Genomic DNA, 91,983 nt, shown 5'->3' with positions numbered 1-91,983 from the left:
CCGTGTAGAAAAAGAGAGGGGATTTTCAATGTTGACGAAGTCTAGGCTTCTACGTGTATAATAACCTTGATCCTCTCTTTTGTCTTTTCTGTTTATAACTCTAAATTTAATGGATTGTAAACTTAAGCCGTGTATAATTCATTGCTAGTTATAGCCTACTTACGAAAGTCCTCGCGGACTTTCTATCTGTGATTTATTTGCTAAATTTAGTGCTTAAAACACGCAACGAAATCATACACAAACACGTTGTAACACATTAAAAACCAATCAATATGAAAAGAATATCTATCGTTTTTATAGTAATGCTCATTTGTTTTCCATCGTATGGACAAAAACTAAGAGCAAGAGATTTAGGTGTTCCTTTTGTGGGTGAAACAGGAGAATTTAATGCAATTACAGATGTTAAAGGAGTTGAAGTAGGTTATAGCACTATAATTTCTGGAGAAGGAGAAAACATTATTGGTAAAGGACCTATAAGAACTGGAGTTACAGCAATATTTCCGAGAGGAAAGGCTAAAAAATTTAGTCCAGTTTATGCAAATTGGTATAGTCTTAACGGAAATGGAGAAATGACGGGCACAACTTGGGTTACCGAATCAGGATTTTTAGAAACACCCATTATGATTACAAACACCAATAGTGTTGGAGTCGTCCGAGACGCAGTATTGAAGTGGTATGTAGATACAGATTGGTATAACGGAGAAAACTGGTGGTACACCTATCCTGTAGTAGCTGAAACTTATGATGGTTTTCTAAATGACATATATGGTTTTCACGTCAAAGAAGAGCACGTATTAGAAGCTATAGAAAATACCTCAAGTGGAAAGATTGCTGAAGGAAATGTTGGTGGAGGAACGGGAATGATGTGTTTGGGCTATAAAGGGGGAACGGGAACGTCTTCTAGAGTTTTTAAAATTAAGGATTCGACATATACAGTTGGAGCAATTGTACAATCCAATTTCGGAGCCAAGAGAAATTTATCAATAGCAGGAGTTCCAGTTGGAGTTGAATTAAAAGACACTTTAAACTACAAATTTAATGCGCCACCGAAATCAAGGAGACAAGAAGGAGATGGTTCAATAATAGTGATTATAGCAACAGATATACCTCTTTTGCCTCATCAATTAAAAAGAATCGCTAAAAGAATTCCATTAGGAGTTGGAATTGTTGGCGGACGAGGAAGTAATGGCTCTGGAGATATTTTTTTGGCATTCTCAACTGCAAATGAAAACGCATTTAATCGAGATGAAACCACAACTGTTGAATCATTACCTAATGACCAACTAATGCCAGTTTTTGAAGCAACTGTTCAAGCAGTAGAGGAAGCGATTATCAATGCCATGGCAGCAGCTGAAACTATGGAAGGAATTAACGGAAATAAAGCCTATGCTTTACCGCACGATTTACTTATTGAAACCTTGAAAACATATAATCGTCTGAAAGAATAACGTGGTACAACACCGTATAAAATTAATTGCTAGTTCAAGCCTACTTACGAAAGTCCTCGCGGACTTTCTATCTGTGATTTATTTGCTAAATTTAGTGCTTAAACCACGCAAATAATCTTATACAAGACCGTTGTAAACAATTAAATAACGAATGACAAGGAATATTCTTATAATATATTTAATCTTTAGTTGTTCATTAAGTCATGGGCAATATGAGTGGACTTCTGGAAAATTGATTTTAAAAGATGGTGATTCCTTAGTAGGGTTTATACAAATTCCAATGACTGTTGTTAGGTTAGTTTCATTTGGAAAGTCAAAGGTTGAATTTAAAGAAAATTTAGATGATATAGTTCAAAGTTATGATAAATCACAAGTCGACAAAATTTATTTCAACACTTATGATGTTATTCCAGGATATTATGAATACATGCCTCTAAAAAAACGAAAATATAGAATTTTTAAATTATTACTTGATGGAAAGGTAAAGTTATACACTAGAACTGTAGCTATTGAGCACAAAGAAAAAATTATTGACAATTCTAATAATCCAAACTCGGATGTGGATGTTTTTAAATATTATTATGAAGAAGAACAAGAATTTTATGTAATAAGAGAAGGTGAAACAAAACTAACACCATTAATATCTCATTATTTTTTAAGCGATTTTAAAAATAGAGCTCTCAAATATTTTTTAGATTGCAAAGATTTGACTGATTATTTAAAAGAAGATCTCTATAGCGAAATTGATATTATTGAATTGGTGAATGATTACAATTTATTTTGTGAATAAAACTGTTTACAACACCGAGTATAATTTATTGCTAGTTAAAGTCTACTTACGAAAGTCCTCGCGGACTTTCAATCTGCGATTTATTGACTAAATTAGTTGCTTAACCACGTGACTAAGCATAACACTCACGCTAAGCAACATTAAAAATAAACGCTTTGAATAAAACAAAGATCCTTTTTGCCATTAGCACTTCCATACTCTTGGTAACTTGTGCTTCATTATCAGAAACCGCTAACCAATGATAGAATTCTTTAGAAAAATTCGCTACGACCTTATAGAAAAAAATAAAGTAGGAAAGTATTTAAAGTATGCTATTGGGGAAATTGTTTTGGTCGTTATTGGGATTTTGATTGCACTGAGTTTAAATAATTGGAATGAATTAAGAAAAAATGCGATAATTAAACAGCAGTTGATTGAAGACTTAATTGTAGAATTACATTCATCGAGGGCTGTAATAAATGACGCTATTGCACTTGGTAATTCTCTAGTTGCAGATGGTCAATTATATTTAAAACACATTGGATCTAGAGAATTGACAATTCAAATAGATTCGCTAAAAAAACTTGGGGATTTTATTACATATGGTATTCCTTATGATCTCAATTTACCAATTTATGAGGATTCAAAATCGTCAGGCAGGCTTAGCATGATTACTAACAAGAAAGTACTAATGCTTTACGCTGAAATAATGTCTGCCGACATAGGTGGAACTATTCATCGTAAAATTAGTAATGATATGTATTATAATGGTTCTGACTGGGAACTTAGAAAGGAAATAGGATTAAGCGAAATTTTATCTGCGCCTAATGAAATGATCCCTGAAAGATTTAGATTAAATGAAGAGGAATTTTTAAAAATCCTTGCACGTCCTTCTACGTTCGCAACGCTAAATAATTCTTTACAGATGAAATTTAATAGAATTATTTACATGAATAGAATAAGCAATGGAATGACAAACGTTATCGAATTACTTAAAGAAGAAAAAGATAATCTTAGGATATAAATAATGGCTATTGCTAACATCGTATATGATTAATTGCTAGGGAATTGCTGACTTACGAAAATTTTACTGGAATTTTCTATCTGTGAATTGTTTACTAAATTAGTTGCTGAAGTACGCAACTAAGCATAAATAACAGCGTTAGCCAATTTTATAATTAAGATAAAACTGAAAGTAGTTAAATTCATCACTAAAACATGTTATTTTAATGGATTTTAGAGTTAATACTGACACCTGGTTTGTCTTCTGTATTTTATTTATATCCGCATTAGCCTTGTGTATTATTTTATACATTACAATGCCTTTTTTTATAAGAAAAAGAGAGGTTGATAGAATAAAATCTAGGCGTAAGAATACAATTTTTAAATACAATGAATTGGACAGAAAAAAAACTGAATTCAAAGTATCTATTCAGGAGGATAATATAAAAAAATTAAAAATAGATATTAGTGACTATATATATCAAATAACACGATCAGATTCCAATAGTCATAGTCTTGTTCCCTTTTACTCCAATTTTGAAAAAATCTATCCAAATTTTAGCCACTCTTTAAAAAAATTAAGCCCTAATATATCTGCAAATGAACTAAAGCTGTGCGCTCTAATAAGGTTGAATTTAAATTCAAAAGAAATAGGGGAATTATTAAATATAACACAAGATAGTGTCAATAAAGCTAGATATAGGCTAAGAAAAAAGTTAGGACTTACACCTAATGAAGATATTTTTACAACGCTTTTAAACATTAAATAGTTATAATAATACCATTGTCCATTATTTGTCTACCACATATTTTTTGAATACAATGCTATGAGGTCGTTATTTGTCAAAAAATATAATCATGAGATTTTTTGAAGTCATTTTACTTCTTATCATCACAATCTTTCCATTTTACCTTTCAATTAAAGGTTATAGACTAAGCGTAAAATTCCCAATGATATTAATTGGAGGTGTTATTATTCTACATTTTATTTTTGATGGATACCGATGGCAAATGATTCCAACCTACTTAATAATTCTAAGTTTAGTTTGGTGTATTTATACAGAGTATTCAATTTTTAAGGGAAGTTGGATTAAAAAAGCGATGAGCGGATTAACACTTATCACATTACTATTATTTGCATGGAGTTTACCCTATATACTTCCAGTTTTTAGTTTGCCCACACCAACTGGAAAATATCAAATAGGTTCTAATTACATACATCTGCAAACAGATAGAGAGGAAGATATAACAGAAAATATAGATGATAAAAGGGAACTGATAATTAAAGTTTGGTATCCTGCAAAGATCACAAATGAAAAAAAAGAACCGTATTTAAATGATGGAGATAGAGTTGGTTTCGCTGATAAATATGGTCTACCTAAATCAACATTAAATTATTTAGATTATGTTGAAACTTTCACTTTTAAGTCTCCTAAAGTGGCTAACGGTAAATTTCCGGTTCTAATCTTTTCTCATGGCTCTTATTCAAATGCTTCTGGTTATTATGCAATTATAGAAGAAATTGTAAGTCAGGGTTACATCGTTTTGAATATTAATCATACTTACGAAAGTACAGGGGCATTGTTTCCTGACGGTAGTATAAAGCTCTACAATAAGGAATACGACGAAAAATACATTAGTACTCAACAAATGGGGGAATTAGCGTGGAAAAGTCAGCAAGATTTTAACAATGCTAATACTGAAGAAGAAAAGCTATTAGTATCAAAAAATGTTTTAAAAAACTATATTGCTGCAGATATTACTAAAAGATGGTCAAAGGATATTTCTTCAGTAATTGACATTTTAGAAACTTGGAATAAGTCTTCATTTATGGCAAATCGTTTAGATATAAATAGAATTGGCGTTTTTGGGCATTCTCAAGGAGGTTCTGCAATAGGTCAATCACTTTTAGAAGATAATAGAATTATTGCTGGCGTTAGTTTAGATGGCGTTCAATGGGGAGACATGATAGACTCGACTCTCACAAAACCTTTTCTTTTAATTTCTTCAGATTGGGAATTCCCACATCCAAATTTTAATACCTATGCTTTTAGAAATGGAAATTCTAACGCTTTTTATGATGCCAAAATTTATAATAGCGGTCACGCTAGTTTTATGGACATTCCATTAATGGTTAACTTGCAATTTATAAATGAAGCAGGAGCGATAAACCCAAACAGTGTATACAAGATAACTACAGACGCATTGTTACAGTTTTTTGACATGTATATATTAGAGAAACAAACTAATTTAATAGACTTGAAAACTAAATACAGTGAATTAGATTTTATGTAAAACCACTTTGTAAATAAACAGCGTGATGCACATGCCATGGAAATGATTGGGATTTAGCCTCTAATATGAGACCATTTTGTGAAACTACATTTAATTTTCTTTCTGAATTTTTTCGTAGCCAAACTTTTGACTGATATTAAAAAAATACATTGATTGGAATTTAAAAAATGAAACCACAAACAAGAAAAATTGCAATCATAGGCATAGGTCCCAGAGGTGGGTATGCTTTAGAAAGATACATTTTAGAATTGGCAGGTGAATCTCTTCTTACCAATATTCACATATCGTTATTTGAACAAACAGGATACTTAGGTAATGGACAAGTATATAACTTAGGCCAAAACCCTTCCAATTGGATAAACATTACAGAACGAATACTAGATTTGCCTGAACGCGAGCAAATCAAAACTGAATCTATTGCAGTTGACGCTTTTCCGTCTTACAAAGTGTGGGCCTCTAAAGATTATGCCATAATTTCTGAAGAAACACCAGATACGTATCCGCCACGTTCCCAGATTGGAGAATTCCTATCACAACGGTTGCAATCGCTGCTTGAACCATTGAAGCAAGCTGATATAGTTTCCATACATACAGAGCCTGTGCAAATCGTCAAATGGCTAGACAATGGTAAATTAGAGGTAGATACTGGAAAAACGCTACACAAGGATTTTGATGAAGTATTGTTAACTATTGGTCACCAGCCCGTAGAGCCTTCTCAACAAATTACGGATTGGGAGAATCATGTTTCAGCACAAGAGGACAGTTACTTGTATCAATCACCTTATCCAACGACCAATTATTTAGAAAACAAAAATCTAAGGGCAAGTAGCTCTGTTGCAATTCGTGGATTTGGTTTAGCCATGATTGATGTCGTAAGGGCTATTGCCAATAAATTTGGAGAGTTTATAATAACAGATCAAAAGTCTAAGTTATGTGATTTTCAAACTGATCTATACATTAAAGATTTATTCATTCCATTTTCACTAGATGGTTTGCCACCTGTTCCTAAGCCATTGAATGCCCATATTGATAATTGGTTTAAGCCTTCCGAAGAATCACTTGCAACGTTCGAGGAAATTATTGGAGATAAAAAAAATCAAGAGTCAGCTGTAGGTCCTCAGTTTGTTATAGACGCTTTTGTACCTATAGCCTCCTCAATTTATACCAATCTCCCAAAAATCAATAACCAATACAGTAAAAAGGAGATTGAAAATGTTATCGGATCATGGCTGAATGATCAAAGTTTTAAGCATCAATTATTGCTATCGACCGAATTATCCGCAGAACGAAGTATGCGGGACTATATTGACATGGCCATTGGGAAGACAATAAGTAGCTTAGACTTTTGTATAGGGCAGGTATGGCGACATTGTCAACCGACATTATATAGTGCATTATCATTTAATGACTGTTCAGATAAGGTATTTGCTGACATTATAAAACTCGACGAATCCACAAAAAGATATTCCTATGGTCCTCCGGTTGAAAGTATTCAGCAACTGTTGGCGCTATTAAAGAGCGGCATTTTGAATTTAGATTTTGTTAGCGATCCAGATATAGAACTTATTGATGGAGGATGGAAGCTAAGTAATGAGACAAAATCAATATCTGCCAACTTTATGATTGATTCGGTATTAGATGCACCTAAAATAAAGGCAGTGAGATCACCGCTTGTTCAGAGCTTACTTTCGGACGATCTAATGCAAGCTGTTCATGATGATCTTGGTATTGTAACCAATGAAAATAGTTACTTAATCTCAAAGGATGCAAACAGAAAAGTTCCAATTGCCTTACTAGGCAGATTGGCGAAAGGGACTATTATTGGAGTTGATGCGATTTTGGAATGCTTCGGTGACAGACCTCGAGAATGGGCAGTACAAGCTGCACAGCACCATAAAAACTATTTAAATCAATATTCGGATTCAAATTAAACTTGCAATTTTTTGCATACTAATTGTCCTATGTATGTTATTCGGTTAAAATGTGAGCGTTGGTAAGACTTTCTCTTATAATAATATGACTAAGCGTTGACTTTAGCCACTGAAAATTGTATTCCTAAAACGTTTGGATATTAAGAATTATTCATTCTGTACTCCATATTCTTTATCTCTGTCTGCACTATTGTATATTGCACTGGTATTCTAAAACTATTAATAACAATTTTGACCCTTTATGCGTACTGTCACAATTGCCTTAATTTTAATGATTTCTTCTTGTTATGTCCATGCACAATACTTTTCTGGCATTATAGAATATAAAGTTGAAATTGTACCAAAATCTCAATCTGTGAATTTAGACTCCATATTCGAAACTAAAAAGGGTGAAATCTCTAAATACTATATAACATCCAATTACTATAAAGCCGAATATTATAAGGATGGTAAGAAGACCTATTCTTATACCTTCGACGATTTATCTAAACGGATGTACGATGAATATATTGATCTACCTTATATTACTTATCGTGATTCTAGAAAGGCGAATTACCAATACTATGGGTCTAAAATTCATGCGGATAGTACGATCTCAATTCTTGGCAGATCGTGTTATATGGTATCTTACGATTCAGAATATGGTAAGTCTAAAAACTATTATTCAGAAGATATTAAAGTTGATTATAAGAATTTCGAAAATCACAAAGTTGGTAATTGGTATGAAAAGTTAAAGCAAGTTAACGGTGCCATAATGATGAAATCCATAACTGAATACGAGGACTATTTTGAAACTAGAGAGGCTGTAAAGATTACCCCGGTAAAATTGTCTAAAAAAGATTTTGATGTAGATAGTGACAAGATTTTGATTGCATCATATTCTGCTCTAGACAAGCGAGTTGCTTTAAAACCATTGTCACCTACTACTATTGCATGTTATCAAGCAAAGCTAAAGGAGGCCAAAAAGTATAAAACTGGTTCTGAAACAATCCAATGTTATCTGAGTTTTATAGTTAACAAGACAGGGGAGATCAGTTATATTCAGCCATATGACAAATCATTGGGGGAGTTAAATGACCATGCAATCAAAATCTTTAAAAATTGTGGAATATCATTTGAAGCAGGTGAGATCGATGGACGGAAAGTTAGTTCCCTTGCCTATTTTCCTATTGAATTTTAAGCTTTATTACGCGGTACGTTTAAAATCTTTGTGCTTAATGGATAATAAGCCTAATTGAATATATTTTATTTGATACACAATTTTGAGAAACCAACTGTTGTTGTATCTTTAATCGCACCCTAAAATTATAACAGCGACTCCATGGAGACGCTTTATTTATTTAGACCTATGACCAACCAACCCAACCAAAATCCTGAACAAATAGCTCGTGATAAAATAGACGAGATGCTACGTGAAGCTGGTTGGTTAGTGCAATCAAAAAGCAAAGTTGATCTCACTGCTGGCAAAGGCATTGCAGTACGTGAATACCAAACTGATGTTGGTCCTGCCGATTATGTGATGTTCGTTGACCGAAAACCTGTCGGAATTATAGAAGCAAAACGTGAAGACGAAGGACACAGACTTACAGTCGTAGAGGAACAATCTTCAAATTACGCCAACGCAAAACTAAAATACTTAAACAATGACCCTTTGCCTTTCGTTTATGAAAGCACAGGAACCATAACACGTTTTACAGATTACAGAGACCCAAAACCAAGAGGTAGAAATGTGTTTTGGTTTCATAAACCAGAAACAATTGCAGAATGGTTGAAAAAGGGAAAAAGTCTTCGAGAAAGACTGTTGTCAATACCTGCATTAGATGAAACAGGATTGCGTCCTGCTCAAATTGTGGCAGTTAATAATCTGGAACATTCTTTCAAAAAGAACAGACCAAAAGCCTTAATCCAAATGGCAACTGGAGCTGGAAAAACATTTACAGCTGCAACTTTTGTATATCGTTTGCTAAAACACGCAGATGCAAAACGTATTTTGTTTCTAGTGGACACCAAAAACCTTGGCGAGCAAGCGGAACAGGAATTTATGACTTTTCAGCCAAATGACGATAACCGAAAATTCACAGAACTGTATAATGTTCAGCGTTTATCTTCAAGTTACATTGCTTCTGACAGTCAAGTTTGTATTTCTACAATACAACGCCTGTATTCTATTTTAAAAGGAGAAGAATTAGACGAAAGTGCTGAATTAGAAAATCCAAACGAAAATTCTTGGCTTCAAAATAAAATGTCAAAAAACAAGGCTGTTCCTGTTGAGTACACACCAAAAGTACCTATTGAACAATTTGATTTTATAGTCATTGATGAAGCGCACCGTTCCATTTATAATTTATGGAAACAAGTACTAGATTATTTTGATGCTTTTTTAATTGGTTTAACTGCAACACCTGATAAAAGAACCTTCGGTTTTTTTAATGAAAATGTAGTTAGTCAATATACTTATGAAGAATCTGTAATTGATGGTGTAAATGTTCCTTATGATGTGTATACGATTGAAACAGATATTTCTCAAAAAGGCGAAACTATTAAAGCAGGTTGGTTTGTAGACAGACGCGACAAGCTAACACGTAAAAAACGTTGGCAACAAGAAGATGAAGATACCGAGTACAAACGCAACGATTTAGATAAAAAAGTAGTTAATCCTAGCCAAATTAGAAACATCATACGTGAATACAAACGTGCTTTAAAAACAACTATTTATCCAAATCGTATTGATGAAAATGGCGAATATGAAGTGCCAAAAACATTAGTCTTTGCAAAAACAGATAGTCACGCAGACGATATTATAAAAATCATTAGAGAAGAATTTGACGAAGGCAACGACTTCTGCAAAAAAGTAACTTACAAAATAGAGGAAGACCCAAAATCGGTCTTGAACCGTTTTAGAAATTCGTATTACCCTCGAATTGCAGTTACAGTTGATATGATTGCAACAGGAACAGACGTAAAACCCTTAGAGGTTTTATTGTTTATGCGAGATGTAAAAAGCATCAATTATTTTGAACAAATGAAAGGTCGTGGTACACGAACTATTAATAGCGATACTTTACAATTAGTCTCTAAAACAGCAAAAACCAAAACGCATTTTGTAATTGTAGATGCTGTTGGAGCTACCAAATCTAAAAAAACAGACAGCAGACCTTTAGAACGTAAAAAATCTGTTCCAATGAAAGATTTATTGGGAGCAGTAACAATGGGAGTTGCAGACGAAGATTTGTTTTTGTCTTTAGCAAACCGATTAATTCGTTTAGAAAAACAAATCACGGATAAAGAAAAAGATAAATTGTTAGAGTATTCTGGTGGTAAAAACTTAAAACAAATTACCAAAGAATTAATTACAGCTTTTGACCAAGACGAAATTGAAACGAAAGCGCAAATTGAGATTGACAAAATCCCTGTTCAAGACCAAACACCAGCTTTAATAGAAGAAGCTAAAAAAGATGCTCAAGAGCAATTAATTTTAGAAGCAACTAAAACGTTTAACGGAGAGTTAAATGGCTATTTGGATAATGTTCGTAAACAACACGAACAAATTATTGACAGCGTAAACATAGATACGGTTACAAAAAGTGAATGGGAAACCACTTCTGTAGATAAAGCAACCGAAATTGTAAAAGATTTTACCGAATATTTAGAAGCTAACAAAGACGAAATTAAGGCTTTGAGTATTTTTTACAATCAACCGTACAATCGCAGAGACATTACGTTTAAAATGATAAAAGACGTAATGGAAAAACTACAACTAGAAAAACCTCTTTTAGCACCAGATTATGTTTGGGATGCTTATGCAACTTTAGAAGACGTAAAAAGCAAACAACCCAAAGATGAATTAACTGCATTGGTATCTTTAATTAGAAGAGCTTGTGGAATAGATAGCGAATTGAAAGCCTACGACAAAACCATTGAAAATAATTTTATAACGTGGATTTTTAAGCAAAACGCAGGGCAACACAACCGCTTTACGCAAGAACAATTAGATTGGTTACGAATGATAAAAGACCACGTAGTAAGCAGTTACCATATAGAAATAGACGATTTAGACTACACACCTTTTGATGCCAAAGGTGGCAAAGGAAAAATGTATCAACTGTTTGGTAAGGAAATGAACGAAATAATTGAAGAACTGAATAAGGTATTAGCAGCTTAAAATGAACGTCACAGAAATAAGAGAATTAATTCGTCAATCAGAAGAAAAGAACTGGTACAATTCTATGAGCATAGCAATTTACTATCCTTATGCTTCATTTAGCATAGAATTGACAGGTTTAGATATCATATATCAATTTTTTAAAAAGCAATATGAGTTTTTTAATCAAGTAGAGCAACTTCCACAAATTTTTAGCCACTCCAAACAACACTTCGATGAGTGCGTAAAAAATATTGAATCTTTTGTTAGACGGAATCTCAAGGTAAAGAATGGAAATCCTAAAAGCGATTGGTACCAATTAGAAAAGTTTCTTGAAAAAAGCCAGCAAGGCTACAATCATTTTTTCAATAAAGAATCTCCCATTGTTGATTTTATTTTCAAATTAGAATCAAATTTCAAAGGTTCTGCTCAAGGTGCCTACGATTTCTTTACGGATGGTAATTTTGAATATAACAATGTAGATAAGAACTATTTTATCGGATGGCATAGAGCCTATGAGTTTTTTACTCAAGACGCTGACCTTGTTAAAAGACGCAATAGTGAAAGACAAACCTTAAGCAGAGTGCGATCTGAATACGTCAAGAATCTTGAGCAAAATGATAAAAACGTTACAGATCATATTGCTGAAAAAGAAAAAGAATATCTTGAGAAAGAAGAAGCTATCTCACGATTAATTCGAAAGAAGAACACACAGTATGAAACTTGGAAATCTCATAGCCAAAATGAGTTCTCAAGTTTTTTAACAGCTTCTGATAAAGCCTTTAAAGATTTAGAAGCCATCTATAAAGAAAAACTCAAATTAGAAGCGCCCGCAAAATACTGGAACGATAGGGCAGTTAAGCTAAAAAAGGAAGGTGAAAAATGGTTAATTGGCTTAATTGCATGTTCGGTAATTGCCATTATATCTCTTGGAGCAGTTTTGTACTTTATATCGGATGGCACTATCAAAGATTTGTTTTCTACTTCCGCTAGTGCAATACGATGGTCTATTGTATTCATAACCTTTGTTTCATTTTTAGCATTTGCCATTCGCATATTTTCTAAGCTTACGTTTAGTTCTTATCACTTGGTAAGAGATGCAGAAGAACGAGAGCAATTAGCATATGTGTTTTTAGCACTCAAAAAAGAAAAAAACATAGACCCAACTGAACAACACTTAATAATGCAATCTCTATTTAGTCGAGCTGATTCGGGTCTATTAAAGGATGATGCGTCACCAACAATGCCAGGAGGAAGTATGATTGAGAAAATAATAGGAGGAGGAAAATAATGGCATTAGGATTAACACCAATACAAATTATTGAAAAAGGAACTCATCCACAATTAGTCATTGCCGATGATTGGGAAAGAGTTCAATTAAAACATATTGCGACTGTTCAAAATGGTTATGCATTTTCTTCGAAATTATTTAACCATAATGAAGGATTACCATTAATTAGAATTAGAGATATTTTTTCTTCAGAAACACAAAATCTCTATTCAGGAGAATATAAAGATGAATTTTTAGTTTCAAAAGGAGATATTCTGATTGGAATGGATGGAGATTTCAAGGTTTCAAAATGGCCAGGAAAAAAAGGATTATTAAATCAGCGAGTTTGTAGAATACTTTTCAACTCTAATCATTATGAAAAAGAATTTTTGTTTTTATGTATTCAACCTTATCTAGATGCAATTCATAGTGAAACTTCTGCTGTAACGGTCAAACATCTTTCATCAAGAACAATAAATGATATTCCTTTTCCTCTTCCACCTTTAGTAGAACAAAAAGCAATTGTCAAAAAAATAGAAGAATTATTTAGCAGTTTAGATAGCGGTATTTCAGACCTTAAAAAAGCACAAGACCAATTGGTTGTTTATAGACAAGCAGTTTTAAAAAAGGCTTTTGAGGGAATTAAAGAATTTAAGCCATTAAAAGAATGTGGAGAATGGAAAGGTGGAGGAACACCAAGTCGTCAAGTTAAAGAATATTGGGAAAATGGCAAAATACCTTGGGTTAGTTCTCGTGATGTAAAAACTAAAGAAATTCACGATACGGAAAGACATATTACAGAAATTGCTATTCCAAACTCTAGTACTAAATGGATTGAAAAAGACGCTCTTTTATTTGTAATGCGAAGCGGTATTTTAAGAAGAATTTTTCCAATTGCTATTGCAAAAACAAAGCTTTGTGTAAATCAAGATATTCAAACAGTTTCTCTTAATGATAGTTGGAGCACGGAATATGTTTACTGGTTTCTACAAGGAAATGAATCTGATATAAGGCATTCTTGTTCAAAAGATGGAACAACTGTTGAAAGCATTGATGCAAATTCTCTCAAGGCATATTTAGTTCCTTCTTGTTCTTTAAAAGAACAACATCAAATCGTCAGCGATATAGAAAGTCGTTTATCGGTTTGTGATAAAGTAGAAAAAGACATTGTAGACAGTTTAGAAAAAGCCCAAGCCCTACGCCAAAGCATTTTGAAGAAAGCATTTGAAGGTAAACTGTTAAGCGAAGAAGAAATTGCTACATGTAAAGCCGACAAGGATTATGAGTCTGCTAGTGTTTTGTTGGAGCGGATTAAAAAAGAGAAACAAAATAAGAAATAAGAAATAAGGAAAATGGATATATCACCAGACAAACAAAATATAGATAGAGTGTTTTCAAACACCACTTACTATATAGATTTCTACCAAAGAGATTATAAATGGACAGAACCACCTGTTAAGAGATTACTTGATGATATTTTTTATCAGTTTAATAATAACTATGAAGAATTTAAAAGTCTAGATGCTAATAAGGAAAATGTAATGTCTAAATATAATTGGTACTATCTCAATACATACGTCACCAACATTGTTGATGGTAAAGTTTATGTTGTTGATGGACAGCAACGACTTACAACCTTGACAATTATTTTAATTGTATTGCTACATAAATCTAAAGAATTTGGTTGTACAGAACCATTTACAAGATGGATTGAGAGCAAAGTTGCAGGTTATAGTGGTGGAGATTATTCTTTTTGGATGCGACACGAAAAAGCAATAAATGTATTTGAGGATTTGACGAAGGGTGTAGAAGATTTAAAATCTATAGATATTTCATCTGGAGTAACTTCTAAAAATATAGTTGATAATTATGTGATAATAAATAATTACATAAAACAACAAATCACTTCTAAACATGCTTTCGAAACATTTACTTATTACTTTTTATACAGATTAGTTTTAATCAACTTAACCGTTGAGCAAACTGAAGTGCCAATGGTTTTTGAAGTGATTAATGATAGAGGAGTTAAACTAAAACCTTATGAAATTTTAAAAGGGAAGTTACTTGGTCAAATTGATAAAGATGAATTGAATCAATTAAAAATAAATGATATTTGGGAAAATCAAGTTAAAAAGATAAATAGTTATCACGATGATGAAATAGATGATTTCTTCACTTTCTATTTAAAAGCAAAATTTTCTAAAACTAGAGCAGAAGCCAATAGGTTTGATAATGATTACCATAGAACACTATTTTCAGATTTCGTAAAGGAACATTTAGACCTAGACCATAATACTACCAACGTTAAAAGCTTCTTATTAAATGATTTTAAATACTACACCAATTTATATGAGAAATTATTAAAGTTTAGTTTTGAAAATGATGAGCACAGAGAAATATTTTATAATGCATTACTCGATAGAAATACTCAATATATGCTCATTATTTCTGCTTGTAAGTTGAATGATAGCGATGAAAAAAGAAAGATAGATTCAATTGCCTACGAGTTAGATAGACTTTACAATCTCTTGCTTCTGCAACAAGGATATGACTCAAATTTGTTTGCAACTAATGTATATAAATTAAATGCAGACATAAAAGATATGCCTGTAGAAAGTCACAGAGAAATCTTTGATAAATATTTGTTAGAAATGCTTTCAGCATCAAGAGGTTCTAAGATCACTAACACACTCTCGTATTCTTATTTTAAAGATGCAGGTATTTCTTTAGATATAAGATTTAAACGCTATTTCTTTGCGAGAATAGAACGATTTATAGCAGATAATACAAATTTAGAATTAAAACGAAACATGTATGATTTAATAAGAAATACAGGTTCGAAAAATGGCTTTCATATAGAACATATTGTTTCGGAAAATGATGAAAATTATGAGTTATTTGATAATGATGATGAAGTTTTTCATAGAGAGAGAAATAGATTGGGTGGATTGTTACTATTAAAGGGTAGAGATAATCAAAGTAGTAATAATGAGAAATATGAACAAAAATTAAAATCATACAGTAACACACTCTATTGGAATGAGACATTACGAGAAGATACTTATAAATCTAAATTAGATTTTAAAGATATGATGAAAAAGCATAGTCTAGACTTTAGACATATGGATAAATTTGGTCCAGAAGAATTAGAAGAAAGACACAAACTATTGTACGAAATCACTAAAATTATTTGGAAATAAGCAAATGACAGACGCAACAATAATATCAAAAATATGGAACCTCGCCAACGTACTACGTGATGATGGTGTTGGTTATGGCGATTATTTAGAACAAATCACTTATTTGTTATTCTTAAAAATGGTAGATGAACTCAATAAACCACCTTATAATAAAGGTTTGGTGTTTCCAAAGCTAAAAGATGTTGAAGGCAACGAAATTGAAGATGCTGAAACTTGTAATTGGGAAACATTATCCAGTAAACGTGGTTCAGAATTAGAATCTTTTTACAGTCAATTGTTACGTACGCTTTCTACAGAAAAAGGTACACTTGGTCAGATTTTCACCAAGAGCCAAAATAAAATTCAAGACCCAGCAAAATTGCTTAAAGTCATCAATCTCATTGACAAAGAAGATTGGTCGATGATGGGAGCAGATATAAAGGGTAAAATTTATGAAGGATTACTAGAAAAAAATGCCGAAGACACCAAAAGTGGTGCAGGGCAATACTTTACACCAAGAGCTTTAATTAAAACAATGGTGGCTTGTATAGAACCCAAACCAATGAAAACCATTGTAGACCCAGCTTGTGGTACAGGTGGTTTCTTTTTAGCTGCGTACGATTGGATTGTAGATAACAACAAATTAGACCGAGAGGAAAAGGAGTTTTTAAAGAACAAAACCTTTTATGGAAATGAAATTGTTGCCAATACGCGCCGTATGTGCTTAATGAATATGTATTTGCACAACATTGGAGAAATAGACGGAGAATCATTTATAAATCCAAATGATGCCTTAATTGCAGATGATGGCGAACGTTATGATTATGTCTTAGCAAATCCGCCTTTCGGCAAAAAAAGTAGTATGACTTTTACCAACGAACAAGGCGAAATAGTAAAAGAAGATTTAAGTTATAATCGTCAAGATTTTTGGGAGACTACATCCAACAAGCAATTAAATTTCTTACAGCACATAAAAACACAATTGAGAATAAACGGGGAAGCTGCAGTTGTTCTTCCGGATAATGTTTTATTTGAAGGAGGCGCAGGAGAAGAAGTCCGTAAACAATTATTAAAAACAACAGAACTGCATACCATATTACGATTACCAACAGGTATATTTTATGCACAAGGCGTAAAAGCAAACGTTCTATTTTTTACCAATAAACCAGCAAGCAAAGACCATTGGACAAAAGATATTTGGTTTTACGATTACAGAACAAACGTACACCATACACCGAAGAAAAGCCCAATGCGTCAAGAGCATTTAAGAGAGTTTATTGAGCTGTATAACGGTAAGAACATTAACAAACGACAAGAAACTTGGAGCGAAGAAAACGAAGAAGGACGATGGAGAAAATATACTTATGATGATATCATTGCAAGAGACAAAACGAGTTTAGATATATTTTGGCTGAAAGACAAAAGCCTAACTGATTTAGACAATTTACCCGATCCAGATATTTTAGCTAATGAAATTATTGAAAATTTAGAATCAGGATTACTTAGTTTTAAAGAAGTAATGCAGACAATTAATTATGAGTTATAGAATTTAATCGTTATTAATTAGGTAATATCTTTTCAGCTTTTTTTTTCTTGTATTAAAATTTGATTTTAATTAGACCGTTGGTAGACCGTTGGTAGACCGTTGGTAGACCGTTGGTAGACCGTTGGTAGACCGTTGGTAGACCGTTGGTAGACCGTTGGTAGACCGTTGGTAGACCGTTGGTAGACCGTTGGTAGACCGTTGGTAGACCGTTGGTAGACCGTTGGTAGACCGTTGGTAGACCGTTGGTAGACCGTTGGTAGACCGTTGGTAGACCGTTGGTAGACCGTTGGTAAATACCTCATTTGAGGTAGTTACTACTGCATTTGAAGTAAAAATCCAATTTTATATCCTTGATAGAATGTTGCTAGACCGTTGGTCGTCCGTTGATGACTAACAAAATCAGATTTTACTCTCGGATCTCTTGACATTTGCCAATTTCTACAATATAATTATTGATTGAATTTATAGATTATAAAAATAAAATCCTGCATTAATTTATTGTTAATATTAGTGTATTCTGTTAGATTTGAAATTATAAATTGAAATTATGCTCGGCTTACTTTTACTATACTGGATAGGGAAATACTTTTATAAACTCGCAGAATCCCATGATAAAAGCAAGTGGGGATTGGCTATATTAGGTATTGTTGTTTATTATGCAGGAATCATAATAAGTAGTTTTATTATAGCTCTATTTATGGAATTTGTAAGTCCAGGATCTGTCGATGCTCTAAATGAAACATTATTTAGCTTATTAATGATTCCACTGGGTATCCTATGCTCTTATTTACTATATAAATTTTTAGAAAAGCGTTTTGAGGAAGATAGATTACATGATGGTTTAAATTAAGAAGGTAGGATTTTGGTATTTTTAAAGATGATTGCTATTGGATAATTGAAAAAAGAGCCTAATTTTTATCCATCAAAGGAAATAAGATTTTTTCAATTATCTGCTTTTTCTAATCAAATCACGACCCATAGTTTTTGCTACATATAGTGATGTTAGCAGAGCATTCAATATTCATTTATTCCTATTATGTTCTAACATCTTTTCCAATCAAATACCTATATCAAAAACAGACTTCAGTAAATACTGTCTGGCTTCCTCATCACTAATCAGAGAATTTTTATTCCTTTTGGGCGTAGCCTTTTCTTTAGATTTTCTATTGTCGTCTTTACTATTTGGTATTTTATAAACAGGGTTATCTTTGTTAATTTTGAGACGTTTTAGTAGGGCTTTAGGAAAAGACATTTTGGGTAAATTATGTGTTGGTTTCAGCTTAAAGGAATCAGTGACATCAAAATGATGTTTTTGAAAGGCTTTAAATTGTACTTCGAACGCCTTTTCCAATTTATTATGATTTATTGGTTGTTCTACATTTAAACTAGACAGCATCCAAATCGACCATTCCAAATCAAATTTCAAATATGCCTCATACTTACGAAGCGCAGTTATAAAAAGATTTTCTGGCATTTCTTTGGAAAGAGATCCTAATTCAAAAAGAATTTCATCAAGAGTTTGTTGTTTACTGTATATGGGTAACAAATTCGTCCTTTCAGAAATAACTTCTTGTTTCCCATCATTATCTAGTAAAATGACCTTATTACTTAATGACTTTGGCAAAGTTTCTGGCCCCAATTGTTTTTCTAGATGGTCATAAATCTCATCATTGAAATAAAATAGGAATCCCTTATACTTTTTAAGCTTTAGATCGTTAAAAGTATTTTTCATTTAGTCCATATCTAGTAAGTTGGAATAATCTTCCGGCAATTCTGCATCAATAGACCTTAAATACTTATCTAAAGCAGTCATGGTGGAATGTCCTGTTATCAACATTAATTGTGACTTTGCGGCAAATGGTGTAGACGTCTTAATCAAGGCTTTGTATAGTTTGGTTATAAAGGTGTGTCTAAAGCCATACATTGTGTAATTTTTTTCGAGATTGAATGGCTTTTTCACCACTTTTAAAAAGCGTTTAGTAAAATAATCTCTACGATTGTTTTCTGTAGCTTCCCAAGGCCCTCCAATTTTGTCTGGTGTAAATAAAAAATGATCCGACTTTATATTTGAGAGATCTGGAAGGTCATCCAGTAAAATTTGAGGTATAATTTTGGTTTTTAAAGGACTGTTTTTTGCCTTAAAGGTTATCGTTTTCTCTTTGAGATTTAAATCACCGACCTTGAGCCTACAAACTTCAATAGGCCTTAATAAATTAAAAGATATGAATTTGATAAAGAGAAGCAAAATAGGATCAGCTTCCTCCAAATGGGTAAAAATCTCTTCTTGTAGCTCCAGTGAATATGTTTTATTCCGTTTGGGGATTGACTTTAGTGGCTTTATATTTTTGATATAATTATGGGCAATAATATCATTGTCCTCCATTACCTGCAGTAACGCACTAAGATTAGTTCTGTGGTTATTTCTATTACGAGCCGAAGCATTGAGTTGCAAATCATTCAAAAACCCATTGATAGCAGATTTGTCTAATTGGGAAGCATAGTCTATTTCGGGCATATATTCTTCAAGCCAAGCCATAAATTGATATGCTCTATTTTTATAATCTCTATGCGTTGAAAAACCGACTACAGATTCTTTTAGATCCAATGCAAAATCAAAAGCCTCTTTAATGGTTTTTTCGGAATGTGTAGTCTTCGTAATGCCGTCGGGTCGTTTTTTCGAAGTTTCAATTTTTTTGACCTCAGTTGGCTCATTTTCAACCTCAATTGTTGGCGTTGGTTCAGCCATTTCTATTGCCTTTTTATCCTTATTTACGCGCTGAGAATTATCCTCAAACGGACTGTAACCTTCTTTTAGCAATTTTAATAACTGTCTTCTGTAGGTAGAGAGAATACTATATCTGGCTTCCTTGGTATGGTATTTATTGGTTTTACCATAAATATTCTTACAGCGTTTCAGTTTGCCAGTTTCAGGATCTAAATAGGAAAAGTAGAGATACCATCGCTTAGAGAGGTCACCTTTTGCATCGTAGATTTTAGGTTTTGAGTAGGGTAGGGCGTGTTCCAAATTGTGTTCCGAATCGTGTTCATTTAGGTTTTCAAAAATAACCAAATCATAAAAAGAATGCATAAAAAAAACGGTTTAGTGTGAACCAAACCGTTTATTTGTGCGCGATCTTAATATAGTAGCGAGAACGAGAATTGAACTCGTGACCTCCGGGTTATGAATCCGACGCTCTAACCGACTGAGCTACCTCGCCATTAATTCTGCATTTTTGACCTTAGGGTTATGAGCCCTAAGCTTTATGAGAGCTACCTCGCCATAAATGCGGGTGCAAATATAGAAACAAAATCAATCGTTACAAATACTAAAATCAAAAAATTATTTTTCTTTCCGTTTGTTTTAACACGAGCCAAAAAGTTATATATTGAGCCAATAATTTTTCTTACATGGACGATAGAATTAAATACGAATTAGAGTTTCCCATACAAGCGTCACCAACGTTGTTATTTCAATATATCTCAACGCCTTCTGGGCTTTCAGAATGGTACGCGGATAACGTCAACAGTAGAGGCGAAATATTTACCTTTATTTGGGACGGAAGTGAAGAACGTGCCAAGCTATTAGGTAAGAAAAGTGGTGAACGTATTAAGTTCAGATGGATGGATGACGAGGAAGATGGGGAATCTTACTTTTTTGAATTGCGCATCCAGGTCGATGAAATCACCAAGGATGTGTCATTGATGGTGACTGACTTTGCCGAAGATGACGAGGTTGACGAATCCAAGATGCTTTGGGAAAATATGATTTCTAGCCTAAAACAAGTCTTAGGTTCGCGTTAAAAACAATACGAACAACTTATCTTTGTCCCGAAATTTTAGTCAGTAAAATCTTGGGACTTTTTTATGGTCAATATTAACGGTACATTAATTCAATCTGAACAGGCCAATCTTAGCCTAGAAAATAGGGGTTATAAATACGGCGACGCCCTGTTTGAAACTTTAAAGGTCGTCAACGGAAAAATCCTGTTTTGGGAAGACCATTATTTTCGGTTAATGTCTTCCATGAGAATCTTAAGAATGACGATTCCCATGACCTTTACCATGGAATTCCTTGAATCCGAAATATTAAAAACAGTTGAAGAAAATAATCTTTTGGCCAAATCGTCCAGAGTAAGATTGAACGTGGATAGAGGAGAAGGAGGAAAATACAAACCGAATAAAGACTCTAATGTAGGCTTCAATATTATAGCTGAACCTCATGATAATCCGTTTTACGGAATGCTTCCGTTTGAAGATTACACGGTTGATTTGTATAAGGATTTTATGATGGCGCCTGGATTGCTTTCAGGGTTAAAATCCAATTCTAAAAGTATTTCAGTTTTAGGTAGTATTTATGCCGAGGAGAATGGCTGGGATAATTGTTTGGTATTGAACACTAATAAATCTGTAATCGAGGCGTTAAATGGAAACCTGTTTTTAGTAAAAGACGATATCATAAAAACCCCGCCTTTAGAAGATGGCTGTTTAAATGGCGTAATGCGTAAGCAGATATTGGATGCTTTAAAGAACAACCCTAACTACAAGGTTGAAGAGGCATCAATATCACCATTTGAACTTCAGAAAGCGGATGAGTTGTTTATTTCTAATGTAATAATTGTAATACAATCTATCGGTAAATACAGGAAGAAGTCCTACGGAAACGAAACTGCAAAAGATGTTTTGCAATTGGTTAACGGCAAAATGCGCTTGTCCTAATTATAGCTTGGGTTTTCTGGAGCATTAGACCAAATGCTATATTCACCACCGAGTTCTAGCATTTTTTCCTTCCAGAATGTGGTTTCGCCTTTAGAAAGAATACTATTCTCATAATTGTTTTGACTGACTAACCAAGCATTTGATGCGAGTTCAGAATCTAATTGGTTTTCATCCCAACCAGAATAGCCTAGGAAGAATTTAATATCGTCTTGGGTTAATTCAGACTTGTTGATTAAATCCAATACAATACTAAAATCACCTCCCCAATATATTCCATTGGCTATTTCTATACTATCAGGAATCAATGTTGGTGATTTATGGATAAAGTAGAGATTGTCTTGTTCAACAGGGCCACCGTTGTAAATCGGAAATTCAGAATCGGTACCTTCAATTAAATCCTTTAAGTTATAATTAAGAGGCTTGTTTAGAATAAATCCTACAGAACCCAAATGTGTATGGTCCGCCAATAGAATGACCGCCCTATTAAAAGACATGTCACCAATAATGGAGGGTTCGGCGATCAGCAGATTCCCTTTCTGTGGTTTTACGATTGGCATATTAAAAATTGATTGTTTATTAAAGCTACAACTAAATACACTATAAAACAAGTGATTAGTTTTAAAAATAGGTATAAAAAAACCCTGACACTTAGGTCAGGGTTCTCTTTATCTTATAAAAGTTGGCTTAGTTTACAGCATCACTTAAGTCAGAACCTGCCTTAAATTTCACTACATTTTTTGCTTTTATTTTGATAGTTTTTCCTGTTTGTGGGTTTCTTCCGTCTCTCGCAGCTCTTCTAGAAACTGACCAAGATCCAAAACCAACTAAAGAAACTCTGTTTCCTTTCTGTAGAGAACCTTCGATATCGATTAATAAACCGTCTAATGCTTTCTTAGCAGCTGCTTTTGTGATTCCAGCGTTCTCTGCCATACTGTTGACTAAATCTGTCTTGTTCATAAATATAGATTTTAAAATTATTAAATTAAGTTAATAGCCTTAGTGCTAAAAACCGATAACAAATTTATCAGTATAATGCACTTATGCAAGTATTAGCCCAATAAACACGCGGTTTTGTTGATAACTAGGGTGAAATGTTAATAAAGCTGTGTCGTTTATCGATGTTTTCGGAAAGTCAATGCCCATAAGGGTTTAGAGCATTTTGGCTGATTTTTCAAAATCGTAGCCATTTAAAAGTGCTTTTGTAGTCATTTTCCGCTTCCCTGGCAACTGCAATTCATTCACTTTTATATAGCCATTTTTGCATGCCACATATAACTGATTGTCCTTTAAATGAATAGTTCCGTTGGCAAACTGATGGTGCTCCTCCAGTTTATCACAACCAAAAATCTTGACAGCTTCCTTCTCTTTGCCGTTTTCAAGATAACACCATGCACTGGGAAAAGGGTTTAAACCTCTAATCTTATTATATATAGTATCAAGTGAAGCCTCCCAATCTATTTTGCAATTGTCTCTATTGAGTTTGTAAGCCGTTTTTAAATCATCAGATTGTGGTTGAATGGTTGTAGTGACCTTGTCCGCTTCAATGAGTTTGCACGTTTCTATAACTAAGTCGCTACCCAAATGCATTAATCTGTCGTGAAGACTTCCTACGGTTTCATTAGGTCCTATTTCAATTTCTGATTTTAAAATAATAGCGCCGGTATCAATTTTCTCATCAATAAAGAACGTAGTTGCTCCAGTTTTTGTCTCCCCATTGATAATGGCCCAATGAATCGGAGCGGCGCCACGATAATCGGGAAGAAGTGATGCATGAAGATTAAAGGTGCCATAGTCCGGCATTTGCCAAACCACCTTCGGTAACATTCTAAAGGCTACCACAATTTGAAGGTTAGCATTTAAGGCTTTAAGAGTTTCTACAAATGCTTCAGACTTTAAATTGGTGGGCTGAAGGATATTCAAATTTTGTTCTAAAGCAAATTCCTTAACTGCCGATGCCCGCAACTTTCGTCCTCGGCCTGCAGGTTTGTCTGGAGCGGTAATTACGCCGACGACATTATAATCATTTTCTAAAAGGGCTTTTAATATGGTTACCGCAAAATCGGGCGTGCCCATAAAAACGATGCGTAAATCTCTAGGTTTTGACATAAGTATAGGTGTTTGTCGAAGTCAGCTGTATTTTTCTTTGCTCTAAAAGATGTGTTAAGCTTGAAAGTAATTCGGCTTCAGAGACATCTAATCGTTGTAATAATTGGCGCGAAGATAAATCTTCAGATTGCAATGTCTGTAGAATTAGCTTTGAATTATCCACTAAAGTACGAGAGGATATCGGTGTCTTTTTAGTAACGCATACCGAACAGATACCACAAGGTTTTCCTGAAGTATCTCCAAAATACTGAAGCAATTGCAAACTTCTGCAAATGGTATCGTTATCTATATAGTGAAGCACTGAGTTGACCTGCTCGTGCTTAACTGCTGACTGCTGGTTGATGGTTTTAGCAATGGGATTTATGGTTTTTTCATCTTCACGCGGTACGATGAATGTAATTTCTGAATCGGTATTGGCTAATTCTAATTCTAAAATCCCGTCTTTTTCTAATTGCTTTAATACGCGTATGTAAGCTTTTTCAGAAATATTGACTTTCGTACTTAGAATATTTAAATCAATTTTTGTTTGAAAATCGAAAATGCCACCATAAGTTCTCAAGAGTGCTTTTAGTGGCAGAGCTAAACTCGGTTGCTTTTCTAAATATTGAAATAACGCCGGATTACTCACCACAACCTGAACTTTCGTTTTATAATTAAAGCGCTCATTAAAACTAATGATGCTATTACGGTCAAGGATTTTTAAACTGTTGTAGGTGAGATTCGCTTTTAAATCGTAAGTCTTACAAAACTCCAAAAAGTTCAATTGATGTTGGGTTTCTTGACCTTCGCCATACGAAATCTGAAAATAGTTACAGAGCTTTCTATACACCACTTTCACAAAATCTACGGACGGAATGGTACCCAAAAACTGCCCTTTTAAATGCGAAGCATCAATGGCTTTGGTCAATATCGTGGCTTCGGCAGGTTTGCCATTTCGTCCAGCACGGCCAGCTTCCTGATAATAACTCTCTAAACTTTCGGGTAAGTTAAAATGAATCACAGATTGCACATCTGCCTTATCAATTCCCATCCCGAAGGCCGTTGTAGCAACCATGATTCGTTTACGATTATTGGTCCAATCGAGCAGACGGTCTTGTTTTTCCTTGCTGGTAATGCCTCCGTGGTAGAATGTGGCGTCAAAACCTTTATTGTTTAAGTATGCACTGATGTCTAGCGTAGCTTTTCGGCTTCGAGCGTAGACGATGGCGCTTCCTGTATTCTTTTTCAAAATATGTTCTAAATGAAAGAGTTTATCTTCCACCTTCAACACCTTGTAACTAATATTGGGGCGTTCAAACGAGGCTTTAAATACTTTCGGGTTTAATAAATCGAGCGATGTAATAATATCCTCGATGACATTTTGCTTGGCGGTTGCCGTAAGCGTAATACAACTAACATGCGGATGTAGTTGTCGTAATTCATTAATAGTGTGGTAGGCTGGTCTGAAATCGTGGCCCCATTGACTGATGCAATGCGCTTCGTCCACAGCGATAAGGTTCACGTTCATCTGCTGAATACGTTCCTTAACCAAGGTTTGCTGAAGACGCTCAGGCGACACATATAAAAACTTGTAGTTGCCGTAAATGCAATTATCGAGTTGAGTGTCTACATCTTGAAGAGACATGCCAGAGGTCAAAGCAATGGCTTTAATACCTTTTTGTTTCAGTTGCTGAACTTGGTCTTTCATCAATGCCACCAAAGGGGAAACGACGATACAAATACCTTCTTTCAACAATGCCGGAATTTGAAAACATATAGACTTTCCACCACCAGTTGGCAATAGCGCAAAGGTGTCCTCATTGTCTATGACAGCTGAGATAATCTCTTCCTGCAAAGGTCTGAATGACGTGTGTTGCCAGTACCGCTCTAATACTTCAATAGGATGCATACTATAAAGTTACGGCATCTAAAATAAATGCTACGCGGTCTTCGATGGAACCAAATGGTACATCAATTAAGTCATAGCCAAAACGAGCGTAAGTGTCTAGCAGGTACTGATGAATTTGAAGCGCTTGGTCAAAGTTTTCATAACGTTCGCTATCACTTTTAAAAATCTCTTGCCAAGGAGCTAGAATAAAGACTTTATCATAAGTATTGCTGGCGCATTCGTCGATAAATTCTTGCGGATAGTCATCGCCAATGTAATCCATATACGCCAAAACGTCTGGCAAACCGCGGTCTAAAAAGACAAGGTCTTCATTTGAAGCTTTAGCATCTTCAAACTGAGTTTTTCGTCCCGCCAAAAGCATCTCACTGAACTTTAGTGGCTCTGTTAAAAAGAGCTGTTCAATGCCTTCTTCACGTGCTTTGAGCGTAACGGCTCTAGAGATTTCTTCAAAACAGGTATAACCCTTATCAATAAGCGCATTGATAAGTGTGGTTTTTCCGGTTCCGGGACCGCCTGTAATGACGATGGTTTTTGTATTCAATTTGGCAAGGTTTTGGCTGTAAAATTCGTGATTAAATAAGGAAATAAAAAATGCAAAGTTAAACGTATCTTTGCGACTTAAATTAGGCTATGAGTTCAGCAGATAAAACAGAAGAATTTTACATTAAGTTAAAAGGGCAATTGCAAGATACCGCCATGTGGCCATCGCCTTACCTTTATAAGTTTATTGTAAAGACTGATGCGTCGAAAATTAAGCAAATTGAAGATATTTTTAATCATTTGGGCGCTATCATCAATACACAAGCGTCCAAAAACGCAAAATACACCAGCGTGTCCATTAATGTACGCATGAAAAACCCAGATGCGGTCATTGAAAAATACAAAGAAGTGGCCGAAAAGGTAGAGGGCGTAATTTCGCTTTAAAAAGTAGGTAGGCGAATATTTTTTCGTATTTTGCGCTTAGACCTAGAGACTTCGGGTCACATTAGTTTTACTACACATTTTTACAATTTTGATAGACAATTTAGAGTACAATACAGAGCGTGAGCATTTAATCATTCCAGAATACGGACGTCATCTGCAAAAGATGATTAACCACGCCAAAAGTTTAGAAACAAAAGAAGAGCGTAATAAGGTGGCGAAAGCCATTATTTCGGTCATGGGTAATTTACAACCGCATTTGCGTGATGTGCCCGATTTTCAGCATAAACTGTGGGACCAATTATTTATTATGTCCGATTTTGAATTGGACGTTGATTCCCCTTATGAGAAACCAGAGCGCGAAGTGATTTATGCCCGCCCTGAGCCTTTAAAATATCCACAGAATCATCCTAAGTATCGTTTTTATGGAAACAACATTAAAACGATGATTGATGTTGCCATTACTTGGGAAGATGGCGAGTTAAAAGAGGCTTTGGTCTATACCATTGCCAACCACATGAAAAAATGCTTCCTTAACTGGAACAAGGATACTGTTGAGGATGATGTCATCTTTGAACATCTTTACGAGTTATCTGACGGGAAACTGAATCTCAAAAATTCCGAGGAAGACCTTACCGACGCTAACAGCCTTTTACGAACTAAAAGTAAATACGGAAGTGGTAAGAGTGCTAACAACAAAAAAAGCAATAACAAGAAAAAATACTCCAACAGAAAACGTTACTAGTAGTTTATGGGAACATTTAAGATTGAAGGTGGCAACCAGTTAAAAGGAGCCATAACGCCTCAAGGTGCAAAAAACGAAGCATTACAGATTTTATGTGCTGTACTTCTCACTCCTGAAACCGTTACGATTGAAAATATCCCTGACATTGTTGATGTTAATAAACTGATTGCCCTTTTAGAGAATCTAGGTGTTGAGGTGAATAAACTTGGCTCTGGAAAATACTCATTTAAGGCAGAACATGTTAATCTGAAATATTTAGAATCCGAAGCCTTTAAGGAAGAAGGTAGAGGCTTACGTGGCTCCATCATGATTGTTGGGCCGATGTTGGCGCGCTTCGGAAAAGGTTACATTCCTAAACCAGGTGGCGACAAGATTGGTCGTAGACGTTTAGATACACATTTTGAAGGTTTTATCAATCTCGGTGCAAAGTTTCGATATAACAGAGAAGACTATTTCTATGGAGTTGAGGCTGACGAGTTGAAAGGCACTTACATGCTTTTAGATGAAGCCTCTGTAACCGGAACGGCTAACATTGTTATGGCGGCGGTATTAGCCAAAGGACAAACCACCATTTACAATGCGGCCTGTGAGCCCTATTTACAACAGCTATGTAAAATGCTGAATCGTATGGGAGCCAAAATCTCAGGTATTGGTTCTAACATGTTGATTATTGATGGCGTTGAAGCTTTAGGTGGTACAGAGCATAGAATGCTTCCGGATATGATTGAAATAGGAAGTTGGATAGGTTTGGCGGCAATGACCAAAAGCGAATTGACTATCAAGGATGTCAGCTGGGATGATTTAGGTCAAATCCCGAATGTCTTTAGAAAAATTGGTATTACAATTGAACGTAAAGGTGATGATATCTACATTCCTGCACACACGGATGGATATGAAATCCAGAATTATATTGATGGGTCTATTTTAACTATTTCTGATGCGCCATGGCCAGGATTTACCCCCGATTTGCTAAGTATTATTTTAACCGTGCTCATACAGGCTAGAGGAGAGGCAGTTGTACATCAAAAGATGTTTGAAAGTCGCTTATTCTTTGTAGATAAACTTATTGATATGGGTGCCAAGATTATTCTTTGTGACCCACACCGCGCAACAATTATTGGTCACGATTTTCAATCGCAACTGAAGGCAACAACCATGACTTCACCAGATATTAGAGCTGGGGTCTCTTTATTGATTGCAGCGCTTTCTGCTAAAGGAACATCCACCATTCATAATATCGAGCAGATAGACCGAGGTTATGAAAATATAGACACGCGATTGCGTGCTATTGGCGCTAAGATTGAACGGATAGATTAGGTTGTTTAGGTGAGTTTAGATGAAAATTGATTTGTGATGCTATCCCAAATTTCAGTATAAAAGCAGGTAAATTTCTAAATAAAAATCGTCATTGCGAATCACGCCCAAGCGTGATGTGGCAATCTCTTGATATGAAATTGCTGTCATTCAAAAGATTACCACGTCCCCCGAAGTTTCGGCGTCCTCGTAATGACAAAAAACAATACTCTACATCGAATAGAAATACTGCTCACTAGCAATTTTCCCATCCTTGACTTCGTAGACGCAAACTTCTTCCATTTGTTGTCTTCCTCTATCTTTAAAGGTGCAATCAAAGCCCATTTTAGCTGAAAAGAAATTGCCTGCAACGACAGGTTCACTGATACTACTGGCGTGGAAGTCTTCTACATTCTCTAACCATTCTTTACTTTTATTCCAAACGTTTTGGCGTCCTTCAATAACTTCATCGGGCATGCCTGGCATTTCTCTACTGACTACATTTTCGGCATAAAGTTCATTGATGCACTCCAGGTTTTTACCTTGTTCGCACATGGCTTTCCATTTTTTTGCTACGTCTTGTGTGTTCATGTTTTTGATTGTTTTAGTTAATGACTTAAAATTAAGGATTTTAAATCAGTATTTCTCTCAAGAAACTGTTAGATACATAAGACCATAGAAAAAGCCCCGAGACCAAACGGGGCTTGAAAAATTGTTTAGTGAAATGGTTATTTCAAATAAAGACTTTTTAAGTCTTTACACTTATGTAACGTAAGTGATGTTAAAATATTATATAAAATTCAAAAAAATATAATGAATTTTAAAAATTTATACATAAAGAGGTTAATTAACTGCGGATTTATACACTTTAAGACAGCGCTCACGGGCTTCTTTATGGTCTACCATTTTTTCGACATAATCGTCTGAATCAAATTCTGGAACCCATTTTTTAATGTATTTCCGGTCTTTATCGAACTTATCAATCTGTGTGGTTGGATTAAAAATCCTAAAATAAGGAGAGGCATCTACACCGCTTCCGGCAACCCATTGCCAGTTTCCGACATTGCTAGCCATTTCGTAATCGTGTAATTTTTCGGCAAAATAAGCTTCGCCCCAGCGCCAATCAATCAATAAATGTTTACATAGGAAACTCCCGACCAACATTCGTACGCGATTGTGCATAAATCCTGTTTCATTTAGCTGTCGCATCCCTGCATCTACCAAAGGATAGCCCGTTTGTCCATTTTTCCATTTTTCGAATTCATCTTCGTTATTACGCCATTCAATTCTATCGTATTTTGATTTAAAGGCTTCGTCTTTCGTTTTAGGAAAATGCCAGAGAATTTGCATAAAAAACTCGCGCCAAATCAGTTCTTGCCAAAAGATTTCATTCTTCTCGGCTGTTGCTTTTTTAATCATCTTTCGGATACTTACAGTACCGAATCTAAGATGAGGACCCAGACGAGAGGTATTATCCTTTGCGGGAAAGTTTCTCGTGGCTTCGTACTCTTGAATAAGTGTAGGTGTTACTTCATAAGGTGCAATCTCTTGGGATGACTTTTTGAATCCCATATCTGACAAACTTAAATTTGGTAATCTTGAATTCTCAACTAAATTTTCGAGATGACCACTCGTATAATGAATTTTTAAATCGTATGATTTAAAATTTTCTTTCCAAGTCCGCATGTATGGGGTATATACGACATAGGGGTCTCCATCTTTTTTTACCACTTCGCTTTTTTCAAAAATGACTTGGTCTTTAAAGGTTTTAAATTCGATATCATTTGATTTCAATATGTCTTCAATAGCTTCGTCACGTTCTTTTGCATAAGGTTCGTAATCTCTATTGGTGTAGACCGTTTCAATAGTATAGTCTTTAACAAGCTGTTTGTAGATGTCTTCTGGTGTTCCGTAAAACATAGCGATACTGCTACCGTAGTCATCTTGAAGCTTCTTTCGCATGTCTTGAAGCGTTTCAAAAATAAAAGTCACTCTAGCATCATCTTCTGGTAAATGGTCGAGAATGCTTTTGTCAAAGATGAAAATAGGCATCACAGGATGTTCCCCTTTAAGAGCTTCGAGAAACCCGACGTTGTCATCGAGTCGTAAATCACGGCGGAACCAGAATATGTTGATTGGTTTTGACATGGTTTTGGTTGTTTGTTGTTGAGTTGTCTTTTTGTTATTGAGTTGTTGGGTTATTGAGTTAGTACGCCCTGCCAAAATAGCTCAATATTAAATAACTTTTTTTACCCTTGATAAACTCCAAAAAGCTCTTCAAGTTTTTCTTTTCGGTAGCTAAAGATTTCTTCAAGTTTTGGTTTTACTAAAATTGGATGTACAAGTTGTCCCAGCCATCCCAAAGGGATTTTATAATCAATGATATCTTCCATTTCCACACCCCCTTCAATCTCTTTTATAAAATGTTTATGATGCCATAAAGCATAGGGCCCAAAACGCTGTTCGTCCACAAAATATTCGTTATCCCTAACATGTGTAATCTCGGTGACCCATTTGGTTTTTATGCCCATAACTGGCGTAACTATATATTGAATTATTTGCCCTGGATACATTTCTCGGTCTGCGCCAGAAAGAATATTAAACCCCATATAGTCTGGTGTAATCGTTTTTAGATTTGCTGGGTCCGATAGGAATTGCCATGCTTCCTTTAAAGGAATAGGAAGGTTTTGTTTTTTATGTAACGTATAAATTTTCATGATGGTTAATTGTAAATATAGATGTAGGCATTGAGTGAAGTAGCAATACAAAGCCAAATGATGTAGGGCAGGAGTAGGTATTTCATTTTACTGAGTTTACCATCTCCAAAACTGATGAATAAATAAATGATGAGCAGTGTCAGCATTATAATATTTATCAATGCGAATAGTACCCAATGTTGATTGAAAAACAGAAAATTCCAAGAAATATTTAAAACAACCTGAATGGTAAACAATGTTTTTACGAAGTTGGAATTGCGGATAGTAAACAAATAGCTGAGATACACAGAAAAGCAAATCATAATCAACGTCCAGGACGCACCAAAGACCCATCCTGGTGGTGTCCAAGGGGCTTTGTTTAAAGATATGTACCAGTCTGAAGTAGGACCTTCACCCATCAACAAACTTCCCAAGGCCAAACTCCCGAAGTTGATAATTAGGAAAAGCCCGAAGTAGCCTAGACGACTCATCCTAATCTTGTTTTAAGACGTCTATCTGTTCTAAAATGCGCTGGGCTTCAGCATATTTTTTGTCGCTCTCAGACCGATTGGTAGTCGATAAGCGATGCCAATCTGCCATCAACTTTTCGTATTGGCCTTGAAGCTTTTCGAGTTTTGATTTCTTTTTAAAAAGTCCGAGCATGTTATACGAAATATGAGGTTATTCTTGAGTTGGTTGGTCGTGTAATAGAGTAGAAGTAATCCACTAATTGACCTTTGTCATCGATAAGATATTTTTGAAAATTCCATTTTACCTTAGAGTTCTTCTTTCCGTTATTGGCCTTTTTTGTTAACCATTGGTACAGAGGATGCTGTTGTTTACCTTTGACTTTAACCTTCTCTGTCAGTAAAAAACCGACGCCATAAGTGACTTCGCAAAAATTTTGAATGACTTCAGGACTATCCGGCTCTTGTTTGCCGAATTGATTGCATGGCACTCCGACGACAGCCAATTTTTCAGGATAGGTTTCTTGTAATTCTTGAAGTTCTCGGTACTGCGGTGTAAAGCCACAATGCGAAGCTACATTAACGATTAGGATATGTTTACCTTTAAATTGTTTGAGGTCTACATGTTTTCCTGCTAAATCGTTGATTTGGATGTCGTAAATGCTTGAACGTTCAGTAGAAGCATCATTTGTTAGTTTTTCCATTTTGTCTGAGATGATTTCTACTACGTTCATGATTATTTATACTTTAAGGTTGACGATGCCACAATCCATTTCAAAAATTTGCCCTGAGATGGAGTTCGCTTTTTCAGAAATTAAAAAACTCGCCATTTCTGCAACTTCCTTAGGGTCTAGGAACTTTTTTTTATGGATGGCGCTCTTTCATATTGTCAATCTGCTTCTCGTTTCTCAACAGTTTAGACGCTAAATCCGTATCCGTCACCGTTGGTGCAATAGCATTAACTCTTATGGTGGGCGCCAATTCAGCGCCTAAAGATTTGGTTAAGCCTTCTACACCTGATTTGGCCACTGCTACACTCGCATGGAACGGCATTCCCATTTTAGTCGCTACTGTACTAAACATCAATATTGAAGGGTTGTTCCCCTTTTTTAATGCGGGCAAATATTTCTGAATCGCTTTAACGGCACCCAAAACATTGATATCAAAATCCGATTGAAAATCGTCAATACTCAATCGGTTAATGGGCTTCAAATTTATACTCCCAGGACAATAGATTAAGGTGTCAGCCTCTTCAATATCTGGTAATTCATCTTTAGTGACGTCGCACTGATGATGTGTTAAATTTTGATGCTCGGTTTCTGGTGCAGACCTACTGATATTAACAATATCATTATCAGAAACCAAGGCATTGACAATAGCATTACCAATGCCTTTGCTTCCTCCAACTACTATTAATCTACCCATTAGGCCGCTGTTAATGGACGACCTTTGAGACGTTTTTCAATCTTCTGCTTTATCACAGTTAAACGCTTCATAAGGTCCATTAATTTGGCATCTTTTTTCTGCTTGTAAATTTCATTGACACCTAAAATCAGCTCTTTTGCTTCACGCGCCGCAATGATTCTGTCACTGGTTGTTTTAAAAGAAAACTTTCTGGTTTCAAACGCTTTTGCTTTTTCGATTATTCCCATGGCTTAATTATTTATGTAGTTATGTAATTCTAAAATTTTCTCAGACGTATTAAAGCTACCTCCGTAATATGTGGTTACTGTTGCTGAGGTATCGTCTTTAACACCTCGTGACGAAACACACAAGTGTTTTGCATCAATGATCACAGCGACATCTTCAGTTTCTAAGACGGTTTTTAACTCGTCTGCAATTTGATTCGTTAAACGCTCCTGAACTTGCGGACGCTTGGCATAATACTGCACGATTCTATTCAATTTTGAAAGCCCAATCACCTTACCTGAAGATTTATAGGCAATATGAGCCTTCCCAATAATAGGAACGAAGTGATGCTCACAGTTTGAATAGAAGGTTATATTTTTCTCAACCAACATTTGGTTGTATTGATATTTATTGTCGAATAAAGCGACCTTTGGTTTATTAGCTGGGTCTAAGCCCGAAAAGATTTCTTCAACATACATTTTTGCTACGCGGTCTGGCGTTCCGCTTAACGAATCATCTGTAAGGTCTAAGCCTAGAACATCCATAATTTCTGAAAATAAGATGGAAATACGACGCTTTTTTTCTTCATTTGGCATATCGAAAGCGTTAGCCTTCATTGGCGTCTCTAAACTTGTAAATAAATGGTCGTCACCTATGTCTTCTAATGTGAATCCATTAAGTTTTTGACTATTTGGTTTGGAAATTGTTTTTGTTTTCATTGTGTCTTTTTTACGTGCTGTCTTTAAGGACTCCAAATCTTAAATCAAAGCACTGGTTTATCGTTTTGAAATAGAGTTATGTGTAATGGTTCTTTGACGTGAGCATTTAAATCGCCCTTCATCAAAATTTCTTTTATTCTTATGTTTAGTTGCCCTTCCTTGAACGCGCTTACGCCAAAGTTTGAAACTACTTAGTTTCAATTCTTGTCGCATCAATTCAATGACCTCTTGCTCTTTTAATCCAAACTGATATTGAATTGCATCGAACGTTGTTCTGTCTTCCCATGCCATTTCTATAATGCGGTCTATCTCACGCTGGTTTAAATCCATAGAGCTGTTGGCATTTCATATTGTTCGTCATACTTTACTTTTTCAGCCAAAAGACGGTCAAAAAACCGCTTATTCTCTCTAAAGGTTTTATTATTTGCAAAGTGAATAAATTTCCCTTGTGCATGAATGCTGGCACCATTGACTTTATACAACACCAATTGATAAAACGGAATTACCCATGTAAAGTTTTTATGCCCTTTTGTAATCCTCACTAAAATACCTTTTGGGCGCAATTCAATACTAGCGTAATTTATGTCTGAAACAACGTTTAATATCATATTCATGTTTGGACTCACTTCACTTACAATCATACGCTTTGAGCCCACACCGTTCATACGCAATTTCTGTACCAAGCTATATGGCTTACCAACTATGTCAGCAATGATTTGCTTTTGGTCTTTTTCGTGATGTGTTGTATTAAGAAGCATAGTACTCAAATCTACGTAATGTTTAATCTTTTTTAATAAACATTAAACAATAATTAACATTTGATAAAATTAGATTCTAAAATTGCAATAAATGATGTTGAATTGTGAACCCTAAAGGGTAAATAATGAGTCGTAAGAAACAGAATTATCTTACGTATTGACAAAATCATGATATCTAGACACTTTTCTAGTAGTTCTCTGGGTGAGAAATGATATTCTTTGCGCGTTCTTTCATGGCTTCGATATCAGCGGATTTCATCTTATCCATAACGCCATACATTAAACCCATACGACGGTTATTGGAGAGTTCGTTGCGCTTATCATCCAAAAAATTCCAGTATAAACTATTAAATGGACAGGCATCGTCGCCGACTTTTTTATTTTTATTGTAATGGCAACTTTGGCAGTAGTTGCTCATTTTGTCAATATACTTTCCTGAAGATACATAAGGTTTGGTGGCTATGAGACCACCATCCGCATACTGGCTCATTCCTCGGGTATTGGTCAGTTGAACCCATTCTAAAGCATCAATGTAAATTCCCAAGTACCAAGCATCAACCTCGTCTGGATGGCATTGGGTTAGCAAAGCGTAATTACCAGTAATCATTAAGCGCTGAATGTGATGGGCATAGGCATTATCTAGAGAGTTGTTGATGGCTTGGTGCATGCAATTCATCTTGGTATTTCCCGTCCAATAGAAATCGGGTAGCGGATTAGTATTATTCAGTTCGTTTTTGGTTTTGTAATCGGGCATCAAGGCCCAATACATGCCACGCATATATTCGCGCCAGCCTATGATTTGCCTTACAAAACCTTCAACTTGTGAAATATGAATGTCGGATGTATTATCGTAATAATAGTTAAGCACCTTATCTACGACTTCCCTTGGACTCACTAATTTGATGTTCATGGCGAAGGAAATTCGCGAGTGAAACAAGTACACTTCGTCTGTATGCATCGCATCCTGAAAATCCCCAAAATGCACCAATAAATAATCACAGAAATACTGTAATTGCTCCAAGGCTTGCTCCCGATTGATAGGATAACTAAAGGTTTTCTGATTAAAACGCCCCATGGTTTTAATGTCTGAAGATTCAATCAGCTGGACAATGTCTTCCACATCATTGATAAACCATTTGTAATGTGGAATATCACCTTTACCAGTCCATTTTTTGCGATTACTATGGTCGTAATTCCATTTACCGCCTTCGGGCTCTTTGCCGAGCATGAGAATGTCTTCTTTCTTTCGCATGTTACGATAAAAGGATTCCATCAGGTAGGTTTTCTTGCCTTTAAAGAAATCTTTTAAATCGTCACGCTTGGTGTAAAAATGTTCTGTATCAAAAGCTTCGGATTCGATTTCGAAGTTTTTACAAATCGACTTTAACTGCGCATCCAATCTATATTCATCAGGGAGTTGGTACTCGAATTTTTGAATTTTATGCTCCTTGATTAAGAGGTTTAGATTTTGTTCTAAATCTTGCGTATTATTCTTATCATCTAGTTTGAAGTAAACCACCTTGTGACCTGCCTCTTCCAACTGTTTCGCAAATGCGCGCATCGAGGCAAAGAAGCCTATGATTTTTTGAATATGATGTACGACGTAATCGGTCTCCTGTCGCATTTCGAATAAACAATAGACCACATCATCGTTAGTGTCTTTAAACCAAGAATGCTGTTGGTTAAGCTGGTCGCCGAGTATAAGTCTAAGTGTTTTCAAACTATTATTTAAAAAAGTTTAGGTTGTAGCCACAGATTCCTGAATTTCCCTTGTCCGTCGTAACGTTCCGCTTGCAAATCCACATTAAAAACACGGTCTCTTGGGTCGTTACCAACGCCGGCAACATATAACCAATTGCCGTAATTGCTATGCACGTCATAATCGAGTAGGAGCGACTCAAAATAGGAAGCTCCGATACGCCAATCAAGATTAAGGGTCTTTGCAAAATACGAGGCTACATTTTGACGCCCGCGATTACTCATCCATCCTGTGTGTTTGATTTCTAACATATTGGCGTTGACAAAATCGGAATTTGTTTCTCCATCAATCCATTGCTGAATCAATCGTTCATCCGTTTCCCAATGATAGTCTTTATCTAAAATACCGCTTAACTGAAAAATTGAATTTCCGTGCTTTAACGAAATGTACTTAAAGAAATCTCGCCAAATCAGTTCAAAAATCAGCCAATACGTACTTTGGTTTTTAAAATGTTCTTGTTCAAATGCCTTCACATTTTCGAAAATTGTTCTTGCCGAAATGCCACCATTAGCCAACCATGGCGAAAACTTGGAACTGTAATTCGTCCCCACCAAACCGTTTCGTGTTTTTTTATAGACGCCCAATTTTTTCGTTTTGAAAAAATAGTTGTCTAATCTCGCATTTGCAGAGGTGTTACCACCTTGAAATGGGAAAGCCGAACTGGGATGCGTTTGAAAATCCTCAAATCCTAAATCTTCAAGTGTAGGGATGGCTGGTGTTTCATGAGGTTTAAGAGTTTTTTGTTTGGATGGTTTTGGAAGGGTCGGTCTAACTTTGACTTTCTTTTCTACTGACTTCCTGAAGTTGGTAAACACTTTCGGGATGTTTGAAAAATCTTCGGAAACAGCGTCATCTGGATGGAACAGAAATTGGTCGTAAAAGGATTCAAACTTAACATCATCATCCACAGCCATTCTTACTTTAGTCTCAATGGATTTTTCTTCAGACGTCCATTCGTTTTGAAAGTAAATGGTATTGATGTCAAATTTCTCAACGAGTCTTTGTATCGCTTTTTCAGAAGCTTCATGCAACACGAAAAGGGGAATGTTTAAAGCTTCCAATTCAGACTTTAAATCTGAAAGGCTTTCCAACAGAAACTTCGCCCTGAATTTTCCCGTTTTTTGAAAACCAAAAGGACTTTCTTCAAAATAAAAAGGGTCGAGACAGTATACGCCAATAACCCTACCATTGTGTGCGCAAGCTTTATGAAGACTTGTGTTGTCTAGGGTTCTTAGGTCATTTCTAAACCAAACTAATCCGTTGTTTTTTGTTGTCTTTTGCATCGTTCGCTACAATATTTTACGTTGTCCCAATCGCGCTCCCACTTTTTGCGCCAGGCAAAAGGGCGTTGGCAAACGGGGCAAATTTTGGTCGGTAAATCTGATTTTTTTATACCGCGCATCAGGCTTTGGCTAAACGATTTATCATCCCGTTGAAAACAAACCAATGGAATGGCGTTACGGCGTACCAATACAATCTTCCGGCAAGTCCACGAGGCCTGAATGTCGCCGTTTGCATAAGCTTATCGCCTTCAATTTTAAACTCTAACCATGCTTCCCCTGGGAGTTTCATTTCGGCATAGAGTAGAAGTTTCCCTTTTTCTTTATCGGCAAAAATAACGCGCCAAAAATCCAAAGCATCGCCTGCACGGAGGTCTGTGGGATGGCGTCGTCCGCGTCTTAATCCTGTTCCGCCATAGAATTGGTCGACATAACCTCTAATTTTCCAAAGAAATGTGCCGTAGTACCAGCCTGTATTTCCACCAATCGCCCAAATTTTACTAAGTACAGATTCTCTGTTTTTAATCTTTCGGCATTTGTAGTCATTATAACAGCCGTATTTAGGTACATTGATGAAGTTGTGGACGTAGTTTTTCAATCGTCCACTGCTTACGTAGGAATCTTTCCAACTAGAGACAATGCTGTTTTGCTCAATCTTTATGAACGCCAATTCTACCGCTTTTTTGTAATCAACAGGCGTAATGTCTAGTTTTTCGTTAATATCGCTGGGTTTACCGATGATTTCAATTCCCATACTATTGACCAAGGTTCGTGCTAATTTATAGGATGTAGACGTTACAAAATATAACCAGTATGAAGACAGTTTTGGCGTCATTACTGGCACGGTGACTATATAACGTTTCAACCCTCTTATTTCGGCAAATTGTAACAACATCTGCTTGTAGGTCATGATGTCTGGACCAAAAATATCATGCGAGGTGTTATATAAATCTTCACGCCCAAGAGATTTAAACAAATAACTCAAGACATCCCTAACTGCTAATGGTTGTGTTTTAGTGTTTAACCATTTTGGCGTAATCATTACAGGGAGTTTTTCAACTAAATCCCTTATGATTTCAAACGAAGAACTTCCTGAACCGACGATAATCCCAGCTTTAAAAACGGTTAGTGCATAATGGTCAGATTCTAGAGCAGACTCCACATTCTTTCTTGATAATAAATGTTTGGAGAGTTTGGTGTCATTGGTAATACCGCTGAGGTAAATCACCTGTTTAATTGTTGAAGACTCTGCATATGCTTTAAAATTTTGTGCGCATTCTTCTTCCATCCGATGGAACTCTGTTGCCGAATTAGACATGGAATGAATAAGGTAATACCCCGCGTCAACATCCTTGGGGATGTTTTTTAAAGTCTCCGGTTTTAAAAAATCTGCTTCAACGAATTCGATGGAGCCATCGTCATCATCATATTCATTCTGAATCCTTGCAATGTCTCTTACCGGGCATACGATGGTATGACCTTCTTCGAGCAGTAATGGAATAAGCCGTTTACCGATGTAGCCTGTGGCACCTGTGAGAAGAACTTTCATGAGGATTTTGAGAATTCAGGCTTCGGGCGTTGATAGGCCAAGCGTTTTTCTAACTTAGGGATGGCATAGCCGTCTAGCCCATTGATGGTTGCCACGTTGCCCATGCTCAAATCTATAAATCCATCATCCTGTAATAAATCGTCTTGTATGTATACGTTTTGAATTTCACCAATAACGAAGATAGTTCCATTGATTTTTAGGTGATGCTCTTCCACGTACTTCATTTGTAATTGTACGGGCGCATCTTTGACGAAAGGTGCCAAAAAGTTGTTGTGATATTCTTCTTGAAGGTTGGTGGTATTGAATTCCGAAACAGATTTATCATACTTCGCCGAGGTATGATGCGCATCTTCAAGAATGTTTTTATGAATATGATTTATGGTGTAAATCCCTGTTTCTTTGATGTTGTCATACGTATTTCGAGCAACAGTCGTCGGTCGTAAAACAAAACCCAAGAGCGGTGGATTAGAGCCCAAGTGCGTCACAGAACTAAAAACGGCGACGTTGGTATTACCCTTCATGTCTGAGGTACCAATAAGATTGGCCGATTTAAACCCGCTACAACTGTTTATGAGATTGATGCGGTACAAATGGTCCATCTTTTTAAAGTCCGAAATATTAAATTTTTTCATCTATAGGTTGATGAAATTATTGATTTGAACATCTTTGGCCTTTAAATCGAACATGAGATTATACAATCCAAAGAATGTGCGATTTATATAAATAAAATGCTTAGAACCTCTATTACCATTCATATTTCGTAACTCGGTACTTTTTGAATAGCGTTGTCCCATTTCTGAAATTTGGTTAAAGAAATTTGGGTCCGAAAAATCGAAAGTTTCACTATGGAATGGTTGTGTAAATAAACTCAGCAACTCATGAAACATAGCGCTAAAGAAATCGGCCTCTTCTTTGGAGTCTTCAGGTTTAAGAATTTCCAACTGGAATAATTTTTTAGTAAAAAACGCAGGATTCTCAAGACTTTCTTTGGTGGCTAATTCAAAATAAGGAATATAGAAATCTTCAGGAATGGTTTTCATACAACCAAAATCCAAAACGATTAACTCACCTTCTTTAGAAATTAAAAAGTTACCAGGATGTGGGTCGGCATGGACCTTTCTCAAATTATGTATTTGAAACATATAAAAGTCCCACAAGGCTTGCCCCAATCGATTGGAAACCTCTTGGTTGGTATTGTGTGCCACAAATTCTGAAAGATGTTCCCCTTCCATGTAATCCATGGTTAGAATGCGTTCAGATGAATATTCAGGATAATAATCTGGAAATCTCAAATTAGGAATGTGCTTGCAAGCATCAGCAATTTCCTGGCTTTGTTGCAACTCTAAAACATAGTTGGTTTCTTCGGTCAATTTGTTTTCAACCTCTTTAAAGTACTTGTCGGAATCCTTGCCTTTAATGTTGAACATTTTAATGGCAATGGGTTTTACCAAAGCTAAATCTGAAGCAATACTTTCTGCAACCCCAGGATATTGGATTTTCACAGCAAATTTTCTCCCGTCCTTCTGCGCCGTATGGACTTGCCCTATACTGGCCGCATTAACTGAGGTTGCATTGAAAGTATCATATAGTTCTTCGGGATGTTTCCCAAAGTATTTTTTAAAAGTTTTTATAACCAATGGCGGTGATAATGGCGGTACGGAAAATTGTGATAAGGAGAATTTTTCCACATAAGCCTGTGGTAGGATACTTTTTTCCATACTCAACATCTGCGCAACTTTTAGCGCACTGCCTTTAAGTTGCTTAAGGCTATCATAGATGTCTTCGGCATTATTTTCATTAAGGCGTTCTTTGGCGTCTTCCTTGGAATTCACCATTTTATCCCCATAGTATTTTAGGTAATTCACCCCAACCTTGGCGCCCGTAGTCACTAGTTTTGTCGCTCTAGAAATTTTTGAAATAGGAATACTATCTATAGTTTTCATAAGCTAGGCGCGGACTTTTTCTTTAAATAAAAATTTACCTAAGTCAATAAGACTATGCAGAGGTGTGGTATCCATTAAATCGAAACTGGCTTTTACCGATTTTTCTATAAAAAGGTCTGTTTTTTCAAATGAAGAGGAACTATCGTCCAACCAAAATTTCATCGTCACCAGCAGTTGAAACCATGCCGATTCTTTTAGGCCTCTATCTTGAATTTTGTCTAACTGTTCCTGCTTGAGGTCTAACGTCTTAATGTCTAAAGAACCGATGTAGTTTTTAAAATGCTTTCTTAATTCAGACAATACCTGAAGTGATTTCAATTTGTTTTTGTGACCTTCTAACGCATAAACAACGTAACTTCTATTGGCGGTTAGGTTTTCAAAGAAGGTGAAGTAAAAGCTTAAGAGTTTGTTTCTCGCATGGAAGTTTTTGTAATCCTCGCTTTTGTGTAAGGCATTTACTGTATTTTCAAAAAACGCTACGAAAATGTCTTTTTCCAATCCTGAAAATGAGCCGTAAAACTCATAGAATTTAGATTCTTCAAAATTATGTGTTTTAGCAAAGGCAAATACAGAATGTGGTTTTTGTCCTGTGCTTAGGACGTCGTCCATATAAAATCCTAGAATGTCTTGCTTTGATAATGCTTTCTTTTTGGCCATAAGTCTCTAATATATATGTAAAGATACAATTTGTTTAACTATTAATATTAAAGGTTAAACAAAATTTAACGTTATGAGATAGCAATTCAAAAATAGTGGACTAAAAAGCTCGGATTATTTTATAAAGCGATGAGCACCTATAGCAAGCACAGACCCTAAGAATGGGGCTGTCAAATAAAGCCATAAGTCTTCGAGTTGACCAGAGACAATGGCAGGGGCCAAGGAGCGCACAGGATTCATAGAAGCCTTTGTCATAGGGCCTGCAAACATGGCTTCAAGAAGAATAACCGAACCGACAGCCAAGGCCGCCATGGTGCCTACTTCTTTGCTTCCGGTGGAAACATTGATGATTGTTAACATTAAAAAGAATGTAAGAATTAGCTCCAACACAAAAGCCTTGTAGGGCTCAAATCCTGTAGCAGGATAGCTATGCCCAAAGGATTCACTTTCAGGAAATAAAAACCAAAGCAGAAGAACGGCACCGAATGCACCAAGTGTTTGAAAGAGGATGTATTTAGGCACGTCTTTCCAAGGAAATAAATTTGAAACGGCAAAACCTACGGTCACAGCTGGATTAAAATGTGCGCCAGACCGCTCGCCAAACGCATAAATCATCGCCATAACTATCAGGCCCCAAGTAATGGCCACACCAACATGGGATATGGAACCACCCGTAATTTCATCAATCGTCATGGCACCACAACCACAAAAAATCATGGCAAAAGTTCCTAAGAATTCAGATAGATAACGTTTCATACTGCGAATGTAAGATAATTCGGGACATAGTCATTTTAAGAATTTGTTAACAATCCTAGGCTGTCCTTATGCGTAATTTTGAAGGACTTAAATCACTAACATCTTATTAAAAATGAAAAAATTAGTACTCGCGGTATTTGCCATGACTTTATTGTTTTCGGTAAATGCTCAAATTGAAACGCCACAGCCAAGTCCGTTCACAAAAATTGAACAGAAAGTTGGTTTAACGGATGTCACTCTAGAATACTCTCGTCCAAACATGCGTGGGAGAACTATTTTTGGAGACCTAGTTCCTTATGGAAAACTATGGAGATTGGGAGCCAATGCCAATACAAAAATCACATTTAGCGATGATGTAATGGTTGACGGACAAGAATTAAAAGCAGGGTCTTATGCTGTTTTTGCCACACCAAATGCAAAATCTTGGGATGTTGTATTTTATTCAGATGCCAATAATTGGGGAACACCTAGAGAATGGGATGATTCTAAAGTAGCGGCAAAAACTACTGCGGAAGTTTATCCTTTACCAATGGATATTGAAACATTTACAGTAGGATTTGACGATTTAACTAGTAATTCGGTAAATCTTGGTATGATGTGGGCAAATGTGTACACAGCTGTAAAGATTGATGTCCCAACAGATGCTAAAGTCAGCAAGGCTATCGACGCCACTATGGCTGGGCCATCAGCAGGTGATTATTATGCGGCCGCGGTTTACTATTTATCTGAAGATAAAGACATTAATAAGGCCAATCAATGGATGGAAAAAGCGATGTCTATGACTGAAAAACCAGCGTTTTGGCAGTTAAGACAACAGTCTTTAATCTATGCTAAAATGGGCGATAAGAAAAAAGCAATCGCCACTGCTAAGCTTTCTCTTGAAGGTGCAAAAGCTAGAGGAAATGCAGACTACGTTAAAATGAATGAAGACTCTTTAAAAGAGTGGGGCGCAATGTAAATTGAGAGCTTATGATATTGAAAAAACGCAACCTGAGAGGGTTGCGTTTTTTGTTTATAACCCAATGTCATTCTGTCCCGAAACTTCGGGGTTGATTCAGAATCTCTTGAAAATAAGTAAGTCGAGATGCTGAAACGAGTTCAGCATGACAATACTCTAATCTAAAGTACTGTTTCTGTTTTGTTTCTCATTGTCACCTGAAGCATCAGCGCAATCATAATAACTAACAAACAACCAAATAAATTTAACCATAAGTAAGGCATCCAATCATACCACCAACCGATTACGACAATAGCTTGAGTGATTAAAGCGGCAATGAATACAGCATTGGCTTTAACCATTTTGAAGAAAAAGGCTAATAAGAAAATACCGAGCACATTCCCATAGAATATGGAGCCGATGATGTTAACGAGCTGAATCAAATTTTCTGCTAAGTCTGCAAAACAAGCAATAATTATAGCCATAATTCCCCAACCTAGTGTAAACCACTTAGTCATTTTAACCATGTGGGCGTCGTCCTTTTCGCCTTTCACATTTCTGCCATACAAATCAACTGACGTAATTGTAGCCAAGGCATTGATTTCTGAAGCAGTGGATGACATAGCGGCGGATAGAATTACAGCAATGAGTAATCCTATAAGTCCTACAGGAAGGTGTCTCAACACAAATCGGATGAACATATAATCTCTGTCGTTCGTTTGTGTATCCTTTGCGGCGTCTTTGTAAAGTGATGTTAATTCAGCACGACTATTGACATAGGCTTCAGATTCGGGGTCTAAACCGTTTAATTTATTTTGTAAGGTTGAGTAACTCGTCGCATAATCGGGGTCAATCGCTTTTTTGATTAAGAATTTGGCTTCCAAACGATGTGCTCGGTCAGTACTGTCCAATAGCATCATTTGTTTTCTAACACTAGTATTCTCAGGATTGTTAGCAAGCGCCATGTTCAATTCCTGTTTTTCCAAATAGAGCGTGTTTTGTCTTTCCTGAAGATTTCTGTAATCATCAGCATATTTTGAAGTCAATACTTTTTCCGTAGAGGCATCAATAAAGTTCAGTGGTGACGGATTGAATTGATAAAACACAAAAACCATAACACCAACCAGCAATATGAAAAACTGCATCGGCACTTTTAAAAGACCATTAAAAATGAGGCCCATTTGCATTTCCTTCATGCTTCGACCAGAGAGATAACGTTGTACCTGACTTTGATCTGTCCCGAAATATGAGAGCATCAAAAATGTACCACCTATCAATCCTGTCCAAATGGTGTATCTATTTTCCAAATCGAATGAAAAATCCAAGACCTCCATACGTCCGTTGGCACCTGCAATATCAAGGGCATCTGTAAAGGAAACTTCATCAGGAATTAAATTCAAAATAATGAATAATGCGGCGAGCATTCCTGCAAAAATCACAAACATTTGTTGTTTCTGTGTCACTGTTACTGCCTTTGTTCCTCCAGAAACAGTGTAAATAATGACTAAAACACCGATAATGATATTCAAATAGATGATGTTAATATCAAGTACAATAGACAGAATAATGGCTGGAGCGAAAATGGTAATCCCAGCGGCCAAGCCACGTTGTATGAGGAATAAGATGGCCGTTAGACTTCGGGTTTTTAAATCGAATCGATTTTCCAAAAATTCATAGGCTGTATAGACTTTTAATCTGTGATACAAAGGAATAAAGACCAAGCAAATGATAACCATGGCAATCGGCAACCCAAAGTAAAATTGTACAAAGCCCATACCGTCCGAAAAGGCTTGGCCTGTTGTCGATAAGAAAGTAATGGCACTGGCTTGTGTTGCCATAACGGATAAACCTATGGTCCACCATTTTGTAGAATTTCCGCCTTTAATGTAATCCTCGGCAGATTTGTTATTGCGTGTTTTCCAGGTCCCGTAACCTACAATGGTCAATAATGTTGCTGTGAGTACGAGCCAATCAATCCAGTTTAATGTCATAATTAAAACGCTTTCATGATAAGGTAAAACGCAATAATATAGCAAAGGTTAGCCACCAAAACGATGGTATAGACCTTTTGCCAAGGCTGTCTGGGTTGGTGTTGTTCGCTCATATTAGTCGTTTAGTTTTTGGTCGGTTTTAATGGTATTCTTTCCTGCGGATACCAGGTTGGCAAATAGACGATACGCGCCAGAAACTCCTGCTGGAAATTCCCTAAAGAAACTCAATCCGGTGTAGATATAATTACCTTTTCCGTATTTAGCAACGACTAAAGCACCTTCCTTTTTGGTCTCGCCCTTATCGTTTGATGCTAGTAATGGCGTATACTCATCGGACCATTCATCAGGAAAATAAAGGCCTCGTTCTTGTACCCAGCCTTCAAAATCTTTTTCTGTGATTTTATTTGGGTAGTTGAGAATAGGGTGATTAGAGTCTAGGATTTCAATTGGAGCATTTTCATCGGTCACACGGTCACGCGATAATTTTAGTTCATAAGGCGCAAAGTCTGGTACTAAAACCCGATGCCTAGTATTGTATTGAACAACCATATTCCCGCCATTCTCTACAAATTCTAATAAATATTTATTCTTGAATTTTAATTCCTCAACGGTGTTGTAGGCTCTAATTCCGAGAACCACGGCATCAAATTGCACTAGATTTTCGGGTGTGATTTGCTCAGGTTGAAGGACAGTGACGTTATATCCGATTTGTCGTAAACTTTCTGGAACTACATCGCCGGCGCCTTCTATGTAAGCGATTTTATGATTTCCTGTCTGAATGTCCAACCGAACGACTTTACTTTCAGCAGGTAACAATACCGTCTGAAACGGAATATGACTGTAATCAATTTCTACGAGTTCTTTGCTGTACGTTTTTCCGTCTAAAGTCACTTTTGGGGAAATAACACCTTCGCTTTGGTTCTTAGGTGGTACAACAGTGAACGTGAAGGTTTGAATATCGCTTTTATTAGCAATAGACACGTTTTGACTTTCAGGATACACCGTCCAATCATTTGGATATTTAAGGCTTACCGTTCCAGCAATGTCGTTTTTTCCGGCTTTTACTGTGACTTCGATTTGTTTTTCCTTGTCATTTTCAAAAATGAAAACCTTGTCTTTTATGCTTGCTGTTACTGGCGGTATTATTTCGAATGGGCGGTACAATTCACCTTTGTCAGGTTTTGAGTAGCGATGCACCACAGGTTTGGTAAAGTCAATCGGAGTGCCATTTATCGTTAAATAAAAGGTCATGTTTACAGCGCGTGGCGTTTCTGGTTTTCCGATCAGTTTTCGGTCGTTAACCTTATACATGCCTAACGAGCCTTTTTCGTTGAGCCAATACGGCGAAGTGTAGTCCAAATTTTCAGACAGGGTAATAGCCTCATCAATATTTATGCGGTCATTGGGCGCCATTTCTATGTTTTTTTCGATAGTGCCATCAAGCGATGTGATGCTGTAAGCGATTAATTTTATGTCAGCATTACTTCGATTTAAGGCTTCGATTTTAATGTCAACTTTATCATTTTGTGTCGCTGTTGGCATGGTTGCCGAGGCTTCGAGATACAATCCTGCAACAGCTTTAATGATTGTTTTAAGCTCCTTGGTCTTAATGGCTTTCCAATGCTTGTCTTTTGCGTTTTGAAGTAAACTGTACGCCTGAAGTAATTCAGGAAGATGTGAAGCTGGATTAGCAAAATTAAAGTCGTTTTCAATTGGTTTCAAAATGTTGGCGATGGCTTGTCCGCCTGCAATTCTATTCCAACTTGTATCGATACCTTCAAAAATATTGGATTCACTTTGTGACTCATCGCCTTTCAGAAATTCGAGATATTCGTTTTGTGACCCTCGTTGAGAGAGACGTCCAAAACCTTGGCACAAATGCTGACTACTAGCTAAGGATGCGACTTCGTTATTAGACATGCCTTTCAACGGATAATATACTCCGATATCAAAGGTGACACGGTTTTCGGCATTGGCTTTGTCAAAATCCTCACGATTTCTGTAGAACCAAGGTGTGGTGTTAAAATAGATGCGTTTAGGTTGCCAAGTGTCGGTATATTGCAATTGGTCAGAATATTTAGAGGCATCGCTTGCAATGTCAAAAGCTTCAATGCTCAACATCGCTGAACTGGTGTGATGGCCGTGCGTGGTACCGGGTGTTCTGTGGTCAAAACGGTTAATAATCACATCTGGTTTAAAGGTTCTTATCGCCCAAACGACGTCCGAAAGGACTTTGTCTTTATTCCAAATACTTAAGGTTTCATCGGGATGTTTGGAGAAGCCGAAATCATTAGCTCGGGTAAAAAGTTGCTCGCCACCGTCAATGCTTCTGGCACGTAATAATTCTTGTGTTCGCATTAAGCCTAAAAGTTCTCGCAACTCAGGTCCGATAAGGTTTTGCCCGCCGTCTCCACGTGTTAGGGACAAGTATGCTGTTCTTGCTTTTTCTTGGTTGGCCATGTAGGCAATGAGGCGGGTGTTCTCATCATCTGGATGAGCGGCCACATAAAGCACAGAAGCCAAAACATTGAGTTTTTGGACGGCTTCGTAAATTTCAGAGGAATTGAGTTTTTTGGGTTGTTGGGCGTTTAGCGTGAATAAACTGCAGATAAATAATATAATGCAGAGCCTATAGTTGAGCATTGAAGATAAGTCTTAGTGTTGCTCAAATATACTAAAGATACTAGGGTAGGATGGCGATTTAGATTTTCTTTAACGGTTTTGTTTTACAGCCATTTTCTGCGTTTAAAATAGATTACCAAGCCGATAAACATGAGAATCATTACGCCCCAAAGCACAAAATAGCCATTGCGGTATTGTAACTCTGGGATGTATTCAAAATTCATCCCATAAATCCCTGCGATAAAGGTCAGTGGAATAAAAATGGTAGAAATAATCGTTAGTACTTTCATGACTTCGTTCATCCGATTGCTGACTGTGGTCATGTACATGTCCATTAAACTCCAAATCATTTCGCGATAAATATCTATATTCTCGGATACTTGAATTAAATGGTCGTAAACATCTCTAAAATAGGTAACTGTACGTTTTTGAATGAGGGGGTGCTCTGTTTTTTCAATCCGACTTACCACTTCACGAAGTGGAAAAATAGCACGACGTACTTTAAGGATTTCACGCTTTAATTGTTGGACTTCAATATTGATATCTTCGCGAGCCGTTCCTGCAAATAATTCGGTTTCTAAATCTTCAATTTTGTTGCCCAAGGTTTCAATTATGCTGAAATAATGGTCGACAATGGAATCCATTAAGGCATACAAGAGATAGTCCGCTTTCTGCGTCCGAATACGTCCTTTTGCCATACGCAGTCGGTCACGAATAGAGTTAAATACGTCGCCTTCGGCTTCCTGAAATGAAATTACATAGTTTTTTCCCATGACCAAGCTGACTTGCTCAATGACCATGTTCTCTCCATTCTCATCGTAATACAACATCTTTAAAACTACAAAAATGTAGTCTTCGTATTCGTCAATTTTTGGACGCTGACTTGTGTTTACAATATCTTCTAGCACCAGGGGATGCAAACAATAGTGCGCGCCAATGGTTTCAATTTCTTCGGTGAAATTTAGACCATTGACATTTATCCAAGTAATGGAATCGGTGTCCCTGAATAATTTGGCATCGTTGATGTCAATGATTTGGGTCTCTTCAAGTCGGTCTGTGTTATAATCAAACGAATCAATTTTTAAAAGAACTTTATCTTTTTTTCCGGTGTAAATAAGGGTTCCAGGAACTTGGCCAATGTGTTTTTTGGCATCGTCTGTCTTTTTTCGACTGGTCTTTTTTCGTTTTAACATGGACTTAAATTACAAAATACTAGTATCATCTAATGCATCTTTTTCAATTAGCGTAACTGCTTTTTGAAGAATTAGGTTGTTGGGATAGGTGACTAAATCGCCGTCATCCAATCTTAAATGCAGTTGAAAGGCACGGATGTCTTCAATGATACCTTTTATCGGAAAATCTTTATCATGAATTGCAATTTTGTCACCTACCTTATACGGAAAACTAAAAAACATAATTATCCCTGAAGTGACATTGCTCAGAATAGACCAAATAGCAAACAAACCAATACCGATAACGGCAAATACAGAGGAAAATACGACTGATATCTCATCGATTTTCACACCCCAAATAATCATTTCTACAAGTATGGCAAGAAGAATTAGGGTTACAGTGGCGTAACGTCCCATTAATGATGCTCGAGCCTCTGTGGAACCACTACGACGACCAATACGTTTAACAGTAATGACAATGATAGTACGTATGATGATTAAAATCAGAACTAGAATAGCGGTGTAGATGAGCTCTGCTTTGTAGTCTGAAAAAAATGTAGACATAGTTAGTTGGTTTGTCTAACAAATATAATTCAGAATAGTTATGGATTTACTTCAAACCCAAAGTTTGTCTCAAACCTTCATCTTCAGTGCCATTTTTGCCCCAATAGGCCGATTTAATAAGTTTTAGTTTTGTAGCCTTGGTCGTCATTTCTTTGGCATTATCGCCGTAACCTTCCTTATAGGTTTCGGACCAACCTTCCACCTCATAAGGAAATTCTGGATTGAAATCGATAGATAAACTACGATTAAGATTTGGGTAGGTGATGGTGTAATTACCTTCGGATAAGACTGCATTGGCCTTAAAGGCCTTAAAGTCCACATGTTTCATGCGGATGTATTCCAATGCCGGAATCATTTCAAAATCTCCCGTCGGAAGCGTCTTTGGGTCTAAACGTAGTTGGGTCCAAACTTCGTTTTCGAGATAAGTTTTGGTCAGACTTAGATTCTGGTCAGCTTCGCCTTGAAAGTAGGAGTGTGATACAATTTCAAAATCATCCCGATTGTTGAGTTGGGCATAGACTTGTCCGCACCATTCCTGCATGGAGGCCACCGCCTTTATGGCATGCTGGTTATTAGCAACAGGGAAAAATGTACTCTGCATGATTCTATAGGGATAAATACCCGTTACGAAGTTCTTTGTCGCATTCAATTTTAAAATGGGAATATTTGCCTTGTCATAGTTGTCCGCTTTCACTTGTACATTCGGCAGAAAATCTTCCGTGACATAAATTAAAACGGCTTCGCCATCCCGTAATTCGCCATAACGAGCCTGCTCTAATTTATAGGATGTAATTTCCGCTTCACCCGCATACCAATAACTTTTAAAATCGCTGTGTAAGGCTTTTGCAGGAGGCAGTTCGGCTTTTACGGACTCGGATTGAGCAATGTCTTTTGAGGTTTTGGTTCCCTTCTCTTTGGTTTCGCATGAGAATAATGCTATTACCATTAAAGAAGCCAGGATTGATTTAAGGACTATGTTGGTTTTCATACATCGAATTTTCCTTAAAATTACGATGCAAGCACTAGTCCACCATACTATTTAACGTTTCGTAAAGAAGATGCGTTGGTAAGCCAACAACGTTGTTGTAAGAGCCTTCTACGCTTAAAATGGCAATGGCTCCAATCCATTCCTGTATGCCATAAGACCCTGCTTTATCCAAAGGTTGTGCCATTGAAATGTAGTGTTTTATGGCTTCGTCGGAAATAGGTCTAAAAGTCACTTTAGTCACCGTATTCTTTACGATTTGCCGTTCGGTGGTGCTCATACAAATAGAGGTCACCACTTCATGCGTATCATCACTAAGCCGTTTAATCATATCGAAGGCATCTTGCTCATCTTTCGGTTTGCCTAAAGCTTCACCTTTATGCCAAACAATGGTATCGCTGGTGATGAGAATATCGTTTGGTTTTAATTCATTTTGAAAAGGTTCCGCCTTCAATTGTGCTAAGAAATCGGTAATCTCTTCTTTTTGAAGGTCTGGCGGGTAGATTTCGTCAACGGGTTTTAATCGAATCTCAAAATCTAAAGCCATCAACTTTAAAAACGCATGACGTCTTGGTGATGCCGAAGCGAGGATTAGGTTGTAATCTTTAAGCTTTTCGTTTAACAGCATTATATGATGAATTGATAGAGAAGAAGCGATAAAATCCCCGTCAACATTACGATTTTAAGGATTGTGCTAATGTGTTTGTAGTCCGATTTTTTTTCCGCCGAAAATAATTTCAGGCTCACGTAAATCAACGGTGCAATTACTGCGATAAGGAAGTAGACGACGGCTTCCGTTTGTTTATACAGATTGTTAATCACATAAAAAACAATAACCAATAACGGAATCAGCGATAGGATAAAAACCACTTTTGTGGCACGCTCACGACCCACAACTATCGGTAGGGATTGAACGCCAACTTTATGGTCGCCGTTCACATCTTCAATATCTTTTACCAATTCGCGTAACAGATTTATCATAAATGCAAACACAGCGTAATCGCGAATTAGAATAAAAAAGAACAGTTGAACTTCTCTATTGGTATCTGTTATCATCGGCAACAAATCATAGAGCCCGACAATTATTAAACTAAAAGCAACAAGCAGGGAGACGACAACATTTCCGGCCAAAAGAATACTCTTTAAATAGGTAGAATAGAGGTAAAGTAAGCCCGAAATAATCACGAATAGCGCGAAAAATCCGGTTTGATTGATAGAAAACGATATATAGTAACCCAACCCAACACCAATCACATTTAGAATGATAAATAAGTTTGAAGCTGTTTTTTCAGATATGGATTTCCCGACAATGACTTTTTCTGGTTTATTAATCAAATCAGCTTCCACATCTTGGATATCATTGATAATATAACCCGCACCAGCAATGCAAAGTGTAGCTAAAATCAGAACCGCCAAACCAATAGGTTCTAATGCTGTTTCAACACCGTAAGAGGCTTCAAAAGGTTCTAATAAAGCATATTTTATAAGGACCTGTGCCAGAGCGATGAGTAGTAAATTCTTCCAGCGGATAAGATTTAAAAAAGCCATGCAGTGAGTTTAGGGTTAGTCGTGCTTCGCATCAAAATTACCATTCCATTTCCCTTGTACTTTCATGACTTGCTCAATGACGTCTCGGACACAGCCTTTACCACCGTTCTTGTGGGATACGTATATGGAATTCGCTTTTGCTTCAGCCACCGCGTCTTGCGGACAGCAGGGCAAACCAACTTTTTTTAATGCAGGAACGTCAGGCACATCATCGCCCATATACAAGACTTCCGAAGCATCTAAATTGTACTTTTCCATAAACTCCGAAAGCTGTACCGTTTTATTATGTGCACCCAAATAAATGTCCTTAATACCTACTCCTGATAAGCGCTTGCGAACGCCTTCGTTGGAACCTCCAGAAATGATGCACAAATGGTAACCAGCATCAACTGCCGATTTCAACCCAAATCCATCTTTAACATTCATAGTGCGTAACAATTCGCCTTCTGTAGTGATGATTATGGTGCCGTCGGTTAAGACGCCGTCGACATCAAAAACCAAAGCTTTTATGTGGTTGAGTTTTTCTTTATAACTGATTTCTCCCATTAGTTCTTAGGTTTGGTTCGTTTGCGCTCCACAATGCCGTGGGTTCGTTTTATGGAATCGGTCATGAGTTGGTAAATGGCTTTATGTTCATCACTTTCCAACTGTTTTAAATGCCGTTTTATGGTTTTTTTATCGTTGCGTTTAGCAGGTCCTGTTTGTGCCATGTAAGGCGACATGTCTTCAATCTTACGCGCCGTTTCTTGGATGAGCGGTTTCAGTATTTCGAAATTAATACTCTTTGCATCAGAGATTTCATGGGCGATTCGATATAACTGATTCGAAAAATTATTGACAAAAACAGCAGACAAATGAAGCGTTTGCCGTTGCTCCGTATTGATTTTATAGATTTTGCTCCCCAAGGCTTCACCCAACGATTTTAAAAGAGCCAATTTCCCCTTCGATTCCGATTCAATACAAACAGGAACATTATTGAAATCAACATCAGCTTCCGACGAAAATGTCTGCAAAGGATAGAACACGCCTCGGGTATTTTTCTTGTCCAAATCGTGGATATTCACACTTCCCGAAGTATGTACCACAAATCTATTTTCAAATGGCAAGATTTGTGATAAGGAGGCTACAGCATCATCACTGACTGCCAAAATATAGACATCGGCCTCCTTCAATTGGCTCAAATCGTCAATGACCTCGGTCTCATTTTGAAAGGACTTTATAGCATCAAACGTTCGGTTATACCATTGTTGAACCACAACGGCATTGCTCTTGGTAAACTGTTTGTATAAATGGGTGGCGACATTGCCCGCACCTAAAATCGCAATCTTAATCATATCGCTAAAATAATAAGAATTACAGCCAACAAAAGCGAAGGGAAATATTTATTTAGCTTTACGCTATGGGAAAACGGGATATTCAAAATCGGGATGATATCTACAATTTAGTCTCGCAGTTTTACGGACGTGTTCGTAAGGACGATGATTTAGGACCCATTTTCAATGCTGTCATTGAAGATTGGGAAGCGCATTTTGAGCATTTGACTACGTTTTGGGAATCGAGCTTATTTCTTCAGACCAAATATTATGGTGACCCATTAAAAGCACATATTAAGGTTGATGAACAAACCAACAATCAAATTTCTGAACGCCATTTTGGAATTTGGATGAATCTCTGGTTTAAAACCATTGACGAGCTTTTTGAAGGCGACGTTGCCCAAAATGCCAAACATCGCGCTCAAAAAATGAGTACTTTTCTTTATTTGAAAATTTTTGAAGCACGTTTGAAGCGTAAATAAGCACCTTTCCATTTCTTCAGTTTTTATATTTGCGTTTGCTTAGTGTGAAGTCTTTAGTGTAAAGTGTAGAGTCAAGCTAGCTCTGCTTTGCGCCTTCTTACCTTTGTGAGATTATCTTCATAAATGCGCAAATACATGAAAATCAACAGAATAAATAATAACAATAAATAATAAAGAATAGAAATGAAACTATTTCAAGAATTTAAGGAGTTTGCGGTAAAAGGAAACATGATAGACATGGCCATTGGTATCATCATCGGTGCGTCATTCAACAAGGTCATCGATGTATTGGCTAAAAAAGTATTGTTGCCACCACTATCATTTATGGCAGATACTGGTGCTTTAGAAAATCAAAAATACATTCTTCAGCCAGCTGTGACGGATGCTTCGGGCAAAGTAATTACGGAAGAGGTTGCGGTCGCTTATGGCTTGCTAATTCAGGTGTTCATTGATTTTCTAATTATCGCCTTAACCGTATTTATCGTTGTGAAATTTATGAACCGTTTAAAGAAAAAGGCAGAAGACAGCAAGGATACTACAGTTCAAACACCGAAAAATATAGAATTGCTCTCCGATATGCGCGAGTTGATGGAACAGCAAAACGAATTGCTTAAAAACAACCTTAAAGAAGCCTCATAAACTCTTAATTTTTCAGTAGGAATTTTAACACCAATTGCGACTGTTTTTTAGGGCAAAAAGCGGACAAAATAGCCTATCTTTGCACGAGCTAAATTGAAGCCTTGTCGCTATGCAAAAGAAAATCGCAAATTTCTTATTTTCTACTCGTTTAACTGGCGTTTTATTTATTGTTTTTGCCGTAGCCATGGCCGTTGGGACGCTCCTCGACCGCAACATGGATACCTCGCCAACGCCATTTACCAGAACGTATATTTACAATGCTTGGTGGTTTGAAGCGATTATGGCTGTTTTCGTGATTAATTTCGTTGGGAATATTTTCAGATACCGATTATTACGAAAGGAAAAATGGGCGACGCTCATTCTGCATTTGTCGTTCATTTTTATATTGCTTGGTGCTTTTATTACACGATATGTGGGTTACGAAGGCATGATGGCCATCCGTGAAGGGCAGACTGAAAACACTTTCCTATCGACTGAAACCTTTATCCATGGTCGTATAGTTGGAGACCACCAAATAAACGGCCAGACCGTACAACGCAATTTTGAAGAAAAAGTTGATTTTTCAGAGCGTTTAGATAATGATTTTGAAGAGACCATCGATTACGGTGAAACACCTGTGACTTTCAGAGTAAAAGAATTCATTCGAGGTGCGGAAAAGGATATCATTCCTTCCGATACGGGTGAATCCTATCTAAAGATTGTTGAAGCAGGCGAGGGCAGACCACACAACCATTTTTTAAAGGATGGCGAAGTGCAAAGTTTGCATAACATTCTTATTTCCTTGAATAAGGAGGTGGATGGCGCTATCAATATCACCAATACAGAAGATGGAATTTTTATAAAATCCCCATACGAAGGTGAATACTTAACCATGGCGACACGTGCCAAAGGCACATTGGTAAAAGACAGTTTACAGCGTTTGGCCTTACGTTCACGTTACATTATCGCAAATTTAACGATGGTATTCCCAAAGCCTGTTGTTAAAGGAGAATTCGGTGTGGTTAAAAAATCGAACATCCTTAAGAATGACGAAGACGGAATTATCCTTGAAGTGTCTGCCAATGGCGAATCCAAAGACGTTAATCTTGTTGGAGGCAAGGGCACCTTTAATCTTCCTGAAGACGTCAATGTCGGTGGTTTGGATATAACTGTAAACTATGGTGCCAAGTTATTGGAAATTCCTTTCAGTATAAAATTGAACGATTTTATTGCCGAGCGTCAGCCAGGGACGGAACGCGTTTATAAAGCCTACGAAAGCAAAGTCACGGTAGTGGACGAAGAGCAAGGCGATTTTGATTATCGTATTTACATGAATAACATTCTCGACCACAGGGGTTATCGCTTTTTTCAATCGAGTTTTGAGCCAGACGAGTTAACCACCATTCTGTCTGTAAATCATGATAAATGGGGGACATTGATTACGTATGCGGGCTATTTTCTATTGTATTTCGGATTAATGGCGATTCTTTTTGCGAGACATACGCGCTTTGATGATTTAAGAAAGATGCTCGAAAAAATAAAGACGAAAAAATCAAAATTAGTTACCGGATTATTTCTTGTTTTGGGTCTTTCGGGCTTTGCACAGCATACCCCTAATGATGGTCATGGACTTTCAGATTTACCAAGTCAAGAACAATTAGATTCCATTTTAAGAGCGAATATTGCACCAAAGGAGCACGCCGATAAATTCGGGAAGGTGGTTATTCAAGATATATCTGGACGGATGATGCCGATGAATACTTTTGCGTCGGAAGTACTCAGAAAACTATCAAAAAGTGATACCTACGAAGACTTGGATGCCAATCAGGTCTTGCTATCCATGCAAGAAAGTCCACAGTTGTGGTACAATATGCCTATCATTTATCTGAAACTGAAAAAAGGAGATTCCATAAGAACCCTAATCGGCGTGGACAAAGATGTGAAGTACACTAAGTTTTCAGATTATTTTACCTCATTGGGCGAATACAAATTGTCACCTTATTTAGAAAGTGCCTACAAAGCCCAAATCCCGAATGGGTTTCAGAAAGAAATTAAGGAAACCGACCAGCGCGTTACGCTATTGTATAATGTGGTTGAAGGCCAAGCGATGCGTATATTCCCAGTACCGGGAGATGAGAACAACAAATGGATTTCGTCTGATGATTTTAGACGAGACGGCTATCGTGAACAGATATCGGATTCACTCTACGGTAATTTTATAAATAATGGTTTTAGTGCTTATCTCATTACCTTAAACGAGGCCAAGAAGACCGGGGATTTCACCACTGCTAATACCATGCTGAATGGTTTTAAGAACATTCAAGAAAAATACGGAAGCGAAGTGATGCTAAGCGATGAAAAGATAGAGACGGAGATTCTATATAATAAGTATGATATTTTCAAGAGGCTTTTCAGTTGGTATATGTATGCCGGCACGCTGTTGTTTGTTTTGCTTATCGTTCAAATTTTTAAGTATAGAAGTCGAGGTTTAAAAATAACCATCAACGTCTTTGTGGGTATTATCATTTTCTTATTTGTACTTCATACGGCTGGGCTTATTGCCCGTTGGTACATTGCAGGTCATGCCCCTTGGAGTGATGCTTACGAGTCTATGATTTATGTGGCTTGGGCAACGATGTTGTTTGGCTTTATAATTGGTATGAGTAAAAATGATAGTAAGATTCATAAAAATGATTATGCAGGTATAGTATTGTCATTTTTACGTAAGCGAAAAAATTCTAACCTTACTATTGCTTCTGGTGCTTTTGTAACCTCAATGATACTAATGATTGCCCATTGGAATTGGATGGACCCAGCCATTGCCAATCTACAACCGGTATTAGATAGCTATTGGTTAATGATCCATGTCGCAGTAATTGTTGCTAGTTATGGCCCTTTTACGTTGTCTATGATACTTGGTGCAGTGTCTTTATTACTCATGATTATGACAACAAGTAAAAATAAAGATCATATTTCGTTAAGCCTAAAGGAATTAACAGTCATTAACGAAATGTCAATGACCGTTGGGTTGGTGATGCTCACCATCGGAAATTTTTTAGGCGGTATGTGGGCCAATGAAAGTTGGGGACGCTATTGGGGTTGGGATCCTAAAGAAACTTGGGCTTTGATTAGTATTATGGTTTATGCATTTGTCATCCACATGCGTTTAATTCCTGGGTTACGTAGTCGTTGGTTTTTCAACTTAATGGCTATTGTTGCTTTTGGCAGTATTTTAATGACCTATTTTGGTGTAAACTTTTATTTGTCCGGCCTACATAGTTATGCCAGTGGAGACCAAATTATAAGTTTTCAATTTATAGGCATCGCTTGTGTACTAGTTGCTCTTCTTGGTTTCTTTGCTTACAGGAAATATAAGCGGTATTATTAGGATGTATGTTCAGAGATTAATTCACGATTAATTTTTGAATTTCAGATTTTGAATTTGTAGTGATTTTCAAAAAGTACAATCCGGATTGAATATCCTTCAATTCTAATTTGTAGTCAGAAGCAAATAATCTGTAACGTTCTAAAATCTTTTTTCCATTTAAATCATAAAGCGAAATATCATATTCGTTTTTAAGATTTGAAAATTCAATACTTACGGATTCAGATTTTGTTGGATTAGGGTATAGCCTGAAGGTTGATTGACGTCTAGGAGTGGTAGATAGAGTAATATTGGCTTCTAAATAATCTGGGATACCACTACCATCTATATCATCGTCGGTTGGGTCTCCGTTGCCGTTGTGGTCTTCGTTGATAGTTAAAATAGTATCATTATCGTCATCGCTATCTAGTCTGTTAGTGATTCCATCTAAGTCAGAATCGTAGTCTAATTCTTTTTCGTCAGTAACACCGTCATTATCCGTATCCTCATCTGAGCAATCTTTCAAACAAAATTCGCGAGTTATATAGGTCAAACTCTGATTTGTCGCGGTGTTTTTGATTTTATAGTATAATTCAGGAGAGTTACCCGTTAAAGTGTAGATGTTGCTTATTTCGTTAGTTTCATTGGTAGCATCAATATTGTTCAAATAGAACGCTCGATAAATATCGGTTTCTGAAGCGTTGCAATAAAGATTATAAGCTTCATTAAAATGATTGATGCTGAACCAAGGTGTGTAGTCGTACAAATCAATGACTTCTTGACCGTCGTCATTAATATCACATACTATAATTGCAGATCCACAGAAGGGGTCTGTAAGGCCAGGAGGGGGTGGAGTCGTTGTATCACATTGAGTTAATCCTTGTGGGTGAGATGGTATTACAATACAAGCTGTATAAAAAATTTGGATTTCGGAAACAGCGTAGGCGGTAACGTCCAAAGTTTTGGAGACTCTTGCATAAATGGAATGGTTATCAGTTATTGGTTGATAAAACTGATTTAATTCATTAGTTTGATTATTCGCATCTGTTATGGTCGGATAATATTTCACCGAAACATCATTCTGAAAGCCTATAATTATTCGTTCTTTCTTTGAGAGATCTAGACAATTTACATCGCCATCGGCAACGTAATGTTTAACTCTGTAATCCGTTGGATAGGCCAAAACTTGAGCCTGCGTGTAGCAAAATGATAGGCTTATAAGTATCAGGAAAGAATAGAAATGTTTCATTCTTATTTAATTGGTTTAAAATCTAATCTAAAACAAATGAAAAAATAAGTTTAATTAAATCGTTTAATTACATTAAAAGAAGGCAAAGTACTTACTAAATGTTAATGAATGATGTGCAAGCGCAATTTTGATTTCTGATTGGGACAAGGTATTATAAAATTAAAACGACACCTTCTTTTTTTATTTCAGCACATATTCAAACTGATGACATAGTGCTTGTGTAATTGTTTTTAACTAATTTTAACACTTACCAACCTAGTTATACATGAATTTTTTGAAAAAAATTGGTTTTGCAGATGCCTTTATGTTAGGGCTTTGCATTGTCATTATTCTAGTTGCAGAATATTTATTTCTAACAGGAGACCATGACCACGGCTTATTTATCGGGCTTTGGGCGCCAACATTATTGGGCTTTATGATTTTCCTTAAACTCGTTCGACATGGAGGCAGATGATATTGTATTTTGGTTTTCCATTGTAGTAGCAGGTCTTGTGGCGTTGTGGGCGGTGTTTATGATTCGTGCTTACAATAATGCAGGAAAAAACGAGTAGTTTCTGTTTGAAGTTTTACGACTTTATCTTCAATACTCCATATTGAATTAAATAGTACTTTTAAGCCATTCAACAATGGCAACCAACCTTACCATAAAAAAACTTTGGATGTATTTCCGACAAGCTGTGTCTGGGAAGCATCAGGACTTTACCTCGGGCAGTATCCGTAAAGCTGTATTTATGCTTTCTGTTCCCATGATTTTGGAAATGCTGATGGAGTCCATCTTCGCGGTGGTTGATATCTTTTACGTATCCCAAGTCAGTGTCAATGCTGTTGCGACTATTGGCTTAACTGAATCCGTAATCACCTTGGTTTATGCTGTCGCCATAGGTTTAAGTATGGCGGCAACGGCAGTAGTTGCTAGGAGAATCGGCGAAAAAGATAAGGAAGGTGCCTCTCGGGCTGCGGTTCAGGTCATTTTTCTCGGTGTTTTGGTGTCCGTAGTCATTAGCGCCGTAGGTATCTTATATCCCAAAGAGATCTTGGGACTTATGGGAGGTTCGCCCGATTTAATTGAAGAAGGTTATGGGTATACCAAAGTGCTCTTGGCGGGTAACTTGACCATAATGCTGTTGTTTTTAATAAATTCAATATTTAGAGGCGCAGGTGATGCCTCCATTGCCATGTGGACCCTGATTTTATCTAACGGGCTCAATATTATTCTTGACCCCATATTTATTTTTGGAATGGGTCCAGTTCCTGAATTTGGTGTAGAAGGCGCCGCTATTGCTACCACGATCGGTCGAGGCTCGGCGGTTGTATTCCAACTATTGGTGTTGTTTTTTGGTTGGAGCCGTATTAAAATCGGGTTTAGAGATTTGGTTTTTAGAACGCAGGTGATGCTGAATTTGATAAAGATTTCCCTTGGTGGAATCGGACAGTTTATCATCGGAACATCGTCATGGGTATTTCTAATGCGTATTATGAGCGAATTTGGAAGCGAAGTGTTGGCGGGTTATACCATTGCCATACGCGTAGTAATGTTCACTTTAATGCCAGCTTGGGGCATGAGCAATGCCGCTGCCACTTTGGTCGGACAAAATCTGGGTGCAAAAAATCCTGAGCGTGCTGAGAAGTCTGTATGGAAAACCGGGAAATACAGCGCCATTTTTATGGGAATTGTCTCACTAGCTTATTTACTCTTTGCAGAACAGATTATTATGTTGTTTAGTACTGTTCCAGACGTCATTAAAAACGGTGCTTTATGTCTCAGAATTATAGCTTTGGGATACGTGGCTTATGCTTATGGAATGGTGGCTATAAATTCCTTTAATGGGGCAGGAGATACCAAAACACCAACCTGGATTAATTTTATTTGCTTTTGGATGATTCAATTGCCGTTAGCTTATGTTACGGCCATTTATTTAGATTTTGGCCCTGTTGGCGTTTTTAGTGCTATCACTTTTGCTGAAATCCTCATTGCCATTATTGGTATTTATTGGTTTAGAAAAGGTCATTGGAAATCCGTAGATGTCTAGGTAAAAGTGCAGACATTTCCCTAATTTTAGACTTTAATTAAAATTGAACATGGAAAAGGACAAAATAGGATTAAATACCATTTGCACGCATGTTGGTGAAATAAAGGACGAACAGTTTAAAGGGGCTGTCTCGCCGATGTATTTAAGCTCATCCTATGAGTTTCTCGATGTCGACGTAAAGCGATATCCTAGATATTTCAACACACCAAACCAAGAACATCTTTCTAAAAAAATAGCAGCTTTAGAAAATGCCGAAAGTGCTATGATTTTTGGATCAGGGATGGCGGCAATCAGTCACATGTTTTTGGCGTTTTTGCAATCCGGCGATCATTTGGTGGTTCAGAATACCTTATACGGCGGAACCGTGAATTTTATCAAGGAAGAATTTCCAAAATATGGTATTGAGTATACCTTTACCAATGGTTATACGGTTGAAGATTTTGAAAATGCTATTCAACCTAATACAAAATTGATTCATATTGAAACGCCGTCAAATCCATTGCTAACCATTACTAATATAAAAGCTGTGGCAGAAATGGCAAAGGCGAAAGAGATTTTAACCTCTATAGATAATACATTTGCGTCACCTGTGAATCAGAATCCGTTAGATTTAGGAATAGATATGGTGATGCATTCAGCAACCAAATATTTTGGTGGGCATAGTGACATTTGTGCAGGAGCGGTTGCTTCAAAAGAAGAACATATGGAACGCATTTGGAACGTATCCAAAAACCTAGGAGGAAGTCTGAGTGATATGACCGTTTGGCTATTGGAGCGTAGTATGAAAACCATGGGTCTACGTGTTAAAGCCCAAACAGCGAATGCTATGGAAATGGCCACGTGGCTAGATGATCATGCCGATGTCTCTAAAGTTTATTATCCTGGATTACCTTCTCATCCTGAGCACGATTTAGCCAAATCACAGATGAAAGGTTTTGGAGCCATGCTGTCTTTTGAATTACGAGAAGGTTTGAATTCTTACCGATTTCAGAAAGCGCTTAAATTGATAAAATCCTCCATGAGTTTGGCAGGTATTGAAAGTACAGTGATTTCACCGCATTTAACCTCACATGCACTTTTAACTGAAGAAGAACGAAAAGCAGTTGGGATCAGTGATCAACTCATCCGTTTTTCTGTTGGAATAGAGGAGGCAAAAGATTTAAAACAAGATATTGATACGGCTATCGCCGCAATAAAATAAACGTATGAAACTAGATATTTTAGCGATTGGGGCGCATCCTGATGATGTAGAATTGGGTTGTGGTGCTACAATTGCAAAAGAAATTTCAAAAGGACGAAAGGTTGGTATTCTCGATTTAACCCGAGGCGAATTGGGAACTCGAGGTTCAGCAGAAATTAGGGATGAGGAAGCCGCCAATGCGGCGAAAATTCTTGGTGTTTCTGTACGAGAAAACCTGGCTTTTGCGGATGGTTTCTTTGTCAATGATAAAGCCCATAAGTTAGAAATCATTAAAATCATAAGACGTTATCGTCCTGAAATTGTGCTTTGCAATGCCGTTGACGACCGCCACATTGACCATGGGAAAGGTAGCAAATTAGCGAGTGATGCTTGTTTTTTAAGTGGCTTACGGCGAATTGAAACTGAAGATATTGGTCAAATGCAAAACGAATGGAGACCTCAATTCGTGTACCATTATATTCAATGGAAAGATTTGAAGCCTGATGTCGTCGTTGATGTTTCTGGCTATATGGATAAAAAAGTGGAAGCGATTATGGCCTACGCCTCACAATTTTACGATCCAGATAGTAATGAGCCAGAAACACCAATTTCCAGTAAAAACTTTGCCGATAGCTTAGACTATCGCGCGCGAAACTTTGGTAGGCTTGTAGGCGTGGAGCATGCGGAGGGATTTACGGTAGAGCGTTATCCTGCTGTAGATAGTTTGTTCGACTTAAAATAAGTTAAAATCCTTTTGCAAAACCTAGGAATTAATTTAAATTTGCACTCCTAATAAATGGTGGTTGTAGCTCAGCTGGTTAGAGCGTCGGTTTGTGGTACCGAAAGTCGCCGGTTCGAACCCGGTCTTCCACCCCAAGACGATTGGCGAAGCCAATGTCTTGGTGCTGACCGAAGCGTCAGTACCACTTTCATCAAAAGACCTGTCTCCTATGAGATGGGTCTTTTTGTTTATTATAGTTCTTTTGTGGCATATTATACTTACATCATTTACTCTCGATCACGAGATCTCTACTATAAAGGAAGTACAAGCAATTTCCCAAAGCGTTTAAAGTACCATAATTCAGAGAAAAACAAAGATTTCACATCCTCGGGACGACCATGGATCGAAGTTTTGGTTATAGAAAAGCTATCGAAGAACGAAGCCTACCTTTTAGAAATGAAGTTGAAGAACTTAAACAGACAGCGACTTGAAGCTTTCATAAAGAAATATAGTCCCAAATAAAAAAATTATTTTGAGAGACGAATGGCGAAGCCAATGTCAAAAGGCTGATTAGAATATCAGGCTTATTAGACTTAAAACCTGTCTTTTCGGACAGGTTTTTTTATTTGCTCAATTATTGATGAAACACCCCTAAAGACCCCTCAAGGGGACAATAGTTTTATTGAGCATGATTAACAAAATTTAAACTCAGAGTTTTCATGAAAATTATAAATAATCAATTTTTTGATTGGTGTTAATTTCAGGGTTGTCCCCTTGAGGGAACTTTAGGGGTGTTAGGCATGAGGTTCTTAAACATAAAAAAGGTCTTTCATGATTGAAAGACCTTTTTTATTAATAAAGAATAAATAATAGTAAATAGTATTCTTTACTCCGCTTTATCAACCACAATTCGTTCTGGTCTGTTAGCTACTTCCCAAGCCGTATGGAATACTAAACGGGTTCTGTTTTCTAGTAAATCATATTCAATCTTATCTGGTGTATCACTTGGTCGGTGATAGTCATCATGCGTTCCATTGAAATAGAATATCACCGGAATGTTGTTTTTCGCAAAGTTGTAGTGATCTGATCGGTAGTAAAAACGGTTAGGGTCATTTTCATCATTATAGGTGTAGTCTAATTCTACCTTAGCATACTTCTCATTGACTTCTTCAGAAATGTTGTGTAATTCTGTACTTAATTTATCACTTCCGATTAAATATATGTAGTTTCTCTCACCTTCTGTTCGCTTTGGATCAATGCGACCAATCATATCAATGTTGAAATCAGCAACCGTATCTTCCAGCGGGAAAATAGGATCCATATCCGTATAATATCTTGAGCCTAATAGTCCTTTTTCTTCGCCCGTAACATGAAGAAATAATACAGAGCGCTTTGGACCATGACCATCTTTTTGCGCCATTTTAAAGGCTTCGGCAATTTCTAAGATGGCGATAGTACCAGATCCATCATCATCTGCACCGTTATAAACCTCACCATTTTTAATGCCTTCATGATCTAAATGTGCAGAGATCACAACCACTTCATCAGGTTTTTCAGAACCTTTGATGTAAGCTACCACGTTTTCAGACATGATAGACTCAGTTTCGTTTATGGCCGATAATTTTAACTCCGTTTTTAAATCTTTGGCTTTATCGTCGGTCATAATGTCTTTGTATAAGGCTTTGCCTAATTTTTCATTTATCATAAGCATGGCCATATCTGGCTCATTACTTTTTAGACTTAATCGACCAGTAGCTCCAGATTCAGCTTGTGCTTTAAAATAAGGTGCATAACGGCCAAATAATGTTTCGTCCATTAAAATCAATGCTTTTGCACCGTGCTCTTTAGCAGCATCTCGTTTGGAGGATAATGACTGTCTGCCGTTTGTCCATTTTGTGTCTTCAGCTGTCCCAGAAGTCACATAATTACCATTAGCATCCTTTGGTTCACCAGCTTTGACTAAAACGACTTTCCCTTTTACATCAAGATCTGTATAATCTGAATAGTTGTCAGCATCTATACCATAACCAGCGTATTTGATTTCATCTATAGACAAATCTAAATTTTCAGACAGACGCAATACAATATGGTCTTCAAAGGCATTGTAAGCCATGCCGTTTACTGAAATTGTTGCCTGAGCGGCCTTTTGTTTTTCTAGCGGTACTTCTTGAAAATAGTCATCGCCAGACAACGGCGTATCAATACCCATAGCAATATATTGTTGCTTTAAGTATTCCACTGCCATTTTCTGACCTTTTTCCCCGGTTTCTCGACCTTCAAATTCGTCAGAGGCATATTTATATAACATTTCTTTTAATTCGTCTTGGGTAATTGAATCGCTGTAATCTGCTGAGGTTTTCGGCGTTTTAACTACATCATTAGCTGTTTGCGAAGAACCGCAACCTACTAATAAGGCACCAACGGCAACTAGGCTAAATAATCGTTTCATAAAATGAGTTTTAAGATGAATTGGAAACGGTTTTTACCGCTACCAAAATTAGAAGTCTAAAAGTAAGCAATTAGCCGTCAATAGGGGATTTCAAGAAAATTCTTTAACAATTTTTAACACTAAAGCAGTTCTGCTTTGAGGCGTTCGTCGGCGTTTGCTAAATACCAAGCCGTTACAAAGATGAGATCAGCTCTTTTTTTCAATAAGCCAAAGTTGATTTTATCGGCAGTATCCGTTGGCTTGGTATAATCTTCATGCTCACCATTAAAGAAAAATACAACAGGAATACCTTTTAGCGCAAAATTATAATGGTCGCTTCGACTGTAGTAGCGATTGACGTCGTTAGGGTCATTGTAGGTATAGTCTAAGTCGAGATTCACAAATTCCTCATTGGCTTTTTTCGTGATGAAATCAAGCTCCGTACTTATACGGTCGGCACCAATAACATAGACATAATTAGGGTTGTTTTTATGTCTTGGATCTACACGACCAATCATATCCGTGTTTAACGCCGCCACCGTGTTTTCTAATGGAAATACGGGATTATTGGCGTAATATCTCGACCCATAAAGCCCGATTTCCTCAGCAGTAACATGTAAAAAGACAATGCTTCGTTTTGGCGCATAGCCTTCATCAGTGGCTTTTTTAAAAGCTTCTGCCATTTCTAATACAGCGGAAGTTCCGGAACCGTTATCGTCAGCACCGTTATAAATTTCGCCATCTATGACACCTTCATGGTCGGAATGTGCCGTGATGAATACATACTCATCAGGATATAGGCTCCCTTCAATGTAGGCAATGATGTTTTGGGAATCGTTGATATTATCAGGTAAGTCGGCTTTTGGAATTTTCTGGTAATAATCTGGTAGAAGGTTAGGCGCTTTCACATTCAAACTATCATAATAACTTCGGATGTATTCACAAACCGCATTGTGTCCCGGTTCGCCCGTCATACGGCCCTGATACTTTTCTGAAGCGATTTCTTCAAGATGCATTTTTAGGTCTTCGATATCTATTTCGGACTTAAAACGCTCAATAGCCTCTTTATCTTCATAGATTATGGAATTTTCAAGCTGTTCCACCTTTTCGCTGTGGCGCATCGTTGCACACGAGCCAACAAGGGTTAATACGGATAGAACAAGAAATTTCATGACTTCAAAATTAAAGCCGTAAAAATAACGAAAATGCTTACATGGTCGGTAAAATCAATTCAGGATTAAAAATCGCTATCGTCAATTTCTATGTCCTCAATGTCTAAATCTTCCAAAAGGTCTTTGGAATCTTCAACGGATTCTTCATCGCGTTGTTCCAATTCTTCTACATCGCCAACCACAGTTTCTGTAAACACACCTTTATAGATGGTCACGGAAATGGCAATTATGGAAAGTAGAAAAATATACTGAATGGATTTAGACTTAAACCCTTTCTTTTTTGAAAGCCAAAGTAATCCCAATCCGCACAAAAATGCTAAGATGACTGGAAAAACAGCTAACTTATTCAACGGTGTTACTGCTAGAATCACAGCAAAAATGGCCGAAATAAATCCTAGAATGATGAGTAGTCGTTTCATGTCTTTAGTTTTTTAATCCTGAAGCTGATGTAATCTTTAATTCACCATTCCCTACAGGAATCTTGAATTTTGCATACACCGGAATCTTATTCGCATCAGCAGTTAGCCAAATCAAGTTGTTGTTGCTTCCCTTTAAAACGTCCGAACCAGAAACCGAAATGGCCAATTTGTAGCAAGATTTACTTCCTATAGCTGTAGAAATAGTTTCCTTACCAACCATTCTCACATTGACGGTTTTTACTTCATTGTCAAAAATCACCTTGAATGACGACGAATCGCCGGCACTTGCCTTATCGATATCCAAATTTCTAATATGGTATAAGGTTGAGACCAAATCGCGCGTAGCGCTACTTACAGGTAATTGTTTTTTCTCTTCCCAAAATTCGCCTTTACCATTTTTTTTGCGCTTTAAGCTTTCAACCGAGTTATTCTTTCTGTTGAATTTATACTGCATAAATTTATAGTAACCACCCTCGTCAATATCTCTTTTATAGAGGTAAGGCGTCAAGTATTTTGGACTCACATAGCTTTCATATAAATCCCTAATCTTAAAGAAACTGTCCCATTTGCTGAAGGTAGCGGCCGAGCACTTTAAACGTAACAATGTGGCTTTGGAAGTCTTCACTTCAGAAGTTTCCATTTTAACTTGGGCAATGTCCGTCATAAGGCCAGACATATTATAAGAAGCGGTAAAAACCAACTTTTCGTTTGAGCCAATGGCTTTATTTTGTGCATAACCGTGAAAGGTTGCTAAACAAAAAAGTACTAATAGGAGTCGTTGCATGTGATTGTAGTTTTGCTTATAACGTCTATACGAACATTTATTGTGCCGAAAATACAATGCGCCGTAAAAACTGCCAAAGATATTATGAGACCTTTGGCAAATGCTTTAACATTAGTATTGAATCAGCACTTATAACTATCTTTATTGAATGACATTTGAAGAAAATCAATACACTCTAATGAGATTATCCACACACACCAGCAGAATTATAATTTTATTTCTTGCTTTTTTTGTTTTAAATTTTGAAGAACTTAAGGCACAGGACACATCCAAAGATGTATCCCAAACCATATACTTCACGTCTAATTTAGGTCTTGAAAAGAGTTCTTCATCAGACCTTATTTTGAAGGTCATTATCGACGCTTCAAAAAAAGATAAGGAAGCCACTTTTGTAGCCTTGGGTAACACAACACGAGCCAAAGGCTATCCAAAATCCAAGAAAGACCGAAAAACCGAAGAAGATTTTCTGGAAAATAACATCATGAAACCGTTAGAGGATTTTAACGGTCAGGTGATTTACATTCCAGGGAAAAACGAATGGAATAAATCTGGGCACGATGCTTTGGACGATTTGGAATCTTTTCTGCAAGACAACAGCAAGGGGAAATTTTGGCCAAACGATGGTTGCCCCATTGAGCGTGAAACCCTTAGCGATGAAGTAGAGTTGGTGATGGTAGACACACAGTGGTATTTAGAGGATTGGGATGAGCATCCGTACATCAATAATAAGTGTGAAATAAAAACCCGCGAGCAATTTTTCTTGGAGTTTAAGGATGAACTAAAGGACGAACAAAACAAAACCATTGTGGTGGCTTTGTATCACCCTATTTTGACTGAAACGCGTCAAGGTCTTATTGGTAGATTGGGTGGTTTGTCCAAGCAAGCCTACTATCATAAGGACATGAAATATTTGGTAGGCCGTTTAGAAAGTTACGCCAGCCAATTTAATGATGTCATTTTTGTATCTGGCGCCGATAGAAATCTACAATTTTTGACCGATGACGGCATTCCTCAGATTATAGCTGGAGCTAGTGGAGCAACTGAATCTGTAAAATCTGAAATAGGAAAAGGTGAATTTGCGTCGAATGATAAAGGTTTCGCTAAGTTAACCTTATATAGGGACGGAAGCTCTGATGTACAGTTGTTTTCGGTAGAAAGCGGACAGCCTTCCGAAGTCTTTTCAACCGAAATAAAATCTAAAATAGCAGGACCGAAAGACTTTCCGTACCATGAGAATTCAGATTTTGGGTCGACCTATGAATCTTCTATTTATACGAATGAAGAAGTTGATAAATCGGGCTTTTATAAATGGTTTTGGGGCGACCATTACCGCGATATCTACGGAAGAAAAATTACTGCACCGGTTCTGTTTTTGGATAGCCTTCAGAATAACGTCCGTGCCATAACCGAAGGCGGTGGTAACCAATCCCGAAGCTTACGTTTAATTGATGATAACGAAAATGAATACACCGTTCGGGAACTTCGTAAGAGCGGTGTGCGCTTTATTCAGTCGAAGATAAAAGACCACTACGTTTTAGAATATATGGACAATACGGTGGCGGAATCTATCATCCAAGATTACTATACAACGTCACATCCTTACGCTCAGTTTGCTGTAAACGAGTTGCTGAATGCGATTGATATCCCACATGCCAATCCAAAGATTGTGTACTTGCCAAAGCAGAAGCGTTTGGGACGATTTAACGAGAATTATGGTGACAAACTGTATATGATTGAAGAGCATGTCGGTGATGAAAACAAGGATTTTGAAACTTTCGGAAAGGCAGATGATATCATCAGTACCAAAGATATGTTGTTGGAATTACAGGAAGACAAGGATGCCCGCATAGATGAAGATTTGTACCTGCGTGCGCGTTTATTTGATATGTTGATTGGTGATTGGGACCGCCACGAAGACCAATGGCGTTGGGCCTTGCACAAGCAAGAAGACGGTACGGAATTGTATAAACCAATCCCGCGAGACCGCGACCAAGCCTTCCCAATCTATGATGGTGTGTTCCCTGCAATTTTAAAAGCCGTGTCGCCCTTGGCCAGAAACATGCAGAGCTATTCGCAAGAGATTGACAACATAAAAACGTTCAACAATGCTGTTTTCTACTTGGATAAAACCTTTATCAACCGTGCGAGTTGGAATGACTGGAAAACGCAGGTGGAATACCTTCAGAATAATTTAACCGACGATGTCATTGATTCGGCATTTGCAAACCTCTTAGCAGATACCAAGGACGATACTACCGAACGCATCAAAGAACTGATGAAGCAAAGGCGCTCCAACATGATGCAGATTGCTATGGATTATTACGAATTCTTTAAAGAGCACGAAGTGATTGTCGCTACAACGAAAGACAATATTATTAATATAGAACGTCTTCCTAACGGGAAAACCAAAGTTAGCATGACCCATAAGGATAAGCCTCATTTTGAAAATACTTATGACAAATCCGAAACCAAAGAAATCTGGATTTATGCGCTAGACGGCGATGATGAAATCACAGTAAGGGGAGAAGGTGATGACTACATTAAATTAAAGATTTTTGGTGGCGAGGAAAATGATATTTACGATATTGAGAACAATAGGGCAGTAAAAGTGTACGATTATAAATCGAAGAAAAACACTTTCAAGAATCCCGTCAGTAAGATGCTAACAGATTCTTACGACATCAATAATTACGACCCGCAAAAGCGAAAGTATACGGAGAATGTTAGTCTTCCGGCAGTTGGTTTTGACCCAGATGCCGGATTAAATTTTGGGATAAAAAATACGTATACGAGATACGATTTATTGCGTAATCCGTTTTCATCGCAACATAACTTAGGATTTTTTTACTATGGAGCAACACAAGGAACTGAGTTTACCTATTATGGCGAATTTGCCCACGTATTTTACAATTGGAATTTAGGATTGGATGCCAGAGTAACGAGTGCCAATTTTGCTGTTAACTTTTTCGGGATTGGTAACGACACACAATATGATGGGGATACGGATGATTTAGATTTTAATCGTGTTAAGATTAGTCAATGGCACGTGCAACCGTCATTAATTTATAAAACTGATGGCAATGTCGATGCCCATATCGCAGGACGTATTGAAGCGCATGATGTGCAAGATGATGACAACGGCTTTGCAGAGCAATTTTTTGATGCCAATGATGATGTGTTTGAACGACAAATTTATGTCGGTGGGGAAGTGGGCATTAATTTTAATAATAAGGAAAGCTTATTGGCTATACCAAGACGCGGTATTGAATTGGGTGTTGTAGCGGGATATAAACAAAATACAGATAGTGATTTTGGGAATAAATTTGGTTATGTGACGCCAACAGCATCATTTATTTATCCAATCCATGATAGTGGACTGGCGACCATAGCCACAAAAGTTCAGGCCGATTTTAGATTTGGCGATGATTATGAATTTTACCATGCGGTCACAGTAGGTGGGAACAACAGTTTAAGAGGTTTTAGAAATGACCGTTTTTTAGGAAAATCTTCGTTCTTTCAAACAACGGATTTACGATTGTGTCTCGCCGAAGTCCGCACAGGCTTTGTGCCCTTACGATTAGGGGTTACGGGCGGTTATGATTTAGGTCGTGTGTGGACGGATAATGATAACTCCGACCAATGGCACAGCAGTTATGGTGGTTCCTTTTATGTTAATGGGTTTCAGGCGCTGACATTGAATATTGGATACTATACAAGTAGTGAGGATGACCGTATTATTTTCACGGCTGGGTTTCGATTCTAATTAAATATGGTCTAAACTATGACTACTTTTCGATTTCACTCATTTGAAATTTATCGTAAATTGTCAATCATTAACTGTCTTAAGTCAGATATTCAATTTAAATTTAGAGCTAATTTATGCGTATAAACACCAAATTAATTCTCTAATGATTTGCATATGAGAAAATTAAAAAAACAGTTTAAAACTTTATATCTCAAAATCCTAAACAGTTTAGTTTTTTATCCTGTACTGATAATCTTTTTTTTCTTCTTAAGCTCGGTATTATTACTAAGTTATGAGACCAGCTTATCAACACAATTCTTTAAAGATTATTTAAGTTTTCTCTATTTGGAGGATGTCGATACGTCCAGAGATATTCTTTCAACTCTTATTGCTAGCATACTGTCTCTCATGGTATTTAGCTTTTCAATGGTGATGATCGTTTTAAGTCAGGCGTCAACCAATTACTCACCACGTCTTCTGCCACAATTGATATCAGATACTAAAAGACAAATTATTTTAGGCATATATGGAGGAACTTTAATCCACTGCATACTAGTTTTAATTGCATTAGGTTCTGGAGATTCAAATACTTCTGAAAGAGGTATTTCAGTCATGGTTGCTTCGATTCTGGGTTTACTTTGCATTATATTATTTGTAATTTACATTCAGAATATTTCGAGCGTTATTAGAATAGATATCATAGTAAAGGATGTTTTTTTTAAGACAGAGTCGCTTTTAGACCATCAGCTATCTTTAAAGCCCTATGAAAGTACCACGGATTATGATGGCTGGTCGACCGTTTATAGTAGTAAAACGGGTTATTTTAAATGTTTTGACACAGAGCTTATAGACCCTAAGAATTTTCCGCATTTCGATGCGGATATTCACGTCTTACCATATGAATATAAGCATGTTTGGGAAGGAGAAGTAATTCTCAAAGTTGATGGCTCTTTAAACGAAGATATGAGAGAAAATTTGATAAGGGCTATAATTATAACCGAAGATCGGTACAAAGGTCAAAGCATTACTAATGGACTTATAAAATTGATGGAGGTAGTTGTCAAGGCCATTTCATCGGCAAAAAATGATCCCGGAACCGCAACTGATGTTATGCACAAGATTGGAAGATTATTAAGATTATCACTACGTCTGCCAGAGATGACATATGTAGACACCAATGACTATAATGGAAATCTGATTCAGCGTAATGTTGGTGCAAAGGAACTTATGAGATTAATAGTTCAGCCCATAAGAAACTATTCAAAAAGTGATTCGCATGTCACTGAAGAATTGTTGAATACTCTGAATTTCTTAATAGCTGATTCAAAAATAAACACCCACTATTTAGATGCTGTGAAAGATGAAATTGAACTAATTAAAGAGGATGTTGAAAAATATGAGAAAAATGAAAATGATAGAAAGCGAGTCCTAAGGCTTTTGGATAATAATAATTAAATCCCTTATTTTTTCCCATTTTATAATAAGAAGGTTTATAAAAAAATTTACGATTTATATATATTTAATCGAAATCGATTGTAAATTATAGGGTGCCCTTCCTCCATAGGATTAGTTACAAAGAAAAAAAACCACACAAGTTTAACTCGGTGGTTTTTCGCTTTAGATGTGCGGAGAAAGAGGGATTCGAACCCCCGGAGGTGTGACCCTCGCTGGTTTTCAAGACCAGTGCATTCGACCGCTCTGCCATTTCTCCTTGAGTGTCTCGTAGAACTATTTGCTCCAATGCGGGTGCAAATATATTATCTTTTATGACATAAAAAAAAAGAACCCAAATTTATTTATTTATATTAATAGTCCATGCTGAATAATAAACCACAAACACACTATTAATTCTTATAAAAGCAAAGATATTCTTCATTTGGGCACACCTACATATCCTGCTTAGTTTTATTTTTGTTATAACAACCTAAATTAAAAAAGAAATCATGAAAAAAAGTTACATTATTGCACTAATGATGTCGTTTATCGCAATAAACGCATTGTGTGCTCAAACAGTCGTCCTTGACACAGAAGTTGAGGTCGAGTCCGAGGTGGAGGCTGAAGCTACACCAGGACAAGTTGCCGGATCAGTCTCATTGGCTGCAGGTGTTGGCGCCAATTTTCCGAATGCACTGGCTAAAATCTTCCTTTCCGGAGGTATGTCTAGAGGGACAACAGTACCTGCTGCATCTGCAGGACGTTCTACACAAGGAGAGTTTTCTAGATTCCCATCCTTCAATAATTATATCCCGATTGCAGAGAATCGAAATTCTAGAAATAGAAGAGCAGATATTTTTTTGGCAGAAGCTGAGGTAGAAGTAGAATCTGAAGTTGAAGTAGAAGTAGAAAACGGTGCCGCTGTTGCTGTTGGTGGTACTGCTGCTGGTGCTGCTGGTGTGGGAGCATCAACTTACACTATACAAGGTGGGGGATCAGACACTTATTATTATCCTGCAAATACAGTAACATCTGTATTAGCGAGAACATCTACAGGGGTGAGTTTATCTCAAGTCAATATTGATTATCCGGAAAACACAGGCCCAAGTCAAACGATTGATGGAGGATCTAGCTCAAGTGTTAATAGATTAGCATTTAATGAAACAAAACCAGAAAGCAATTCTTCAGATACAAAATCTGATAACGGCGCTTCAACATTAAGGGATATCCCTTTTGGTGTGGTTTATGCAACAGAAACGGATGTACCTGTTTCACAAATTGAAACAGATACAGAAACTGAAGTTGAAGTGGAAGCAGAGGTAGAGGCTGAAGCAGAAACAGGTGCTGGTGGTGCTGCTGCGTCAGCTGGAGTAGCAACAATGGTAACAGGAGATTTCGGAGTTGTATCTAGTGATGTTAGAGTAAATACGTCAGCGTCGTCCTCTGTAGTCAACGATATTGAGCCACAGATATTCAGAATTCCAGAACCAGCAAGAAATTTTGCTGAAAATACGGGTAGTGGTAACGAAAATATTACAACAACGCGGAATTCTTCCCGTAATAATGGCTCTGCAATTCAGTTGAGAAGTACAGGAGAAACCGCTTTAAGAGACGCAACGTCTTTAGCAGATGTACCAACAGCTGTTAATGGTAAAGGATTTACAAGTTTTGAAACAGAAGCAGAATCAGAAGTTGAGGCTGAAGCAGAAGCTGAAAATGGAGCTGCCGTTGCGGGAGTTGCTACAGCAGGAAGTACTGGTGCCAATGGACAAACCTCAAGTGCTGAGTCTGCATCATCTACATCCGTTTCAACATCTACAGAAGCCGACAACGGTGTATCTGTTTTAGATAACGGACAGATGTTTGAGCAAGAATCAAGAAACCCAAGTTTAACTGATGCTTTACCTGGTGCTGGGGCTGAAGCAGAGGCTGAAGCAGAAGCTAACGCAGAAGGTACACCATCTATAAATACTACGAGTAATGCTCTAGGATTAGGTGATGCTTTGGCTCAAGGTACATTAGAGATTTCAGATGTCGATACCATGACGAGAACTTCAGATAATAGTTCTAATAATTCTGTGTCGAGTGATCCTAAGCATTACGACTTTTTTGAAGAACGTATTAGGAGTTGGGATGATGTTGCTGTAGCAAATGATGCTAGAGTAGCTTTTGCTCAAGACTTATCATTGAATAATATCGAATCTGAAGTTGAGGCAGAAGCAGAAGCTGAGGTAGGATTTAATTCGGCTGCCGCCGCTGCTGGAACCAATGCCACTCAAGGTAAAAACGGAGTTCTGCCATTTGAAGCAATGGCCGCATCATCTTCCTCTACATCAACAGGTGTTTTTGATCAGCCTGTAAATAACAATTCGCACGATAAAACAACCACACCTGCAACTGGATTAACTTATCCAGACTACGGAATAGATTTTTCAAGCTACGAATATGAAGCTGAAACCGAAACAGAAGTGGAAGCTGAGGTTGGATTTAATTCTTCTGCAGTTGCAGTTAGTGCAGCAGCAGGTGGGTACGATGGTATCCAAGTCAAAACTGCTTTTGATTCACATTTACATGCAGCAGCTGGTGCAGCTGGCGCTGGTAAAGTCGTTACTGTATCAATTACTATGCCTCTAGAAGGTGAGGCAGGTACAGTTAGTGCAACAGCTACCGCCAGTGACGATGAATTACGTGGTGTATCAGTTGCAGTTGCAGTAGCTGGTGTTCCAAATACACCGGGTGAGGATAATGAAATGGAGATGGAAGCTGAAGGTATTGATTTTGCAACCGCTACTGTTAGTATTGATACAGACCCGGCAAATGTTGCGAACCCTGTGATTCTTAATGGATTTGTAAATCCTCAAAATAGCAGTGAGACTTCATCAAGTAATAATGAAACTTCAGTGCCGCAGTTTGGTACTTTAGGAGAAGTTGAGGCCGAAGCCGAGTCGGAGGCTGAGGCTGGTTATGGCGTTGCGGCAGCGGCGGCTACAGCAGGAGCAACTGGTCGTTTTGCAGTATCTGAGTCATTCACCAAAGTGACTACAGACAATTATACTGGTGGCTATAATTTCAGCTTTGACGCTTTAATTAATGAATCTATAGCCATCATACCTATGACTACAAACGATGTCGTACTCTATTGGAATGGTTATGGTTATGATCAATTTATTATTGAGCAATTTAATGAAACAACGGGCACTTATGTCCAAGTTGGGATTGTTAATAGAGTTAATATGGATCAGTGGGAGGCATATAGCTTTAGTATTTCTGGCTTACCTGAAGAAGAAGAGCAGACGTTTCAAATTAGACCTACAACAAATGCAGCAGATGCCGTACAACTTACTATTACTATACCGGCGACATTGAGTAATGATGACATAATTGTTGAAAACAGTATTATTTTACCCTATCCAAATCCTGTATCTAATGTATTACACGTTAGAGTAAAACTAAGTAATAGTCAAGAAATCAAAGGAAGTATATATGACTTGTCAGGAAAACTAATTGATAGTTTTACTAGAGATTATAATACTAGTAACAGTGTGCAAACCTTAGATTATACAGTAAGTGAATCGATCTCTAATGGATTATATATCTTGGTTGTTTCTTCTGAAGAAATGACACAGAGTTATAAGATTTCAGTGATGAGATAATTTTAATTTTTAGTTAGATTGAAAGAGAGCGCAATTTATTTTGCGCTCTTTTTTATTTCCTCTCAAACACCCCAAACAATTCCTTCCCCATACGTTCTGAAATAGAATTATAACTCCGTTCAAAAACCTTTACCTTAAAATACTTTTCTAAATACGAGAGGTACAAATCCTTATCCCCACCAAAAGGACGTTTCTCAATGTCCCCAGTCAAAGGAAAATCAAACCAAAGTCCAATTAGTTTCCCGTTTGATTTTAATAAACGATGCATTTGCTTAGCATAAGCATTCCTATTAGCGTCTGTCGGAACGAACGAACAGAAAAAGGTTTGCTCAATGATGAGGTCGTAGGTTTCCGTATGTGTGAAAAAATCACCATGGATGAGTTGCTTTTTAGGAAAATTGGGATTGCGTTCTGCAAATGCATTTAAGGGAAACTCTGATATATCTAAGACAAAGACGTTTTTAAATCCTGCGTTGTAAATATATTCGGCCTCGTAGGCGTTCCCGGCGCCAGGAATTAGGATTTTGAGCGATTTGTCGTCAAGTTGATCGATGTACTCTACAATTGGCGTGGAAGGATAGCCGATATCCCAACCGGTCCTTTCGTCTTCGTAACGCTGGGTCCAATAGTTGTTTTCTGCTGTATTCATGCCTTAAAAATAAGACATCTTTAAACAATAAATAGGACGGCACGACTAGGCTTCTTATTTTTGTAAAAAATGGTTTATGGATATTATTTCTAGCCTAAAATGGCGATACGCTACTAAAAAATTTGATGCTACTAAAAAGCTCAGCGATGAAAAAATGGGCATTTTAAAGGAGGCTTTTAATCTTACGGCCTTGTCCTACGGTTTACAAACCTTACGACTGATTGTTATTGAGAGTAATGAAAAACGGAAGGCATTGGTGGCGCATGCTTTTGGGCAACGTCAGGTAGCGGATGCCTCGCATTTACTGGTATTATGTATTGATACGAAAGTAGATGCGGAAGATGTGGACCATCATTTTGAAGCTATTAAAACCATACGAAAAACGCCAGACGATATCTTGGATCCTTTTAAAGTTCAAATGACGGCAACCATTGAAAATATGAGCGACGCTGATAAAGAGGCTTGGACCAAGAACCAGGCCTATATCGCATTGGGAAATCTTATGACGGTCTGTGCCGTTGAGAAAATAGATAGCTGTCCAATGGAAGGATTTAACCCCAAAGCGTTTGATGAGGCTTTAGGTTTGAAAGAAAAGCATCTAAGTTCCGTGTTGTTGCTTCCAGTGGGCTATAGAGCTTCCGACGACATGTTTTCGGGGTTTAAGAAAGTTCGAAAATCAGTGACTGAAACGGTTATCGAATTATAATATAGCACTTATTTACACGTTCAAAACAGTATATTTGTTCATCTTAACATTGCATCTATGAAACGTCTTTCGGGTCTTTTAATTCTTATCTTTTTTCTAAGTACAAACGTGTCTGCTCAATCGAGTAAATGGCAAAGTGCATTTAATACAGCAAAGGCTGAAGCACAAGCACAGAATAAAATGATTCTGGTGTACTTTACGGACAACGATTCTAAGTCTGACGAAAAAGTTTTATATCGTCAATTTTGGAGTTCTTCGACCTTCAAGAGTATGGCTTCAAATTACGTTATACTTAACCTGAAGGTTTCTAAGGAACGAAAAAACAAAGCTAACGAAGATATCTACGAAGCCAGATTGAAAAAAAACTTCAACAATCAAGACAAATACCCGATGGTGGTTTTGGCTGATGCCTTGGGGAATAGAACGGGAATTTCCCTTTCTGAAATTTCGGAAGTAGCCATTAACGAATTTTTGACTAAACTACAATCTCACTAAGCTAAACTATGCCTGGATTTGAATTATTTGGCGACGCAGAACGCAATGAAGTACATGATGTTTTAGACAATGGAGTCCTAATGCGCTACGGTTTTGACGGTATGCGCAAGGGTCATTGGAAGGCCAAAGCGCTTGAAAGCGAACTTGAAACTTTTCTTGGTGTAAAGCATGTGCAATTGGTATCTAGCGGAACAGCAGCGGTATCAGTAGCGTTGGCTGCCGCAGGTGTTGGCGCAGGTGATGAGGTGATTATGCCAACCTTTACGTTTGTGGCGAGCTTTGAAGCGATTTTAATGTTGGGTGCCATTCCAGTCTTGGTGGATATTGATGACACACTTGGACTCGATCCAGACGCCGTTGAGCGTGCCATTTCAGATAAGACCAAAGCCATTATGGTCGTTCAGATGTGTGGTAGTATGGCTGACATGAACGCCTTAAAAAGCATTTGTAAAACACATGATCTGCATTTGGTGGAAGACGCCTGCCAAGCTATCGGCGGAACGTACAATGGACAACAGCTGGGAAGTATTGGCGATTTAGGTTGTTTTTCGTTTGATTTTGTAAAAACCATGACCTGTGGTGAAGGCGGTGCAGTAATAACGAATAATCCAGATTATTATACCAATGCAGACCATTATTCTGACCATGGTCATGATCATGTAGGAAGCGATCGCGGTGCGGAAACTCATCCGTTTTTAGGATATAATTTTAGGATTTCTGAATTGCACGCTGCCGTGGGATTGGCCCAAGTGAAACGTTTGCCTGAATTTTTGAATCTTCAGAAGCGAAATTTTGATATCATTAGAGATGAATTGTCAAAAATAGACGCGGTTGAATTTAGGCGTGTGCCCGAAGGTGGTGTAGAAAGCTGTGCCTTCCTCAATTTCTTTTTGCCAGACTTAGAAATAGCACGTGAGGTATCTTCAGAATTTAAAGCGCAAGGTGTGGATGCCTGTTTTCATTATTATGATAATAATTGGCACTACGTCCGTAAATGGGAACATCTTAAAGATATGAAGTCCTTATTTCCATTATCTGAAGAGGTCAGAAATGGCTTAAACTATTTAGGTTCGAAAACCTTCCCACAGTCCGATAGTTATATCGCTAGAAATATCTCCTGCCTCATCAAATTATCATGGACGGAAGACGAGGTCCGTCAGCGAGCACAATTGATGGCGAAGATTATTAACAGTGCTGTTTAGTAATTGATATACTCGGTGATCTCTAAGCCGTAACCTATAATACCAACCCGTTTGGTTTGTTCGCTATTACTGATTAAACGCAATTTTGTGATGTTAAGATCATGAAGAATCTGAGCGCCAATACCAAAATCCCGATTGTCCATAGCAATACGAGGCGCTTTGGTTATTTCACCTTGCACTTGTGATTCTTTCAATCGTGATAAGCGACTCAACAAGTTCGTCGATTGATTTTGTTGATTGATAAATAGAATAGCACCTTTTCCAGCATCATTAATGACATTAAACATATCATCAAGCTTCTGATCGGCATTGTTGGTCAATGTGCCTAAGATGTCGTTATTGACTAAGGTTGAATTAACTCTCGTTAGCACGGCATCACCAGAGGTCCAACTGCCCTTAGTCAAAGCGATATGAATCTGATTATTGGTCGTTTGCTCATACGCTCTGAGCCTGAATTGTCCAAAGCGTGTTTCAATATTAAAATCTTCCTTTTTTACGATAAGCGAATCATGCTCCATACGATAAGCCACCAAATCTTCGATAGAGACGATTTTTAAATCGAATTTCTCAGCCACTTTCATAAGCTGTGGTAGTCGTGCCATGGTGCCATCTTCGTTCATGATTTCCACAATAACACCAGCAGGTTGAAAACCAGCCAAACGTGCAAAATCAATCGCCGCTTCTGTATGTCCGGTTCGTCTTAAAACACCACCTTCTTTAGCCACCAAAGGAAAAATATGGCCAGGACGCGCTAAATCGTGCGCTCGTGTTTCAGGATCAATAAGTGCATTGACCGTTTTTGCTCGGTCTGAAGCGGAAATGCCTGTGGTAACACCGTTACCTCGTAAATCTACAGAAACGGTGAATGCTGTTTCCATCGGGTCAGTATTATTGCGAACCATCATGTTGAGATCTAAATCCTTGCAACGCTCTTCGGTTAGCGGTGCACAAATTAGCCCGCGACCGTGCATAGCCATAAAATTGATGGTTTCAGGAGTTACAGTTTCCGCAGCGGCTAAAAAGTCGCCTTCGTTTTCACGATTTTCATCGTCAACAACAATAATAACTTTGCCTAAGCGAATATCTTCAATCGCTTCTTCAATTGTATTCAGCACAATGTCCTTTTTTAAGGGTTCTACCAACATCAGTAAAATTTTGTCGCAAAGATAGGTCTAATTTATCTTTTCGAGGGTATTCAAATGGAAGTCGTGCTTCATTTTACTCTTGTATAAAAAGTATTCAAACGGATAGAGTGGAAGCGTTAGGAGTACTACAAGTGGATTTTTCATTTTGCGTTTCCCGCTTAAACTAGCATAGAATTTTCTATAAAAGATGAATGATACAATCACATAAATAAGGAAAATCACAAATGAAATAATACTTAAATCCCTAACTGTGATAGCCAATTCTGGTAATTTGTTATTTCTAAAAACAAAATGAAGAATCAAGAGAACAGCACCAATACTGTAGGTCACAAGGCTGGTTGTGGAATAATCGATATAGTCTTTAAGATCAACTTTAGCCGTTTGGAGATTCGTCGGGACATCTAGTCCTTTCTCTCTCATGTCACTGAGTGAAAGACCACGATCCATCAAATGCTGAATAGCAATTTGCTTCGGCTTTTTATCGATTTGGAATTCATTCTGGTCTTTTACAACCGCAACCAATTCTTCAATACTGTGTTTGTTGTAATAGCTATAGGATTGAATACGCTTGACATCCTCTGAGCCGTTTTTGCTTTTAAAGTTGAAGAGTTTTTTCAGTGGCACCAAAATCACATCCATTTCAAAGAGACCACGATCTTTTGTGGCTCTAGACGTTAAGTAGATGCTCAATGGTAGCATGATTGCAGTAGACAACCAAGTGGCTACAACAGGACTAAAGGTTCCATCTTTCGCACTGTTTTTCGAAAAAATGCCAATAAAGTGATAACTTAAAAAGAGCACTATCGCAATGACCATGGGAAGGCCCAAACCTCCTTTTTTAATTAAAGCACCGAGTGGTGCGCCAACAAAAAACAAGATGATACAGGCAAGAGCCAAAACGTACTTGTCGTGCAAAGCAATGATATGTCTATTCCGCCAAGCATCACGTTCTGCATAGGTTTTTTTATTGGTCTCTAAGATTTGTGTGGTACTTGTGGCTGTATTCATAGCGAGATTTAGCACCTGTATTTTAGCTTGATTATTGAACAAATCCAAAACTTCCCCATTAAATATAGTATCCGTTTTAGGTTCTATATTTACAGATAGTGTTTCATAAGTAGAACGATTATAAAGCGTGTTGGATAAAGTATTAAAGTCATCTTTACGCCTTTGGTAGAGACTGTCTATGGTGTAATTTAATTCCGAAATGTTAAGCATATTGTAACGCCCGTCACTACTTTTATCGTCAAGGTCTACGTTATTGAGATTGGCTAAATCTACATTGATGATGTATTTTTCAAAAGCACTCTGCGCATGGGGTTTCCTAGCGACATAGTCCCGATTGTTTTTAGTGATTAATTCATCATAATAGTTGCCGTCTGTTAATTCTAACTGAAGAATATTTGAATCTTCAGAACTGATCAACTCACCTTTATCAGCGACAATTACCGTGTAATTTCCGGGTCTGGAATTTTTCTTTTTATGTATGATAACGTTATCCAAATACTGACCACGATCACCAGTTTTGTTTTCAACTTTAATATTGATGTTTCCAATGTCGTTAAATTGCCCTTCTGCAATAGCCATGGCCGGCTTTACTTTAGCAATATTCCGCCTAAGGTTGTAGGATTCATATTCTGCCCATGGAATGACATTATTGGCAAAAAAGAAAGCACCAATCGCCAAGGCAAAAATAAAGATGGCTAAGCTTCTCATGGCGCGTTGCAGGGAAATCCCTGTGGACTTCATGGCAGCAAACTCATAGTTTTCAGCAAAATTCCCGAAGACCATGATAGACGCCAATAGAATAGTCAATGGTAAGACCAAAGGCACCATTTTAGGCGCAAAGTATAGAAGGAATTTACCAACTACTGCAATGTCCAAATCTTTGCCCGCCAGTTCGGATATGTATAACCATATCGTTTGGAGAACAAAGATGAACATGAGTATAGTAAATACACTCAGAAAAGTTTTTAGGTAGGTTTTGAGTATATACCTATCAAGTATTTTCAATCTAGTCTAATTTATTGATGTAGTAATCCGGATACTTATCGGCATCAAATGTAAATAAGGTTTCTGAAATAGGTTCGTTGGTTTTAAAAGAATTAACAGTCAAAGTCGTCTTTGTACCATTTTTACCCACTTCAATTAAATTGTAAATATGTTTTGTCGTTGCATCAATACCTAAAAGAATGTGCTTTATTTCTGAATTACCATCGATAGGCGTCAACTTTACAAACTGAATTTTTCGTCCTTTTACGGTCTGAACGATATCCATTTTATAGGCATACCCATCTTCATAAAAGGATAACATCTTACTTGGCGTGATGGTACTTTCATCTTCCGTATTGTCTGAAGAAATGGTCACTTCCTCGTCCTCAGGACTAATGGTGTACAAGGTTTTTCCGTCGAAAACGCGGGTGATACCCAAAATATTCAAAACGTATTTATCGCCCTTAATCGTAACATCGCCTTTTGTTTCTTGGTTGATGTTTTCGGACTGATTATTTAATTCGTATTTAAAGTCTAACTGAATATTGTTGTAAGCCTTTGCTTTTTTGCTCACCTCGTTTAATAAAGCTTCTGCTTTGGCGTCATTCTGAGCAATTAGGCCTCCTGTAAAAAGTAATGCGATAATAAAAACTATCTGTTTCATTTTTTAAATGCTATTAATCGTTGTTTGTTTCATTTTCTAAAAGCTGATCGAGGGCTACAAAATCGGGGACTAAAACTTGTCGGGCTTTAGAACCTTCAAATGGCCCTACAATCCCTGCAGCTTCGAGTTGATCGATGATGCGTCCCGCTCGGTTATAGCCTAATTTTAATTTACGTTGCAATAAAGACGCTGAGCCTTGTTGCGCGGTGACTATGATTTCTGCAGCTTCTCTAAACAGCTTATCTCTGTCTGCAATATCTATATCAAGATTTGTGCCACCTTCTTCGCCGACATATTCTGGTAATAAATAGGCATCTGGATAGGCCTTTTGCGCCCCGATAAATTCCGTGATTTTCTCCACTTCGGGTGTGTCTACAAAGGCACACTGAATCCTAATCATGTCATTTCCTTGCGTATACAGCATGTCACCACGACCGATGAGTTGGTCGGCACCAGAGCCATCTAAAATGGTTCTGGAATCTATTTTTGAGGTGACACGGAATGCAATTCTGGCAGGGAAATTTGCTTTTATGATTCCCGTGATGACATTAACGGACGGACGTTGCGTAGCGATAATCAAATGGATACCAATAGCACGTGCTAATTGTGCGAGTCGGGCAATTGGGGTTTCTACTTCTTTACCAGCCGTCATGATTAAATCTGCAAACTCATCCACCACTAAAACGATGTAAGGCAAAAACTGATGGCCATCATTCGGGTTGAGTTTTCTGGCCTTGAATTTTTTATTGTATTCCGCAATGTTTCTACAAAAGGCGTTTTTTAGCAATTCGTAGCGATTGTCCATTTCAATACAGAGCGAATTCAGTGTATTAATAACCTTGGTGTTATCCGTAATGATGGCGTCCTCGCTATCGGGAAGTTTCGCTAAATAGTGACGTTCTATTTTATTGAAAAGCGTGAGTTCTACTTTCTTAGGGTCAACAAGTACAAACTTGACTTCCGCAGGATGTTTCTTATAAAGTAATGACGTCAGTACAGCATTCAGTCCCACCGATTTTCCTTGTCCGGTGGCGCCAGCCATCAACAAGTGAGGCATTTTTGCCAAATCCACAACAAGTGTTTCATTGCTAATGGTTTTACCAAGGGCAATCGGGAGTTGCATTTTACTGCTTTGAAACTTCTGAGAGGCAATCGCCGAATGCATCGAAACAATCGTCGCATTTTTGTTTGGGACCTCAATACCGATGGTACCTTTTCCTGGTATTGGTGCAATAATACGAATACCTAAAGCTGAAAGCGATAAAGCAATATCGTCTTCTAAATTTTTGATTTTTGAAATCCGAACACCAGCATCAGGAACAATTTCATAAAGTGTTACGGTTGGTCCAATCGTTGCTTTGATGCTCTGAATGCCGATTTTATAATTGTTGAGTGTTTCAACGATTCGGTTTTTATTTTCTTCGAGCTCTTCCTGATTGATGGCGATGCCTTCGTTATCGTATTTTTTTAGCAAGTCTAAAGTCGGGAATTGAAAGTTACTCAATTCTAACGTTGGGTCAAATTGTCCGAAATCCTCAACTAACTTATCAGCAAGATTATCGCTTTCCGACTTTTCCTCTTTTGCCGTTTCCACTTCCATTTCCACCTTTGGCTCGTCAACAACCATTTTAACTTCAGGAACGGGTTTAGGTGTTGGTTTCTTGATTTCAGGTTTTGAATCTCTCGACGAATGTTTGGCTATGGTTGGTTCTAGATTTTCTAAAGGAATCTCGAAAGCTGATTTTATGGCTTCGGCTTCTTCGGACAAACTATTGTCTATCGGGGCGATGGTGTCTTCTTCAGGTGTTGCTTCTGTTTTGAATTCAGATGTCACGCCTTTCTTAGCACGTTTAAAGACATTTACAAAGGTATCTCCTGTAGCTTTAAATCTGATTGCCATATAGGTGATTAAACCAAAGACGAGTAGGAGGGCAGTACCAATTTTTCCGATGTAATCCTGAAAAAACTGATTCATTTCATAACCAATTGTTCCACCCAGGACATCGTACTTATGCGTGAAAAATCCGAAGAAAATAGATAACCAAATCACGATGAGTGTACCCCAAATCCAATGTTTGCGGAGTCGGGACATTTTTAGGTTTAGTGTGACGTATACGCCAGATAAAAACAACAAGCCCGAAAATATAAAAGACGGAATTCCAAACCCACGGGTAATAAATAGGTCGCTGACTTTGGCGCCTAGAAGTCGCGCCCAGTTTTCGGCTTCGGCATCACGCGATGGGAATTCGGATAAAATGCTTTGGTCGGCCTTTCCTGTAAAGAGGAAGGAAAGGAAGGAGATGAACAACAGCACCCCAAGAATGATGAGTAAACTCCCAAAAATCAGTTTTTGTTGGCTAGACAGTTTTAAAGACGGACGCTTTAATTTTTCACTGGTTTTTGTGGTTTTTTTCTTGGTTGTTTTTTTAGCCATACGATTGTTCGGTGGTTGTTATGATGCGGGTCTGTAAAACCGTTTGGCATCAGTAAATCAAAAATACAAATAAGAAACGTTTATCCTAATGGTTTTGGTATTTAAGAGAACTTCGGAACATAAATCAACCCCGCAATAATACAGGCAATTATAGAAGCAATGAACACCGCGCCAGCGGCCACGTCTTTGATAAGGCCTATTTTTGGATGATGTTCTGGGTGGATGAAGTCTGCGATATACTCCAAGGCCGTGTTGACGCCTTCGATACTCATCACCATACCAATCATAACGAGTTGAATCATCCACTCGGTTCTGGAGATGTCGAAATAGAAACCCGCAATGGTCACAGCAATGGCAATGACCAACTGTATCTTAATACTGGCCTCCGTTTTTACAAGAATAAGCATGCCTTTAAAGGCATAACCCACGCTTTTTAAACGGTTTATAATAAATGGCTCCTTACTACTGCCCATTAAGACAAAGCGTTAAGCGCGTCTTCGTAATTAGGCTCTTCGCCTGTTTCTGGTACTTGCTCGGTGTGAACCACTTTTCCGTTGGCATCCACAACAACAACTGCTCTAGAGAGTAAACTTTCAAAAGCTCCGTCATTAAAGGTGACGCCGTAGGCTTTTCCAAAGTTGCCGTCTTTGTAGTCGGTAAGGTTCACTACATTTTCCAATCCTTCGGAAGCACAGAATCGCTCCATGGCAAAAGGTAAATCTTTAGAGATACATAATACTTTGGTATTATCTAATCCACTTGCTTTTTCGTTAAAAGTTCTAACGGATTGTGCACAAACGCCTGTATCGACGCTCGGGAATATATTTAGCACCAAGCGATGGCCTTCAAAGTCACTTAAACTTTTGGTGGACATATCTGAAGATGCGGTTAATTTAAAATCTGGTGCTGAATCGCCGACATTCGGTAATTCGCCTACTGTAGTTACGGGAGTTCCTCCCAAAGTTACTTTTGCCATTTTTGTTGATTTTTTAGACTGCTAAAATTAACGAATATGCCAATGGGAATTGCTAAGAAAATGATAATGTTTTGACTGTATCGGTTTGTTGTTTGTCGTTTGGTGTTAAGTTGGAAGTTGTTCCCGTCTGTCCGCCTAAGGCAGACATCTTTCCGAAGGGAAGAAAGTTGTTAGTTGGAAGTCGGTAGTTGTTAAGTTGTTTGTTGTTGAGTCGTTTATTGTAAAGTGTAACGTTGTAGCAGTAAGCTCTAATTTTTTTTCACAGACATTCACGTAGTACCTATTCAAAGTTAGCGCCTGAATAACTCAATTACTCTTTTGCGCCTTCGCGCCTAAGCGAGTTTTATTCCACAAAGTTCCACAAAGAAGCACAAAGTTTCACAGAGAGCCTAAATAACATAATCCCCTAATAACTCAATCATCCTTTGCGCCTCCGCGACTTAGCGAGAAATATGACTGCCAACTTCTGACTAAAAAAACTGCCTACTAAATACTAGACACTACCTGAGTTCCGCCCCAAGCTTAGTTTCAAAATTAGTCTGAAGCTTCTTCATAATCTTGTCAATCTGCTTGTCCGTTAAGGTTTTGTTTTCATCTTGAAGTGTAAAACTCACCGCATAACTTTTCTTGCCATCCGGAAGATTTTTGCCTTCATACACATCAAAAAGATTGATGTTTTTCAGCAATTGTTTTTCCGTTTGTCTGGCGATGGTATGGATGTCTTCAAAATTAACGGTATCATCAATCAGTAAAGCAAAATCACGACGCACCTCTGGGTACTTCGGAATGTCCTTAAACGATATGGAATTGTGTTGCGCCAACTGTAGCACATTATCCCAATTAAAATCGGCATAGAGTACAGGCTGGGAAATCCCGAAATGTTTCAAAACCGAATTTTTCACAAGTCCGAAATCCACCATTTTCAATTTGCCTACGGATAAAGAAACGCCCTCACTCAATACGTCCGTTTTAATAGGCGCTGAGCGCAGATTATTTAAACCAAGACGTTCCAAAACCGCTTCAACCGTTCCTTTTAAATAGAAGAAATCACTGTCTTGTGGTTGTGCATTCCAACGTTCGTCGACCTTTTTACCTGAAACGAAAACAGCGAGATGTTTCTGCTCGTCACGTGTACCATTGAATTGATGGTAGGTCTTCCCGAATTCGAATAACTTCAAATCCTGACGACGTCTATTGATATTATAGGCCACCGCTTCCAATCCTGAAAACAACAAGGACTGACGCATTACACCAAGGTCGTTACTGAGTGGGTTGAGCATTTCAATATTATGCTCTTCCTTGAGTTGCTCGCTTAAACTTATGTAATTCGGAGTGGTTAAGGAATTAGACATAATCTCGAAAAACCCTTGAGACGCCAATTGATTGCCGATGACATTCTGGACTTTAAAATCTTCGAATTTGGTCATATTGGCAATACTGGCATTCAGTTTTTCGGTCGTACCGATTTTATTGTAACCGTAAACCCTTAGAATTTCTTCAATAACATCAGCTTCGCGCAACACATCGTTACGATAAGCCGGTACCGTTAATCCGAGTCCAGTTTCAGTAACGTTATTCACTTTGATGTCTAAAGAGGTCAAGATGCTTTTAATGGTTTCGCGTGGAATTTCTTCACCAATTAACTTTTTGGCATTGTCGAAGCTTAGTCTTACTTGAAAATCTTCAATCTTATTCGGATACATATCCACAACATCACTCGCTATCTCACCGCCAGCAATATCGCAAATCATGAGTGTTGCACGTTTTAAAGCGTATTCTGTGATATTCGGGTCGATACCACGTTCAAATCTGAATGAGGCATCCGTGTTAAGTCCATGACGTTTAGCGGTTTTGCGAATGCTTACCGGATTAAAATAGGCGCTTTCTAAAAAGATGCTCGTTGTATGTTCGGTGACTCCAGAGTTTTCCCCACCAAAAACACCAGCGATACATAGTGGTTTTTCGGCATCACAAATCATGAGGTCGTCTTCATGAAGTTCGCGCTCAATACCATCAAGGGTTGTAAATTTTGTGCCGGCATCAACGGTTTTAACGACAATTTTATTTTCTGAAATTTTAGAGGCATCAAACGCATGAAGCGGTTGCCCTAATTCGTGCAACACATAATTGGTCGCATCTACCACGTTGTTGATAGGCGCCAAACCAATAGCTTTTAAACGGTTTTGTAACCAGCTCGGCGAATCTTCCACTTTTAAATTAACAATCGTCACCCCGCAGTAACGTGGTGCTTTTTCTTTATCGATAACATCAACATCGACCTTTAGGGTTCGGCTGTCCACGTGATACGAACTTACGGAAGGCGTAATCAATTCTACATTAATATCTTGTTGTAAAAGTCCTGCTTTTAAATCGCGCGCCACACCATAATGGCTCATGGCATCAGCACGGTTTGGGGTTAACCCGATTTCAAAAACAGCATCACGTTCTACCTTAAATACTTCTGATGCTGGTGCTCCGATTTTCAATTTGTCATCGAGAATCATAATGCCGTCGTGTGATTTTCCGAGACCTAATTCGTCTTCAGCGCAAATCATACCATGGCTGGCTTCACCTCTAATCTTTCCTTTTTTTATGGTCCAAGCTTCGCCTTCGGGTGTGTAGAGTGTTGTCCCAATGGTCGCTACGGGTACTTTTTGTCCAGCATCCACATTCGGCGCACCACAGACAATCTGCACAGGTTCGTCCTGGCCAATATCAACGGTCGTCAGTTTTAATCGGTCAGCATTGGGGTGTTGTACACAGGTCAAAACCTTTCCGACTACAACGCCTTCGAGTCCACCTTTAACGGATTCAAAGGTCTCTATGCCTTCAATCTCCAAACCGAGGTCCGTCAGTAATTCTCCCGTTTTTTCAGGTGCCCAACCAATATTTATAAACTGCTTTAACCAGTTGTAAGAAATCTTCATAAATCATTCAATTGAAGCGCCAAAATTAATGAATTTTTGAGTTTTGAAGTCCTGTTTTGACCGAAAAAGCCCAACGAAATTAGAGGAATGGCTTTAGCGTTAGCATCCGTAGGTTTAGGGGTAGTGCGACAAAGTCTTTCAAACTATATTTACTTCAAACATCACTAATTATGAAAAAATTAATCAATGTAGTTGCTGGACTTTGTCTTGTATTCACCGTCTCTTGTGTGGATAAAAAAGACAATGAGGTCGATGCAACGGTAGAAGAGATAAATGCTGTGGAGGTACAAATCGATAGCATTTCAGTAGAAGTAGAACAAAACACTGAAGCCTTAGAGGATGCAGTCGAAGAACTTGAAAATCAATAAAATATGAAACTAGTAAACAGAATGAAGCTTTGTGCTACGGCCTTGTTAATCGCAGGAGCTGTGCCGTTTACCCAAAATGTGAATGCGCAGGGAAAGAGCAATAAGAACAAAGACAAAACCGAAAAAGCGACACAAGCCAAAGGCAATAAGCCAGAAAAGGCTGAAAATGGGCAAAAGGTTGAAAAAGACTTGAACAAGCTTGAAGAAAAGCGTGAGAAAGTCATAAAGGAAAGCAAAGCTTTGGACAATCAGCGAAAAGCTGAAATGGACGCACTGAAAGAGGACATGAAAAATGCTTCGCCAGCAGAAAAGCGCTTAATGAAAGAGCGTATGAAAGCGATGCAAGACGACTATAAAAATGAACGCGAGCAGATGCGAAATCAACGTGAGCGTATTTTGGAAGATGAGATTGAAATATTGGAAGAGCGTCGTAACAAGGTAAATGGAAACAACGGAAAAGGGAATGCCTACGGACGTAACAAAGGTGGTTTATCCGGGCGTGAGTTTGGGCAACAACGTGCCTACGAAGCCCGTAATAAAATTGAAGTAGA

General features: G+C 37.4%; 83 protein-coding genes, 3 tRNA genes and 1 pseudogene (1 of these 87 cut by a window edge). 36 read left to right on the top strand and 51 right to left on the bottom strand.

Features of this window, described 5'->3' with window-relative positions:
- Positions 1-272: 272 nt before the first annotated feature.
- The 12 genes from ACFOSX_RS00665 (at position 273) to ACFOSX_RS00610 (ending at position 17,581) form a co-directional block, all read left to right on the top strand.
- A complete protein-coding gene (locus tag ACFOSX_RS00665; protein ID WP_386095981.1) occupies positions 273-1,448 on the top strand; it encodes a DmpA family aminopeptidase in 1,176 nt (391 codons plus the stop codon).
- 151 nt (positions 1,449-1,599) lie between these two features.
- Positions 1,600-2,238 carry a hypothetical protein gene (locus ACFOSX_RS00660; protein ID WP_386095980.1) on the top strand — a complete coding sequence of 213 codons (639 nt, stop codon included), beginning with the start codon at positions 1,600-1,602 and terminating at the stop codon, positions 2,236-2,238.
- 238 nt (positions 2,239-2,476) lie between these two features.
- Complete coding sequence (locus tag ACFOSX_RS00655; RefSeq protein WP_386095978.1) at positions 2,477-3,241, top strand: DUF6090 family protein; 765 nt, start codon at positions 2,477-2,479, stop codon at positions 3,239-3,241.
- A gap of 205 nt (positions 3,242-3,446) precedes the next feature.
- On the top strand, positions 3,447-3,989 hold the full coding sequence (locus ACFOSX_RS00650; protein ID WP_386095976.1) for a helix-turn-helix transcriptional regulator: 543 nt from the start codon (positions 3,447-3,449) through the stop codon (positions 3,987-3,989).
- A gap of 88 nt (positions 3,990-4,077) precedes the next feature.
- Complete coding sequence (locus ACFOSX_RS00645; protein ID WP_386095974.1) at positions 4,078-5,514, top strand: alpha/beta hydrolase family protein; 1,437 nt, start codon at positions 4,078-4,080, stop codon at positions 5,512-5,514.
- 167 nt (positions 5,515-5,681) lie between these two features.
- On the top strand, positions 5,682-7,445 hold the full coding sequence (locus ACFOSX_RS00640; protein WP_386095973.1) for an FAD/NAD(P)-binding protein: 1,764 nt from the start codon (positions 5,682-5,684) through the stop codon (positions 7,443-7,445).
- A gap of 241 nt (positions 7,446-7,686) precedes the next feature.
- Positions 7,687-8,625 (top strand): hypothetical protein, encoded by a 939-nt coding sequence (locus ACFOSX_RS00635; protein ID WP_386095971.1) that lies wholly within the window; start codon positions 7,687-7,689, stop codon positions 8,623-8,625.
- Positions 8,626-8,766: 141 nt separating this feature from the next.
- Positions 8,767-11,607: a type I restriction endonuclease subunit R gene (locus tag ACFOSX_RS00630; protein ID WP_386095969.1), complete on the top strand. Its 2,841-nt coding sequence runs from the start codon at positions 8,767-8,769 to the stop codon at positions 11,605-11,607.
- Between the two features lies 1 nt (position 11,608).
- Positions 11,609-12,877, top strand: coding sequence for a DUF6161 domain-containing protein (locus tag ACFOSX_RS00625; RefSeq protein WP_386095967.1), 1,269 nt, complete (start codon positions 11,609-11,611; stop codon positions 12,875-12,877).
- Positions 12,877-14,196 (top strand): restriction endonuclease subunit S, encoded by a 1,320-nt coding sequence (locus ACFOSX_RS00620; protein ID WP_386095965.1) that lies wholly within the window; start codon positions 12,877-12,879, stop codon positions 14,194-14,196. The genes ACFOSX_RS00625 and ACFOSX_RS00620 overlap by 1 nt, the downstream gene beginning before the upstream one ends.
- 12 nt (positions 14,197-14,208) lie before the next feature.
- On the top strand, positions 14,209-16,056 hold the full coding sequence (locus ACFOSX_RS00615; RefSeq protein WP_386095963.1) for a DUF262 domain-containing protein: 1,848 nt from the start codon (positions 14,209-14,211) through the stop codon (positions 16,054-16,056).
- A 4-nt stretch (positions 16,057-16,060) separates the two neighbouring features.
- Entirely contained in the window at positions 16,061-17,581 is a 1,521-nt protein-coding gene (locus ACFOSX_RS00610; protein ID WP_386095961.1) for a class I SAM-dependent DNA methyltransferase, read from the top strand.
- 65 nt (positions 17,582-17,646) lie between these two features.
- Here ACFOSX_RS00610 and ACFOSX_RS00605 read toward each other — a convergent pair whose 3' ends face one another.
- Positions 17,647-17,883 (bottom strand): hypothetical protein, encoded by a 237-nt coding sequence (locus tag ACFOSX_RS00605; RefSeq protein ID WP_386095959.1) that lies wholly within the window; start codon positions 17,881-17,883, stop codon positions 17,647-17,649.
- A gap of 245 nt (positions 17,884-18,128) precedes the next feature.
- Between ACFOSX_RS00605 and ACFOSX_RS00600 the strand changes: the two genes are divergently transcribed.
- Positions 18,129-18,431: a hypothetical protein gene (locus tag ACFOSX_RS00600; RefSeq protein ID WP_386095957.1), complete on the top strand. Its 303-nt coding sequence runs from the start codon at positions 18,129-18,131 to the stop codon at positions 18,429-18,431.
- A gap of 207 nt (positions 18,432-18,638) precedes the next feature.
- Here the strand turns inward: ACFOSX_RS00600 and ACFOSX_RS00595 are convergent, their stop codons facing one another.
- From ACFOSX_RS00595 to ACFOSX_RS00585, 3 genes are all read right to left on the bottom strand, one after another.
- On the bottom strand, positions 18,639-19,313 hold the full coding sequence (locus ACFOSX_RS00595; protein ID WP_386095955.1) for a hypothetical protein: 675 nt from the start codon (positions 19,311-19,313) through the stop codon (positions 18,639-18,641).
- Positions 19,314-20,669, bottom strand: a complete 1,356-nt coding sequence (locus tag ACFOSX_RS00590) for a tyrosine-type recombinase/integrase (protein WP_386095953.1) — start codon at positions 20,667-20,669, stop codon at positions 19,314-19,316.
- Between the two features lie 56 nt (positions 20,670-20,725).
- Positions 20,726-20,799 (bottom strand) — tRNA-Met (locus ACFOSX_RS00585).
- A gap of 190 nt (positions 20,800-20,989) precedes the next feature.
- Between ACFOSX_RS00585 and ACFOSX_RS00580 the strand changes: the two genes are divergently transcribed.
- The gene (locus ACFOSX_RS00580) at positions 20,990-21,382 is read left to right on the top strand and encodes an START-like domain-containing protein (RefSeq protein WP_386095951.1); all 393 of its coding nucleotides are present in this window, start codon (positions 20,990-20,992) and stop codon (positions 21,380-21,382) included.
- A gap of 63 nt (positions 21,383-21,445) precedes the next feature.
- Positions 21,446-22,297, top strand: a complete 852-nt coding sequence (locus ACFOSX_RS00575; RefSeq protein ID WP_386095949.1) for an aminotransferase class IV — start codon at positions 21,446-21,448, stop codon at positions 22,295-22,297.
- Here the strand turns inward: ACFOSX_RS00575 and ACFOSX_RS00570 are convergent.
- From ACFOSX_RS00570 to ACFOSX_RS00550, 5 genes are all read right to left on the bottom strand, one after another.
- Complete coding sequence (locus tag ACFOSX_RS00570) at positions 22,294-22,854, bottom strand: YqgE/AlgH family protein (protein ID WP_386095947.1); 561 nt, start codon at positions 22,852-22,854, stop codon at positions 22,294-22,296. The two genes, ACFOSX_RS00575 and ACFOSX_RS00570, sit on opposite strands and share 4 nt — an antisense overlap.
- 127 nt (positions 22,855-22,981) lie before the next feature.
- Complete coding sequence (locus ACFOSX_RS00565) at positions 22,982-23,254, bottom strand: HU family DNA-binding protein (RefSeq protein WP_386095945.1); 273 nt, start codon at positions 23,252-23,254, stop codon at positions 22,982-22,984.
- A gap of 192 nt (positions 23,255-23,446) precedes the next feature.
- Positions 23,447-24,403: a methionyl-tRNA formyltransferase gene (fmt, locus tag ACFOSX_RS00560; RefSeq protein WP_386095943.1), complete on the bottom strand. Its 957-nt coding sequence runs from the start codon at positions 24,401-24,403 to the stop codon at positions 23,447-23,449.
- The gene (locus ACFOSX_RS00555) at positions 24,390-26,291 is read right to left on the bottom strand and encodes a RecQ family ATP-dependent DNA helicase (RefSeq protein ID WP_386095941.1); all 1,902 of its coding nucleotides are present in this window, start codon (positions 26,289-26,291) and stop codon (positions 24,390-24,392) included. The genes fmt and ACFOSX_RS00555 overlap by 14 nt, the downstream gene beginning before the upstream one ends.
- 1 nt (position 26,292) lies before the next feature.
- Positions 26,293-26,832: an AAA family ATPase gene (locus tag ACFOSX_RS00550; RefSeq protein WP_386095939.1), complete on the bottom strand. Its 540-nt coding sequence runs from the start codon at positions 26,830-26,832 to the stop codon at positions 26,293-26,295.
- A gap of 89 nt (positions 26,833-26,921) precedes the next feature.
- Here ACFOSX_RS00550 and ACFOSX_RS00545 point away from each other — a divergent pair, with 89 nt between their 5' ends.
- The 3 genes from ACFOSX_RS00545 (at position 26,922) to murA (ending at position 29,274) form a co-directional block, all read left to right on the top strand.
- Positions 26,922-27,215 carry a DUF493 family protein gene (locus tag ACFOSX_RS00545; RefSeq protein WP_386095937.1) on the top strand — a complete coding sequence of 98 codons (294 nt, stop codon included), beginning with the start codon at positions 26,922-26,924 and terminating at the stop codon, positions 27,213-27,215.
- Between the two features lie 88 nt (positions 27,216-27,303).
- The gene (locus tag ACFOSX_RS00540; RefSeq protein ID WP_386095935.1) at positions 27,304-27,957 is read left to right on the top strand and encodes a DUF4290 domain-containing protein; all 654 of its coding nucleotides are present in this window, start codon (positions 27,304-27,306) and stop codon (positions 27,955-27,957) included.
- A gap of 6 nt (positions 27,958-27,963) precedes the next feature.
- Positions 27,964-29,274, top strand: a complete 1,311-nt coding sequence (murA, locus tag ACFOSX_RS00535; RefSeq protein WP_386095933.1) for a UDP-N-acetylglucosamine 1-carboxyvinyltransferase — start codon at positions 27,964-27,966, stop codon at positions 29,272-29,274.
- A 207-nt stretch (positions 29,275-29,481) separates the two neighbouring features.
- Here murA and ACFOSX_RS00530 read toward each other — a convergent pair whose 3' ends face one another.
- The 19 genes and pseudogenes from ACFOSX_RS00530 to ACFOSX_RS00440 all read right to left on the bottom strand — a co-directional run bounded on the left by ACFOSX_RS00530 (position 29,482) and on the right by ACFOSX_RS00440 (position 43,472).
- A complete protein-coding gene (locus tag ACFOSX_RS00530) occupies positions 29,482-29,841 on the bottom strand; it encodes a SnoaL-like domain-containing protein (RefSeq protein WP_386095931.1) in 360 nt (119 codons plus the stop codon).
- Positions 29,842-30,093: 252 nt separating this feature from the next.
- Positions 30,094-31,398 (bottom strand): cryptochrome/photolyase family protein, encoded by a 1,305-nt coding sequence (locus tag ACFOSX_RS00525; RefSeq protein WP_386095929.1) that lies wholly within the window; start codon positions 31,396-31,398, stop codon positions 30,094-30,096.
- Positions 31,399-31,499: 101 nt separating this feature from the next.
- Positions 31,500-31,967 carry an SRPBCC family protein gene (locus ACFOSX_RS00520; protein ID WP_386095927.1) on the bottom strand — a complete coding sequence of 156 codons (468 nt, stop codon included), beginning with the start codon at positions 31,965-31,967 and terminating at the stop codon, positions 31,500-31,502.
- A gap of 5 nt (positions 31,968-31,972) precedes the next feature.
- Complete coding sequence (locus ACFOSX_RS00515; protein ID WP_386095925.1) at positions 31,973-32,437, bottom strand: TspO/MBR family protein; 465 nt, start codon at positions 32,435-32,437, stop codon at positions 31,973-31,975.
- A gap of 1 nt (position 32,438) precedes the next feature.
- Positions 32,439-32,609, bottom strand: a complete 171-nt coding sequence (locus tag ACFOSX_RS00510; RefSeq protein ID WP_386095923.1) for a Lacal_2735 family protein — start codon at positions 32,607-32,609, stop codon at positions 32,439-32,441.
- Position 32,610: 1 nt separating this feature from the next.
- Positions 32,611-33,117, bottom strand: a complete 507-nt coding sequence (locus tag ACFOSX_RS00505) for a glutathione peroxidase (RefSeq protein WP_386095987.1) — start codon at positions 33,115-33,117, stop codon at positions 32,611-32,613.
- 36 nt (positions 33,118-33,153) lie between these two features.
- Positions 33,154-33,838 (bottom strand): annotated as a pseudogene (locus ACFOSX_RS00500) (SDR family NAD(P)-dependent oxidoreductase).
- Positions 33,838-34,065: a hypothetical protein gene (locus ACFOSX_RS00495; protein WP_386095921.1), complete on the bottom strand. Its 228-nt coding sequence runs from the start codon at positions 34,063-34,065 to the stop codon at positions 33,838-33,840. The pseudogene ACFOSX_RS00500 and the gene ACFOSX_RS00495 overlap by 1 nt, the downstream one beginning before the upstream one ends.
- A 3-nt stretch (positions 34,066-34,068) precedes the next feature.
- Positions 34,069-34,761 (bottom strand): GTP cyclohydrolase I FolE, encoded by a 693-nt coding sequence (gene folE, locus ACFOSX_RS00490; RefSeq protein WP_386095919.1) that lies wholly within the window; start codon positions 34,759-34,761, stop codon positions 34,069-34,071.
- Between the two features lie 57 nt (positions 34,762-34,818).
- Positions 34,819-35,091 (bottom strand): TIGR03643 family protein, encoded by a 273-nt coding sequence (locus tag ACFOSX_RS00485; protein ID WP_386095917.1) that lies wholly within the window; start codon positions 35,089-35,091, stop codon positions 34,819-34,821.
- Positions 35,082-35,519, bottom strand: coding sequence for a hypothetical protein (locus tag ACFOSX_RS00480; RefSeq protein ID WP_386095915.1), 438 nt, complete (start codon positions 35,517-35,519; stop codon positions 35,082-35,084). Before ACFOSX_RS00480 ends, ACFOSX_RS00485 begins: the two co-directional genes overlap by 10 nt.
- A 187-nt stretch (positions 35,520-35,706) precedes the next feature.
- Complete coding sequence (locus ACFOSX_RS00475; RefSeq protein WP_386095913.1) at positions 35,707-37,239, bottom strand: cryptochrome/photolyase family protein; 1,533 nt, start codon at positions 37,237-37,239, stop codon at positions 35,707-35,709.
- An 8-nt stretch (positions 37,240-37,247) separates the two neighbouring features.
- On the bottom strand, positions 37,248-38,561 hold the full coding sequence (locus ACFOSX_RS00470; RefSeq protein WP_386095911.1) for a DASH family cryptochrome: 1,314 nt from the start codon (positions 38,559-38,561) through the stop codon (positions 37,248-37,250).
- A complete protein-coding gene (locus tag ACFOSX_RS00465) occupies positions 38,531-38,680 on the bottom strand; it encodes a DUF2256 domain-containing protein (protein ID WP_386095909.1) in 150 nt (49 codons plus the stop codon). Before ACFOSX_RS00465 ends, ACFOSX_RS00470 begins: the two co-directional genes overlap by 31 nt.
- Entirely contained in the window at positions 38,680-40,107 is a 1,428-nt protein-coding gene (locus ACFOSX_RS00460) for an SDR family oxidoreductase (protein WP_386095907.1), read from the bottom strand. Before ACFOSX_RS00460 ends, ACFOSX_RS00465 begins: the two co-directional genes overlap by 1 nt.
- Positions 40,104-40,739, bottom strand: a complete 636-nt coding sequence (locus tag ACFOSX_RS00455) for a flavin reductase family protein (RefSeq protein WP_386095905.1) — start codon at positions 40,737-40,739, stop codon at positions 40,104-40,106. Before ACFOSX_RS00455 ends, ACFOSX_RS00460 begins: the two co-directional genes overlap by 4 nt.
- Complete coding sequence (locus ACFOSX_RS00450; protein ID WP_386095903.1) at positions 40,740-42,050, bottom strand: ABC1 kinase family protein; 1,311 nt, start codon at positions 42,048-42,050, stop codon at positions 40,740-40,742.
- Between the two features lie 3 nt (positions 42,051-42,053).
- Positions 42,054-42,707 carry a TetR family transcriptional regulator C-terminal domain-containing protein gene (locus ACFOSX_RS00445; protein ID WP_386095901.1) on the bottom strand — a complete coding sequence of 218 codons (654 nt, stop codon included), beginning with the start codon at positions 42,705-42,707 and terminating at the stop codon, positions 42,054-42,056.
- A gap of 114 nt (positions 42,708-42,821) precedes the next feature.
- Positions 42,822-43,472 carry an MIP/aquaporin family protein gene (locus ACFOSX_RS00440; protein ID WP_386095985.1) on the bottom strand — a complete coding sequence of 217 codons (651 nt, stop codon included), beginning with the start codon at positions 43,470-43,472 and terminating at the stop codon, positions 42,822-42,824.
- A gap of 103 nt (positions 43,473-43,575) precedes the next feature.
- Here ACFOSX_RS00440 and ACFOSX_RS00435 point away from each other — a divergent pair, with 103 nt between their 5' ends.
- On the top strand, positions 43,576-44,421 hold the full coding sequence (locus ACFOSX_RS00435) for a DUF2911 domain-containing protein (protein WP_386095899.1): 846 nt from the start codon (positions 43,576-43,578) through the stop codon (positions 44,419-44,421).
- Between the two features lie 161 nt (positions 44,422-44,582).
- Here ACFOSX_RS00435 and ACFOSX_RS00430 read toward each other — a convergent pair whose 3' ends face one another.
- From ACFOSX_RS00430 to ACFOSX_RS00390, 9 genes are all read right to left on the bottom strand, one after another.
- Positions 44,583-46,391, bottom strand: a complete 1,809-nt coding sequence (locus tag ACFOSX_RS00430) for a sodium:solute symporter (RefSeq protein ID WP_386095897.1) — start codon at positions 46,389-46,391, stop codon at positions 44,583-44,585.
- A 114-nt stretch (positions 46,392-46,505) separates the two neighbouring features.
- Complete coding sequence (locus ACFOSX_RS00425; RefSeq protein ID WP_386095895.1) at positions 46,506-49,034, bottom strand: PIG-L family deacetylase; 2,529 nt, start codon at positions 49,032-49,034, stop codon at positions 46,506-46,508.
- Positions 49,035-49,117: 83 nt separating this feature from the next.
- The gene (gene corA / locus ACFOSX_RS00420; RefSeq protein ID WP_386095893.1) at positions 49,118-50,206 is read right to left on the bottom strand and encodes a magnesium/cobalt transporter CorA; all 1,089 of its coding nucleotides are present in this window, start codon (positions 50,204-50,206) and stop codon (positions 49,118-49,120) included.
- 9 nt (positions 50,207-50,215) lie between these two features.
- Complete coding sequence (locus ACFOSX_RS00415) at positions 50,216-50,749, bottom strand: mechanosensitive ion channel domain-containing protein (RefSeq protein ID WP_386095891.1); 534 nt, start codon at positions 50,747-50,749, stop codon at positions 50,216-50,218.
- Positions 50,750-50,795: 46 nt separating this feature from the next.
- Positions 50,796-51,737 (bottom strand): septum formation inhibitor Maf, encoded by a 942-nt coding sequence (locus ACFOSX_RS00410; RefSeq protein ID WP_386095889.1) that lies wholly within the window; start codon positions 51,735-51,737, stop codon positions 50,796-50,798.
- A gap of 34 nt (positions 51,738-51,771) precedes the next feature.
- Positions 51,772-52,359, bottom strand: a complete 588-nt coding sequence (locus ACFOSX_RS00405; protein WP_386095983.1) for a Maf family nucleotide pyrophosphatase — start codon at positions 52,357-52,359, stop codon at positions 51,772-51,774.
- Between the two features lie 2 nt (positions 52,360-52,361).
- Positions 52,362-53,282, bottom strand: coding sequence for a geranylgeranylglycerol-phosphate geranylgeranyltransferase (locus ACFOSX_RS00400; protein ID WP_386095887.1), 921 nt, complete (start codon positions 53,280-53,282; stop codon positions 52,362-52,364).
- A gap of 15 nt (positions 53,283-53,297) precedes the next feature.
- Positions 53,298-53,828: a KdsC family phosphatase gene (locus ACFOSX_RS00395; protein WP_386095885.1), complete on the bottom strand. Its 531-nt coding sequence runs from the start codon at positions 53,826-53,828 to the stop codon at positions 53,298-53,300.
- Complete coding sequence (locus tag ACFOSX_RS00390) at positions 53,828-54,616, bottom strand: Rossmann-like and DUF2520 domain-containing protein (RefSeq protein WP_386095884.1); 789 nt, start codon at positions 54,614-54,616, stop codon at positions 53,828-53,830. Before ACFOSX_RS00390 ends, ACFOSX_RS00395 begins: the two co-directional genes overlap by 1 nt.
- A gap of 65 nt (positions 54,617-54,681) precedes the next feature.
- Between ACFOSX_RS00390 and ACFOSX_RS00385 the strand changes: the two genes are divergently transcribed.
- From ACFOSX_RS00385 to ccsA, 3 genes are all read left to right on the top strand, one after another.
- Complete coding sequence (locus tag ACFOSX_RS00385) at positions 54,682-55,077, top strand: group III truncated hemoglobin (RefSeq protein WP_386095882.1); 396 nt, start codon at positions 54,682-54,684, stop codon at positions 55,075-55,077.
- Positions 55,078-55,260: 183 nt separating this feature from the next.
- The gene (gene mscL, locus ACFOSX_RS00380) at positions 55,261-55,716 is read left to right on the top strand and encodes a large conductance mechanosensitive channel protein MscL (protein ID WP_386095880.1); all 456 of its coding nucleotides are present in this window, start codon (positions 55,261-55,263) and stop codon (positions 55,714-55,716) included.
- A 109-nt stretch (positions 55,717-55,825) separates the two neighbouring features.
- Positions 55,826-59,083 carry a cytochrome c biogenesis protein CcsA gene (gene ccsA / locus ACFOSX_RS00375; protein ID WP_386095878.1) on the top strand — a complete coding sequence of 1,086 codons (3,258 nt, stop codon included), beginning with the start codon at positions 55,826-55,828 and terminating at the stop codon, positions 59,081-59,083.
- A gap of 16 nt (positions 59,084-59,099) precedes the next feature.
- Here the strand turns inward: ccsA and ACFOSX_RS00370 are convergent, their stop codons facing one another.
- The gene (locus tag ACFOSX_RS00370) at positions 59,100-60,308 is read right to left on the bottom strand and encodes a T9SS type A sorting domain-containing protein (protein ID WP_386095876.1); all 1,209 of its coding nucleotides are present in this window, start codon (positions 60,306-60,308) and stop codon (positions 59,100-59,102) included.
- A 265-nt stretch (positions 60,309-60,573) separates the two neighbouring features.
- Here ACFOSX_RS00370 and ACFOSX_RS00365 point away from each other — a divergent pair, with 265 nt between their 5' ends.
- From ACFOSX_RS00365 to ACFOSX_RS00340, 6 genes are all read left to right on the top strand, one after another.
- Positions 60,574-60,762 (top strand): hypothetical protein, encoded by a 189-nt coding sequence (locus ACFOSX_RS00365; protein ID WP_386095874.1) that lies wholly within the window; start codon positions 60,574-60,576, stop codon positions 60,760-60,762.
- A 172-nt stretch (positions 60,763-60,934) separates the two neighbouring features.
- Positions 60,935-62,338: an MATE family efflux transporter gene (locus tag ACFOSX_RS00360; protein ID WP_386095872.1), complete on the top strand. Its 1,404-nt coding sequence runs from the start codon at positions 60,935-60,937 to the stop codon at positions 62,336-62,338.
- A 49-nt stretch (positions 62,339-62,387) separates the two neighbouring features.
- Positions 62,388-63,539, top strand: coding sequence for a trans-sulfuration enzyme family protein (locus ACFOSX_RS00355; protein ID WP_386095870.1), 1,152 nt, complete (start codon positions 62,388-62,390; stop codon positions 63,537-63,539).
- A gap of 4 nt (positions 63,540-63,543) precedes the next feature.
- Positions 63,544-64,260: a bacillithiol biosynthesis deacetylase BshB1 gene (bshB1, locus tag ACFOSX_RS00350; protein WP_386095869.1), complete on the top strand. Its 717-nt coding sequence runs from the start codon at positions 63,544-63,546 to the stop codon at positions 64,258-64,260.
- Positions 64,261-64,317: 57 nt separating this feature from the next.
- A tRNA-His gene (locus ACFOSX_RS00345) sits at positions 64,318-64,394 on the top strand.
- Between the two features lie 79 nt (positions 64,395-64,473).
- Positions 64,474-64,761, top strand: coding sequence for a GIY-YIG nuclease family protein (locus tag ACFOSX_RS00340; protein ID WP_386095867.1), 288 nt, complete (start codon positions 64,474-64,476; stop codon positions 64,759-64,761).
- A gap of 364 nt (positions 64,762-65,125) precedes the next feature.
- Here ACFOSX_RS00340 and ACFOSX_RS00335 read toward each other — a convergent pair whose 3' ends face one another.
- The 4 genes from ACFOSX_RS00335 to ACFOSX_RS00320 form a co-directional block, all read right to left on the bottom strand.
- A complete protein-coding gene (locus ACFOSX_RS00335) occupies positions 65,126-66,688 on the bottom strand; it encodes a M28 family metallopeptidase (protein ID WP_386095865.1) in 1,563 nt (520 codons plus the stop codon).
- Positions 66,689-66,807: 119 nt separating this feature from the next.
- Positions 66,808-67,839: a M28 family metallopeptidase gene (locus ACFOSX_RS00330; protein ID WP_386095863.1), complete on the bottom strand. Its 1,032-nt coding sequence runs from the start codon at positions 67,837-67,839 to the stop codon at positions 66,808-66,810.
- A 65-nt stretch (positions 67,840-67,904) separates the two neighbouring features.
- Positions 67,905-68,258, bottom strand: coding sequence for an FUSC family protein (locus ACFOSX_RS00325; protein WP_386095861.1), 354 nt, complete (start codon positions 68,256-68,258; stop codon positions 67,905-67,907).
- A gap of 4 nt (positions 68,259-68,262) precedes the next feature.
- The gene (locus tag ACFOSX_RS00320) at positions 68,263-69,042 is read right to left on the bottom strand and encodes a DUF3108 domain-containing protein (protein WP_386095859.1); all 780 of its coding nucleotides are present in this window, start codon (positions 69,040-69,042) and stop codon (positions 68,263-68,265) included.
- A gap of 178 nt (positions 69,043-69,220) precedes the next feature.
- Between ACFOSX_RS00320 and ACFOSX_RS00315 the strand changes: the two genes are divergently transcribed.
- Both ACFOSX_RS00315 and ACFOSX_RS00310 read left to right on the top strand, forming a co-directional pair.
- Positions 69,221-72,805: a metallophosphatase gene (locus ACFOSX_RS00315; RefSeq protein ID WP_386095857.1), complete on the top strand. Its 3,585-nt coding sequence runs from the start codon at positions 69,221-69,223 to the stop codon at positions 72,803-72,805.
- 156 nt (positions 72,806-72,961) lie between these two features.
- The gene (locus tag ACFOSX_RS00310) at positions 72,962-74,242 is read left to right on the top strand and encodes a DUF2254 domain-containing protein (protein WP_386095855.1); all 1,281 of its coding nucleotides are present in this window, start codon (positions 72,962-72,964) and stop codon (positions 74,240-74,242) included.
- A 171-nt stretch (positions 74,243-74,413) separates the two neighbouring features.
- Here ACFOSX_RS00310 and ACFOSX_RS00305 read toward each other — a convergent pair.
- Positions 74,414-74,498 (bottom strand) — tRNA-Ser (locus ACFOSX_RS00305).
- 232 nt (positions 74,499-74,730) lie between these two features.
- Here ACFOSX_RS00305 and ACFOSX_RS00300 point away from each other — a divergent pair.
- A complete protein-coding gene (locus ACFOSX_RS00300; RefSeq protein WP_386095853.1) occupies positions 74,731-77,874 on the top strand; it encodes a T9SS type A sorting domain-containing protein in 3,144 nt (1,047 codons plus the stop codon).
- A 52-nt stretch (positions 77,875-77,926) separates the two neighbouring features.
- Here the strand turns inward: ACFOSX_RS00300 and ACFOSX_RS00295 are convergent, their stop codons facing one another.
- On the bottom strand, positions 77,927-78,523 hold the full coding sequence (locus ACFOSX_RS00295; RefSeq protein ID WP_386095851.1) for a methyltransferase domain-containing protein: 597 nt from the start codon (positions 78,521-78,523) through the stop codon (positions 77,927-77,929).
- 76 nt (positions 78,524-78,599) lie between these two features.
- Between ACFOSX_RS00295 and ACFOSX_RS00290 the strand changes: the two genes are divergently transcribed.
- From ACFOSX_RS00290 to ACFOSX_RS00280, 3 genes are read left to right on the top strand one after another with little or no spacing between them, the layout of a single operon-like run.
- Entirely contained in the window at positions 78,600-79,229 is a 630-nt protein-coding gene (locus tag ACFOSX_RS00290; RefSeq protein ID WP_386095849.1) for an NAD(P)H-dependent oxidoreductase, read from the top strand.
- A gap of 57 nt (positions 79,230-79,286) precedes the next feature.
- Positions 79,287-79,724, top strand: coding sequence for a thioredoxin family protein (locus ACFOSX_RS00285; protein ID WP_386095847.1), 438 nt, complete (start codon positions 79,287-79,289; stop codon positions 79,722-79,724).
- An 8-nt stretch (positions 79,725-79,732) separates the two neighbouring features.
- Complete coding sequence (locus ACFOSX_RS00280) at positions 79,733-80,926, top strand: DegT/DnrJ/EryC1/StrS family aminotransferase (RefSeq protein ID WP_386095845.1); 1,194 nt, start codon at positions 79,733-79,735, stop codon at positions 80,924-80,926.
- Here ACFOSX_RS00280 and ribB read toward each other — a convergent pair.
- The 7 genes from ribB to pheT all read right to left on the bottom strand — a co-directional run bounded on the left by ribB (position 80,923) and on the right by pheT (position 91,064).
- Entirely contained in the window at positions 80,923-82,071 is a 1,149-nt protein-coding gene (gene ribB, locus ACFOSX_RS00275) for a 3,4-dihydroxy-2-butanone-4-phosphate synthase (RefSeq protein ID WP_386095843.1), read from the bottom strand. The genes ACFOSX_RS00280 and ribB overlap by 4 nt on opposite strands.
- A gap of 27 nt (positions 82,072-82,098) precedes the next feature.
- Positions 82,099-84,084 carry an LptF/LptG family permease gene (locus ACFOSX_RS00270; protein ID WP_386095841.1) on the bottom strand — a complete coding sequence of 662 codons (1,986 nt, stop codon included), beginning with the start codon at positions 84,082-84,084 and terminating at the stop codon, positions 82,099-82,101.
- A 1-nt stretch (position 84,085) separates the two neighbouring features.
- On the bottom strand, positions 84,086-84,727 hold the full coding sequence (locus tag ACFOSX_RS00265) for a LolA family protein (protein WP_386095839.1): 642 nt from the start codon (positions 84,725-84,727) through the stop codon (positions 84,086-84,088).
- Between the two features lie 13 nt (positions 84,728-84,740).
- Positions 84,741-87,161: a DNA translocase FtsK gene (locus ACFOSX_RS00260; protein ID WP_386095837.1), complete on the bottom strand. Its 2,421-nt coding sequence runs from the start codon at positions 87,159-87,161 to the stop codon at positions 84,741-84,743.
- Between the two features lie 101 nt (positions 87,162-87,262).
- Positions 87,263-87,634, bottom strand: a complete 372-nt coding sequence (locus ACFOSX_RS00255; protein ID WP_386095835.1) for a diacylglycerol kinase — start codon at positions 87,632-87,634, stop codon at positions 87,263-87,265.
- Positions 87,634-88,137, bottom strand: a complete 504-nt coding sequence (tpx, locus tag ACFOSX_RS00250) for a thiol peroxidase (protein ID WP_386095833.1) — start codon at positions 88,135-88,137, stop codon at positions 87,634-87,636. The genes ACFOSX_RS00255 and tpx overlap by 1 nt, the downstream gene beginning before the upstream one ends.
- 500 nt (positions 88,138-88,637) lie before the next feature.
- Positions 88,638-91,064 (bottom strand): phenylalanine--tRNA ligase subunit beta, encoded by a 2,427-nt coding sequence (gene pheT / locus ACFOSX_RS00245; protein WP_386095831.1) that lies wholly within the window; start codon positions 91,062-91,064, stop codon positions 88,638-88,640.
- 170 nt (positions 91,065-91,234) lie between these two features.
- On the opposite strand from pheT, the gene ACFOSX_RS00240 reads away from it, so the two are divergent.
- Together ACFOSX_RS00240 and ACFOSX_RS00235 are read left to right on the top strand one after the other, a co-directional pair.
- On the top strand, positions 91,235-91,432 hold the full coding sequence (locus ACFOSX_RS00240; RefSeq protein WP_386095829.1) for a hypothetical protein: 198 nt from the start codon (positions 91,235-91,237) through the stop codon (positions 91,430-91,432).
- Positions 91,433-91,435: 3 nt separating this feature from the next.
- A protein-coding gene (locus ACFOSX_RS00235) for a hypothetical protein (protein ID WP_386095827.1) crosses the window boundary here: on the top strand, positions 91,436-91,983 show its 5' portion. 250 nt of this gene lie beyond the right edge of the window; 548 of the gene's 798 nt are visible here — the first part of the coding sequence; it begins with the start codon at positions 91,436-91,438; its stop codon lies beyond the right edge, outside the window.

The sequence above is a fragment of the Winogradskyella maritima genome, assembly GCF_042650215.1.
Taxonomy (GTDB): Bacteria; Bacteroidota; Bacteroidia; order Flavobacteriales; family Flavobacteriaceae; genus Winogradskyella; species Winogradskyella maritima.
This window is presented reverse-complemented; position numbering and strand designations above follow the sequence as displayed.

Bases quoted from the DNA above. Each gene is read 5' to 3' on its own strand.
- ACFOSX_RS00295 (WP_386095851.1), bottom strand. From the start codon at position 78,523: ATGAATACAGCAGAAAACAACTATTGGACCCAGCGTTACGAAGACGAA.
- ACFOSX_RS00595 (WP_386095955.1), bottom strand. From the start codon at position 19,313: ATGAAAAATACTTTTAACGATCTAAAGCTTAAAAAGTATAAGGGATTC.
- ACFOSX_RS00660 (WP_386095980.1), top strand. From the start codon at position 1,600: ATGACAAGGAATATTCTTATAATATATTTAATCTTTAGTTGTTCATTA.
- ACFOSX_RS00280 (WP_386095845.1), top strand. From the start codon at position 79,733: ATGCCTGGATTTGAATTATTTGGCGACGCAGAACGCAATGAAGTACAT.
- ACFOSX_RS00510 (WP_386095923.1), bottom strand. From the start codon at position 32,609: ATGCTCGGACTTTTTAAAAAGAAATCAAAACTCGAAAAGCTTCAAGGC.
- ACFOSX_RS00315 (WP_386095857.1), top strand. From the start codon at position 69,221: ATGAGATTATCCACACACACCAGCAGAATTATAATTTTATTTCTTGCT.
- ACFOSX_RS00285 (WP_386095847.1), top strand. From the start codon at position 79,287: ATGAAACGTCTTTCGGGTCTTTTAATTCTTATCTTTTTTCTAAGTACA.
- ACFOSX_RS00355 (WP_386095870.1), top strand. From the start codon at position 62,388: ATGGAAAAGGACAAAATAGGATTAAATACCATTTGCACGCATGTTGGT.
- ACFOSX_RS00615 (WP_386095963.1), top strand. From the start codon at position 14,209: ATGGATATATCACCAGACAAACAAAATATAGATAGAGTGTTTTCAAAC.
- ACFOSX_RS00590 (WP_386095953.1), bottom strand. From the start codon at position 20,669: ATGCATTCTTTTTATGATTTGGTTATTTTTGAAAACCTAAATGAACAC.
- ACFOSX_RS00335 (WP_386095865.1), bottom strand. From the start codon at position 66,688: ATGAAACGATTATTTAGCCTAGTTGCCGTTGGTGCCTTATTAGTAGGT.
- ACFOSX_RS00635 (WP_386095971.1), top strand. From the start codon at position 7,687: ATGCGTACTGTCACAATTGCCTTAATTTTAATGATTTCTTCTTGTTAT.
- ACFOSX_RS00495 (WP_386095921.1), bottom strand. From the start codon at position 34,065: ATGGGAATAATCGAAAAAGCAAAAGCGTTTGAAACCAGAAAGTTTTCT.
- ACFOSX_RS00410 (WP_386095889.1), bottom strand. From the start codon at position 51,737: ATGAAAACCAACATAGTCCTTAAATCAATCCTGGCTTCTTTAATGGTA.
- ACFOSX_RS00330 (WP_386095863.1), bottom strand. From the start codon at position 67,839: ATGAAATTTCTTGTTCTATCCGTATTAACCCTTGTTGGCTCGTGTGCA.
- ACFOSX_RS00655 (WP_386095978.1), top strand. From the start codon at position 2,477: ATGATAGAATTCTTTAGAAAAATTCGCTACGACCTTATAGAAAAAAAT.
- ACFOSX_RS00415 (WP_386095891.1), bottom strand. From the start codon at position 50,749: ATGTCTACATTTTTTTCAGACTACAAAGCAGAGCTCATCTACACCGCT.
- ACFOSX_RS00430 (WP_386095897.1), bottom strand. From the start codon at position 46,391: ATGACATTAAACTGGATTGATTGGCTCGTACTCACAGCAACATTATTG.
- ACFOSX_RS00580 (WP_386095951.1), top strand. From the start codon at position 20,990: ATGGACGATAGAATTAAATACGAATTAGAGTTTCCCATACAAGCGTCA.
- ACFOSX_RS00600 (WP_386095957.1), top strand. From the start codon at position 18,129: ATGCTCGGCTTACTTTTACTATACTGGATAGGGAAATACTTTTATAAA.
- ACFOSX_RS00545 (WP_386095937.1), top strand. From the start codon at position 26,922: ATGAGTTCAGCAGATAAAACAGAAGAATTTTACATTAAGTTAAAAGGG.
- ACFOSX_RS00530 (WP_386095931.1), bottom strand. From the start codon at position 29,841: ATGAACACACAAGACGTAGCAAAAAAATGGAAAGCCATGTGCGAACAA.
- ACFOSX_RS00450 (WP_386095903.1), bottom strand. From the start codon at position 42,050: ATGAAAACTATAGATAGTATTCCTATTTCAAAAATTTCTAGAGCGACA.
- ACFOSX_RS00435 (WP_386095899.1), top strand. From the start codon at position 43,576: ATGAAAAAATTAGTACTCGCGGTATTTGCCATGACTTTATTGTTTTCG.
- bshB1 (WP_386095869.1), top strand. From the start codon at position 63,544: ATGAAACTAGATATTTTAGCGATTGGGGCGCATCCTGATGATGTAGAA.
- folE (WP_386095919.1), bottom strand. From the start codon at position 34,761: ATGAAAACAAAAACAATTTCCAAACCAAATAGTCAAAAACTTAATGGA.
- ACFOSX_RS00325 (WP_386095861.1), bottom strand. From the start codon at position 68,258: ATGAAACGACTACTCATCATTCTAGGATTTATTTCGGCCATTTTTGCT.
- ribB (WP_386095843.1), bottom strand. From the start codon at position 82,071: ATGTTGGTAGAACCCTTAAAAAAGGACATTGTGCTGAATACAATTGAA.
- ACFOSX_RS00455 (WP_386095905.1), bottom strand. From the start codon at position 40,739: ATGAAAAAATTTAATATTTCGGACTTTAAAAAGATGGACCATTTGTAC.
- ACFOSX_RS00630 (WP_386095969.1), top strand. From the start codon at position 8,767: ATGGAGACGCTTTATTTATTTAGACCTATGACCAACCAACCCAACCAA.
- ACFOSX_RS00625 (WP_386095967.1), top strand. From the start codon at position 11,609: ATGAACGTCACAGAAATAAGAGAATTAATTCGTCAATCAGAAGAAAAG.
- tpx (WP_386095833.1), bottom strand. From the start codon at position 88,137: ATGGCAAAAGTAACTTTGGGAGGAACTCCCGTAACTACAGTAGGCGAA.
- ACFOSX_RS00515 (WP_386095925.1), bottom strand. From the start codon at position 32,437: ATGAGTCGTCTAGGCTACTTCGGGCTTTTCCTAATTATCAACTTCGGG.
- ACFOSX_RS00395 (WP_386095885.1), bottom strand. From the start codon at position 53,828: ATGGGAGAAATCAGTTATAAAGAAAAACTCAACCACATAAAAGCTTTG.
- ACFOSX_RS00360 (WP_386095872.1), top strand. From the start codon at position 60,935: ATGGCAACCAACCTTACCATAAAAAAACTTTGGATGTATTTCCGACAA.
- ACFOSX_RS00385 (WP_386095882.1), top strand. From the start codon at position 54,682: ATGGGAAAACGGGATATTCAAAATCGGGATGATATCTACAATTTAGTC.
- ACFOSX_RS00340 (WP_386095867.1), top strand. From the start codon at position 64,474: ATGGGTCTTTTTGTTTATTATAGTTCTTTTGTGGCATATTATACTTAC.
- ACFOSX_RS00290 (WP_386095849.1), top strand. From the start codon at position 78,600: ATGGATATTATTTCTAGCCTAAAATGGCGATACGCTACTAAAAAATTT.
- ACFOSX_RS00445 (WP_386095901.1), bottom strand. From the start codon at position 42,707: ATGGCCAAAAAGAAAGCATTATCAAAGCAAGACATTCTAGGATTTTAT.
- ACFOSX_RS00400 (WP_386095887.1), bottom strand. From the start codon at position 53,282: ATGGCTTTTTTAAATCTTATCCGCTGGAAGAATTTACTACTCATCGCT.
- ACFOSX_RS00610 (WP_386095961.1), top strand. From the start codon at position 16,061: ATGACAGACGCAACAATAATATCAAAAATATGGAACCTCGCCAACGTA.
- ACFOSX_RS00525 (WP_386095929.1), bottom strand. From the start codon at position 31,398: ATGTCAAAACCAATCAACATATTCTGGTTCCGCCGTGATTTACGACTC.
- fmt (WP_386095943.1), bottom strand. From the start codon at position 24,403: ATGTCAAAACCTAGAGATTTACGCATCGTTTTTATGGGCACGCCCGAT.
- ACFOSX_RS00365 (WP_386095874.1), top strand. From the start codon at position 60,574: ATGAATTTTTTGAAAAAAATTGGTTTTGCAGATGCCTTTATGTTAGGG.
- ACFOSX_RS00505 (WP_386095987.1), bottom strand. From the start codon at position 33,117: ATGGAAAAACTAACAAATGATGCTTCTACTGAACGTTCAAGCATTTAC.
- ACFOSX_RS00255 (WP_386095835.1), bottom strand. From the start codon at position 87,634: ATGGGCAGTAGTAAGGAGCCATTTATTATAAACCGTTTAAAAAGCGTG.
- ACFOSX_RS00645 (WP_386095974.1), top strand. From the start codon at position 4,078: ATGAGATTTTTTGAAGTCATTTTACTTCTTATCATCACAATCTTTCCA.
- ACFOSX_RS00320 (WP_386095859.1), bottom strand. From the start codon at position 69,042: ATGCAACGACTCCTATTAGTACTTTTTTGTTTAGCAACCTTTCACGGT.
- ACFOSX_RS00575 (WP_386095949.1), top strand. From the start codon at position 21,446: ATGGTCAATATTAACGGTACATTAATTCAATCTGAACAGGCCAATCTT.
- ACFOSX_RS00640 (WP_386095973.1), top strand. From the start codon at position 5,682: ATGAAACCACAAACAAGAAAAATTGCAATCATAGGCATAGGTCCCAGA.
- ACFOSX_RS00485 (WP_386095917.1), bottom strand. From the start codon at position 35,091: ATGGATTTAAACCAGCGTGAGATAGACCGCATTATAGAAATGGCATGG.
- ACFOSX_RS00650 (WP_386095976.1), top strand. From the start codon at position 3,447: ATGGATTTTAGAGTTAATACTGACACCTGGTTTGTCTTCTGTATTTTA.
- ACFOSX_RS00240 (WP_386095829.1), top strand. From the start codon at position 91,235: ATGAAAAAATTAATCAATGTAGTTGCTGGACTTTGTCTTGTATTCACC.
- ccsA (WP_386095878.1), top strand. From the start codon at position 55,826: ATGCAAAAGAAAATCGCAAATTTCTTATTTTCTACTCGTTTAACTGGC.
- ACFOSX_RS00665 (WP_386095981.1), top strand. From the start codon at position 273: ATGAAAAGAATATCTATCGTTTTTATAGTAATGCTCATTTGTTTTCCA.
- ACFOSX_RS00425 (WP_386095895.1), bottom strand. From the start codon at position 49,034: ATGCTCAACTATAGGCTCTGCATTATATTATTTATCTGCAGTTTATTC.
- ACFOSX_RS00470 (WP_386095911.1), bottom strand. From the start codon at position 38,561: ATGCAAAAGACAACAAAAAACAACGGATTAGTTTGGTTTAGAAATGAC.
- ACFOSX_RS00520 (WP_386095927.1), bottom strand. From the start codon at position 31,967: ATGAAAATTTATACGTTACATAAAAAACAAAACCTTCCTATTCCTTTA.
- ACFOSX_RS00390 (WP_386095884.1), bottom strand. From the start codon at position 54,616: ATGATTAAGATTGCGATTTTAGGTGCGGGCAATGTCGCCACCCATTTA.
- ACFOSX_RS00620 (WP_386095965.1), top strand. From the start codon at position 12,877: ATGGCATTAGGATTAACACCAATACAAATTATTGAAAAAGGAACTCAT.
- ACFOSX_RS00480 (WP_386095915.1), bottom strand. From the start codon at position 35,519: ATGCTTCTTAATACAACACATCACGAAAAAGACCAAAAGCAAATCATT.
- ACFOSX_RS00460 (WP_386095907.1), bottom strand. From the start codon at position 40,107: ATGAAAGTTCTTCTCACAGGTGCCACAGGCTACATCGGTAAACGGCTT.
- ACFOSX_RS00370 (WP_386095876.1), bottom strand. From the start codon at position 60,308: ATGAAACATTTCTATTCTTTCCTGATACTTATAAGCCTATCATTTTGC.
- ACFOSX_RS00565 (WP_386095945.1), bottom strand. From the start codon at position 23,254: ATGAACAAGACAGATTTAGTCAACAGTATGGCAGAGAACGCTGGAATC.
- ACFOSX_RS00310 (WP_386095855.1), top strand. From the start codon at position 72,962: ATGAGAAAATTAAAAAAACAGTTTAAAACTTTATATCTCAAAATCCTA.
- ACFOSX_RS00265 (WP_386095839.1), bottom strand. From the start codon at position 84,727: ATGAAACAGATAGTTTTTATTATCGCATTACTTTTTACAGGAGGCCTA.
- ACFOSX_RS00465 (WP_386095909.1), bottom strand. From the start codon at position 38,680: ATGCGCGGTATAAAAAAATCAGATTTACCGACCAAAATTTGCCCCGTT.
- ACFOSX_RS00260 (WP_386095837.1), bottom strand. From the start codon at position 87,161: ATGGCTAAAAAAACAACCAAGAAAAAAACCACAAAAACCAGTGAAAAA.
- corA (WP_386095893.1), bottom strand. From the start codon at position 50,206: ATGTTAAAACGAAAAAAGACCAGTCGAAAAAAGACAGACGATGCCAAA.
- ACFOSX_RS00570 (WP_386095947.1), bottom strand. From the start codon at position 22,854: ATGCCAATCGTAAAACCACAGAAAGGGAATCTGCTGATCGCCGAACCC.
- pheT (WP_386095831.1), bottom strand. From the start codon at position 91,064: ATGAAGATTTCTTACAACTGGTTAAAGCAGTTTATAAATATTGGTTGG.
- ACFOSX_RS00555 (WP_386095941.1), bottom strand. From the start codon at position 26,291: ATGCATCCTATTGAAGTATTAGAGCGGTACTGGCAACACACGTCATTC.
- mscL (WP_386095880.1), top strand. From the start codon at position 55,261: ATGAAACTATTTCAAGAATTTAAGGAGTTTGCGGTAAAAGGAAACATG.
- ACFOSX_RS00605 (WP_386095959.1), bottom strand. From the start codon at position 17,883: ATGAGGTATTTACCAACGGTCTACCAACGGTCTACCAACGGTCTACCA.
- ACFOSX_RS00300 (WP_386095853.1), top strand. From the start codon at position 74,731: ATGAAAAAAAGTTACATTATTGCACTAATGATGTCGTTTATCGCAATA.
- murA (WP_386095933.1), top strand. From the start codon at position 27,964: ATGGGAACATTTAAGATTGAAGGTGGCAACCAGTTAAAAGGAGCCATA.